This window comes from Amycolatopsis sp. VS8301801F10, from assembly GCF_046195355.1.
GTDB lineage: Bacteria > Actinomycetota > Actinomycetes > Mycobacteriales > Pseudonocardiaceae > Amycolatopsis.
This window is the reverse complement of record NZ_CP176065.1, coordinates 1,588,558-1,701,834: the sequence shown is the minus strand read 5'-3', so window position 1 is coordinate 1,701,834 and position 113,277 is coordinate 1,588,558. Positions and strand designations below refer to the sequence as shown.

General features: G+C 68.9%; 105 protein-coding genes, 1 tRNA gene and 1 pseudogene (1 of these 107 only partly in view). 41 read left to right on the top strand and 66 right to left on the bottom strand.

The features are described 5' to 3' along the window. Positions 1–261 precede the first annotated feature (261 nt). From F9C11_RS08205 to F9C11_RS08195, 3 genes are all read left to right on the top strand, one after another. Entirely contained in the window at positions 262–1,521 is a 1,260-nt protein-coding gene (locus F9C11_RS08205) for an MFS transporter (RefSeq protein WP_409184288.1), read from the top strand. Between the two features lie 323 nt (positions 1,522–1,844). Continuing rightward, a complete protein-coding gene (locus F9C11_RS08200; protein ID WP_409184287.1) occupies positions 1,845–3,029 on the top strand; it encodes a GGDEF domain-containing protein in 1,185 nt (394 codons plus the stop codon). Between the two features lie 75 nt (positions 3,030–3,104). Then, the gene (locus F9C11_RS08195) at positions 3,105–3,611 is read left to right on the top strand and encodes a GNAT family N-acetyltransferase (RefSeq protein WP_409184286.1); all 507 of its coding nucleotides are present in this window, start codon (positions 3,105–3,107) and stop codon (positions 3,609–3,611) included. Here F9C11_RS08195 and F9C11_RS08190 read toward each other — a convergent pair. Then, positions 3,592–4,485 (bottom strand): helix-turn-helix domain-containing protein, encoded by an 894-nt coding sequence (locus F9C11_RS08190; protein WP_409184285.1) that lies wholly within the window; start codon positions 4,483–4,485, stop codon positions 3,592–3,594. The two genes, F9C11_RS08195 and F9C11_RS08190, sit on opposite strands and share 20 nt — an antisense overlap. Before the next feature lie 111 nt (positions 4,486–4,596). After that, entirely contained in the window at positions 4,597–5,007 is a 411-nt protein-coding gene (locus F9C11_RS08185; protein WP_409184284.1) for a DUF3151 domain-containing protein, read from the bottom strand. 234 nt (positions 5,008–5,241) lie between these two features. On the opposite strand from F9C11_RS08185, the gene F9C11_RS08180 reads away from it, so the two are divergent. Together F9C11_RS08180 and F9C11_RS08175 are read left to right on the top strand one after the other, a co-directional pair. Beyond that, positions 5,242–6,411, top strand: a complete 1,170-nt coding sequence (locus F9C11_RS08180; RefSeq protein ID WP_409184283.1) for a hypothetical protein — start codon at positions 5,242–5,244, stop codon at positions 6,409–6,411. 99 nt (positions 6,412–6,510) lie between these two features. Further along, positions 6,511–8,433: a UvrD-helicase domain-containing protein gene (locus F9C11_RS08175; protein WP_409184282.1), complete on the top strand. Its 1,923-nt coding sequence runs from the start codon at positions 6,511–6,513 to the stop codon at positions 8,431–8,433. Here F9C11_RS08175 and F9C11_RS08170 read toward each other — a convergent pair. Further along, the gene (locus F9C11_RS08170) at positions 8,430–10,190 is read right to left on the bottom strand and encodes a hypothetical protein (protein ID WP_409184281.1); all 1,761 of its coding nucleotides are present in this window, start codon (positions 10,188–10,190) and stop codon (positions 8,430–8,432) included. The genes F9C11_RS08175 and F9C11_RS08170 overlap by 4 nt on opposite strands. A gap of 201 nt (positions 10,191–10,391) precedes the next feature. Here F9C11_RS08170 and F9C11_RS08165 point away from each other — a divergent pair, with 201 nt between their 5' ends. Then, positions 10,392–11,813, top strand: a complete 1,422-nt coding sequence (locus tag F9C11_RS08165; protein WP_409184279.1) for an alpha-L-fucosidase — start codon at positions 10,392–10,394, stop codon at positions 11,811–11,813. 18 nt (positions 11,814–11,831) lie between these two features. Here F9C11_RS08165 and F9C11_RS08160 read toward each other — a convergent pair whose 3' ends face one another. The 4 genes from F9C11_RS08160 to F9C11_RS08145 all read right to left on the bottom strand — a co-directional run bounded on the left by F9C11_RS08160 (position 11,832) and on the right by F9C11_RS08145 (position 15,109). After that, positions 11,832–12,488 carry an MBL fold metallo-hydrolase gene (locus tag F9C11_RS08160; protein WP_409184278.1) on the bottom strand — a complete coding sequence of 219 codons (657 nt, stop codon included), beginning with the start codon at positions 12,486–12,488 and terminating at the stop codon, positions 11,832–11,834. After that, positions 12,485–12,952, bottom strand: a complete 468-nt coding sequence (locus tag F9C11_RS08155; RefSeq protein WP_409184277.1) for a hypothetical protein — start codon at positions 12,950–12,952, stop codon at positions 12,485–12,487. The genes F9C11_RS08160 and F9C11_RS08155 overlap by 4 nt, the downstream gene beginning before the upstream one ends. A 199-nt stretch (positions 12,953–13,151) precedes the next feature. Beyond that, a complete protein-coding gene (fbaA, locus tag F9C11_RS08150; protein ID WP_409184276.1) occupies positions 13,152–14,183 on the bottom strand; it encodes a class II fructose-bisphosphate aldolase in 1,032 nt (343 codons plus the stop codon). A 104-nt stretch (positions 14,184–14,287) separates the two neighbouring features. Continuing rightward, positions 14,288–15,109, bottom strand: coding sequence for an LLM class F420-dependent oxidoreductase (locus tag F9C11_RS08145; RefSeq protein ID WP_409184275.1), 822 nt, complete (start codon positions 15,107–15,109; stop codon positions 14,288–14,290). 62 nt (positions 15,110–15,171) lie between these two features. Between F9C11_RS08145 and F9C11_RS08140 the strand changes: the two genes are divergently transcribed. The 3 genes from F9C11_RS08140 to F9C11_RS08130 all read left to right on the top strand — a co-directional run bounded on the left by F9C11_RS08140 (position 15,172) and on the right by F9C11_RS08130 (position 17,544). Continuing rightward, positions 15,172–16,086, top strand: a complete 915-nt coding sequence (locus F9C11_RS08140; RefSeq protein ID WP_409184274.1) for an aldo/keto reductase — start codon at positions 15,172–15,174, stop codon at positions 16,084–16,086. Between the two features lie 82 nt (positions 16,087–16,168). Then, positions 16,169–17,062 (top strand): SDR family oxidoreductase, encoded by an 894-nt coding sequence (locus F9C11_RS08135; protein ID WP_409184273.1) that lies wholly within the window; start codon positions 16,169–16,171, stop codon positions 17,060–17,062. Between the two features lie 8 nt (positions 17,063–17,070). After that, positions 17,071–17,544, top strand: coding sequence for a pyridoxamine 5'-phosphate oxidase family protein (locus F9C11_RS08130; RefSeq protein WP_409184272.1), 474 nt, complete (start codon positions 17,071–17,073; stop codon positions 17,542–17,544). On the opposite strand, the gene F9C11_RS08125 is transcribed toward F9C11_RS08130, so the two are convergent. Continuing rightward, a complete protein-coding gene (locus F9C11_RS08125; RefSeq protein ID WP_409184271.1) occupies positions 17,541–18,584 on the bottom strand; it encodes a zinc-binding dehydrogenase in 1,044 nt (347 codons plus the stop codon). The two genes, F9C11_RS08130 and F9C11_RS08125, sit on opposite strands and share 4 nt — an antisense overlap. A 68-nt stretch (positions 18,585–18,652) precedes the next feature. On the opposite strand from F9C11_RS08125, the gene F9C11_RS08120 reads away from it, so the two are divergent. The 4 genes from F9C11_RS08120 (at position 18,653) to F9C11_RS08105 (ending at position 22,817) form a co-directional block, all read left to right on the top strand. Beyond that, complete coding sequence (locus F9C11_RS08120) at positions 18,653–19,420, top strand: helix-turn-helix transcriptional regulator (protein WP_409184270.1); 768 nt, start codon at positions 18,653–18,655, stop codon at positions 19,418–19,420. A gap of 75 nt (positions 19,421–19,495) precedes the next feature. Beyond that, entirely contained in the window at positions 19,496–20,965 is a 1,470-nt protein-coding gene (locus F9C11_RS08115) for a flavin-containing monooxygenase (protein WP_409184269.1), read from the top strand. Further along, complete coding sequence (locus tag F9C11_RS08110) at positions 20,962–21,822, top strand: metal-dependent hydrolase (RefSeq protein WP_409184268.1); 861 nt, start codon at positions 20,962–20,964, stop codon at positions 21,820–21,822. The genes F9C11_RS08115 and F9C11_RS08110 overlap by 4 nt, the downstream gene beginning before the upstream one ends. After that, positions 21,819–22,817: a PDR/VanB family oxidoreductase gene (locus tag F9C11_RS08105; RefSeq protein WP_409184267.1), complete on the top strand. Its 999-nt coding sequence runs from the start codon at positions 21,819–21,821 to the stop codon at positions 22,815–22,817. The genes F9C11_RS08110 and F9C11_RS08105 overlap by 4 nt, the downstream gene beginning before the upstream one ends. Before the next feature lie 6 nt (positions 22,818–22,823). Here the strand turns inward: F9C11_RS08105 and F9C11_RS08100 are convergent, their stop codons facing one another. Then, positions 22,824–23,108 (bottom strand): YciI family protein, encoded by a 285-nt coding sequence (locus tag F9C11_RS08100; RefSeq protein WP_409184266.1) that lies wholly within the window; start codon positions 23,106–23,108, stop codon positions 22,824–22,826. Positions 23,109–23,305: 197 nt separating this feature from the next. Between F9C11_RS08100 and F9C11_RS08095 the strand changes: the two genes are divergently transcribed. From F9C11_RS08095 to F9C11_RS08080, 4 genes are all read left to right on the top strand, one after another. Then, positions 23,306–23,881, top strand: coding sequence for a SigE family RNA polymerase sigma factor (locus F9C11_RS08095; protein WP_409184265.1), 576 nt, complete (start codon positions 23,306–23,308; stop codon positions 23,879–23,881). A 52-nt stretch (positions 23,882–23,933) separates the two neighbouring features. Further along, positions 23,934–25,124 (top strand): N-acetylglucosamine-6-phosphate deacetylase, encoded by a 1,191-nt coding sequence (gene nagA / locus F9C11_RS08090; RefSeq protein WP_409184264.1) that lies wholly within the window; start codon positions 23,934–23,936, stop codon positions 25,122–25,124. Positions 25,125–25,156: 32 nt separating this feature from the next. Further along, positions 25,157–25,780 carry a hypothetical protein gene (locus F9C11_RS08085; RefSeq protein WP_409184263.1) on the top strand — a complete coding sequence of 208 codons (624 nt, stop codon included), beginning with the start codon at positions 25,157–25,159 and terminating at the stop codon, positions 25,778–25,780. 139 nt (positions 25,781–25,919) lie between these two features. After that, a complete protein-coding gene (locus F9C11_RS08080; RefSeq protein ID WP_409184262.1) occupies positions 25,920–26,624 on the top strand; it encodes a DedA family protein in 705 nt (234 codons plus the stop codon). A 61-nt stretch (positions 26,625–26,685) separates the two neighbouring features. Here the strand turns inward: F9C11_RS08080 and F9C11_RS08075 are convergent, their stop codons facing one another. From F9C11_RS08075 to F9C11_RS08065, 3 genes are all read right to left on the bottom strand, one after another. Then, positions 26,686–28,080, bottom strand: a complete 1,395-nt coding sequence (locus tag F9C11_RS08075) for an FAD-binding oxidoreductase (protein WP_409184261.1) — start codon at positions 28,078–28,080, stop codon at positions 26,686–26,688. Between the two features lie 50 nt (positions 28,081–28,130). Then, positions 28,131–28,727: a class I SAM-dependent methyltransferase gene (locus F9C11_RS08070; protein WP_409184260.1), complete on the bottom strand. Its 597-nt coding sequence runs from the start codon at positions 28,725–28,727 to the stop codon at positions 28,131–28,133. Positions 28,728–29,918: 1,191 nt separating this feature from the next. Further along, positions 29,919–31,433, bottom strand: coding sequence for an MFS transporter (locus F9C11_RS08065; protein WP_409184259.1), 1,515 nt, complete (start codon positions 31,431–31,433; stop codon positions 29,919–29,921). 89 nt (positions 31,434–31,522) lie between these two features. Between F9C11_RS08065 and F9C11_RS08060 the strand changes: the two genes are divergently transcribed. Continuing rightward, positions 31,523–32,095 (top strand): TetR/AcrR family transcriptional regulator, encoded by a 573-nt coding sequence (locus F9C11_RS08060; RefSeq protein ID WP_409184258.1) that lies wholly within the window; start codon positions 31,523–31,525, stop codon positions 32,093–32,095. A 697-nt stretch (positions 32,096–32,792) separates the two neighbouring features. On the opposite strand, the gene F9C11_RS08055 is transcribed toward F9C11_RS08060, so the two are convergent. Next, positions 32,793–33,218, bottom strand: coding sequence for a PPOX class F420-dependent oxidoreductase (locus tag F9C11_RS08055; protein ID WP_409184257.1), 426 nt, complete (start codon positions 33,216–33,218; stop codon positions 32,793–32,795). 250 nt (positions 33,219–33,468) lie between these two features. Between F9C11_RS08055 and F9C11_RS08050 the strand changes: the two genes are divergently transcribed. The 4 genes from F9C11_RS08050 (at position 33,469) to F9C11_RS08035 (ending at position 38,281) form a co-directional block, all read left to right on the top strand. Next, on the top strand, positions 33,469–33,996 hold the full coding sequence (locus F9C11_RS08050; RefSeq protein WP_409184256.1) for a MarR family winged helix-turn-helix transcriptional regulator: 528 nt from the start codon (positions 33,469–33,471) through the stop codon (positions 33,994–33,996). Beyond that, entirely contained in the window at positions 33,993–36,617 is a 2,625-nt protein-coding gene (locus tag F9C11_RS08045) for an MFS transporter (RefSeq protein ID WP_409184255.1), read from the top strand. The genes F9C11_RS08050 and F9C11_RS08045 overlap by 4 nt, the downstream gene beginning before the upstream one ends. Next, positions 36,614–37,438, top strand: coding sequence for a YceI family protein (locus F9C11_RS08040; RefSeq protein ID WP_409184254.1), 825 nt, complete (start codon positions 36,614–36,616; stop codon positions 37,436–37,438). Before F9C11_RS08045 ends, F9C11_RS08040 begins: the two co-directional genes overlap by 4 nt. A gap of 165 nt (positions 37,439–37,603) precedes the next feature. Continuing rightward, positions 37,604–38,281, top strand: coding sequence for a DedA family protein (locus F9C11_RS08035; protein ID WP_409184253.1), 678 nt, complete (start codon positions 37,604–37,606; stop codon positions 38,279–38,281). Positions 38,282–38,285: 4 nt separating this feature from the next. Here F9C11_RS08035 and F9C11_RS08030 read toward each other — a convergent pair whose 3' ends face one another. The 8 genes from F9C11_RS08030 to F9C11_RS07995 all read right to left on the bottom strand — a co-directional run bounded on the left by F9C11_RS08030 (position 38,286) and on the right by F9C11_RS07995 (position 44,437). Beyond that, positions 38,286–38,696 (bottom strand): VOC family protein, encoded by a 411-nt coding sequence (locus F9C11_RS08030; RefSeq protein WP_409184252.1) that lies wholly within the window; start codon positions 38,694–38,696, stop codon positions 38,286–38,288. Between the two features lie 132 nt (positions 38,697–38,828). Continuing rightward, positions 38,829–39,572 (bottom strand): SDR family oxidoreductase, encoded by a 744-nt coding sequence (locus F9C11_RS08025; protein ID WP_409184251.1) that lies wholly within the window; start codon positions 39,570–39,572, stop codon positions 38,829–38,831. A 3-nt stretch (positions 39,573–39,575) separates the two neighbouring features. After that, complete coding sequence (locus F9C11_RS08020) at positions 39,576–40,103, bottom strand: hypothetical protein (protein ID WP_409184250.1); 528 nt, start codon at positions 40,101–40,103, stop codon at positions 39,576–39,578. 4 nt (positions 40,104–40,107) lie between these two features. Next, positions 40,108–40,743 carry a nucleoside/nucleotide kinase family protein gene (locus tag F9C11_RS08015; protein ID WP_409184249.1) on the bottom strand — a complete coding sequence of 212 codons (636 nt, stop codon included), beginning with the start codon at positions 40,741–40,743 and terminating at the stop codon, positions 40,108–40,110. Beyond that, entirely contained in the window at positions 40,740–41,606 is an 867-nt protein-coding gene (locus F9C11_RS08010; protein WP_409186843.1) for a PfkB family carbohydrate kinase, read from the bottom strand. The genes F9C11_RS08015 and F9C11_RS08010 overlap by 4 nt, the downstream gene beginning before the upstream one ends. A 7-nt stretch (positions 41,607–41,613) precedes the next feature. Next, positions 41,614–42,435 carry an ATP-binding cassette domain-containing protein gene (locus F9C11_RS08005; RefSeq protein WP_409184248.1) on the bottom strand — a complete coding sequence of 274 codons (822 nt, stop codon included), beginning with the start codon at positions 42,433–42,435 and terminating at the stop codon, positions 41,614–41,616. Next, entirely contained in the window at positions 42,432–43,421 is a 990-nt protein-coding gene (locus F9C11_RS08000; RefSeq protein ID WP_409184247.1) for an ABC transporter permease, read from the bottom strand. The genes F9C11_RS08005 and F9C11_RS08000 overlap by 4 nt, the downstream gene beginning before the upstream one ends. Continuing rightward, the gene (locus F9C11_RS07995; protein ID WP_409184246.1) at positions 43,418–44,437 is read right to left on the bottom strand and encodes a substrate-binding domain-containing protein; all 1,020 of its coding nucleotides are present in this window, start codon (positions 44,435–44,437) and stop codon (positions 43,418–43,420) included. The genes F9C11_RS08000 and F9C11_RS07995 overlap by 4 nt, the downstream gene beginning before the upstream one ends. A gap of 131 nt (positions 44,438–44,568) precedes the next feature. Between F9C11_RS07995 and F9C11_RS07990 the strand changes: the two genes are divergently transcribed. Beyond that, positions 44,569–45,591 carry a LacI family DNA-binding transcriptional regulator gene (locus tag F9C11_RS07990; protein WP_409184245.1) on the top strand — a complete coding sequence of 341 codons (1,023 nt, stop codon included), beginning with the start codon at positions 44,569–44,571 and terminating at the stop codon, positions 45,589–45,591. Positions 45,592–45,724: 133 nt separating this feature from the next. Next, positions 45,725–46,591, top strand: a complete 867-nt coding sequence (locus tag F9C11_RS07985; protein ID WP_409184244.1) for a LacI family DNA-binding transcriptional regulator — start codon at positions 45,725–45,727, stop codon at positions 46,589–46,591. 4 nt (positions 46,592–46,595) lie between these two features. Here the strand turns inward: F9C11_RS07985 and F9C11_RS07980 are convergent, their stop codons facing one another. The 11 genes from F9C11_RS07980 to F9C11_RS07930 all read right to left on the bottom strand — a co-directional run bounded on the left by F9C11_RS07980 (position 46,596) and on the right by F9C11_RS07930 (position 57,072). Further along, positions 46,596–47,561 (bottom strand): glycoside hydrolase family 76 protein, encoded by a 966-nt coding sequence (locus F9C11_RS07980; RefSeq protein ID WP_409186842.1) that lies wholly within the window; start codon positions 47,559–47,561, stop codon positions 46,596–46,598. A gap of 1,568 nt (positions 47,562–49,129) precedes the next feature. Continuing rightward, a complete protein-coding gene (locus F9C11_RS07975) occupies positions 49,130–49,789 on the bottom strand; it encodes a TrmH family RNA methyltransferase (protein ID WP_409184243.1) in 660 nt (219 codons plus the stop codon). A gap of 16 nt (positions 49,790–49,805) precedes the next feature. Then, positions 49,806–50,204, bottom strand: coding sequence for a DUF2784 domain-containing protein (locus F9C11_RS07970; RefSeq protein WP_409184242.1), 399 nt, complete (start codon positions 50,202–50,204; stop codon positions 49,806–49,808). A 380-nt stretch (positions 50,205–50,584) separates the two neighbouring features. Then, positions 50,585–50,887 (bottom strand): hypothetical protein, encoded by a 303-nt coding sequence (locus F9C11_RS07965; RefSeq protein WP_409184241.1) that lies wholly within the window; start codon positions 50,885–50,887, stop codon positions 50,585–50,587. Further along, complete coding sequence (locus F9C11_RS07960) at positions 50,884–51,246, bottom strand: Asp23/Gls24 family envelope stress response protein (protein ID WP_409184240.1); 363 nt, start codon at positions 51,244–51,246, stop codon at positions 50,884–50,886. The genes F9C11_RS07965 and F9C11_RS07960 overlap by 4 nt, the downstream gene beginning before the upstream one ends. After that, complete coding sequence (locus F9C11_RS07955; RefSeq protein ID WP_409184239.1) at positions 51,243–51,800, bottom strand: Asp23/Gls24 family envelope stress response protein; 558 nt, start codon at positions 51,798–51,800, stop codon at positions 51,243–51,245. Before F9C11_RS07955 ends, F9C11_RS07960 begins: the two co-directional genes overlap by 4 nt. Next, positions 51,791–52,345 (bottom strand): RNA polymerase sigma factor, encoded by a 555-nt coding sequence (locus F9C11_RS07950; protein ID WP_409184238.1) that lies wholly within the window; start codon positions 52,343–52,345, stop codon positions 51,791–51,793. The genes F9C11_RS07955 and F9C11_RS07950 overlap by 10 nt, the downstream gene beginning before the upstream one ends. A gap of 92 nt (positions 52,346–52,437) precedes the next feature. Beyond that, entirely contained in the window at positions 52,438–53,001 is a 564-nt protein-coding gene (gene pyrE, locus F9C11_RS07945) for an orotate phosphoribosyltransferase (RefSeq protein ID WP_409184237.1), read from the bottom strand. 40 nt (positions 53,002–53,041) lie between these two features. Then, positions 53,042–55,465: an ABC transporter permease gene (locus F9C11_RS07940; RefSeq protein ID WP_409184236.1), complete on the bottom strand. Its 2,424-nt coding sequence runs from the start codon at positions 55,463–55,465 to the stop codon at positions 53,042–53,044. Positions 55,466–55,479: 14 nt separating this feature from the next. Beyond that, positions 55,480–56,226: an ABC transporter ATP-binding protein gene (locus F9C11_RS07935; RefSeq protein WP_409184235.1), complete on the bottom strand. Its 747-nt coding sequence runs from the start codon at positions 56,224–56,226 to the stop codon at positions 55,480–55,482. Positions 56,227–56,304: 78 nt separating this feature from the next. Next, positions 56,305–57,072: an SDR family NAD(P)-dependent oxidoreductase gene (locus tag F9C11_RS07930; protein ID WP_409184234.1), complete on the bottom strand. Its 768-nt coding sequence runs from the start codon at positions 57,070–57,072 to the stop codon at positions 56,305–56,307. 61 nt (positions 57,073–57,133) lie between these two features. On the opposite strand from F9C11_RS07930, the gene F9C11_RS07925 reads away from it, so the two are divergent. Continuing rightward, the gene (locus tag F9C11_RS07925; protein ID WP_409184233.1) at positions 57,134–58,003 is read left to right on the top strand and encodes a hypothetical protein; all 870 of its coding nucleotides are present in this window, start codon (positions 57,134–57,136) and stop codon (positions 58,001–58,003) included. 240 nt (positions 58,004–58,243) lie between these two features. Further along, positions 58,244–61,441 (top strand): arabinosyltransferase domain-containing protein, encoded by a 3,198-nt coding sequence (locus F9C11_RS07920; RefSeq protein ID WP_409184232.1) that lies wholly within the window; start codon positions 58,244–58,246, stop codon positions 61,439–61,441. A 47-nt stretch (positions 61,442–61,488) separates the two neighbouring features. Here the strand turns inward: F9C11_RS07920 and F9C11_RS07915 are convergent, their stop codons facing one another. After that, positions 61,489–62,637, bottom strand: coding sequence for a glycoside hydrolase family 105 protein (locus F9C11_RS07915; RefSeq protein ID WP_409184231.1), 1,149 nt, complete (start codon positions 62,635–62,637; stop codon positions 61,489–61,491). 281 nt (positions 62,638–62,918) lie between these two features. Here F9C11_RS07915 and F9C11_RS07910 point away from each other — a divergent pair. Then, positions 62,919–63,572, top strand: a pseudogene (locus tag F9C11_RS07910) (hypothetical protein); the annotation flags it as partial. A 377-nt stretch (positions 63,573–63,949) separates the two neighbouring features. Here F9C11_RS07910 and clpB read toward each other — a convergent pair. From clpB to F9C11_RS07890, 4 genes are all read right to left on the bottom strand, one after another. After that, positions 63,950–66,544: an ATP-dependent chaperone ClpB gene (gene clpB / locus F9C11_RS07905; protein WP_409184230.1), complete on the bottom strand. Its 2,595-nt coding sequence runs from the start codon at positions 66,542–66,544 to the stop codon at positions 63,950–63,952. A gap of 93 nt (positions 66,545–66,637) precedes the next feature. Continuing rightward, positions 66,638–67,825: an MFS transporter gene (locus F9C11_RS07900; RefSeq protein ID WP_409184229.1), complete on the bottom strand. Its 1,188-nt coding sequence runs from the start codon at positions 67,823–67,825 to the stop codon at positions 66,638–66,640. 139 nt (positions 67,826–67,964) lie between these two features. Beyond that, positions 67,965–70,076 carry an MFS transporter gene (locus F9C11_RS07895; protein ID WP_409186841.1) on the bottom strand — a complete coding sequence of 704 codons (2,112 nt, stop codon included), beginning with the start codon at positions 70,074–70,076 and terminating at the stop codon, positions 67,965–67,967. 32 nt (positions 70,077–70,108) lie between these two features. Beyond that, entirely contained in the window at positions 70,109–70,600 is a 492-nt protein-coding gene (locus F9C11_RS07890) for a MarR family winged helix-turn-helix transcriptional regulator (protein WP_409184228.1), read from the bottom strand. Positions 70,601–70,944: 344 nt separating this feature from the next. On the opposite strand from F9C11_RS07890, the gene F9C11_RS07885 reads away from it, so the two are divergent. The 3 genes from F9C11_RS07885 (at position 70,945) to F9C11_RS07875 (ending at position 73,317) form a co-directional block, all read left to right on the top strand. Next, complete coding sequence (locus tag F9C11_RS07885) at positions 70,945–72,123, top strand: globin domain-containing protein (protein WP_183123475.1); 1,179 nt, start codon at positions 70,945–70,947, stop codon at positions 72,121–72,123. A gap of 4 nt (positions 72,124–72,127) precedes the next feature. Next, positions 72,128–72,820 carry a dienelactone hydrolase family protein gene (locus F9C11_RS07880; protein ID WP_409184227.1) on the top strand — a complete coding sequence of 231 codons (693 nt, stop codon included), beginning with the start codon at positions 72,128–72,130 and terminating at the stop codon, positions 72,818–72,820. Between the two features lie 62 nt (positions 72,821–72,882). After that, entirely contained in the window at positions 72,883–73,317 is a 435-nt protein-coding gene (locus F9C11_RS07875) for a response regulator (RefSeq protein ID WP_409184226.1), read from the top strand. A 70-nt stretch (positions 73,318–73,387) separates the two neighbouring features. Here F9C11_RS07875 and F9C11_RS07870 read toward each other — a convergent pair whose 3' ends face one another. After that, positions 73,388–74,320, bottom strand: a complete 933-nt coding sequence (locus F9C11_RS07870) for an SDR family oxidoreductase (protein ID WP_409184225.1) — start codon at positions 74,318–74,320, stop codon at positions 73,388–73,390. A gap of 101 nt (positions 74,321–74,421) precedes the next feature. Here F9C11_RS07870 and F9C11_RS07865 point away from each other — a divergent pair, with 101 nt between their 5' ends. Continuing rightward, a complete protein-coding gene (locus F9C11_RS07865) occupies positions 74,422–75,012 on the top strand; it encodes a TetR family transcriptional regulator (RefSeq protein ID WP_409184224.1) in 591 nt (196 codons plus the stop codon). 116 nt (positions 75,013–75,128) lie between these two features. Here the strand turns inward: F9C11_RS07865 and F9C11_RS07860 are convergent, their stop codons facing one another. From F9C11_RS07860 to F9C11_RS07830, 7 genes are all read right to left on the bottom strand, one after another. Further along, positions 75,129–75,563, bottom strand: coding sequence for a heat shock protein transcriptional repressor HspR (locus F9C11_RS07860; protein WP_037354416.1), 435 nt, complete (start codon positions 75,561–75,563; stop codon positions 75,129–75,131). 5 nt (positions 75,564–75,568) lie between these two features. Beyond that, the gene (gene dnaJ, locus F9C11_RS07855; RefSeq protein ID WP_409184223.1) at positions 75,569–76,747 is read right to left on the bottom strand and encodes a molecular chaperone DnaJ; all 1,179 of its coding nucleotides are present in this window, start codon (positions 76,745–76,747) and stop codon (positions 75,569–75,571) included. Positions 76,748–76,780: 33 nt separating this feature from the next. Next, complete coding sequence (grpE, locus tag F9C11_RS07850) at positions 76,781–77,488, bottom strand: nucleotide exchange factor GrpE (protein WP_409184222.1); 708 nt, start codon at positions 77,486–77,488, stop codon at positions 76,781–76,783. Then, positions 77,485–79,350, bottom strand: a complete 1,866-nt coding sequence (gene dnaK, locus F9C11_RS07845; protein ID WP_409184221.1) for a molecular chaperone DnaK — start codon at positions 79,348–79,350, stop codon at positions 77,485–77,487. The genes grpE and dnaK overlap by 4 nt, the downstream gene beginning before the upstream one ends. A gap of 189 nt (positions 79,351–79,539) precedes the next feature. Next, on the bottom strand, positions 79,540–80,946 hold the full coding sequence (locus F9C11_RS07840; RefSeq protein ID WP_409184220.1) for an alpha/beta hydrolase: 1,407 nt from the start codon (positions 80,944–80,946) through the stop codon (positions 79,540–79,542). Beyond that, positions 80,943–81,161, bottom strand: coding sequence for a hypothetical protein (locus F9C11_RS07835; RefSeq protein ID WP_409184219.1), 219 nt, complete (start codon positions 81,159–81,161; stop codon positions 80,943–80,945). The genes F9C11_RS07840 and F9C11_RS07835 overlap by 4 nt, the downstream gene beginning before the upstream one ends. Positions 81,162–81,189: 28 nt before the next feature. Then, positions 81,190–81,966 (bottom strand): DUF4097 family beta strand repeat-containing protein, encoded by a 777-nt coding sequence (locus tag F9C11_RS07830; RefSeq protein WP_409184218.1) that lies wholly within the window; start codon positions 81,964–81,966, stop codon positions 81,190–81,192. A gap of 162 nt (positions 81,967–82,128) precedes the next feature. On the opposite strand from F9C11_RS07830, the gene F9C11_RS07825 reads away from it, so the two are divergent. Continuing rightward, positions 82,129–82,668 (top strand): YbhB/YbcL family Raf kinase inhibitor-like protein, encoded by a 540-nt coding sequence (locus F9C11_RS07825; RefSeq protein WP_409184217.1) that lies wholly within the window; start codon positions 82,129–82,131, stop codon positions 82,666–82,668. Positions 82,669–82,725: 57 nt separating this feature from the next. On the opposite strand, the gene F9C11_RS07820 is transcribed toward F9C11_RS07825, so the two are convergent. From F9C11_RS07820 to F9C11_RS07810, 3 genes are read right to left on the bottom strand one after another with little or no spacing between them, the layout of a single operon-like run. After that, positions 82,726–83,151 carry a GNAT family N-acetyltransferase gene (locus F9C11_RS07820; RefSeq protein WP_409184216.1) on the bottom strand — a complete coding sequence of 142 codons (426 nt, stop codon included), beginning with the start codon at positions 83,149–83,151 and terminating at the stop codon, positions 82,726–82,728. Between the two features lie 22 nt (positions 83,152–83,173). Next, positions 83,174–83,734: a TetR/AcrR family transcriptional regulator gene (locus F9C11_RS07815; protein ID WP_009085017.1), complete on the bottom strand. Its 561-nt coding sequence runs from the start codon at positions 83,732–83,734 to the stop codon at positions 83,174–83,176. Continuing rightward, positions 83,731–84,057: a DMT family transporter gene (locus F9C11_RS07810; protein ID WP_409184215.1), complete on the bottom strand. Its 327-nt coding sequence runs from the start codon at positions 84,055–84,057 to the stop codon at positions 83,731–83,733. Before F9C11_RS07810 ends, F9C11_RS07815 begins: the two co-directional genes overlap by 4 nt. Before the next feature lie 169 nt (positions 84,058–84,226). Here F9C11_RS07810 and F9C11_RS07805 point away from each other — a divergent pair, with 169 nt between their 5' ends. The 3 genes from F9C11_RS07805 (at position 84,227) to F9C11_RS07795 (ending at position 88,594) form a co-directional block, all read left to right on the top strand. Further along, positions 84,227–86,518: a (Fe-S)-binding protein gene (locus tag F9C11_RS07805; RefSeq protein ID WP_409184214.1), complete on the top strand. Its 2,292-nt coding sequence runs from the start codon at positions 84,227–84,229 to the stop codon at positions 86,516–86,518. Positions 86,519–86,652: 134 nt separating this feature from the next. Further along, the gene (locus F9C11_RS07800) at positions 86,653–87,591 is read left to right on the top strand and encodes a hypothetical protein (RefSeq protein WP_409184213.1); all 939 of its coding nucleotides are present in this window, start codon (positions 86,653–86,655) and stop codon (positions 87,589–87,591) included. Between the two features lie 10 nt (positions 87,592–87,601). Continuing rightward, entirely contained in the window at positions 87,602–88,594 is a 993-nt protein-coding gene (locus F9C11_RS07795) for a cation diffusion facilitator family transporter (protein WP_409184212.1), read from the top strand. Here the strand turns inward: F9C11_RS07795 and F9C11_RS07790 are convergent. From F9C11_RS07790 to F9C11_RS07775, 4 genes are all read right to left on the bottom strand, one after another. Continuing rightward, positions 88,588–89,274, bottom strand: coding sequence for a CAP domain-containing protein (locus F9C11_RS07790; RefSeq protein ID WP_409184211.1), 687 nt, complete (start codon positions 89,272–89,274; stop codon positions 88,588–88,590). The two genes, F9C11_RS07795 and F9C11_RS07790, sit on opposite strands and share 7 nt — an antisense overlap. Before the next feature lie 103 nt (positions 89,275–89,377). Beyond that, positions 89,378–91,969 carry a rifamycin-inactivating phosphotransferase gene (gene rph / locus F9C11_RS07785; RefSeq protein WP_409184210.1) on the bottom strand — a complete coding sequence of 864 codons (2,592 nt, stop codon included), beginning with the start codon at positions 91,967–91,969 and terminating at the stop codon, positions 89,378–89,380. Between the two features lie 172 nt (positions 91,970–92,141). Beyond that, a complete protein-coding gene (locus F9C11_RS07780; protein WP_409184209.1) occupies positions 92,142–96,131 on the bottom strand; it encodes a hypothetical protein in 3,990 nt (1,329 codons plus the stop codon). A 63-nt stretch (positions 96,132–96,194) separates the two neighbouring features. Then, positions 96,195–96,665 carry a MarR family winged helix-turn-helix transcriptional regulator gene (locus F9C11_RS07775; protein ID WP_409184208.1) on the bottom strand — a complete coding sequence of 157 codons (471 nt, stop codon included), beginning with the start codon at positions 96,663–96,665 and terminating at the stop codon, positions 96,195–96,197. A 71-nt stretch (positions 96,666–96,736) separates the two neighbouring features. On the opposite strand from F9C11_RS07775, the gene F9C11_RS07770 reads away from it, so the two are divergent. Continuing rightward, positions 96,737–97,933, top strand: coding sequence for an FAD-dependent oxidoreductase (locus F9C11_RS07770; RefSeq protein ID WP_409184207.1), 1,197 nt, complete (start codon positions 96,737–96,739; stop codon positions 97,931–97,933). On the opposite strand, the gene dcd is transcribed toward F9C11_RS07770, so the two are convergent. Next, positions 97,930–98,511: a dCTP deaminase gene (gene dcd / locus F9C11_RS07765; protein WP_037354328.1), complete on the bottom strand. Its 582-nt coding sequence runs from the start codon at positions 98,509–98,511 to the stop codon at positions 97,930–97,932. The genes F9C11_RS07770 and dcd overlap by 4 nt on opposite strands. After that, a complete protein-coding gene (locus F9C11_RS07760) occupies positions 98,498–99,742 on the bottom strand; it encodes an oxygenase MpaB family protein (RefSeq protein ID WP_409184206.1) in 1,245 nt (414 codons plus the stop codon). Before F9C11_RS07760 ends, dcd begins: the two co-directional genes overlap by 14 nt. A gap of 116 nt (positions 99,743–99,858) precedes the next feature. On the opposite strand from F9C11_RS07760, the gene F9C11_RS07755 reads away from it, so the two are divergent. Further along, a tRNA-Gly gene (locus F9C11_RS07755) sits at positions 99,859–99,932 on the top strand. A gap of 337 nt (positions 99,933–100,269) precedes the next feature. Here the strand turns inward: F9C11_RS07755 and F9C11_RS07750 are convergent. Further along, positions 100,270–100,620, bottom strand: a complete 351-nt coding sequence (locus F9C11_RS07750; RefSeq protein ID WP_409184205.1) for a peptidase inhibitor family I36 protein — start codon at positions 100,618–100,620, stop codon at positions 100,270–100,272. 582 nt (positions 100,621–101,202) lie between these two features. Here F9C11_RS07750 and F9C11_RS07745 point away from each other — a divergent pair. Beyond that, complete coding sequence (locus tag F9C11_RS07745) at positions 101,203–101,601, top strand: hypothetical protein (RefSeq protein ID WP_409184204.1); 399 nt, start codon at positions 101,203–101,205, stop codon at positions 101,599–101,601. Positions 101,602–101,985: 384 nt separating this feature from the next. Here the strand turns inward: F9C11_RS07745 and F9C11_RS07740 are convergent, their stop codons facing one another. From F9C11_RS07740 to F9C11_RS07725, 4 genes are all read right to left on the bottom strand, one after another. After that, complete coding sequence (locus F9C11_RS07740; RefSeq protein ID WP_409184203.1) at positions 101,986–102,228, bottom strand: hypothetical protein; 243 nt, start codon at positions 102,226–102,228, stop codon at positions 101,986–101,988. 64 nt (positions 102,229–102,292) lie between these two features. Beyond that, positions 102,293–103,666 (bottom strand): amino acid permease, encoded by a 1,374-nt coding sequence (locus F9C11_RS07735; RefSeq protein WP_409184202.1) that lies wholly within the window; start codon positions 103,664–103,666, stop codon positions 102,293–102,295. Positions 103,667–103,796: 130 nt separating this feature from the next. Then, positions 103,797–104,447, bottom strand: coding sequence for a hypothetical protein (locus tag F9C11_RS07730; RefSeq protein ID WP_409184201.1), 651 nt, complete (start codon positions 104,445–104,447; stop codon positions 103,797–103,799). Positions 104,448–104,449: 2 nt separating this feature from the next. Further along, on the bottom strand, positions 104,450–105,118 hold the full coding sequence (locus F9C11_RS07725; protein WP_409184200.1) for a hypothetical protein: 669 nt from the start codon (positions 105,116–105,118) through the stop codon (positions 104,450–104,452). Between the two features lie 114 nt (positions 105,119–105,232). Here F9C11_RS07725 and F9C11_RS07720 point away from each other — a divergent pair, with 114 nt between their 5' ends. After that, entirely contained in the window at positions 105,233–105,610 is a 378-nt protein-coding gene (locus tag F9C11_RS07720) for a nitroreductase family deazaflavin-dependent oxidoreductase (RefSeq protein ID WP_409184199.1), read from the top strand. An 8-nt stretch (positions 105,611–105,618) separates the two neighbouring features. After that, complete coding sequence (locus F9C11_RS07715; protein WP_409184198.1) at positions 105,619–106,149, top strand: GNAT family N-acetyltransferase; 531 nt, start codon at positions 105,619–105,621, stop codon at positions 106,147–106,149. A gap of 1 nt (position 106,150) precedes the next feature. On the opposite strand, the gene F9C11_RS07710 is transcribed toward F9C11_RS07715, so the two are convergent. The 6 genes from F9C11_RS07710 to F9C11_RS07685 form a co-directional block, all read right to left on the bottom strand. Further along, positions 106,151–106,426 (bottom strand): GlsB/YeaQ/YmgE family stress response membrane protein, encoded by a 276-nt coding sequence (locus F9C11_RS07710; RefSeq protein WP_409184197.1) that lies wholly within the window; start codon positions 106,424–106,426, stop codon positions 106,151–106,153. A 159-nt stretch (positions 106,427–106,585) separates the two neighbouring features. Next, positions 106,586–108,430: an acyl-CoA dehydrogenase gene (locus F9C11_RS07705; RefSeq protein ID WP_409184196.1), complete on the bottom strand. Its 1,845-nt coding sequence runs from the start codon at positions 108,428–108,430 to the stop codon at positions 106,586–106,588. A 159-nt stretch (positions 108,431–108,589) separates the two neighbouring features. Then, positions 108,590–109,378 (bottom strand): response regulator transcription factor, encoded by a 789-nt coding sequence (locus F9C11_RS07700; RefSeq protein WP_409184195.1) that lies wholly within the window; start codon positions 109,376–109,378, stop codon positions 108,590–108,592. A 246-nt stretch (positions 109,379–109,624) separates the two neighbouring features. Then, the gene (mug, locus tag F9C11_RS07695; RefSeq protein ID WP_409184194.1) at positions 109,625–110,203 is read right to left on the bottom strand and encodes a G/U mismatch-specific DNA glycosylase; all 579 of its coding nucleotides are present in this window, start codon (positions 110,201–110,203) and stop codon (positions 109,625–109,627) included. A 247-nt stretch (positions 110,204–110,450) separates the two neighbouring features. Next, positions 110,451–111,092: a VanZ family protein gene (locus F9C11_RS07690; protein ID WP_409184193.1), complete on the bottom strand. Its 642-nt coding sequence runs from the start codon at positions 111,090–111,092 to the stop codon at positions 110,451–110,453. 103 nt (positions 111,093–111,195) lie between these two features. Further along, the gene (locus F9C11_RS07685) at positions 111,196–111,321 is read right to left on the bottom strand and encodes a hypothetical protein (RefSeq protein WP_409184192.1); all 126 of its coding nucleotides are present in this window, start codon (positions 111,319–111,321) and stop codon (positions 111,196–111,198) included. 168 nt (positions 111,322–111,489) lie between these two features. Between F9C11_RS07685 and F9C11_RS07680 the strand changes: the two genes are divergently transcribed. Next, positions 111,490–113,178, top strand: a complete 1,689-nt coding sequence (locus tag F9C11_RS07680) for a bifunctional metallophosphatase/5'-nucleotidase (RefSeq protein ID WP_409184191.1) — start codon at positions 111,490–111,492, stop codon at positions 113,176–113,178. A gap of 57 nt (positions 113,179–113,235) precedes the next feature. Here F9C11_RS07680 and F9C11_RS07675 read toward each other — a convergent pair whose 3' ends face one another. After that, positions 113,236–113,277: the 3' end of a VanW family protein gene (locus F9C11_RS07675; RefSeq protein ID WP_409184190.1), read on the bottom strand. The gene runs 1,797 nt beyond the window's last position; only the last 42 of its 1,839 coding nucleotides appear in the window; its start codon lies off the right edge, out of view; the stop codon is at positions 113,236–113,238.

Genomic DNA, 113,277 nt, shown 5'->3' with positions numbered 1-113,277 from the left:
GCCGACCCCATCGGGTGTGGCACAAACCACAAAGATCGAACCGGCCCCAGCGGGGAGTGCGGAGCGCTATCGTCTGGACACGTGGCGAACTGACCGTGACCTGTCGGATACCGGCGAAAGAACCTAGAGAATCACCAACAGTCACGAGACACTGAGCTTGACAACTCACTTCGTGTGACCGACCCGTGACCAGGAGGATCTAGGGTCACCCGTTGGTCACTAGTGCGGCACCGTCCGCGCACAGCAGCGGGGAGAACACGCATGACGACAGCACCACACCGGGTCACTTTCCGCGAGGTGTTCGGAGTCGCCGAGTTCCGCGCGATGTGGTTCGGCGAGCTGCTGTCTATCGCCGGTGACCAGCTGGCCCGGGTCGCGTTGTCCGTCCTCGTCTACGCCAACACCGGTTCGGCGACGCTGACCGGTCTCACCTACGCGCTCACGTTCTTCCCGTCGCTGCTGGGCGGCATCTTCCTCACCGGATTCGCCGACCGTTTCCCGCGCCGGGCGGTCATGGTCGCCGTCGACCTCACGCGCGCGGTGCTGATTCTGTGCGTAGCCATTCCCGGATTGCCGTTCTGGGCACTATGCGTGCTCGTCGGCTGTGTTTCACTGCTGAATCCGCCGTTCAAGGCGTCTCAGCTGGCGTTGTTGCCGCAGGTGCTCGAAGGCGACCGGTTCGTGGTCGGCATGGGCATCCGGAGCATGACGGTCCAATCCGCGCAGCTGCTCGGCTTCGCCGGCGGCGGCGCGCTTCTGCTCACGATGGACGCTCGTCTCGCCCTGGTGCTCGACGCGGGCACCTTCGTGCTCTCCGCGCTCTTCCTCCGCTTCGGACTGAAGGCGCGCCCCGCGGCGGCGAGCGGGGAAAAGCGCAAGCCGTTCTTGTCCTCGCTGAGCGCAGGCGGCCGGGTCGCCTTCGCGACCAGCGCGTTGCGGTCCTTGATGATCTTCACCTGGCTCGCCGGGCTGATGCCGGTGTACGAGGGCATCGCCGCGCCCTACGTCGCTTCCTCGGGCGGCGGGTCCGAAATGATCGGCTTCCTGCTCGCCGCCGACCCGGTGGGCAGCGTGATCTTCACCTTCGCCTACACCCGCTGGGTGCCCGCCGGGATCCGGCCGAAGCTGATCGGCCCGATGACCGCGCTCGCCGCGATCCCGCTGTTGCTCTGTTTCCTGCAGCCGGGCCCGGTCGTCTCGGTGATTTTGTTCGTGATCTCCGGCGGTTTCGGCACGATCGCGCTGCTGCAGGCGACTGCCTCGCTGACGGTCGCGGTCCCGGACGAGAGCCGGGCGCAGACAATGGGGCTGTCGAACACCGGATTGACCACGACGATGGGCGTGACGCCGTTGATTGGCGGCGTCATCGCGGACCACGTGAGCGCCCAGACCACGGTCGGAATCTTCGGATTGGCCGGCTTGCTGATCACGATTCCGCTCGCGATCGCGTGGCAGCGCACCGTTTCCGGGCAGGCCGAAGAGGGGTCCGCGAAGGAAGCCACACGCGCCGAGCCTGCCTGATTACCCCGACATGCCCCGCGCGTGAGGCTCTGACCTGCGCGACCTTGCGGTGCTGCTACGCGGTCACTGTTCCTTGCTGCGCATCGCTGGTCACCCTTCATCCGGCGTGTTCGGGAAAAATGTACACACCTAAGGCCCTTGTGGACAGGCGGCAAACGGTCTGAAACTGTGAGTAAGGCGAGTGTCACTGTCGATCCGCGCAAGACCCGGGGGGAAGAATGGTCACATTGGGGGAATTTTCTGGGCTGGGGCTGCGCGCTGCGGTTTCCCGGTGGTCGCTCTGGTCGAGGCCGCGGCAGTGGGTCGCGGTCACGCTGACGAGCATGGCCGTCACCGCGGCGCTGACCGTGGTGAGCGCGCTGGTGTTCCCGGTCAGCCTCAAGCAGATCGGCATCCTCGGCATGCTCGCCGGACTCGCGATCGCGCAGACCGAGGTCACGCGGCAGATCGAGCGGCAGCGCCGGATGCTGAGCCAGGGCCCGCACATCACCGTCACGTCGGTGTGGCTGCTTCCGGCGGCGCTGCTGGTGCCGCCGCAGCTGGTGGCCGCGCTGGGCGTGATCATCTACGTCTACCTGGCGTTCCGCAGCTGGAACGGCACGCGCCCCGGTGAGGCGCACCGCGTCGCGGCCAACGCGACCACGATGATCCTGTCCGGCTTCGGCGCCGCGCTGGCCGGACATCTCACCGACGGCGGCAGCGTCACCACCGTGGTGGCAGGCGCGCTCGGATACTTCCTGGTCAACACCGCGCTGACCGGCCTCGGCCTGTACCTGACCGACCCGGCGAAGGCGACGGCCGAATCGTGCCTGGGCACGATGGACGACAACCTGCTGGAACTGGCGACCCTGTGCGTCGGCGGGCTGCTCGTGATGGTGCTGAGCCACGAACCGCTGCTGTCGGTGCTGGTGATCCTGCCGCTGTACGTGCTGCAGCGGTCGATGCTGATCAAGCGGCTCGAGGAACTCGCGACCACGGACCAGAAGACGCAGCTGCTCAACGCCACCACGTGGCAGGACGGCGCGCAGCGCGAGATTTCCCGTGCCGAGCGCGAGAACGGCAGCTTCGGCGCGCTGATGATCGACCTCGACCACTTCAAGCGGATCAACGACACGTTCGGTCACCTCGCGGGCGACGACGTGCTCAAAGCCGTTGCCGCCGTGGTGAAACAGGAGACGCGGGCACACGACCTCGTCGGCCGGTTCGGCGGCGAGGAGTTCGTGGCGCTGCTGCCGTCGACGTCGAAGGAAGACGCGATCGTGACCGCGGAACGGATCCGGCAGCGGATCAGCGAACTGGTGATCCCGACGCAGACGAACGAAGGCGAAGCGGTTTCGATCGAAAACCGCACCGCGTCGATCGGGGTGGCCGCGTTCCCGCTGGACGGCACGAGCATCGAGGAAGTGATGGCGGCGGCCGACGCGGCGGTGTATGCGGCGAAGAACAGCGGCCGCAACCGGGTCGTCGGCTCGGTCACGCCAACCCGGGAACTCGCGGCGGTCGCCTGACGGACCCCGGACCCGGCCGGCACCCTCCCCCGGCCGGCCGGGTCCATCCTTCGTCAGCCAGCCGAGAAAGCGGAAATGACTGCTGTGCCGCGCACCGGGATCCGCCTGGCCCGCGACGACGAACTCGCCGCCGTCGCCGCGTTGCGCTGGCGATGGGTCGCGGACCAGGACGGCCTCCCGCACCGCGATCGGACCGCATTCGTACGCGAGTTCGTCGCCTGGGCTCGCGCGCACGCCGAAACGCATCGCTGTCTGGTCGCGGTGCGGGACGAGCAGGTGCTCGGGATGGCGTTTCTCGCGCTGACCCCCAGAGTCCCGACGCCGCACGACTTTTCGCGGGTTTGCGGCGACGTGCAATGCGTGTACGTCGTGCCGGAAGCTCGCGACAGCGGCGTCGGCGGCCTGCTGATCGAGGCGACACTGCGGCTGGCCGCGGAATTCGGGCTGGAGCGGGTGACCGTGCATTCCTCGGATCGCGCGATCCCGGCCTATCTGCGGCACGGTTTCGCGGTGTCGAAGAACCTGCTGCAGAGCGAACTCCGGATCGCGGTCGACGTCCCGGCTAACCGAACATATTCCTAGGCCCCTCCGGCTTTTTCCCTTGCGCGATCTCCCTGAACTCCTGCGCCACGTGCTGCACGAACGCGGCCGATTTGCGGGAGTCCAGGGAGATATCGCGGATCCGGTCCGCGACCTCGCAGTAGGTGTCGTCCCCCTCGTCGAGGAGGAAGGCCCCCGAGTGCTGATGCTCGAAGTAGACGATCGGGTCGCCGACCTCCACGTAGTACACGCAAAACCGCCCGGCGAGTCCCGGATGCCCGCCGCTGGCGGCGGGTACGACGCGGACCGACAGCTTCGCCGACGTCGCCATCAAGTCGGCGAGGAATCGCAGCTGCCGGGCCATGGTCGCGGGCCCGCCGATCGGATTGCGCAACGCTGCCTCGCCCAGCAGCACCTCGCACGGAATCGCGCCGGGGCCGACCACCAGCGGACGGCGCATCATCCGGATCTCCGCCTGGCGTTCCGCCTCCTTCAGCGGCAGTCCGTCGGCGAGGAACAGCGCCCGCGCGTAATCCGGGATCTGCAGCAGTCCCGGGATCAGCAGCGGTTGCCATTCGACGACGGACGTCGCGGCGCGTTCGCAGGCGAGCAGCCCGCCGAGGTGGTCCGGGTCGGATTGCTTGCCGCGGGCGACCCAGCCCGGTTCGGCGGTGCCGCGCGCCAGTTGCAGGATCCGTTGTTTCTCCGCACCCACGACGCCGAGCGCGCCGAGGATGCCCGCGACGTCCTCCAGCGCGGGAACCCGTTGTCCCAGCTCCCAGTTCGACACCAGGGCAGGGTTGGTGCCGACTCGCCGGGCGAGTTCGCGCAGTCCGAAACGGGCGTCGACCCTGGCCTCGCGCAGTGCGGTGCCGAGGGTGCGGATCCGGGGGGTGAGCATGGCCGTGCCTCGCATGGCCGCCTTTGTAGGTGTCACCAATTGCGAACACCTCTAGCTGTCACCCGAAGGTGGGCAACCTGCCGGTCGCGCCCGGGTTTTCGGCGGGGCGCGACCGGCAGGCCCGCGTCACTTCAGTCCGGTCGCCTCGGCCGCGGCCGGGTCGGAGTCGGCGAGGAAGGTCTTGCAGCGCTCGTGCTCCTCGGACTCGCCGATGCGGCCCGCGGCGGTGCCGAGCGCGGCGAGCGCGCGCAGGAAACCCTGGTTCGGCCGGTGCGCCCACGGCACCGGGCCGAAGCCCTTCCAGCCGGCGCGGCGGAGCTGGTCGAGGCCGCGGTGGTAGCCGGTGCGGGCGTAGGCGTACGCGGCGACGGTCTCGCCGTCGGCGAGCGCGCGTTCGGCGAGCGCGGCCCAGGCCTCGCTGTAGTCGGGGTGTTCGGCGGCCACGGCGGACGGGTCCGTCCCGGAGTCGAGCGCGGCCTGCGCTTCGGTGTGCTCGGGCAGCAGCGTGGGCTCGGGGCCCAGCAGGTTGTGCGTCATGCCGCCATTGTGCCCACGATGTCCTCGGGTCAGAGGAACAGGCTGGTCAGCACGCCTCCGCCGGCCAGAACGAGTGCTGCGATCAGCACGGCGGCGACAGCTCGTTTCGGCATCATGGGCCGACACCTTGCCGTGCCGGGCCGCGCCCGGGCAAGTCCGCCACCCGTAGGGGTGAACCCCGGTTTTCGCCCCTTGTCCCGCCGCGTCCACTTGCGGCAGGGAATGATGGCGCCTATGACGAAGGCGGTTGAAGGCGTCGCCGGCCCCGCGGTCCCGCGCGGACCCGTAGGCAAGACCAGGCTTTTCTTCGCGACGCACTGGCACCGCGGCGCACCGGGAGCACCGACCCCGGCGTGGGTGCTGCGGTTCTGTTACGGCATGTGGCTGACCGCGTTCGCGTTCAAGCTCGTCGGGTCGTCGTGGGACATGTCGTGGCACTTCAAGTGGCTGCGCGACGACCTCGCCCCGCCGCACCTGATCAACACCGTCGGCACGGTGATCATCGTCGTGCTGGTGGCGATCCACAGCTACACCGGCCTCGGCTGCGACCGGCGCTCGCTGCGGCTCATGCAGGCCGGGCTAATCGTGTTCCTGGTCGCCGCGCCGCTCGACGTGATCAACCACCGCGTGAACGGCCTCGACCTGACCGCGTGGAGCCCGTCGCACATGATGCTGTACTTCGGCACGGGCATCATGCAGGCAGGCGTCCTGCTCGGCTGGCTGCGGCTGTCCCCGCCGGGCCGCTTCCGCACCGGGGTGCTGCTCGCGCTGTGGGCGTTCTTCCTCGAGAACACCTTCTTCCCGAACGGGCAGCAGGAGTACGGCATCCTCGGTCTGCGGGCCTGGGAACGCGGCACGCCCGAGGCCGAGCCGACGCTGCTGTCGTTCGCCGCCAACCAGATCGGCCACCCGGTCGACCGGGCCGCGGTGCTGCACTTCACGATGCCGATCCCGGAGTGGGTGTACCCGCTGTGGGGCATCGGCGTGTCGGCGCTGATCCTCGTGCTGGCCCGGAAAACCGTCGGCAAGCGCTGGGCCGCGCTGACCGTGGCCGGAGCGTACGTCGCCTACCGCGGCGTGATGTGGCCGCTGCTGCTCGCGCTGGGCTTCCCGGTGTCGACCGTGCCGTTCTATCTGCTGGCTGTCGGGATCGCGGTGGACTTGGCCTTCCTCCTGCCGCGTCCCGCGCTGACGGGCGCGGTTTTGGTGACGGCGCTCGGGTATGGCGCGTTCTGGGTGCAGTCGCAGTTGCGGCCTTGGCTGCTCGGGGATCAGCCGACGGAATCGGCTCCGCCGGTGGCTTATTGGACGGCGTTGGTCGCGGTGGTGGCGGTGTTCGGGTTGTGGGCTGGGGCTGGTCCGGCGAAGGAATGGTGGGCTTCGCGGCGGGTTGCCGCGGCGTAACGGGGCTGCCATTCGAGTGATTCCCGGCCATGGCCTCCCCGCGTTGATTCCTTTCCGGAATACTGCGGATACCAGCAGTGACCTCGGGGAGGGGGTTCCGTGGCGCTCAGTTCGCATGCCCGGAAGCGACAGCTTGCCGCGAACCTGGTGGCGGAGCGGTATCCCAGGCTGGCGTCCTTGCCGCGCAACGTTTTTACCGAGCTGGTCGCTCGCACCGCCGAAGGCTGGCAGCTCGCGGTGCGCACCGGACCGGCACCGGCCGCGGACGCCTACCTGATCGGCCGAGTCGGGGTGTTCGCCATTGTTGTCGCTGATCCAGCGCCGGATGCCGCGACGATGCAGGCGGTGCTGCGGCAGGTCGACGAACAGTTCGCCGCGTTGTCGCTTCCGGGCGACCGGCGCGTCGCCGCGAGCGCGGTCACCCCGGTCGTGATCGGCGCTCCGGATTCCCCGGCCGGACCGCGCGACGCCGGGCCGTTCTGGGCGCTTCCCGCTTCCCGGCTCGATCGGCTTTTCCGGCGCGACGCAGTGCATCTGACCACGAAACAAGCAGCGCGGATCGCCGATCAGCTGCGGCCGCTGCTGGACGGGTACGACTGGCCGAGCATCGAGCTGCCCGCCGCGAAAGCGGAAACTTTTGAGCTGCTCTCCGCGGAAAGCGTCACCGAGAACGAGCTGACCGCGGCGGTGGAACGGCCGTTCGACACCTGGATGACGTTCCTGCACCCGGACCAGGCGGCGCTGGCGACCCGCAACTACGGCGGCCCGGCCCGGATCAGCGGCCCGGCAGGCACGGGGAAGACCGTGGTGGCGTTGCATCGGCTTCGGCACGCAGGACGACGGAGCACCGGCCCGTTGTTGTTCACCACGTTCGTGCGGAATTTGCCGCCAGCGAGCGAGACCGCCTTTCGCCGGCTTGCCCCGGAGATGGCGGATCGGGCGCAGTTCGTCAGCCTGCACTCGTGGGCGAATGCGTTCCTCGCCAGCAGGGGAATTCGGCTGAACATCTCGTTCGAAACCGCGTTCAATCGCGCCTGGAAGGCACACCGCGCCGAGCTTCAAGACGAGGTGCCGAACTACTGGGCGGACGAGGTGCACCGGGTGATCAAGGGCAGAGGCGTCAAGACCCTCGCCGAGTATCAGCGGGTGATCCGGCGCGGCCGGCGGCGACGCCTCGACGCCCGTCAGCGCGCGACGGTCTGGCAAGTCTATCTCGACTACCAGAAGAATCTCCAAGAGCGAAATGCGCACGACTTCGACGATCTGCTGACCCGAGCGCTGGAAGAGCTCGAGCAGCGACCGCTCGAAGAGCCCTACGCCGCCGTCGTCGTCGACGAAGTGCAGGACATGACGCTGACCGGCCTGCGGCTGCTTCTGGCGATCGCCGGAGACGGGCCGAACCAGCTGTTGCTCGTCGGTGACGGGCAGCAGCAGGTCTACCCAGGCGGCTGGCGGCTTTCCGACGCCGGAATTCCCATTCAGGGTCGCGGCGAGGTGCTCAAAGTCAACTACCGCAACCGGACCGGCATTCTGGATTTCGCCCGGCGGATCGTGGCGCTCAACGAGGTCGACGACCTCGACGGAGCGGCCGGGGTCGCACTGCGCGACGCGGCGGCAGTCAACGACGGCGGGATCGCGAAGTCTTGGGAAGGCACCGAATCCGAGCTTTCGGACGCATTGGCCGCCACTGTGCGAGACCTCGACATTCCGCACGGCGAGAGCGCGCTGATCACGTTCAGCAACAAGGATGCTGCCAAGTGCCGGAAGCTGCTGGACTCGGCTGGCGTCGCCACCCGGCCGATCGAACAGTACACCGGCGAGACCGGCGACCGGCTGTACGCGGGAACCGTGCACAAGGCGAAGGGGCTCGACTTCCGTGCGGTGCTGGTGGTGGACTTCGTGCCCGCCGCTTCGGAGGACCCCGCCACGGAGCAAGAAAAACGCGAGCTGCGGAACCGGCAGCGGCTCGTCGCCGCAACTCGCGCGCGGGACTTTCTCTGGTGGGCGACCGTTAAGTCCTAACTGGACAGAAGGCGGCGGTAATAGTCGGTGGCCGGCTTGAGGCCGTGGTCCGGGTCGGCGTTGTACAGCCCGTCTGGGCCTTTCGGGCCGAAGCTGTATGGCTGGTACAGCGTCGCGCAGGAGGGTTCGGTCTTGGCAAGTCGTTGCCAGCGTTGCCATTCCGCGTCGTAACGGGCGAGGTGGTAGCGCATCGCGGCTTTGTCGGATCCGCCGGCGTACCCGCGCAGCATTACTTCCCAGCCGTGGTGTACGACGCGGTGCCAGGATTGGCCGTAGCGCGCGGACACTCGCAGGTACGTCCGGTCGGCGTGGTCGCGCAGCGGGAGCGTGCCGGACAGCGCGACAATTTCGTCCCACATCCGGGCCGCCGCGGCTTTCTCCGCTAGCACGCCTTCGACGCGTCCGGCGGCGACGATCGCGGCGTAATCGCTGGTCAAATCCTTGTCGGAGCCGCCGAGGAACTGGTCGCGGGTCCACATCAGCCTGTTCATCGGGTGCACCACGCTGTAGTGTCCGCGCAGCACGGCGGCCGCGGAAAGCAACGCCAGCCGACGGAAGCGGCGGATTTGGTCGCCGCGCAAGCCGAGCCGCGTCGTCGCGTATTCGGTGAACGCGCCTTCCTCGCCGAGGCCAGTGTCGCGGGTCCAGCGGGCGATTACCCAGGTGTTGAGGTCGCACCACAATTCGTTCTGCAGATACGGCCCGCGCCAACCGCCGCCGCGGGACCAGGTCCAGATTCCGGCGATGATGGGGTTGCCGACCACTTCGGCAAGCCCGATCGGGCCAGTGCGCGGCTGCGTGCGGAATTCCTCGAAACCGTTTACTACGCCGTCGATCACGTAATTCGGGAACGCGCCCTTGCCCTCGTACTCGCGCTGGCATTCCACTTCGACGATCTGCCGGTGTTTGCCGACGCCGATGGTGCGGTTGAACGGAATGGTCCGCCAGAAGTCCTTCTCGGTGTGCTTGATCGAGAAGACCAGGTTTTCGTGCGTTTCGACCTGGTCGGTCACCTGCCGGTAGAAGGCGGGGTCGCTGGTCAGCTTGTCGCTGCCGGTGGACCAAGTGCGGTAGAAGACCCGTTTGCCTGCGCGTACGCACAGCTCGTCGCGCAGGATGCCGAGCAGGGTCAGGTGACTCGCGGCACCGTTGGTGATCGGGTTGTTTCCGGTGTGGAACGGCACGTTCTGCAGGTAAGTCTCACCGGTGCGTACGACAATTCCGTCCAGGCCGGGGAAACGCGCGCAGATCTCGCGCAGCATCAGCCGGTGGATTTCCTGGGTGAGCGGACGGTCGAGGCTGATTCTGCCTTTGCTGTCGAGTATTTGGTCGCCGTAGAGTTCGACCAGGCGTTTCGGCAGGACGATGAGGTCGGTGAAGAAATACGCCGCGATACCCGCCGCGTGCGCTCGCGCGAGGTGTGCGTCGATCTTCTTCGCGGTGGCTTCCACCCACGCACGACCCGGTGATCCAGCGGGGAAAACGCGTTCGTCGAACGTCTCGAAGGTGATCGCGGTCTGCGGCGGGGTGAACTCGTTGATCACCTGACCGTCGTAGCCGTAGCTTTTCAACGTCACGGGATCGTTGAAGCGGCTGGAAAACAGCGGTTCGCCGGGATTGTTCTGGACCATGTCGAGCAGGAACGGCAACCGCCGACCCGGCTTCGGGTCAGCGAACGCGGTCCCCGCCGTGGCGGCCAGTGCCGCGAGGGCGACCCCGCCGCGCAACGCCGTCCGCCGACTGGTTTCCCCACCCATGGCCGCCACCTTCAAGAGATCTGATGTATTCGCTCGACCATAAGAAAGCCATTCCGCGGAAGTCAATCGGCCAACCCGCGCGTTCATGCATGTGAACACCTGTCTTGACCAGACAGGATGCTTGCCAGCCGTTCGGCGACCTGGTACCCCTGAAAGGCCAAGACATCTGATGACCGCCGCCGCGACGGGAGTGGATGCGTCATGGACCAGGCAGGAATCAGCCGCCGAGGCGTGCTCGCCGCGGCGGGTGCCGCTGGACTGCTCGGACTCACCGCGACCCAGGCCCGAGCCACCCCCGTCGCCACGCCTTGGTACCCCTCCGCCAAATTCGGCATTTTCATTCACTGGGGCGCTTATTCAGCCGCGGCTTGGGGCGACGCCAAACACGCCGCGGAATGGTACCTGTACGCCATGAACGTCACGGATCCTGCGCGCGGAACCGGAACCCGTGACCACCACCTGAAAACCTATGGCGCGGATTTCGCCTACGACCAGTTCATCCCGCGCTTCACCGCCCGCCGCTACGACCCGCACTCCTGGGTGCGCCTGTTCGAGCAAGCCGGAGCCCGGTATTTCGTGCTGACTTCCAAGCACCACGACGGTTTCCAGCTGTTCCGCAACACCGCATCCGACCGCAATTCCGTCCGCCTCGGCCCCGGCCGCGACCTGGTCGGCGAACTCTTCTCGGCCGCCGAACACTCCCGCCTCAAACGCGGTCTCTACTACTCATTGGGCGAGTTCTACAGCCCCGCGCTCGGCACCGCGCCGAGAAACCCTTACACCGGCACGGAAATCCCCTACACCGGGTATCGCCCGGTCGCCGACTACGTGACCCAATACGAGCACGCGCACCTGAAAACCCTGATCGACCAGTACGATCCGGACCTCCTGTGGGCAGACGGCCAGGGCTACCACGACTTCGGCGGCGGCCCGATCTTCCGCCCGAAGACATGGAATTGGCGCAGCGACGAAATCCTGTCCTATTACTACCGGAACGCCGCCGACCGCCCCCGCCCGAAGAGCGTACTGGCAAACGACCGCTTCGAGGCCTCGCACGCGGATTTCGCGACCGTGGAAGGGGACAACAAGAAGTACGTCCTGCGCCCGGATCCGTGGGAAGCCTGCCTGAATATCGGAAAGTCCTGGGGCTACAACGAAAACGAGGATCCGGCGAAGATCAAATCCTCGGTGCAGTTGCTCCGGCTGCTCGCGGAAGTCGTCAGCAAGAACGGAAACCTGCTGCTGAACATCGGCCCGCGAGAGGACGGCACGATCGCGGACTGGATGAGTTCGCGGCTGCTGGACATGGGCCGCTGGCTGCGCATCAACGGCCGCGCGATCTACGGTGCGACCCCGTGGATTCGAGCGATGGACGGCGATCTTTGCTACACGCGGACGCGGGGCGCGTTCCACCTGATCCCGCTCCACTGGCCGGACGGCCGGCTTCTCGTGCCGGGTGATGTGCCCATCACCGGCCGGTCCCGAATCCGCTTGCGGGGCGGGCCTTCCCGGCCGCTGCCGTGGACACGGACGACAGAGGGAATCGTGCTCGACCTGCCTCGGCACCGGACGGATGGCTTCACCGAGGAATTCCCGGCAGTCCTTTCGGTGACGAATTGGTGAGCGGGCCGCACGACCCGCTCACCAGCCTCGTTCGCGCCACTCGGGAAGCTTCGGCCGTTCCGCCCCCAGCGTGGAATCCCCGCCGTGTCCGGGATAGAACCACGTCTCGTCCGGCAGCTCGCCGAAGAGCTTCTCCTCCACGTCCTTGAGCAACGACGCGAACCGAGCCGGGTCCTTCTCCGTGTTTCCGATCCCGCCCGGGAACAGCGAATCGCCGGTGAAGAGATGCGGAATGCCTTCCGGGTCCCGGTAAACGAGCGCGATGCTGCCCGGCGAATGACCGACGAGATTCCGAGCCGTCAATTCGACCTCGCCGACGCGGATGATGTCGCCATCGTCCACCGGAACGTCGATGCGGGCCTTGATCCCGTCGATGTCGTCGCGGCCCGCGTAGGTACGAGCGCCGGTCGCCTCGGCGACTTCCTCCAGGGCGATCCAGTGGTCCCAATGCTGGTGCGTCGTCACGATCGACGCGAGACCGCCGTCGCCGACCAGGGCGAGCAGCGTTTGCGGGTCGGCCGCCGCGTCGATCAGCAGTTGTTCTCCGGTGGCGCGGCAACGCAGCAGGTACGCGTTGTTGTCGATCGTCCCGACGGAGACTTTCGAGATGATCAGGCCGGTGGTCTCGCGCACGTCCGCGGGGCCGCCGGTGGTCACCACTCCGGTGTAGGTCATGGAGTTCCTCCCTCGTCCCGGTCCAGCCAACCGATGCGGCGAGGAGCCGTCAACCGGGGGGTCGGCGTCCCATTCGGCCAGACACAGGGCGAGGTGCTGGTAAGAAACAATCCACCCTGAGGATTCGCTTCAAGCGTCATGCGAAAACTGTCCGCGTTGTTCTCGACCCAGAGGTACTCGTTCGGAGGATTGTTGTCGAGCACGCGAAAGTTGTGGTTCTGCCACCAGGTGCGAAGAGCGGCGAAATACGCGGGAATCTTGTCCTTTGCCAACCCCTCGACTCGGTAAGTACGGCTGGCGAGAACCCTGTTCTTGGGGCCGTTGTCGCTTGGATCGGTGCAATCGCCTCGCTGCTCCGACGCGAACAACGAGTACCGAGCCTCGGCGGGCAGCGCTTCGCGTGCCTTCTTCGAGTACTCCTCAACCTTCTGGTTGGCCTGTTCCAGGGTGATCGTCGGTTCCATTCCGGCTCCGCCCGCACCGCACGCGGGCAAAGACCACGCCAGAACGGCGACTGCCGCCAGGCAGATCACGGAGGCGGGTCGCCAGCCGCTTGCCCGCGATCTCATCGAGCTTCTCCTTGCCCGGCCAATCCCTCTCACCTAAACAAAGCAGGAAGGCCGCCCCGATCACAGATCGAGACGGCCTCCCCAACAAACCCCGTCAGCCCAGCTTCTTGCCCGCCGAGCCCAGGGCCTGCGAAGCCTCCACCACCCGGGCCGCCATGCCCGCTTCGGCGGCCTTCAGGTAGCTGCGCGGGTCGTAGACCTTCTTGTTGCCGACCTCGCCGTCGATCTTCAGCACGCCGTCGTAGTTCTTGAAGAAGTGGTCCGCGATCGGGCGGGTGAACGCGTACTGAGTGTCGGTGTCCACGTTCATCTTCACCACGCCGTAGGACACCGCCTCGCGGATTTCCTCCGGGAGCGAGCCCGAGCCGCCGTGGAAGACCAGTTCGAAGGGCTTCGAGCCGGACGGCAGGCCGAGCTTCTCCGAGACCACTTCCTGGCCGCGCTTGAGCACGTCCGGGCGCAGCTGCACGTTGCCCGGCTTGTACACGCCGTGCACGTTGCCGAAGGTCGCGGCCAGCAGGTAGCGGCCCTTCTCGCCGGCGCCGAGCGCGTCGACGGTCTTCACGAAGTCGCCCTCGGCCGTGTACAGCTTCTCGTTGATGTCGTTCGCGACGCCGTCTTCCTCGCCGCCGACGACGCCGATTTCGACCTCGAGGATGATCTTCGCCGCCGCGGCCTTGGCGAGCAGTTCCTGCGCGATCTGCAGGTTCTCGTCCAGGTCGATCGCCGAACCGTCCCACATGTGGGACTGGAACAGGGGCAGGCCGCCGCCGCGGACGCGTTCGGCGGAGATCTCGATCAGCGGGCGGACGAAGCCGTCCAGCTTGTCCTTCGGGCAGTGGTCGGTGTGCAGCGCGACGTTGACGTCGTACTTCGCCGCCACCACCTGGGCGAACTCGGCCAGCGCGGTCGCGCCGGTGACCATGTCCTTCACCTTTTGCCCGGACGCGAACTCCGCGCCGCCGGTGGAGAACTGGATGATCCCGTCGCTCTCCGCCTCGGCGAACCCGCGGATCGCGGCGTTCACGGTTTCCGACGAGGTCACGTTGATGGCCGGGTAGGCGAATTCGTCCTTCTTCGCCCGGTCGAGCATCTCCGCGTACACCTCGGGGGTGGCGATGGGCATCGGTTCCTCCTCGAGACGACTGGCTTCTACAGCGGCATCGTACGAGGTGGACCGGCCGGGGCGACCGGTCCTACCTCACACGAGACGAAACCGACTGGAGCGATTCAGAGCAGCTCGGCCGCGATTGCCCGGTAGGCAGGGAACGGATCCTCGTCCAGCGACTGCACGCTGACGTGCCCGGCTCCCGCGTCGAGGTGCGCCTGCAGGCCGTTGGCCAGCGCTTTCGCGTCGCCGTGGACGGCCAGCGCGTCGATCAGGCGGTCGCTGCCCTTCCCGGCGACGTCCTCCTCGGAGAAGCCGTGCTTGCGCAGGTTGGCGGTGTAGTTCGACAGGCCGAGATAGAACTGCACCGTCTTGCGGCCGGTCTCGCGCGCCCGCTCCGGATCGGTGTCGAAGACGACCTTCTGCTCGGGCGCGAGCAGCGCCGCCGAGCCGAGGAGTTCCCGCGCGGACCGGGTGTGCTCGGGGGTGGTCAGGTACGGGTGCGCGGCCGCGGTGCGGTCGCGGGCGAGTTCGAGCACCTTCGGGCCGAGCGCGGCCAGCGCGCGCGACTCCTTCGGCACCCCCGCCGCGTCGAGCGCGTCGAGGTAGTCGACCAGCGCCGCGTACGGCTTCCGGTACTCCTGCGTGTGCTCGCGGTGGCCCGCGCCGACGCCGAGCAGGAACCGTCCCGGGTGTTTTCCCTCGATCCGGTGGAACGCGCGCGCGACGTCCTCGGCCGAGACAGCCCAGATGTTGACGATCCCGGTGGCGACCTTGATCCGTTCGGTCGCGTCCAGCACCTCGTCGACGATCGCCAGGTCGCCGCCGGGCGAACCGCCGAGCCAGATCGTGCCGTAGCCCAGTTTCTCCACCTCGGCCGCGAACGCGCCGTCCACCTGAGCCGACATCCGCCACACGCCTAGCTTGCCCAATTCGATAGCCATGTCCCGCCCAACGCGCGAGAACCCGGTTTTCCTCCCGCCCCGGCCGGATTAGGTTCGAAAGCATGACGAAGCTCGGCACTACGGAACTGGATATCCACGGCCTCAACCTCGGCTGCAACGTCTTCGGCCACACCGCGGACGAACCCACGTCATTCGCTGTTCTCGACGCGTACACCGCGGCCGGCGGCAACTTCCTCGACACCGCCAACACCTACGGCGGCGGAGGCGGTTCCGAGACGATCATCGGCAACTGGCTCGCCAAGCGCGGCCGCCGCGACGACATCGTCATCGCCACCAAGGTCGGCGCGGGGGAGCAGCGACCCGGCCTCGCCGCGAAGAACATCGCCGAGGCGGTCGAAGAATCGTTGCGCCGCCTGCGAACCGACCACATCGACCTGTACTACGCGCACAAGGACGATCTCGACACTCCGCTCGAAGAGACCCTCGGCGCGTTCGACCAGCTCGTCCGGGACGGCAAGGTCCGCTACATCGCGGCGTCCAACTACGAACCGGACCGGCTCTCCGCCGCACTGTCCATTTCGGACCAGAACGGCCTCGCCCGCTACGTCGCCCTGCAACCGCATTACAACCTGGTCGAACGGGATTACGAGCGCGAACTGGCCCCGCTCGTCGCCCGCGAGAACCTGGTCACGCTGCCGTATTTCGGGCTGGCCAAGGGATTCCTCACCGGCAAGTACCGTTCGAAGGACGAGCCGGGCGACTCGCCGCGTGCTCCGCGGGCGCTGGAATACCTCGACGCGCGGGGCGAACGCGTGCTCGCCGCGCTGGACGAGGTGGCCGCCGCGCACCAGGCCTCGGTGGCCAGTGTCGCGCTCGCTTGGCTCCGGCAGCAGCCGACCGTCGCCGCGCCGATCGCCAGCGCCCGCACCCCGGAACAGCTGGTCGATCTGCTCGCCTCGGTCGAGCTGAACCTGACCGACGCCGAACTCACCGCTTTGGGCGAAGCGTCGAACTGATACTTACCGAGGAGTAGCTTACTGCGGGTAGGTTGTTGTACGGTGCCCTCCGGACAGGCGAAAACCGGCTCAGGAGGGCACCGTGGCTCAGCAGAAGCAGGTCGACGGCAAGGTCGTGCTCATCACCGGAGCCGCTCGCGGGATCGGAGCCGGCCTGGCCGAGCGGCTCGCCGCGCGCGGAGCCAAGGTCGCGCTCGTCGGGCTGGAAGCCGACGAACAGGAAGCGGTCGCCAAGCGGATCGGGCCGAACGCGAAGTCCTGGGAAGCCGACGTGACCAGCTGGGACGACCTCGAGCGCGTCACCGCGGGCGTGGTCGAGCACTTCGGCGGCATCGACATCGTCATCGCCAACGCGGGCATCGCGACCGCCGGATTCGTGCGGTCGGTGGACCGCGCCGCGTTCGAGCGCGTGATCGAGGTCGACCTGCTCGGCGTGTGGCGCACGTTCCGCGTGACGATGCCGCACGTCATCGAACGACGCGGCTATCTGCTCGGCATCTCCTCGCTCGCCGCGATCACGCACGCGCCCGGCATGGCGAACTACGCCGCCGCGAAGGCGGGCGTCGAGGCGTTCTGCAACAGCCTCCGCGCGGAAGTCGCGCACCTCGGCGTGAGGGTCGGCGTCGCGCACCCGACCTGGATCCGCACCGACCTGGTCGAAAGCGCCGACGCGCACCCGGTGTTCGGCAAGCTGCGCGCCGGGATGCCGGGTCTGCTCGGCAAGACTTACCCGCTGGACGTCGCGCTCGACGACCTGGAGGCCGGGATTCTGCGCCGCGCCCGGACGATCCACGTGCCACGCTGGGTCGGCGGCCTGAAGCTGCTGCGTTCGTTCCTGCCGCCGATCGTCGAACTGGGCGCGCGGACGCGGGTGCCGGCGGCGGACCGGGCCGCGCTGAAGGACGTCGAGGAACGCGGCGCGTTCGAGTCGTCGGTCAACGGCCACGGCGGACGCGCGGCCACCAAACGCAGCTGAGGAGCGCCATGTCCCGTCGCGATCAGATCCGGATGACCCCGGACGAGGTGCAGGCCTACCTGGCCGGGCAGAAGGTCATCAACGTGGCCTCGATCGGCCCGAACGGCAGGCCGCACCTCGCCCCCCTCTGGTACTACCCGCACGAGGGCGGGGTCGCGACGTGGACCTATGGCACCTCGCAGAAGGCGAAAAACCTGCGCCGGCTGCCCGAGGCGACCGTGCTGATCGAAAGCGGCGAAACGTATGAGCAGCTGCGCGGGCTTTCCTTCGAGGCGGACGTCGAGTTCGTCGAGGACACCGAGCAGGTCACGGCCATGGGGATCGCGCTGATGATGCGCTACTCCGGGGCCGAACCGGGCGCGCCGGTGCCCGACGAACTGCGGACCTTCATCGAACGGCAGGCCCCGAAGCGGGTCGGGCTTATCCTGCGTCCGACGAAGATCGCGAGCTGGGACCACTCGAAACTCGGCGGCACTTACTAGGGCACCAGGGCCACGAAGCTCAGCCCCGAAGTGCGTTCCGCCAGGTCGAGGGCGGAGTCCGGGTCGGTCAAGCCCGTCTTCAGCAGCTCGACCGCGGAAAGGTCCAGCACGCCCGAGCGGACCAGGTTCCACACCGTCCGCACCGTTTCGTCGTCGCTCATCCACGAGCCGCGCAGGGTGAGCCTGCGGTGCATGAATTCGCCGTACGGGATGGTCAAGTCCTGGCGTACGCCGCCGACGAGCACCAGGGTGCCGCGCACTCGCAGGCTGTCGTAGGCGGCCATGGTCGCGTCCGCCGTCGGGGTGGCACCGAGAGCGTCGAGGGCGACGTCCACCGGGCCGATCGCCGCCGCGTCCGTCGCGCGATCGCCGGTCAGCTGGTGGGTACGCACCCGCGAATCGAGTTCGGCCAGCCGGTCCAGCGCCGCCTGGTTGCGGCCGACCGCGGTCACCGTCGCCGCGCCCTCGGCCAGCGCCAGCAGTACCGCGGCACCGCCCATCTGCCCGGTCGCGCCGAGCACCGCGACGTCGCGTCCGGCCAGCGGACCCGCGGTGTGCAAACCCGCGGCGGCAACGCAGAGCCACGGCAGAAACGCCAGCCGCGCCGGGTCCGGGTAATCCTCGGCCCCGGGCAGTTTGACCATCGTTTCCTTGGCGCACAATGCTTTCTCGGCGAAGGCACCGTTACGCCACACCTCCCGCATGCGATCCGTGCGCTCGTTGCCGCCGGAAGCGCCGAGGCCGACCCAGCCGACCAGGATCTCGTCGCCGTCGCCCGCGTTGAGCAGCGCCGTGTCCAGCACGAGGTCGCCGGGCGCGACATGGAAGACGTCCGGCGCGACGGCGGTCACGCGGCCAATGCACGAGGGGCCGAGAATCAGCGGAAGCGGAAGGCCGCCACGCCCGCCCGTCACCACCGCCTTCGTATAAGCCGGGAGGTGCGAGGCGAGCACCTCCACGATTACGCCGCCGCCCCGCAGCGCGGGTTCGGGCACTTCCGAGAGGCGCAGGCCTTCTGCGTCAACAGTCCAAGCTCGCATACGACCAGCCTGGTGCGCCGTTAAGCTGGTATCCAGAATCGCGTTATTCTGGTACTGGAGGTTCTAGGGTGAGCGTCGAACTGGGCACCTTCCTGCGCAGCCGCCGTGAGCGAATCTCCCCGGCCGACGCCGGCCTGCCGGTCACCGGACGCCGCCGCACGCCCGGATTGCGCCGCGAAGAGCTGGCCTTGCTGGCCGGAATCAGCGCCACCTGGCTCACCTACCTCGAGCAGGGCCGCGACGTCCGCCCGTCCGACCAGGTGCTCGACGCGCTGGCCCGGGCGCTGCGGCTGACCAGCGCCGAACAGGAGCACCTGCGCCGGCTCGCCGACGGCGGCGCGACGCCCGAGGACGCGCCCGAAGAGGCCGCACCCGAGGTCGCGGGAGTCCCGGCGATGCTGGGCGACAACCCCGCGTACGTCACCGGAATCTGTTACGACCTGCTCGCGTACAACGACGCCGCCGCGGAGCTGTTCCAGAACATCGAACCGGGCGCGAACGTCGTCCGCTGGATGTTCACCGAGCCCGCGGCCCGCGAGATCCTCGTCGACTGGGAGCAGGAGGCGCGCAACATCCTGGCCCGGCTGCGCGCGATCGCCGGACGGCATCCCGACCACCCCCGCGTGACCCGGCTCGTGACCGAGTTGACCGAGGCGAGCCCGGAGGTGCGCCGGTGGTGGCCGCACTACGAAATCCAATTCAGCCACGCAGGTCAGAAGCGCTTTCGGCACCCCCGGCTCGGCGTGGTCACCGCGACGCACGCCGCGTTCCACGTGGCCGAGCGTCCGGAGCAGACGCTGGTGGTCTACCGGCTGCCGAGCGGTACTGACGAGTAGGAAGTACTTTCGAGTAACTGTTACCTGAGGTAACATCAACGCTGCCAGACCCCCAGCGCAGCGGAGGCCGACAAGATGACCGAGCGGTTCAAGGTCGTGATCGTGGGCACCGGGTTTTCCGGGCTCGGCCAGGCGATCCAGCTCGAAAAAGCGGGCATCCGGGACTACGTGATCCTGGAGAAGGCCGACGAGGTCGGCGGCACCTGGCGGGACAACTCGTACCCGGGCTGCGCGTGCGACGTGCAGTCGCACATGTACTCGTTCTCCTACGCGCAGAACCCGGACTGGAGCCGGTCGTTCTCGCCGCAGCCGGAGATCTTCGACTACCTCAAGGGCGTCGCCGACAAGTACCGGCTGCGGGAGAAGATCCGGTTCGGCACCGAGATCACCGGCGCGCACTGGGACGAGGGCGAACGCCGCTGGACGGTGGAAACCAAGGGCGGCACGGAGTTCTCCGCGCAGTTCCTCGTCGCCGGCGTCGGCGGACTGCACATCCCGCAGATCCCGAAACTGCCCGGGATCTCCAAGTTCAAGGGCCAGACCTGGCATTCGGCGCAGTGGAACCACGAGTTCGACCTCAAGGGCAAGCGGGTCGCGGTGATCGGCACCGGCGCGAGCGCGGTGCAGTTCGTGCCGAAGATCGCGCCCGAGGTCGGCGAACTGACGCTGTTCCAGCGCACGCCGCCGTGGATCATGCCGAAGCCGGACCACGCGATGCCGGGCTGGGCCCGGCAACTCTTCAAGCGCGTCCCGGGCACCCAGCGGCTGTACCGCAACGCGTTGTACTGGATGCTCGAATCCCGCGCGATCGGGTTCAACGGACATCCGAAACTCATGCAGGCCGCCGAAATCCTCGCGCGCAGGCACATCGCGAAGGGCATCAAAGACCCCGCGCTGCGCCGGAAAGTCACGCCCGACTACACGATGGGCTGCAAACGCGTCCTGCTGTCGAATGACTATTTCCCCGCGCTGGACCGGCCGAACGTCGACGTCGTCACCGACGGGGTCGCCGAGGTCCGCGCGCACAGCATCGTCGACACCGCCGGGGTCGAGCACGAGGTCGACGCGATCATCTACGGCACCGGCTTCAAGGTGACCGACGCGCTGGAGTACCTCGACATCACCGGCGTCGGCGGCCGCGATCTCGCGAAAACCTGGGCCACCGAAGGGATCCAGACGCACAAGGGGATCACCGTTTCCGGGTTCCCGAACCTGTTCTTCCTGCTCGGCCCGAACACCGCGCTCGGCCACAATTCCGTGGTGTTCATGATCGAATCGCAGTCCCGCTACGTGGTCGACGCGATCCGGCTGGCCGATTCCCGCGGCGCGGCGGCACTGGACGTGCGGCCGTCGGTGCAGGACGAATTCCAGCGGCAGATCCAGGAAAAGCTCGTCAAGGGCGTGTGGACCCAGGGCGGCTGCAAGAGCTGGTACCTCGACGCGAAGGGCGTCAACCGGACGATCTGGCCTGGCTTCACGTGGCGGTACTGGCTGGAGACGCGGCGCGTCGAGCCGAGCGACTACGAGCTGAGCGGCCGGTCATGAGTGCCGACCACGAACAGATCGTGCTCCACGCGCGCGACGTGGAGTTCGACTGGTCGAAGCTGCCGATGCACTGGATTCCCGGGCAGCCGCAGGCCACGCACAGCATCAACGTGCTGCACCTGGCGCTGCCCGAGGGCGAACGCTGGTTCGTCGAGGTGTTCAAGCAGGCCGTCCCGCTGATCCGCGACGAGCGGCTCAAGGAGGACGTGCTCGGGTTCATCGGCCAGGAGGCGATGCACGCGCAGGCGCACGACGGCGCGGCCGAACACCTGGAGTCCGCCGGGATTTCGGTGCGGCCGTACATCGCGCAGATGGAGTGGATGTTCCGGCGGCTGCTCGGCGACCGGCCCGGAGCGAGCCGGGAATGGCTGATCGAACGGCTCGCGCTGATCGCCGCGATCGAGCACTACACGGCGTTTCTCGGCCAGTGGATTCTCGACGCGAAGGAACTCGACGCGGCCGGTGCCGACGAGACGATGCTGGATCTCCTTCGCTGGCACGGCGCGGAGGAAGTCGAGCACCGATCGGTCGCCTACGACCTGTTCTGCCACCTCGACGGACGTTACGGCCGGCGAGTGCGCTCGATGCTCGTGGTGACGCCGGTGCTGGCGTGGTTTTTCCTGCGAGGCACGCGATTCCTGATGAAGAACGACCCGACGCGGCCTGGCCGCACCAGCTGGCGGGCCTACCGGCGCGCCGCTCGCCAGGGGCTGCTGCCCGGACCGCGCGAGCTGCTGCGCGAAATCCGGCCGTACTTCCGGAAGTCCTATCACCCCACCGAAACCGGCGACACCGACCAGGCGGTGGCGTACCTGGCGAGTTCACCCGCGGCCCAGGCCGCCGACGCACCGCGATGACCGCGCCGCAGTTCCCGCCCCGGCTCGACGGCAGCGGCAGGCGCGACCGGCTGATGTCCACTTTGGTCGCGGTCGGCGCGGCTTATCGAAGGCTGGCCGAGGTTTCCGGCCGACGACGTCCTCCGGTGCGGGAGGTCGACCGTCGCCTTCCGCTGGTCGTCGACGCCGTGCGCTCCGAGGCTGACGGCGTCGTGAGTCTTAAGCTCGTGCGTCCGGACGGAAATCCGCTCCCTGCTTGGCGTCCCGGCGCGCATCTCGACTTGCTGCTGCCTTCCGGAATGGTGCGGCAATACTCGCTGTGCGGTTCGCCAGCCGACCTTTCGCACTACCGGATTGCCGTGCGGCGCATCGGTTCCGCGTCCGCTGAAGTGCACTCGCTCACCGCCGGAACCCGCGTGACAGTACGCGGACCGCGCAACGCTTTCCCGTTCGTCACCGCGCCCGCGTACCACTTCGTCGCGGGCGGCATCGGGATCACGCCGATCCTGCCGATGGTCCTTCGCGCGGAGGCGAACGGCGCGGATTGGCGGCTGGTCTACACCGGACGGTCTCGGGAGTCGATGCCGTTTCTCGACGAACTCCCCGCCGAGCGGGTGCGGATCCGGCCGGACACGGAGTTCGGCATTCCGGCGTCCGGCGCGGAATTGCTGGAGGAAATGCCCGCCGGCGCCTCGGTGTACTGCTGCGGCCCGGTGCCGATGATCACCGGCGTCCGCGTCGACCTCGCCCGCACGAGCGCCGCCGCGGTCTACTTTGAACGGTTCTCGCCGCCGCCCATCGTGGACGGCGAACCGTTCCAGGTGGTCCTGCGCCGCAGCGGACTCACCCTCGACGTGCCCGCCGACCGCTCCACGCTCGACGTGGTACGCGAGGCGCTGCCGGACGTGCCGTACTCGTGCCGGCAGGGCTTCTGCGGCACCTGCGAGGTGGCGGCCGAAGACGGCGGGCGAGTGCGGATCTGCGTCGACCGCGGGCCCGCCGTCCTGGAGCTTTAGTCCTGCTTAGCCCTGCGGCGGAACCCAGTCGCCGAGCACCGGCTTGAACTCGCGCACGGTGCGCTCGGCCACGACGCCTTCCAACGCGTACGGGTCGTTGTCGATCAGCTCGGCCAGCGCCGCCTCGTCCTCGGCCTGCCACAGCACCAGCCCGCCGGAGTTGTCCGCGAGCGGACCGGCCACCGCGACGCGGCCCGCCGCCACGTGCTCTTTGAGGTACTCCCGGTGCCGCGGCCGGACGTCGGCCAGCTTCTCCTGGACATAGCGGATTTCGACGAGATACCAGGCCATGCGCTTACTCCCGGGGTGAGCACGACAGTGACGCCGCAGACGCTACCGGTGACCGCCGGGCGGACGCACCATGCGAGCGGTGGCAGCGGGAGGCCAACCCGATAGGCTAGGCACGGGCGGAACCTGTGTGCACGCTGTGCCTATCGCGCACGCGTTTGGGCCTGGTGAGCGGACATGTCGAGGACAGGCGGGGATACATGCTGGAGGGGAACGCGGAACGCAGCGTCGAGGCGACCCTCGGCCACCTGCGGACCATGGACGGACCGGTCCCGGCGCAGCCGCCGGCCGCCCCGTTGACCCTGGAAGACCTCTACCGGCAGCACCGGATGCGGCTCGTGCGGCTGGCCATCCTGCTGGTCGACGAGCCGGCCACGGCCGAGGACGTCGTGCAGGAGGCGTTCACCGGACTGCACCGCAACTGGGGCAGGCTGCGCGACGCCGCGGCGGCGGTCGGCTACCTGCGCACCGCGGTGGTCAACGGCTCGCGCAGCGTGCTGCGGCGGCGCAAGACCGCCCGCGAGTACGTGCCCCCGCACGCGGTGAACGCCCGGTCCGCGGAAAGCCTCGCGATGCTCTCCAGCGAGCACCAGGCCGTGGTCAACGCCCTGTCGAAGCTTCCGCCGCGCCAGCGCGAGGTGCTCGTGCTGCGCTACTACGGCGGGCTGAGCGAAGCGGAGATTTCGGAAGCCGCGGGCATTTCGAAGGGCACCGTGAAGTCAACCGCCAGCCGGGCGCTGGAGGCGCTGCAGAAGGCAATGCAGCCGCCTCAGTGACCTGGGCGGACCAATCTCGCGCTGGTCGGCCCTCCTTGGTCCAGACCAATATATGCTGGACCGCGTGAAGCACCCCGGAGACTTCGTCATCACGGGCGGCCGCGTCGTGGCCCCGGACCGCGTACTCGACGACGGCTGGCTCGCCGTGTCCGGCGGACAGATCGCCGCGGTAGGCACCGGAACGCCCCCGAGCAGCCCGGACACCGCGACGGTGGACGTCGCCGGGGCGCTGGTCGTGCCCGGTTTCGTGGACACCCATTGCCACGGCGGCGGCGGCGCGTCGTTCTCGACGCTCGACCCGGACGAGATCCGCACCGCGGTCCGCGCGCACCGCAGGCACGGCACCACGACCATGCTGGCGAGCCTGGTCTCCGACCCGATCGACCTGCTCACCGAGCAGATCGCCGCGCTGCGCGAACTCGTGCAGGAGGGCGACCTCGCGGGCATCCACCTGGAGGGCCCGTTCATCTCGCGCGCCCGCTGCGGCGCGCACGATCCGGACACTCTGCGTGAACCGGACACCGGCACCGTCGAGAAGCTGCTGCGCGCCGGGCACGGCTCCATCCGGATGGTGACGCTCGCACCGGAGCTGAACGGCGGCGTCAAGGCGGTCCGGCAACTCGCCGAATCGGGCGTGATCGCCGCGATCGGCCACACCGACGGGGTCGCTGACCAGCTGGTTCCGGCCATCGACGCCGGGGCGACGGTCGCCACCCACCTGTTCAACGGCATGCGCCCGCTGCACCACCGCGAACCGGGCCCGGTCGGCGTGCTGCTCGACGACGAGCGCGTGACGGTCGAGCTGATCTGCGACCTGGTCCACCTGCACCCGACGGTCGTGCGGCTGGCCGCGCAGCACGCGGGCCGCGGCCGGACGGTGCTGATCACCGACGCCATGTCGGCCACCGACGCCGCCGACGGCCGCTACACCCTGGGCCGGCTGGAGGTCGACGTCCACGACGGCGTCGCCACCCTGGACAACGGTTCGCTGGCCGGAAGCACGTTGACCATGGACAACGCCTTCCGCAACCTGGTGAAGGGTGCGAAACTCGACGTACTGGACGCCGTCCGGGCGACGTCGGCGCGCCCCGCCGAACTGCTCGGGATCGCCGACCGCACCGGCGCGCTGCGTCCCGGCCTGGCCGCGGACGCCGTGATCCTGGACGACGACCTGCGCCCGACCCGGGTCCTGCACCGGGGCGAATGGGTGGCCGAGGCGGGCCGGGCTACCTTGAGTACGTGACGAGCTAGCACTTCGACAGGCGGACGGAGCGGATGAGCGAGCCGAAAGACCCGGAACGGTTACTGGCCGACGCGCTGCGTGCCCAAGCCGTCTTCGCTCCGCACGTCGCGGCGAACCCGGTCGACGAGCAGGCCGCTCCCGAAGCCGGTTCCGGCGCGCAGGGCTCGGTCCAGCCGGGCGCTTCCGGGACGGGCTCGTTCAGCACGGCTGGCGGGCCTGGCATGTCGGGGACCGGTTCGGCTTCGTTCAGCACGGCTGGGGGGCCTGGCGTATCCGGGACCGGTTCGGCTTCGTTCAGCACGGCTGCCGGGCCCGGCACGTCCGGGAGCGGTTCGTCCGGCTCGGCTTCGTTCAGCGCCGAAGCAGGCACGCCAGCGCAAACCGGCCCGACCACCGAACTGCCGCCCAACTACGGCCTGTTGTCCGGCGCGGGAGCCGATTCGCTAGCCCGCGAACGCGCCGCCCTCGACGCGGCCGCCCCCACCTCGCCCGGCGCCACCGGCTCGATCCCGCCGGCCGGGTCCGGCGACGCGACCGTCCGCCGCCCCGCCCAGACGGCGCAGAACGGCCCGCTGCCCGCGCACTGGGTCCTGCTGCTGGCGGTGCTGCTCGGCCTCGCCGCCGGGTCCGTCATCGGCCTGCTGACGCTGATCTGAGCCCGCCGCCGGCGTTTTGCCCGTACGGCCACCCCGGCAAGGCACTCCCGGGCCGAGTTCTTAACCCCGATCCCACACCGATGACCTGCGATTCCTTGCCCGATGAGGTCGCACTGAGTCACCCTGTACCGTTTTCGGTGTGATTCTCGCCCAGAACACAGTGACCACCATGTCCCTGCTGCCGTCGTGGCTGGACCCGCAGCATCTGCTGAACGGGCTGACGGTCCCCGTGATCGCCGTGCTGTGCTTGATCATCTTCGTCGAGAGCAGCATCTTCCCGGTCCTTCCCGGCGACTCGCTGCTCTTCACCGCGGGCCTGTTCATCGCGAACGGCACGCTGAAGGCCCCGCTGTGGCTGGTGTGCGTGCTGGTCACGATCGCCGCGCTGGTGGGCAACGTCGCCGGGTACTACCTCGGCTACTTCGTCGGGCCGAAGCTGTTCAGCAGGCCGGATTCGAAGTTCTTCAAGCAGGAGTACGTCGACAAGACGCACTCGTTCCTGGAGAAGCACGGCCCGAAGGCCGTCGTGCTGGCCCGGTTCGTGCCGTTCGTGCGGACGTTCATCACCTGGATCGCCGGGATCGGCCGGATGGACCCGAAGCGCTACTTCACCTACACGGTCATCGGCGGCATCCTCTGGGCCGCGGGCATCACCGTACTGGGGTCGCTGCTGGGCAACATCGGCTTCATCCGGGACAACGTCGACGCGATCTTCGTCCTCATCGTGCTGGTGTCGGTGGTGCCGATCGCCCTCGAGTACCTGAAGAGCCGCCGCGAGAAGAAGGCCCGGCCTGCCGACAATTCGGCCGACGTCACGCAGCAGATCCCGCGCGTGCGCGACTGATTTTCTTAGCTGACCGAAGCGGCGTCCGGACTTTCCGGACGCCGCTTCGTCGTTGCTGGCGTCAGTCGGTCATCGAGAACATCGAGCCGGGGTTGAAGAGGTTTTCCGGGTCGAGGGCCTGTTTGATCTGCCGGTGCACGCGAATCCCGACCGGGCCGATCTCGCGGGCGAGCCATTCGCGCTTGATCTTGCCGACGCCGTGCTCGCCGGTCACCGTGCCGCCGAGCGACAGGCCGACGTCGAGGATCTCGTCGAACGCCTGCCGGGCGCGTGCGAACTCGTCCTCGGAATCGGGGGAGTACACGATGGTCGGGTGCATGTTCCCGTCCCCGGCGTGGCCGACGACGGCGATCTTGAGCCCGACTTTCTCGCTGATCCGTTCGCAGCCGCGGATCAGTTCGGCGATCCGGGTGCGGGGCACGCTGACGTCGTCGGTGAGCCACACGCCGTAGGTCTCCAGCGCGGTCAGCACGACGCGGCGGGCCTGCAGCAGCATCTTGCCCTCTTCGAGGTCGTCGGTGGCGTAGACGAGGTCCGCGCCGCAGTCGGTGCAGATCTTCTCGAGCAGCGCCAGTTCGCGCTTCGCCGCCTCGCCGCCGGCGTCGGACTGGCCGAGCAGCAGCGCCTGGCAGTCCGAGCCCGCGCCGAGGTCGGTGTTGAGGTAGGTCTCGGACGCCTTGATCGACGCCGCGTCCATGATCTCCAGCAGCGACGGCACCAGCCCCTCGCGCACCGCCCGCGCGACCGCTTCGCCGGCCGCTTCGGTGGTGTTGAATCCGGCCACGAAAGTGGCCGGGGCCTGCGGAAGCGGCCGCAGCGAGACGGTCGCCTGGGTGATCACGCCGAGCGTGCCCTCGCTGCCGACGAACAGCTTGGTGAGGTCGTAGCCCGCGACGCCCTTGACCGTGCGGCGGCCGGTTTTCAGCAGCGATCCGTCCGCGAGCACGACTTCGAGGCCGAGCACCGAATCGGTGGTCACGCCGTATTTCACGCAGCAGAGACCGCCGGCGTTGGTGGAGAGGTTGCCGCCGATGGTGCACCAGTCGTAGCTGGACGGGTCGGGCGGATAGAACAGGCCGTGCTTCTCGACCGCGGACCGGAAGTCGAGGTTGACGACGCCCGGCTGCACGACGGCGAGCCGGTTGCCCGCGTCGACCTCCACGATCTCGTTCAGTTTGGTCAGCGAAAGCACGACACAGCCGTCGATCGCGTTGGCCGCGCCGGAAAGCCCGCTGCCCGCCCCGCGCGGCACGATGGGGACTCTCGCTTCGGCACAAGCACGGACAGTCGCCTGTACTCCCGCGGTGTCCGCCGGAAGCACTACCGCCAACGGTTTTCCCGAGGGAGCGAGCGGCATCATGTCGCGCGCGTAGGCGTCGGTGACGTCAGCGTCGGTGAGCACCGCGGCCGGGCCGAGGTCGTCCCGAAGCCGCTGGAGGAGGGCGTCGTTGCTCATCTCCGCATGGTAAACCGGGATCTCCGCAGTGCGGAATATTAATTCCGATATTAGCTGGTCCGCTGGGCGCGCAGCACGGTGTCGCGAGTGTGCGAGGTCCCCGGAGGTGCTGGCCTCACCCGCGGCCGGCTCTCGTTGACGAGGACAGTCCACTGCTCGTCGAGAACCCGCGCGATGTCGTCGGGCTGGCAGTACCCGAGGTGCTCCGGCGGCAGGTCCCGCGGATCGTGACTGGCGAAGAGAAACGTCCCGCCGGGCGCGACCGCGTCGAGCAGCTTCCGCAGCACCCGGTCGTCTTGGCGGAGCGGGAAATACTGGACGCTGACCAGGTCGAACGCCCCCGCCGGAAGCGGACTCGCGGCAAGATCAGAACAGATCCAGGCGATCCCGGCCTGAGCAGCGGCCGCCCGCTCCAGGGCGGTGCGCGAGATGTCGAGAGCCGTCACCCGCCACCCGCGCGCGGCCAGCCACCGCGCATCAGCGCCTTCGCCACACCCGACGTCCAACGCCTGCCCCGGTGCCAGCCCCTCGACCTCGGTGACGAGCACACCGTTGGGTTCACCACTGAACACCTGCTCGCGACTGCGGTAGAGGTCCTCCCAGAACTGCGCGTCCTGCGTGGTTTCGGATTCCCCGGACGGAGCCATTTTCGTTACCACCTCCGATGTTCACAATTCCGCTGACCGCGCCGGACGACAAGGTTCTTTGCCGGAACCGCAAATTACCGCCGCCGGGGGTGGTCGGGGCCCGTGGCCGCGGACTCGGTGGTGGTGGGGTCGTGGTTGCCGCTGGTGGAGAGGTGATCGGCCTCGGGGTTTTGTTGCCGCGCAACTGGAACCTCGCGGTGGTGGTCGCCGAACCGGATCGCCCGTCGGGCAGCCGATGCTGGTTCGCCTGCCCGACGGGGCGGCGGACGCGGGCACTTCCGACGCGCCCCAGCGCTGGGGGCCATGCCGCCAGCGAAGGACACGCCCGGCAGGGCCGCTCACCGGGCGTCCCGGCCCCTTCGCCCGCACCGCCTGCGGGCCGCCGGGCCGACGCCGGGATCACGGTGCCCCGAGCGCTGGCGCGCAGGCCGTCGCGAAGGACTCGCTCGCCTGACGAGACCGCATCTCCCGGACACCCCGGCCTCTCCGGCCGCACCACCAACGACCGTTGCGCCGACACCACGAGCGCGGACCGCCGAGCGCTCGCACGCAACACCGCCACGCCGACTCGCCCACCGACGGGACCACGTCGCCCGGACATCACCGACTCCTCCAGCCGCGCCGTCAGCAGACCGCCGCACCGACGCCAGAAGCACGCCCCACTCCGCGCACTACGTCGTCGCGAAGGACCCGCTCGCCCGAGGAGACCGCGTCCTTCGGACACTCCGGCCCCTTCGGCCGCACCGCCAGCGACGGTTGCGCCGACACCACGAGCGCGGATCGCCGACCGCTCGCACGCAACGCCGCCACGCCGACTCGCCCTCCCCGACGGGACCGCGTCGCCCGGACGCCGCCGACTCCTCCAGCCGCGCCGACGCCAGAAGCACGCACCACCCATGCACTCGCGCGCGACGCCGTCGCGAAGGGCCCGCCCGTCCGACGAGACCGCATCTCCCGGACACCCCGGCCCCTTCGGCCGCACCGCCTGCGGGCCGCCGGGACGACGGCAGAAGCACGCCCGCGCACAATGCCGTCGCGAAGGAGCTGCCCGTCCGATGAGGCCGCGTCACCGGACACCCCGGCTCCTTCGGCCGCACGGCCTGCGGGACGCCGGGGCGACGCCGGGATTACGGCACCCAAACGTTGGTGCGCAAGGCCGTCGCGAGGGAATCCCCGGCCGACGGGGCCAGGTCACGCGGACATCGCTGGTTCCTCCTTTCGCGTTGTCTGCGGGCGGTTTCGCCTGCGGCCCAACAGGAAGTACGCCTGCAGAGCCGTGTAGACGAGGATCGCGGCGCCTACCCACGCGCTGGTGTGCAAGGCCGTCACGAAGGACTCGCGGGCGGTGTTCAGCAGTTCCGCGCCCTCCGCGGCGGGCAGGCTGTGCGCGGTGGCTACTGCGCCGCCCAGGGTGTCGTGGGCTGCGGTGGGCGTGGTGGTCGGGAGGCCGGATTGGTAGACCGCCGTGGCGAGGCTGCCCAGCAGGGCGGTGCCTAGTGCGCCGCCCAGTTCGTAGCCCGTTTCCGAGATCGCCGACGCGGCGCCGGCGCGGTTGACCGGCGCGGCGGAGATCACCAGGTCGTTCGTCAGGGTTTCGGACAGCGCCACCCCGCCGCCGACCAGGACGAACGCCACTACGACCGCGGCCAGTCCGGCGTCGGCTCCGATGGTGGTCAGGACCAGGAAACCGGCCGCGCCGAGCAGCAGGCCGAGGCTGACCAGGACCGGCACCCGGACGCGGCGCGCGAGCCAGGCGGCCGCGAGGGCGCCGACGACGCCGGCGACCGTCGCGGGCAGCATCCACAAGGCCGCGACCAGCGGGGTCAGGCCCAGCACCAGCTGCAGGTACTGCGGCAGCAGGAACAGCAGTCCGACCAGCGCGAACACGCCCAGCAGGTTCGTGATCACCGACCCGGCGAACTGGCGGTTGGCGAACAGGCCGAGGTCCAGCATCGGCTGGTCGAGCCGTCGCTGCCGGCGCACGAATGCCACGCCCAGCGCGAGCCCGAGCACCATCGCGGCACCGGCCGGCCAGGTCATTCCCTCCGTCGCGGCGATCTTCACGCCGTAGACGACCGGCAGCATCGTGCCCAGCGACAGAAGCGCTGACCACGGGTCGAACCGGCCCGGGTTCGGATCGCGGAACTCCGGCAGCAGCAGCGGGCCCGCGACGAGCAGCAGCACCATCACCGGCACGTTGATCAGGAAGACCGAACCCCACCAGAAGTGCTCGAGCAGCCAGCCGCCGACGACCGGGCCGACCGCCATCCCGCCGGAGAACGCCGCGCTCCAGACCGCGACCGCGGTGCGCCGCGTGCGGTCCTCGGTGAAGATGCTGCGGATCAGCGACAGCGTGGACGGCATCAGCGTCGCACCGCCGACGCCCAGCAGCGCCCGCGCGACGATCAGCATCAGCGGCGACGTGGCGAACGCCGCCAGCACCGAGGCCGCGCCGAACGCCGCACCGCCGATGAGCAGCAGCCTCCGCCTGCCGATCCGGTCGCCCAGCGTGCCCATGAAGACCAGCAATCCGGCCAGCACGAACGAGTAGACGTCGACGATCCACAGCTGCTCCGCGCCCGTGGGCGCGAGGTCCTCGCTGAGGTAGGGCAGGGCGAACCCCAGGACTGTCGTGTCCACGCTGATCAAGAGGACCGGCAGCACCAGAACTGCCAAAGCCCACCACTGGCCTCCGCGCCGCACCATGGCGCACTCTTCCTTCCTTGTACCGTCCAGACGGTACAGTTTCGTTCCTGAGGTAGAAGGTAAACCGTCTGGACGGTATAGTCAAGGTGATGGCGAAACCTTCAGCACGTGAACGCATCCTCGGTTCGTACGAGGTCATCCTCGCCGACCGCGGCCCGGCCGAGATCACGCTCGACGCGGTCGCGGCGCACGCCGGGGTGTCCAAGGGCGGCCTGCTCTACCACTTCGGGTCGAAGGACGCCCTGCGCGACGGCCTGCTCGAACGCCTCGAGCGGCTGACCGACGACGACCTCGAACGCGCGCGCAACGCACCGGAGGGCGTGGTCCGGTACTACCTGCGCTCGGCGATCACCGACGTCACCCGCGACCTGGCGCTGCACCGCACGACGATGGCCGCGCTCCGCCTGGTGCTCAACGACCCGGTCGCGGCGGAAGTGTCCCGCCGCTGCACCGAGCGCACCCGCGAAATGATGCTGGAGCACGTCGAAGACCCGCTGACGGCGGAGCTGGTGATGCTGGTCGGCGAGGGCCTCTACATGCGCGCGGCGCTGGGCGAAGAGGTGACGGACAGCCTGCTGGCGCAGATCGAGGAAATCGCGGATCGGATCGAGGCCGGGGCGCCGGCCAAGGCGGCGGTCGCGGCTGGGCTCCGGAAGGGCTGAGACGCCGGAGACGGGATCGAGGCCGGGCCGGTCAAGGCGACGCTCGTGGCGGGCGCCAGAAGGCTGAGGTTCGGGCACGGCGGGGCTGCCGGAAAAGCTCAGTGCGAGCACGGCGGCGTTCGCGGCGGAACGCCGGAAAGACTCAGTCCGAGCACGGCAGAGCACCAAAAAGCTGAGCCCGAGAACGGCGGCATTCGCGGCGGAACGTCCGGAAGGCTGAGCCCGAACACGGTGGAGCCGCCGAAAACCGAGCCTGAGCACGACACCGTTCACAGCAGAACGCCCGAAAGGTCGAGCCCGACCACGGCAGAGTCACCGAGAGCCGAGCCCGAACACGGCGGCATTCGCAGCGGAACGCCCGAAAGACCGAGCCCGACCACAGCGGAACCGCCGAAAACCGAGCCCGAGCACGGCACCGTTCGCGCGGAACACCCGAAAAGGCCAACTCCGGACACGGCGAGAGGCCAGCCCCGGCCGGACCGAAGCGAGGCCTCCTCACCACCGAACCCACACGAGGCCTGCGAACCACCGAACCGGCACAGGGCCAGCCTCGAAACACCGGAGCAGCCCGGAGCCTCGGCGAACCAACCTGCACACCCGCCCACCACCGGCACCACGCCAGCCCGTCCGACCCCACCAATCCCGGGCAGCCAAGCCACACCCGCCCCAGCACCCCCGGTGCAAACCCCCGAAAACCTCAGCGAACCAGCCCGTACACCCGCTCAATCTCCACCGTCAGCACCAACCGCCGGTCCGCCACCATCGCTGCTCGGTACTCATCCCAGTCCGGATGTTCGCCCGCCACCTTGCGGTACAGCGCGATCAACGCCTCCACCGCCTCGTCGTCCGGCGACGACGCCACCGGCGACAGCACCGCCCGGCCCTCCGCCACCGCGTAAGACCACCCGTTCGGGGACGCCACGTGGTAGCTCACCCGCGGATCCCGGCGCATGTTCTTCGTCTTCGCGCGCGTGTCCGTGATCGACACCTGCAGCTGGCGGGCGTCGCGATCGAAGTAGTGAGTCACCGTCGACAGCTGCGGGCGGCCGTCTCGTTTCAGGGTCGCTAGGACGCCCTGTTTGCTCGCCGCGATGAGGTCGTAGAGCGCTGTGTCGTCAGTCATACCTCTATGAAGGCCCGCCGAGAGGGATCTGTTCCCGCCCGAAACCCCTGATGACCAGCGGCTCCCCAGATCGGGAGAAAACGGACGCCACCCCTCCGGTTGAAATCTGCTTGCATGCGGCAACTAAAGTGTCATGTGACACAACCACGGGCCGGCCGCTTGCGAAATACGCCGTACGGGCACACTCTTGCTTAAGGCAACTAGTTGCAGTCGCCAACCAATGGTTTGCTCCACCCCAAGGAAGACCCACATGGCACCTCAGAACTCCGCCGTCAGGCCAGAGGCCGACCTCGACCTTGCCGACCAGCTCGGACACGAGCTGGTCCGGTTCATGCGCTTGATCACCAAGGCGAAGTCCCAGGTCGCCAAGCACGGGCCGGACGGGATCGAGAGGGCCGCGTACGCGATCCTCTTCTGCCTCGTCCACGAAGGCCCGCAACGCACCAGCAAGCTGGCCGAGTTCCTGCATTCGGAGATCTCCACGATCAGCAGGCAGTCCAGCTCGCTCGTGCAGCACGGACTCGTCGAACGGCAGGCCGACCCCGAGGACGGCCGCGCCTGCTTGCTCGCCCCGACCGCCGAAGGCCTTCGCGTCTTCGACGAAAACCGCAAGCACCGCGCCCGGTGGCTGGCCGAAGTACTCGGCGATTGGAGCCAGGAGGAGCGCGAGACGCTCAAAAAACTTCTCGCGCGGCTCAACACAGGTATCGAAAAGAACAATCCGTCGCTCTCGGACACCGTGGCGGCGGCACAGGCCAAGGGGGCCTCGAACGCATGACGTCCACTGTCGAAAAACAACCTCAGTCGCGAGGGGGAGCGCCCGCTGAAGACAGCGAAGGCGGTCTGCGGCTGACTCACCGCCAAATCGTCACGATCATCAGCGGCCTGATGTGCGGCATGTTCCTCGCCGCGCTCGACCAGACGATCGTGGGCACCTCGATCGTCCGGATCGCCAACGACCTGCACGGCTTCGACCTGCAGGCGTGGGCGACCACGGCGTACCTGATCACGTCGACGATCGCCACGCCGATCTACGGCAAGCTGTCCGACATCTACGGCCGCAAGCCGTTCTACCTCGCCGCGATCGCGATCTTCGTCGCCGGTTCGGCGGCCGCGACCTTCTCCACGTCGATGTACGAACTGGCCGCGTTCCGTGCGGTGCAGGGTCTCGGCGCCGGCGGTCTGATGTCGCTGGCCATGACGATTATCGGCGACGTGGTCCCGCCGCGGGAACGCGCGCGGTACCAGGGGTACTTCCTCGCCGTGTTCGGCACGTCGACCGTGCTCGGCCCGGTGCTCGGCGGCTTCTTCGCCGGCTTCGACACCCTCGGCGGCCTGCACGGCTGGCGCTGGGTGTTCCTGATCAACGTGCCGATCGGCGTCATCGCGCTGTTCGTCGTCGCGAAGGTGCTGAACGTCCCGCACAACCGGCACGACCACAAGATCGACTGGTGGGGCGCGCTCACCATGGTCGTCGCCGTGGTGCCGTTCCTGATCGTCGCCGAACAGGGCCAGAAGTGGGGCTGGGGCGACCAGAAGTCGGTCTGGATGTACATCATCGGCGGCGTCGGCATCGTGGCGTTCATCGTTGTCGAGAAGCTGATGAAGGACGCCGCGCTGATTCCGTTGCGGCTGTTCAAGAACTCGACCTTCAGCGTGGCCATCGTCGGCGGCGTGATCGTCGGCGTGGCGATGTTCGGCGCGATCACGATGATCCCGCAGTACCTGCAGGTCGTGCAGGGCTACACGCCGACCGAATCGGGTCTGCTGATGCTGCCGCTGATGGTCGGCATCATGTCCAGCTCGATCATCTCCGGCAAGATCACGTCGAAGACCGGGCGCTACAAGATCTTCCCGGTCGTCGGCACGATCCTGATCGCGGGCGGCGCGTTCTTCTTCGCCACGGTCAAGTACGACACCGCGATCTGGCACCCGCTGCTGGCCGCGCTGATCATCGGCCTCGGCCTCGGCCAGTGCATGCAGACGCTGATCATCGCGGTGCAGAACGCGGGCCCGCGCAAGGACATGGGCGTCTCGACCGCGTCGGCGACGTTCTTCCGCCAGATCGGCGGTACCGCGGGTGTCGCGGTGTTCCTGACGATTCTGTTCAACGTCCTGCCGGGCAACATCACCAAGGCGTTCGGCGGCCACCTGCCTCCGGGCGCGGGCACCCAGATCGGCGACCTGTCGAGCAACACGAGCGTCATCCAGACGCTGCCGGAAGCGGTGCGCACGCCGATCCTGATCGGCTTCACCGACTCCATCACCACGGTGTTCTGGGTCGCGGGCGGCGTCGCGCTGCTGGCCACCCTGGTGCTGCTGTTCATGAAGGAGATCCCGCTGGCGGGTATGAACCCGGCGGCGGCCGCGGTCGAAGGCGGCGAAGCGCTGCTGGAGAACGTGGACGAGCCGGCTCCGGCCGCGGACGACACCGCGGAGCTGAAGACGGGTTCGCTGTTCGAGGAAGGGCCGAAGGAGCCGGTGCTCGTCGGAGCGGGCGGTAAACACGCCCTGACCAACGGCCACGGCGACGCGCAGGCGGTGGCGGACGCCCGGCCGATGCCGATCACCAACTCGGTGGCCGACGCCGAATTCGGCACGACCACCGGTTCGGGCGGCGTCCCGGTCACCGGCCACGTGCGCCGCCAGGACGGCAGCCACGTGAGCGCGGCCGCGCTGACCCTGATCGACCAGCAGGGCCGTCAGGTGGCGCGGGCGACCGGCAACGGCGACGGCAGCTACTCGATCCCGACCCAGGGTCCGGGAACGTACGTGCTGATCGTGTCCGCTCCCGGGCACCAGCCGCAGGCCTCCAGCGTGATCGTCGGCGGGCACCCGGCGAAGCTGGACGTCACGCTCACCGGTTCCGGCGAGCTGACCGGCGTGGTGCGTTCGATCGGCACCTCGACCCCGCTGGCGAACGCGACGGTCACGCTGACCGACTCGCGCGGCGAGGTCAACGGCGCGTTCATCACCGGCGAGGACGGCGTCTACACCTTCAGCGGCGTCGGCGCCGGGCAGTACACGCTGGTCGCGAGCGGCCCGCACTACCGCCCGGTCGCGGTCACGCTGACGGTGCCGGACAGCGGCGTGCTGCGCCACGACGTCGAACTCGCCGGCGCGGTGCTGCTCCAGGGCGTCGCGCGCACCGAGGGCGACCGGATCGTGCCGGACGCGCGGATCACCGTGCTCGACGCGAACGGCAACGTCGCGGCGGTGGCCCGCACCGACAGCGAGGGCCGTTACGTGGTCAGCGACCTGCCGATCGGCTCCTACACCGTCGTGGCGAGCGGCTACCCGCCCGCCACCAGCCAGGTGACGCTGAGCGACGGCGAGGCGCAGCACGACGTGCGGCTGAGCTACGACCAGGCGCTCGACGAGCTGGTCGACCGGTCATGAGCGGGGGCCTGCGCGCACAGCTGCGCTCGAACGGCGGATGGCCGGTCGAGAACGCGGTGCTCACGGTCACCGACCTGAACGGTCGCCAGGTCGCGCGGCAGGTCACGGACGCGAAGGGGGCAGTGGTCACCGACCCGCTGCCCCCGGGCGTCTACACCGCCGTGATCACCGCGCCCGGGTACACGCCGCTGGCCCGCACCGTGCAGATCGGCTCCGACGGGGCCGGGCTGCTCGGCGACATCGCGCTCGCGCCGGTTTCCGGCGCGGTCGAGCTGCCGCCGGAGGGGCCGTGGACGATCGACCCGATGCACTCGTCGGTGGTCGCCACCGCGCGGCACATGGGCATCGCGAGCATCAAGGTGCGGTTCCCGGACGTGGCCGGGCGGATCGAGGTGGCCCGGCCGGTCGAGCGGTCGAGCGTGCGCGCCGAGATCAAGGCGGGCAGCATCGAAAGCGGCATCAAGATGCGCGACGACCACCTGCGTTCGGCCGAATTCCTCGACGTCGACGCGTATCCGCTCATCACGTTCGAAAGCACCGGGCTTTCCCAGCTCGGCACGGACAGCTGGGCGCTGCGCGGAGTGCTGACGCTGCACGGCGAACGCCGCGACGTCACGCTCGACCTGCGCTACACCGGGCACGGTCCGGACCCGTGGGGCGGCGTGCGCGCCGCGTTCCACGCCGAAACGCAATTGCACCGCAACGATTTCGCGATCAACTACAGCGCGATGGTGCGGGCAGGCGTGGCCGCGATCGGCACGACCGTCAAGGTGGAGCTGGACATCGAGGCGGTGCAGGGCGAGTCCCTGCCGCAGTTCTAGGGAAAACCGCGACGGGCCGTCCGGGAACTGTTCCGGGCGGCCCGTTCGTTGTCCTGGGCGAAAAGGGTGAACAGTCTGGTTATCCCAGGAATACCCAAAGTCACCGAATGCGGAGGATTCGATGGTTGCGTACTGCAGCCGTTCCCAGCCACGTAGGCTCTTCGCGTGAACCTCGACGCCGCCCAGCCCGCGCACGCCGCGGGAATCGGCCTGAGCTGGCTGGACACCGCCGGCCCGGTGCTCGTCTGGGTCATCGTGCTGTCGTTCGTGCTGATCGAGTGCGCGCTCATCATCGGGCTGTTCCTGCCGGGCGATTCCCTGCTGTTCGGTGCGGGCGTGGTGCTCGCCCAGCACGGCTCGGACCTCAACGCGTGGCTGCTGTCCGGGGCCGCGCTGGTCACCGCCGTGGCCGGCAACCAGATCGGCTACTACATCGGCCGAGGCGCGGGCACCACGCTGATCGCGCGCCGCGGCGGGCGGATGCTCAACCGGCACAACCTCGAACGCGCGCAAGCTTTCCTGGACCGCAAGGGATTCTTCGCGATCGTCGCGGCCAGATGGATCCCGTGGATCCGCACGCTGGCCCCGCTCATCGCCGGTGCCGCGCGGATGGATTCGCGCCGGTTCCTGCTCGCCACCACCGTCGGCGGGCTGCTGTGGGTGCCGACGCTGGTGCTGCTCGGCTACTACGGCGCGGGCCTGCTCGACGCCATCCCGTGGGTCAAGACCGTCGCGCTGTGGGCGAGCATCGCGTTCTTCGTGTTCGGCACCGCGTACGGCGTGCTGCGCTACCGCCAGGAAATGCGGCGTCCGGTCGAAGAACCCGACGACGCGCACGCCTGAGTTTTCACGCCGGGTCGGACCAGACTTCGAGCTGGATGCCGTCCGGATCGCGGAACACGATCACCGCGGAGCCTTCGAAGGTCTGCGACTCCGTGGCGGGCAGGTAGGAAACGCCGTATTCCCGCAGGCGGTCCTCCCATTCGGCGACCTCGGCGCGTGACGACACCGAGAACGCGACGTGGTCCAGACCAGTACGGCGTTCGTCGAAGGCGGGTCTTACCGCGACCGGATGCTGGACCAGCACCACGGAGAAACCGTCTCCCGCCGAACGCAGAACTACTTTGCGCACCCCGGTTTCCGGGTCTTCGCGCCGATGGCTTTCCTCGAGGTCGAGCACCCGGACGTACCAGGGAACACTTCGGTCCACATCGGTCACGGTGAGCGCCAGATGGTGCACAGACGTGAGCTTGGGCATGACTTTCGCGGCCGTCCTTTCAACCCCTCGTTCCAGACTCGCACACGGCGCCGACCGCTTTGGGCGAGTTCACCGAGTTCCGGGGTCAATCGTGATCTGCCCGTCTCCGGGCGTCTCACTGTCCGAGACGGATCAGCGGCCGCCGCCGACCTCGAGCACCGCGCCGACCGTGAAGGACGCCTCCGGGGACAGCAGCCACAGCACGGCCGCGGCGATCTCTTCCGGCTGGCCGGCGCGGCCGAGCGGGATGCCCGGGCGGAGCCGGTCGATCCGGTCCGGCATCCCCGCGGCGGCGTGCAACCCGGTTTCGACCAGGCCGGGGGACACGACGTTGACCCGGATTCCCTCGTCGGCGACTTCCCGCGAGAGGCCGAGGCTGAGCGTGTTGACCGCCGCCTTGGACGCCGCGTAGTGCACCCATTCGCCCGACGATCCGTTCCGCGACGCCGTGGACGAGACGTTCACGATCGCTCCGCCGGACCCGCCGTAGCGCGTCGACAGCCGCCGCACCGCCTCGCGGCAGCACAGGAAAACGCCGGTGACGTTGATGTCCAGCACCCGGCGCACGGTCTCGACACTCTGCTCGTCAAGCCTGCCGGGCGTGTTGCCGGTGATGCCCGCGTTGTTCACCAGACCGACGAGCGGCCCTAGCTCGGCCGCCGCCGAAAAAAGCTCGCTGACCTGCTGTTCGTCGGAAACGTCGGCCCGGTACGCAAGCGCTTGCGCACCATGCGACCGCACCCGTTCGGCGACCTCCTCAGCCGGAGCGGGGTCGCCGGAGTAGTTCACCACGACGTCGTAGCCGCGGCTCCCGGCCAGTTCGCAGATCGCCGCGCCGATGCCTCGGCTGCCGCCGGTGACGACCAAAACCCCCACGGGTCATTCCCCTCTTGGCTTGAGCGGTTCGACGAACTGCGCGTCGAGCCAGCGCATCTGCGCCATCCACATCCACCACGTCGCGTCGTCCGGACAGTGCTGTCCGTCGACCGCTTCGCCGCGCAGCCACGCTCCCAGCAGCGCGGTGATCGCCGTGCACACGTCGAGCAACGCGCGTCCCCACCACCACTGGTGCATCGGCGTGTGCAGTTCGAGAACCCCGCCCTGCTCGGGCAGCACCGACAACGCCCAGTCCAGCCTGGTCCGCACGTCGGCGAGCACCTGCGGCTCGAGCTGCGGCTCGCTGCTGGTCTCGCGCATCCGCTCCACCAGCAGGTCCAGCCGCGGGTCCGCCATGAGTGCCGAGGGCTCGGACAGCCGCCGATCGACCAGCGCCCGCAACCCGTTCAGGTGCGTGCGCAAGAGCGGAACGTACGGCGGGTACAGCACGGCGATCCGGGCTTCGCCCGCCCGGTCCCAGGTGACCGCGCCCGCATACGGGTCCGTGGTGGCTGGGTCGGAGAACAGCACCTGCTCAGAGGACGAAATTCGTCAGCGGCAGGTTCTCGAGCACCAGGTCGGCGCGGTCGCGGGTGTTCGCGATCAGGTCCGCGTTGCGCTGGTCGGAACCGAGCGCGCGCTGCCGGGCCTCGACCAGCGAACGGCCGTAGCGCCGGTGCCGGGACACCAGTCGCTCGATCCGTTCCGGCTCGTCCGGCGCGAGGAACCACGCTTCGGTGAGGAACTGCCGCACGCCGCTCCACGGGTCGTCCGGAAGCAGCAGGTAGTTGCCCTCGGTGATGACCAGCTGCACCTCGGGCGCGACCGGGACGGCGCCGGCGATCGGCTCCTCGATCTCGCGGCGGAACTCCGGCGCGTACACCGTCTCGCGGCCCTCGGCGAGCCGGCGGATCAGGTGCACGTAGCCGGCCGCGTCGAAGGTGTCCGGCGCGCCCTTGCGGTCGGTGCGGCCGAGCCGCTGCAGCTCGACCTGCGCCAGGTGGAAACCGTCCATCCCGACGACCGCGGCCCGCGAGCCGAGCGCGTTGGCGATCGCCCAGGCCAGCGTGGTCTTGCCGGAGGCGGGCGCGCCGATGATGCCGAGCACGCGCCGCTCCCGCGGTTTGGCCAGCTTCTCAGCCCGCGCCAGCAGATCCTCGAACGCCGTCATCGCACTCCCTCTTCTCTGCTCTTCGCCAGTTCCCCGACCGGCCCGGTCCACGAACGCGGCCCCACGTGCCGGACCCGTTCCGCGGCCACCGCGTTCGCGTATCCGATCCAGTCGGCGACCGCGCCTTGCCGCGTCGCGACCGCGTACGCGAGCGCACCGTGCCACACGTCTCCGGCCCCCAGGGTGTCCCGCGCTTCGACGAGCGGCACGGGGACCTGCCCAGAGTCTTCCGTAGTGCTCCAGGCGACCGGCTCCGGGCCTGCCGTCGTGATCGTCACTGACACTCCGCGTTCGGCCAAACTCGGTGCGGGAGCACGGAACCGCGCGGAACAGGCTGCCACGTGGACCAGTGGCAGCAACTGGTCCAGTACCGGTTTCCAGCTGCCCGCGTCGAGGATGACCGGCACCTCGCGGGCGCGGGCTTCCTGGGCGACAGCAAGCGCTAGCTCGGGATGGTGCCCGTCCACGAGGACCGCGGCTACTCCTTCGAAAACCGGGGCGAGGTCAGGCAGTTCGAGCGGCGCGTCGGACGCGGCGTTGCGGGAGACGACGGTGCGTTCGCCGTCGCCGTCCCGCACCACGACCGCGCTGACCGGCGGCGCCTGCGTGCGCGCCGGAGCGAGGTCGACCAGGTCCACGCCACAGGCTTCGAGGTCCGCGCGGGCGAGCGCGGCCAGCGGGTGCGTACCGAGAGCCGTCAGGAGGGTCGCTTCGGCACCGAGCGCGGCGACGGTCACCGCGGCGTTCGTCGCGGGCCCGCCGGCCGCGACATCCACCTGAAGCGACTGCACTTTCTCGCTCGGCTCCGGAAATTCCGCGACCCGCTGTACGACATCGACGGTGCACAACCCCGCCAGCAGCACTCGCACGTCAGGTCAACCCGGCGTGCGTGGTGGACGCGACCTCGACGACTTCGCCGTTCTCGTCGAGCTTCAACGCACCGGTGAGCAGGCCGACCACCTGGTTCATGCTGTGCGTCTTCGGCGACACCACGGCGACGCGCTTGCCGAGCCGGTGCACGTGGATCCGGTCGGCGATTTCGAAGACGTGCGGCATGTTGTGGCTGATCAGCACCACCGGCAGGCCGCGGTCGCGGATCCGGCCGATCAGCTCCAGCACCTTCGCGGATTCCGCGACACCCAGCGCGGCCGTCGGCTCGTCCATGATCACCGCTTTGCGGCCGAACGCCGCCGCGCGCGCCACCGCGACGCCTTGCCGCTGCCCGCCGGACAGCGTTTCCACCAGCTGGGTAATGGATTTGACCTTGATGCCGAGGTCGTCCAGGATCCGCTGCGCTTCGGTGCGCATGGTCGCGGTGTCGAGCTTGCGCAACCCGATGCCGAACGGTCCCTTGAGCCGCTTTTCCCGGCCGAGGAACATGTTCGACGCGATGTCCAGCGCCGGCGCGACGGCCAGATCCTGGTACACCGTCTCGATTCCGTAATGCCGGGCGTCCAAAGGGGACTTGAAGTGGACTGTCTTTCCGTCCACTTTGATCTCTCCGGCGTCCGGCACCACCGCGCCGGACAACGCCTTGATGAGACTGGACTTTCCGGCCCCGTTGTCTCCGACCACGGCGAGCACTTCGCCCGGGTAGAGGTCGAAATCGGCACCGTCGATGGCGGTGACCCGGCCGTAGCGCTTGACCAGGCCGCGCGCGGAAAGGGTGGGCTGCTGCTGCGTAGTGGTCATGACTGCTGCTGCCTCCGTGCGATCCGGTCCACGACTACCGCGGCGATCAGCAGCGCGCCGGTCGCCAGGTCCTGGTAGTTGCCGTCCACGCCCATCTGCGTCAGTCCCGAGCGCAGCACCGCGACGACCAGCGCGCCGAACAGCGTGCCCAGCACCGAACCGCGTCCGCCGAACAGGCTCGTGCCGCCCAGCACCACCGCGGTGATCGAGTCGAGGTTGCCGAGCTGGAACTGGTTCGGGTCGGCGTTCGGCGTGCGGCCGAGCGCCTGCCACGCGGCGATGCCGAAGCACAGCCCGGCGACGAGGTAGACCGACAGCACGGTGCGGTTGACCTTGATCCCGGACAGCCGCGCGGATTCCGGCGCGTTGCCGACGGCGTAAACGTGCTTGCCCCACGCGGTTTTCGTGAGCGCGTACCAGACAGCGAGGAACATGAGCAACGCGAGCGTCATGCCGTAGGTGATCGGGATGCCGCCGAAGAGGTAGCGCTTCGTGCCGAGCCAGGTGAGCAGCCCGTCGGACACCGGGACTGCCTGGCCGCCCGCGATCAGCTTCGCCACCGCGGTCAGGCCGGTGAACGTGCCGAGCGTGATGATGAAGGCGGGCAGCTTGATCCGGGTCGCGAGGGTGCCGATGAACAGGCCGACCACGACGGTCAGCACGACCCCGGCCAGCAGTGCGAAGAAAACGTTCGTGACCGAGGCGAGCTTGGCCATCACCAGCGTCGCCACGACCATCGACGACGCGTTGGAAAGGTCGATGCCCGCGATCAGGATGATCAGCGTCTGGCCGAGCGCGAGCGTGCCGACTACCAGCGATTGCTGGACCACTGTGGACAGATTGTCCAGGTCGAAAAAGGTGTCCGTGGCGAAGGAAAACACCAGGACCGCTACGACCAGCGCCAGCGCGGGGCCGACTGCCGGGGCGCGGAGGAAGAACTCGCCGAGCGTTTCGCGCTCGCGGTTGTTGACCGTCGCGCTCGTCATTTCCCGCCTCCCCAGCAGTTCTGCAGGCCCCACGCGGTGTCCTTGCTCGGAACTCCCGGCATCGGGTGGTCGGTGATCGCGGTCGAACCGGTGTTCACGAACCCGCTCGGCTTCTTGCCGGTCTTCGCGTACTCGACCGCCGCGAGCACGCCCTGTTCGGCCATCTTCCGCGGGAACTGCATCACGGTGACGGCGAACTGGCCGTTCTTGACGTTCTGCACGCCCTCGCAGCCGCCGTCGATCGAGCCGACGGTGAGCTGAGCGTTGAGGCCGCGCGCTTTCAGAGCCGCGTACGCGCCGCGGCCCATCGGCTCGTTCATCGTGTACACCGCGTTGAGATCGGTAGTCCGCTGCAGGAGGTTCTCCATGCCCTGCTGAGCGAGGCTCTGGTCGCCGTTGGCGTTGGTGTGGCCCTTGATCTCCGGCGCGCCGTCCTTGAGCCCGATGCCCTTGAGGAACCCGCCGTGCCGCTGGGTGTCGACCGAACTGCCCGCGGTTCCGTCGACCATCAGGAGCTTGGGAGCCGCGCCCTTCAGCGCCGCCTTGACGTACGCGCCCTGCTGCTCGCCCGCCGCGAAGTTGTCGGTGGCGAAGGTGGCGTCGACCGCGTCCGGCGGTTCGGTGGCGGTGTCGAGGGCGATCACCAGGATGCCGGCGTCGCGGGCGTCCTTGATCGCCTTGAGCACGCCGGTGGACGAACTCGGCGTGATCAGGATGGTGTTGACGCCCTGCTGCATCAGGTTCTCGATGGCGCGCACCTGGCCGTCGTTGTCGCCGTCGAACTGCCCGGCGAGCGCGCTGAACTCAGCGCCATTGGCCTTGGCCGCGGCGGCCGCGGCACTGCGCAGTTCGACGAAGTACGGGTTGGTGTCCGTCTTCGTGACGAGGCCGACCTTGGCCTTGCCGCTGCCGCCGGTTTTGGAGCTGCCGCCCCAGTGGCGTTCGACGGTGCACCCGGTGGCGGAGACCGCGACAGCGGCCGCCAAAGCGAGTGCGGTGAGACTCCGGTGTCTCATGGAGATGCCCTCCGAATCGAGGTGCGAGCTTGCCGATGGACCGGAAGGTAGACAGACTCTGTGCTAGACGCAAGCGTTTGCGCAAACGCTTGCCAACGCTCCTGGTTTCGCTCTCCCGGTGAAGGACTGACATGCCGCGACCTCGCTCGACCCGCCCGACCCAGCGCGACATCGCCGAAATGGCGGGGGTCTCGATCACGACGGTGTCGCACGTCGTCAACGGCACACGGGCGGTGGCCGAGGAAACGAAAGCCGCGGTGCTGCGGGCGATCGAGACCACCGGGTACACCGGCGACGCGATCGCGCGTTCGCTGGTCACCGGGGGTACGCGCTCGATCGGGATGGCGATCTCGCTGGTCGCGAACCCGTATTTCGCGGCACTGATGCACGCGATCGAGCGGGAGGCGTCGGCAAATGGATACACCGTGCTGCTGGCGGACACGCACGACACCGCGGGCACCGAACGGGACGTGGTGCGCGCGCTGCGGTCGCGGCGGGTCGACGGCCTGCTGATCACGCCCGCGCCCGGCGACGGGTCGGTGCTGGGCGAACTGGTGTCGCTGGACGTGCCGACCGTGCTGATGGACCGGCTCACCACCCGGACCGACATCGACCAGGTCGGCGCGGAGAACATCCAGGCGACCTCGGCGCTGACCGCGCATCTGGCGTCGCTGGGCCACCGCCGGATCGGGATGATCTCCGGCGCGCCGGGCCTCACGACGAGCGACGAACGCGTGCTGGGCTACCGGCTCGGCCTCGGCCGGTCGGGGTTGAGCTGGTCGCCGGACTTGGTGGCGTGTGGACAGTCCTCTCGCGACGGTGGCGGCTTGGCGTTGAGCACGCTGCTGGCGCTGCCGGATCCGCCGACCGCGCTGGTGGTGGCCAACGACAGCATGATGGTCGGCGTCCTGCACGAGGCGCGGCGGCGGGGTTTGCGGATCGGCAAGGACCTGCCGGTGGTGGTGTACGACGACGTCGAATGGGCCGACCTCGTGGACCCGCCGCTGACGACCATGGCCCAGCCGATCGACGAGATCGGCAGGCGAGCGGTGCAGCTGCTGCTGGCCCGGCTGGCGGATCCCGGACGGCCCGCCGAGACTGTGCGGTTGCCGCCGACGTTGCGGCACCGGGCTTCGTGCGGGTGCGGGTCTTGACTGCCCCGCGTAACCAGGCCCGCGGCCGTTCACTCACCTCAGTGATTCTCAAGACCCGATCGTCTCGGACCCTCTCTGGTGCGGCCCGACAGTGGCTACTGTTGGGTAGGTACCGACGACGAGGGCCGGGAAAATGACCGTTCTGGCGCCGGAGGTCCCCCACTGGGACCTGCCGGTCACCCATCGGTTCGGGGTGGCATTGGGGAGGCACGCCAGCCCGTACCACGACCAGCTGCTGCGTGCGATCCGCGGCGCTGCCGCACGCGCGGGTTGCGACCTGCTGCTGGCCGACACCAGCGACTGCCCGCGCGCGGAAGCCGAAGTGCTGCGCGCACTGCAGGCGGATCGGGTGGACGGCGTCCTTCTGGTGCCCGCCCCCGGTGACGAGGCCGTCGTGAACGGACTCGTGCGCGCCGGCGTGCCGACGGTGCTGGTCGACCGGATCGCCGGACGCAACGACGTCGACCAGGTCGGGTCGGAGAACTTCCAGGCGATGTCCGCGCTGGTGGAACATTTGGCCGCGCGCCGGCACCGGCGGATCGCGTTGATCACCGGCACCGAGGGAACGACGGTGAGCGAAGAACGCGCCCTGGGCTACCGCCTTGGCCTGGGCCGAGCCGGACTGCGCTACCACCCGGAACTGGTCGCCTCCGGCCAATCCACCGCGGGCGGCGCGGCCCGAGCCGCCGCCAAACTCCTGGACGGCTGGCCTTCCCCGACGGCCTTGGTGGTCGCCGGGGAGGCAATGCTGATCGGAGTGCAGTGGGAAGCACACCGCCGAGGGATCCGGATCGGGTCGGAGCTGGCGGTCGTCGGCTACGGCGACATGGACTGGGCGCGCACGGTTTCGCCCGGCGTAACGACGATGGCGCAACCGATCTCGGAAATCGGCCGCCGAGCGGTGCAGCTGCTGCTGGCGCGCTGCCGCGAGCCGGAACGCCGGCCGGAGTCCGTGCGCCTCGCGCCGCGCTTCTTGCACCGCGCTTCGTGCGGCTGCTGAGTTTCTAGAGCGTGGCGGCGGCTTCCAGCAGCATCCACCCTCCAATTTGGACAGATAGATCCCGCTCTGCCTTGCCAGGCGGTGTCGTTGCTGGCTTATCCCAGTACGCACTGAACAGCGGTCCGGTTTTCTCTTGTGCCGCCCCGTTCCAGCACGCTTCCGCGGATTCTTGCACCAGTCTCTTCGCCGTCTCCGCTTCCGGCGTTGGCAGCTTCTTCGCCGCGAGCGCCAGGTACCGGGCGGCGATCGCCGAGAAGAGGCCGCCGTCGCCACCGTCCGAACCGGGGAGAATCCCTTGCGGTGCCAGGTGCTTCTCGACCGCCCGAATGGTGCGGGCCGCGTCTTCCCAACGGGACTGCTCGAGGCAGGCACCGAGGTAAACGCCTTGGCAGTACGAGAAAATATGCTTGACTACTTCGCCGGTGTCCGCCCGGATCCCGTCCCAGACAAGGCCGGTCTCCGGGTCGACCAGAGTGTCGGTGAGCCATCGCGTCATGGCCCCGGCGCGTTCTTGATCACCCATACGAGCGTGAAAGATAGCGGCAGGGCCGTTTGCGGGGGTATTCTTGAAGGAGTCGCCTCGCCGCCACCAGATTCCCCCGCCAAGGTCTTCTGTCCAGCCTTCGTGCAGCCGTTTGTCGATAGCCTCCATTGCTTCGTCCACTGTGGATAGTCCGGTCTGGCGTACTCGCTGCAACGCTAGTCCTAGCCAGGCTATGTCGTCGTAGTAGTCGTTGACCCAAGAGCCGAAGTTGCGCCGGTGCACCGTCGCGATGAAGCGGTTGATCAGCCGCGCGCGCTCGTTGGCGGGTTGACGGAGTTGTGCGTCGACAAGGCTGTCGAGGAGGTGGGCTTGCCACCAGTAGTTCCAATGCCAGTGAAGCCGCTGGCTCACGGTAGGCGGCCAACCACTACGACCGAGGACGGTGCCAGGGAGAGCCCACAGGCGACGGAGATGCCTGGCACACACCGCCCGCTCCGCTGCGGCGGCCCGTTCAGCTGCGGCAGTACGGTCGGTTGCTGTGGCACGGTCGGTTGCGGTAGCACGGTCGGCCGCGGCGGCCTGCTCAGCCTCGATGGCACGATCGGCCGCTGCGGCCCGTTCAGCCGCGGCAGCACGCTCAGCTGCAGCAGCACGACCGGCCGCAGTGGCACGCTCGATTGCTGACGCCCGCACAGCCGCGGCAGCACGGTCGGCTGCGGCGGCACGATCGGTTGCGGTGGCACGGTCGGCTGCTGCGCCCTGCTCAGCCGCAGCAGCACGGTCGGCTGCGGCAGCACGCTCGGCCGATGTGGCCTGCTCAGCCGCGGCAGCACGATCGGCCGCTGTAGCCTGCGCGGCTGCGGTGGCACGATCGGCCGCTGCGGCCCGCTCCGCCGCGGCACCACGATCGGCCGCAGCAGCACGCTCGACCGATGTCGCCCGCTCGGCTGCAGCACGCTCAGCCGCTGCAGCATGGTCGACCGCACCGGCCTGCTCGGTCGCGGCGGCTCGGTCGGCCGCGGTGGCACGCTCAACTGCGGCATCACGCTCGGCCGCGGCGGCACGGTCAGCTGGGCGGGTTGCACCGTTGGCTGAGTTTGTCGCGCCCTTGGCCGTCGCCGAACGCTCAGCGGGATCCACCACGCCCTCGGCCAGGTTCGCTGCGTCCCGGGCCGGGTTCGTCGCGCCTTCGGCAGCATTCGCCGAGCGCTCGGCCACCGCACGCTCAGCCGGACCCGCCGCATCTTCGGCCGCCTCTGCCGGACGAGCGGCCGCGTTACCTGCGGTCTTCGCCGGATTTGTCGCGCCCTCGATCGAGTTTGCCGCACGCTCAGCCGAGCCCACCGCGCCGTCGGCCGAGTTAGCCGCAGCTCCGGCCACCGGCGGGCTCTCAGCGGGATTCGCCACGCCCTCGGCCGGGTCCGCCGCACGATCTGCCGTGTTCGCCGCACGTTCGGCCGGGTCCGCCACGCGATCAGCCGCCGCGTCCTCGCCCGCCGTTACTGCATTCCTGGCTGGGTTCGCCGCGCCTTCGACAGCGTTCGCCGTGCGATCAGCCGCTGGACGCTCAGTCGGATCTGCCGCGCTCTGGGCTGCCTTTGCCGCGCGAGCGGGCGCGTTTCCCGCCTCCTCGGGCGGACCAGCCACGCCCTCGACCGTGTTTACCCCGCGATCAACCACCGCGTGGTCGGCCGGGCCTGCCGCGCTCTGGGCTGCCGTTGCCGCGCGAGCGGGCGCGCCGTCCGCCTCCTCGGCCGGATTTGCCGCGCCCTCGATCGGGTTCGTCGGGTGAGCAGCCGTCGTGCGATCGGTGGGATCGGCTGTGCGCGCCGGGTCCGGGTGGGATCCGTCGCCGTGTGCGGCGGGGTCGGCTGAATCGGCACTCATGAGGCGATTCTGCCTGCGCTGCGGGATACCTGCCTCTCCACGGCACTTCCCGGGAGAGTGACCATGAGGGGGCATCACCGCGGAATCACCAGGCCAGCGCTAAGTCTGGAGCGACGTGAGCGGCCATCGGGTCTCAACGGCGCAATACCCCGCCAGGGCGAGGGTGGTTACCAAGCCTGGGAGAGGTCCGCGTGTTGGCGGATCCATGCGTGCATCACGATGCCCGCCGCGACGCCTGCGTTGATTGATCTCGTGGTGCCGAACTGGGCGATGGACACCACTTTCGCCGAGTCCGTCTGTGCCGCCTCCGAAAGGCCCGGGCCTTCTTGGCCGAACAGCAGCAGGCATTTTCGCGGCAGCTCGGCGGTTTCCACCGGCTCGGCACCGGGCGTGTTGTCCACGGCTACCACCGTCAGGTCCTCGGCCGTGGCGAAATTCAGGAGGCTTGCGACGTCCTCGTGGTGGCGGAGGTGCTGGTAGCGGTCCGTGACCATGGCACCTCGGCGGTTCCAGCGGCGGCGGCCGACGATGTGCACTTCCGCGGCGGCGAAGGCGTTCGCGGTGCGGACCACGGTGCCGATGTTGTGGTCGTGCTGGAAGTTCTCGATCGCGACGTGGAACGGGTGCCGTCGGGTGTCCACATCGGACACGATGGCTTCGCGGCGCCAGTAGCGGTAGGCGTCGACCACGTTGCGGCGGTCGCCGTTGGCCAGGAGTTCGGGGTCGTAGCGCGGGTCGTCCGGCCAGATGCCTGGCCAGGGACCTACTCCGACCTCCTCGCGGTTCACCCACTCGGTGGGGCCCGCTTCGGGTTGTTCCGTCGTCACGAAGGACGATTGTCGCTCAGCCGAGGCTGACGCTGTGCGCCGGACTGTCGTCGTGGCGATGCCGCCACCGCAGGTACGCGCCCAGGTACGAGATCACCAGCACCGCCAGTGCCACCACGACCACCGCCGGCAGCAGCGAGCGCGGGATCACCGTGCCGTAGAGGTAATACGCGTTGAACCCGCCGGGCAGATCGCCCAAGCCCTGCTGATGCCGGAAGAAATCCTCCAGCGCGGTGAGCGGGCACGGAATCGGCGTCACATTGACCAGCACGCCCCACATCGCGAAGAAAATGTGCACGAAAATGACCTTCGGCCAGCGCCACGCGAGGAAGCCGCCGAAGCCGATGAAGAGCAGGGCGAGGACATGCACCGCCACGGTGACATCGGCGAGAACGTGCGCGACCGTCGTGTCCACCTTCGCCCCCTTCCCAGTGCACCTACCAGCGACGTTACTCCGATTACCCGCCCCCGGAGCGGGAAATAGGGGGACCTGATGTGATGTTCGACCCACCGGAGCAACGAGTTCACCCGGCAGGTAGCGGAGGGATCACTCCGGGTAGGAGGCTCCTCGAAATACCCCCGCGAGGGGACCCAACGCGCGGTGAGCGACCTCGTTCCGTGTCCGTCGAGGGGAGTGCGAATCGGCGGAGAAAGCGGGCGGAAAGGCGGAAGGAAGTGAACGGATACGGCGACGGCGGTCAAGCCACGCCCGGCCAGAGGGTGACCTCGCCGCTAGATGGGTCCGTTGCCTAGGGGTAAACCACATCCTCGAAGGCGAGCCGGGAAAGGCAGCGTTCAGCCAGTGAACGCAGCCCCGTCAATGTCCGTCACCACCAGGCGGATTCGCGCGTCCGCCCACTTCGTCCCCTCGAGCACCTTCCGCACCTGCGCCTCGGCAGCCGACAGCAACGGCGGCAGCGGCAATCGCAACGCCACCACCCGCACCTCCACCGACTCCGCGGTCAGATCCACCGACCCGCCAGCCGGATCGGTCGGGAGCCAGCTGATTTCCGCGGCGATGCTCGTCGCGGGGCGGAGGCCGTCGACCGTCGCCAGTGCGTCGGCCAGTCTGCCGGCCAGCGAACGCGAATCGGTCACCGCCGCCCCACTTCGATGTCCAAAATAGACACTCGGACGGCGTCCACTGGACGACCGGTCTGCGCGAGGACTTCCCGGAACACCGCTCGTTGCACGGCGCGGCCCACGGCGGCGGCTTGGTCCGCCCCCGAGATGACCACGTCGACCTCGACGGTCAGGCTGTCCTCGTGAGCGCGGACCCGGACGCCGTCCGCGGGAGCCGGTTCCAGGCCCTTCCAGCGGTGCCGGGCTTCGCGCGCCCAGGCGGTCGCCAGCCCGCGCAGGCCGGGTTCCAGGCGCACGACTCCGGCGGTTTCGGCGGCCGCGCGGGCGGCGACGCTCGCGATCACCGGCGCGGCGACCACGTATTCGGCGGTCATTCCCCGTCCTCGTACACGTCTTCCACCAGCAGATCCAGGCTGACCAGCGAAATACCCACCCGGGCAGTCGCGGCAGCGGTCACCAGTTCTCGTACGCGAGCCAACGTTTCCGCGCCGCCGGTGTTCCCGAGCCGCGCCGCAAGGGTGAGTTGGACCTCGACCTGGGCCGCGCCGGAAGCGTCGACGCCGACCTTTCGCACCCGGACCCGGCGGGCGCGGACGTTGCCCGCGGAGTCGGCGGCATACCGGAGCACGACCGCGACGGCCTGCTCGCTCACTTCGACGGAGCCCGGCTCAGCCGCGGAGAGATCGAGCATCTGGCCGCGGCGCACTTCCGCGCGGACGGCCGACATGATCCGGCCGAACAGGTCCGGCGGGGTCGGGTCGGGCTCGTCGATCAGCTCCTGCGTCGCCGAGCGCAGGGCCAGCAGGCTTTCCCGCGCGGTGCGGCAGTGGACGCACTCCGCCTGGTGGTCGTCGGCCTCGTCCAGATTCTCCCAGACCGTTTCCAGTTCCCGGCCGCATGGCAATTCGTAGTCCTGGTTCACCTCCACGGCTTCATCACCTCCGCCAGCTGCGCACGGGCCCGGGCAATCCGCCCCCGGACCGCGGTGGGGTTCGCGCCGACGATCTCGCTGATCTCGTCGTACGACCGGCCGTGCACCTCACGCAACAGCCAGCACGCCCGCTGCTGCGGGGTGAGCGTCTGAAGCGCCTCGTCGAGCGCCGCGAGCTGGCCGCTGACCTGCGCCGCGTGTTCGGGCTGAGTGTCGCGCCGCGGGGATTCGGCCAGGTCGAGGTCGACGTCGGCCTGCGGGCGGCGCGCCCGGATCACGTTGAGGCAGCGGTTGGTCGTTCCGCGGTACAGCCAGCCGACGAACGCGTTGTCGTCGTTCAGCTGTGCCAGCTTCCGCCACGCGCCGAGGAACGCTTCCTGCACTACGTCCTCGGCGTCGCCGCGGTGATGCAGCATTTTCAGGGCGAGCCGGAACATCGGGCCCTGATAACGCTGCACGAGCTCTTCGTACGCGCGCACGTCGCCGTCTCGCGCACGGCCGACGAGGGTGGCGTCGTCGAGCGGGACACTTGTCGTGGTCACGGCACCCCCTTCCGTCAGGGGGACACCGGGAGGCGGGCATTCGTCACGCACGCATTGTGAGTGACAGTGCTCACTCTCGCTCGCGCAAGCGCTCAGCTGAGCCCGAGGTCGTCCTTGTTCAGCAGGTACCGGTACTCGAGCCCGGCCTTCTCGATGGCTTCGCGCGCGCCGGTGTCGCGGTCGACGACCGTCGCCACGCCGACCACGGTGGCCCCGCCCTCGCGCAGCGCCTCGACCGCGGTGAGCACGCTGCCGCCGGTGGTGGAGGTGTCCTCGACGGCCAGCACCCGCTGCCCGCGCACCTCCACGCCCTCGATCCGGCGCTGCATCCCGTGTTCCTTGATCGCCTTGCGGACGACGAACGCGTCGAGCACCACGCCCTCGGCGGCGGCGGAGTGCAGCATCGCCAGCGCCACCGGGTCCGCGCCGAGGGTGAGCCCGCCGACGGCGACGTAGTCCCAGTCAGCGGTGAGCTGCCGCAGCAGCTTGCCGATCAGCGGGGCGGCCGCGTGCTGCAGCGTCGCCCGCCGGAGGTCGACGTAGTAGTCGGCTTCCTTGCCCGAGGCCAAGGTGACCTTGCCGTGCACGACGGCCAGTTCGCTGACCAGCCTGGCCAGTTCGAGTTTCGCAGTTTGATCCAACCCGGGGTACGCCACGGCCGAGAGTCTTACACACGGCACCGACAACTTCCGCGCGTCACTCCCCGGTCGCGACGGCCGTCACCGGACGCGTCCGCGTCGCCACCCAAGCGGGCAGGATCGCGGCGAGCAACGCCAGCACGATCGCGGTCGCGATGATCACCAGGTAGACCGACACCGGCCCTTCCGGGAGCACCCGGCCGGTCGCGACGAGACAGAACGGCACGATCGCGCCCGCCGACACCGCGGTGCCCAGCAGAATGCCGATCGCGGCGATCAGGCCGCCTTCGCCCGCGGCCATCCGCAGCACCTGGCCGCGGGTGAACCCGCCGAGCCGCTGCAGGCCGAACTCCCTCCGCCGCCGCGAAGTGGCCATGACCAGGGTGTTCACCACGGAGATCACCGTGTAGCCGACGATCATGCCGACCAGCAGGTAGTTCACCCACGCGCCGGTCTCGTCGCTTTTGGCGTTCGCGGCGGCCAGCGTGCTCCGGTCGCCGACGGACACCGGGAGACCGGCAGTCGCGGCGGTCAGGCTTCGCGTCAATCGGGCCTGGTCGACGCCGGGCGCGGCGCGGACGAGCACCTGCCGGGCGAGACCGGACGTGGTGTGCCCGGCGAGCAGATCGGCGGGCAACAGGAGCTGTTCGGCTCCCGGCCGCTGGTGCACGATCGCGACGATGCGAAGGGTCCGGTCGTTCCCGTCGCCGAGACGGAGCGTGACGGACTCGCCGACCGACCGGGAGACCTCGGCGGTGTCCGGCAACGCGATCGTTTCGCCGGTGAGGTCGGCGAGGGTGCCGCGGACGACCGTGGCGGCGTTGGTCGACGCGTCGGTCAGGCCGAGTGCCGGATAGCCCTTTTTGGCCTGGTTGTCGTCGAACGGCGCGATGAGGTAGGCGCGGCTGGTGACGTACGGCGAGGCCGCCGCGACGCCGTCCGCGTGCCGGATTCGGTCGATGGCCTCGGGAGAAACCCCGGTGGGGCCAGCGACAACCGCGTCGGCGCGGAGGTCTTCGGCGAAGGCCTGTGCGGAAGCGGCGGTAGTCGTGGTCTGCAGGTAGATGTTGGCGGTCGCGATGCCGACGGCGAGCATGATCGGCGTGACCGCGCCGGCGACCCGGGTGGCCGCGTTGCGCGTGTTGGTGATCGCCAGCCAGCCGGTGACGCCGCTGACCAGGCGCATCGGGCCCTGCAGCAGGATCGCGGTCAGCTTCGTGACGCCCGGGCTGATCATCGCGACGCCGATCGCCCACAACATCACCGCCGGACCGGCCGTGCTCGCCGCGATGGGTCCCGTCATCACCGCGAGCGTGACGATGCCCAGCGCGGTCCCGCCGCCGAAGCACAGCAGCGCGACGATCAGGCGCAGCGGCGTCAGCCAGCCACGCGGCACGGAGGCCTCGGCGAGTGCCTCGGTCGGCCGGATGCGCCCGACGCGGAATCCGGCCACCAGCGCGGAAATCCCGACCGCGAGCAGCGTCGCGCCCGCCGCGATGAGCATCGGGATCCAGCCCTGGTGGAATTGCACGGCAGGCGAAATGAACCCGCCCGAGGTGAACTGGTCGAACAGCCATCGGCCGAACACCGGGCCCAGCGCGGCCGCGACTCCGGTCGCGAGCACGCCGATGACCAGCGCTTCGCCGAGAACCATGCGCCGCAGCTGCCGCGGAGTCGTGCCGATCGCGCGCAGCAGAGCCAATTCCCGCTGCCGCTGGCGCACCGACAGCATCAACGTGCTGGCGATGACGAACACCGCGACCGAAATGGACAGTCCGCCCGCGACACCGGCCAGCGGGATCAGCCGGCCGCCGCTCGCTTGCGCCTCCGGGAATTCGGCGAGCCCGCGCTCATCCCCAGTCAGCACGGACACCCCGGAACCGAGCTGCAAGGCGGCCGGATTGTCGGTGACGACGCCGAAATAGTCGACCTTGCCCGGGTGTCCGGAAAGCTGATCGGCCACGTCGTCGGCGAAGAACACGCCGGAATTGTCCACGGTCCGAGCAACCCGGTAACGGCTGATCTTCCCTTGCACCGCAAGGTCAACCGTGCTCCCGGCTGACACACCGCTGGCGGCGGGAAGGACCACTTCGTCGGCTCGGGGCGCGGGACCGGGCAGCCGAGCGGATTCCCAGCCGTGCGCGACGAGCGGCTGCTTTCCCAGCGAGACTGGGAAATTCACCTCACCGACCACAGTGGACACACCAGGCGTCGCGGCGATCTTCTCCGCGAGCGACCGGTCCAACCTGACCCGCTCCGGCAGCGCGACCGACTGCGTCTTGGGCTTGTCGGAATGCTTCCGCAGCTCGAAATCCTGTTGTCCGGCAACGACCGCCGACGCCCAAGCCAGCCGATGCGGCGGCGTGGCGGACCGGATTCCGGTCTCCATCAGACCGGCGCAAGCGGACACGATCACCGCGCCGAGGAACGCGGCCACGAACGCCGCGATGAACCCGCCGGCGCGGAAACGCAAGGTGCGCAAAGCAAGACTGAACATCAGAAGCCGCCCACCGGCATCCGGTCGGCCCACGCGCCGAGGTGCGTCATGCGTTCCGCGACCGCCGTCGCGGTCGGCCGGTGCAGTTCTCCGGCGACGCGGCCGTCCGCGAGGAAGACGACGCGGTCCGCGTACGAGGCCGCGACCGGGTCGTGCGTCACCATCACGACGGTCAGCCCGCCGCGCACCGATTCCGACAGCAGGCCGAGGATTTCGCCCGCGGTGCGGGTGTCGAGCGCGCCGGTCGGTTCGTCGGCGAACAGCACGGCCGGACGGCTGACCAGCGCGCGAGCGATCGCCACCCGCTGCTGCTGGCCGCCGGAAAGCTGGCCCGGCAGGTGCTTGCGCCGGTCGCTCAGTCCGACGTGCCCGAGCATCTCGGCGACGCGGCGGCGGTCCGCCCGGCGGCCGGCCAGCCGCAGCGGCAGCACGACGTTCTGTTCGACGGTCAGCGCGGGCAGCAGGTTGAACGCCTGGAAGACGAACCCGACCTTGTCCCGGCGCAGCTTCGTCAGCTGCGTTTCGGAGAGCTTGCCCAGTTCCTGGTCGTCGAGCAGGACCGAACCGCTCGTCGGCCGGTCGAGACCAGCCGCGCAGTGCAGGAACGTGCTCTTGCCCGAGCCCGACGGGCCCATCACCGCGGTGAACCCGCCGCGCGGAAACGACAGGCTCACCCCGTCCAGCGCCGTGACCCGGCCGTATTCCTTGCGGACGGATTCGAGCCGCACCGCTTCCCCAGTCGCCATGGGGAAAACGCTATGGCCTGCCGGGGGAAAACACCCTGGGGCGCACACGCCGGGACGGGGTAGGGCTGTCCCTACCTCTCAGGTGCGGCGGCGGTTGCCGAACCCGCCGGCGAGCTTGCGCAGCACCGGGCGCGGGAGCAGTCCGCCGATCCCGACCAGGGCTTTGTACTGCAGGCTCGGCACCGAGATCACCTTGCCGCGGCGCAGGTCGGCGAGGGCTTCGTCGACCACCTGGGCCACCTCCAGCCAGAACGCCTTCGGCCCTTCCCGTCGCAGACCCGCGCGCTCGTGGAACTCGGTGTAGGTGAAGCCGGGGCACAGCGCCATCATCCGCACGCCCTTCGGCAGCGACATCGCGATGCCCTCGGTGAACGACGTGACCCAGTTTTTGCTGGCGGTATAGGTCGAGCCGCGTCCCGAGAAGAAGCCCGCGACGCTGGAGACGTTGATGACGTCGCCGCGGCCGCGTTCGACCATGCCCGGCAGCGCCGCCCGGGTCAGCTGCAGCACGGCGGTCACGTTCACGTCGAGCTGCCGCTGCAGGTCCTCGGCAGGGATCTCCCAGAACTCGCCGCTCAGCCCGAAGCCCGCGTTGTTCACCAGCAGGTCGACCGGCTGGGTTTCGAGCAGCTCGGCGACGCGGCGGCGTCCGTCCACTTCGGACAGATCGGCGGACAGGACGGTCACCTCGACGCCGTGCTGCGCGCGCAGCTGCCCGGCCAGCGCGGTCAGCCGTCCCTCGTCCCGGGCGACCAGGACGAGGTCGTGCTTGTCGGCGGCGAGCCGGCGCGCGAATCCGGCTCCGATGCCCGCGGTGGCTCCGGTGATCAGGGAAGTGGTGGTCATGTGGGTGAAGCTACCCGTTTTTCGGCTGCGTTCGCCCTGGTGGCGCAGTATGGTCCGGCGCATGGGCAAGCACACCAAGCGGACGCCCGGATATCTGCCCCGGATGGCCGCCGGTGCGGCGCCCCTCGCTCTGTTGCTCGCCGGCCCGGCCGCGGCGCTGGCGGACACCCCGCGCGGGGAATTGCCGCTCGACCTGCACCAGCACGGTTCCTCCTCCGACCTCCAGTTCACCCGCGACGAGACGCTCGCGACGCGCGACCTGCCCGCGTCCGCCGCGTCGGACCTGCACCAGGCACTCGCCCCGGACGCCGCGGGCCAGTCCCAGACTCACGACCTGCGCGTCGGCGACGCGGTCCGCACGGTCACCGGCAACGGCCTGGGCGTACACCACACGCAACCGTTCGCCGGCGCCCACGTGGCCGGTCTGGACCAGTCGATGCGGCACGGCGTCCAGCTGCCGCACGGTGTTGACGCGCTGTCAGCCAGCAAGACCGCCACCGAGACCGGGCTGGCCGGCCGATTCTCCGGCGACCTGATGGGCGGCACCCGCGTCGAACGCACCTCAGCCGACGCCGTCGACCTCGGCCCGGCGGGTTCGGTGGTCGCGAACTCGGACGAGAGCGTGCTCGGCCAGTTCACCGGGAAGCTCGACGTGGCCCGGCTGGAGTCGACCGAACGGCACAGCGTGTCCGGCGACCTCGGCCCGGTCCACACGCTGGCCGCGATGGGCCAATCGACCGAGGAGCGCACGGAACGGTTCCACGGAGAACTGTCGGCGGCGGACATCGCGGCGGTGCGGGGGAGCGGTGCTTCTACTCTCGGTGTGCCGGTTACGCGGAGCCAGCACGTGGGGGCTGAGGTGCTGGGCAATCCGGTCATCGACAACGGGTGGACGGTTTCCGGGCCTCCGTTCACCTTCTCGCCCGGATGAGTTCATCGACTCGCCGAGTCCGCTTTCGGCAACCGAGTCCCGACCGTTTCCGGATCGTGAAACGGCTCTCCACTCGGGCCGTTCGGAGCTGCCGGTAGTCACCCGTTTGCCCTAAGCACGGTCGAGGCTCCTTTACCCACCGTGGTTATTCGGCGGAGGAATCCAGGCTCGACCTGGTGGGGCCGGCCCCGGGAGAGTCCCCAGCGGGGCGCGCGCATCCGCTTGGATAGCCTGCGGGGCGTGGTCGACCTCGAATCCGTTGCCGCCGAAAAGGCGTCGCCGACAGCTATCGGCAAGAGCCAGGCCGGGCGTCGGGCTCGGTTGCTCGCTGCGGTTTTCGGGATCGCCGGCGCGATTCTCGCGATCGCGGTCCCGTTCCTGCCCGTCACGCTCGAGCAAACCACCCTCGACTGGCCGACCGCCCAGGGCACCAGAGCGGTGTCCGCCCCGCTGACCGCGCAGGCGCCGATCTCGCTCGACGCGAAGGTTCCGTGCGCGACCGCGCGGGCGCTCGACGCGCGCACCGACGGCAACGCCGTGCTGTTCAGCACCAACCCGCCGAGCTCCGGCATCGGCGTCGTCACCGGGATGGCCCTGCAGGTCGGCGACGGGCAGCTCACGCTCTCCTCCCAGGGCCAGCAGCTCGGCTCGGCCCCGCTCGGCGAGGGCGACTGCACCATCACCGTGCATTCCGACCCGCAGCACACGACCGCGTCCGTCGGCGGGAACCGGCTGGCCGACGTCAGCGACGACCACCGGCCGCAGCTCACCGGCTTCTTCTCCGACCTCACCAACCAGGACGACACGCACGGCCTCTCCGTCTCCGCGCAGGTCGACAACCGCTGGGCCAGCACCGCGACCGGCATCAAACTGGCCGCCATCGTGCTGTCGGTCCTCTGCTTCATCGGCGCGGTACTGGCGCTGTACCGCCTCGACCGGCTCTCCGGCCGGTGCGCGCCCCGGCTGGCCGCGCGCGGCTGGTGGAAGCTGAAATTCCTCGACATAGCCGTGCTCGGCACGCTCGTCGTCTGGTGGCTCATCGGCGCGATGACCGCCGACGACGGCTACTTCACGACCATGGCGCGCGTCCGCGGCGACGCCGGGTACATCGGCGAGTACTACCGGTGGTTCGCCGCGCCGGACGCGCCGATGGCGTGGTTCGTCGACGTCTACGCGGCGATGGCCAAGGTCAGCACGCTCACGCCGTGGATGCGGCTGCCGTCGCTGTTGATGGGCGTCGCCTGCTGGATGCTGATCAGCCGGGGCGTGCTGCCGCGGCTCGGCAGGCAGGTCCGGATCAGCAGTGCGGCCGGCTGGGCGGCGGGCGCGGTCTTCCTCGCCTTCTGGCTGCCCTACGACAACGGCCTGCGCCCGGAGAACCTGGTCGCGCTGCTGTCGCTGATCTCGATCTGCACCGTCGAACGCGCGGTCGCGACGCGCCGGCTGGGCCCGGCGGCGATCGGGCTGACCGTCGCGGCGCTGTGCGTATCGGTCAACCCGCACGGGCTGATGGCCGTGCTGCCGTTCGTGGTCGGGCTGAAGCCGCTGGCGAAGATCGTGCTGCGGCACGCGCGCCAGTTCGGCTGGGTGCCGGTGCTCGCGCCGATCGCCGCCGCCGGCCTGGTGATTCTCGCGCTGATCTTCTGCGACCAGACCCTGCGCGGCGCGCTGGAATCGGTGCGGCTGCGGTCGTCGCTCGGGCCGACCGGCTCCTGGTACGACGAGCTGGACCGGTACTCGATGCTGTTCAGCAACGGCCCGGACGGCTCCATGACGCGCCGGTTCCCGGTGCTGTTGATCTTCCTGTGCCTGGCTACCTGCGCGGTCGTGCTGCTGCGGCGGGGCAACATCCGCGGCGCCGCGCTCGGCCCGAGCCGCCGGCTGCTCGGCATCAGCGCACTGTCCTTTGTGGTCTTGGCGCTGGCCCCGACCAAGCACACGCACCACTTCGGCATGATGGTCGCGGTCGGCGGCCCGCTCGCCGCGCTCACCGCGTTGTCGACGAGTACGACGGTGCTGCTGTCGCGCCGCAACCGTTCGGCGTTCTTCGCCGGGCTGATGGTGATCGTCGCGCTGGCGTCCACCGGTCCGAACGCCTGGTGGTATGTCTCGGCGTGGGGCGTGCCGTGGTTCGACCTGCCGCCGCAGATCTTCGGCATCAAGCTGAGCACGATGGCGCTCGTCGCGGCCGCGGTCGCGCTGGCGATCGCCGCGATCGAGCACATGAAGCACAACGAGCACGAACCGTTCGTGCCGCCCGCGCCGGTGCCGCGGTCCGACCTGGAGAACCGCGGCCGGGCGCTGCGGCTCGGCCTCGCGCCGCTGTCGACGGTGTGCGCGATCCTGGTGCTGTTCGAGATCGGCAGCATCGCGAAGGGCATCCAGAAGCGCTGGGACACCTACAACATGGGTGCCGACAACATCCGCCAGCTGGCCGGGCAGAGCTGCGGGCTGTCCGACTACATCAAGGTCGAGCGCGATCCGAAGGCCGGACTGCTGGAAGCCGCGCCGCAGCAACCGAGCAGCGCCGCGCCGGGCTGGCAGGTGCCCGCCGACGCCGCCCGCGGGACCACCCCGCAGGACTGGCTGACCAGCACCCAGAAGGGTTTCGTCACCAACGGCGGGCTGCCGACCGAGAACGCCGACAGCTGGAACCCGCCGTACCAGCTCGGCAAGGACGGCGCGCCGATCTGGGGCAGCTACCGCAAGTCCGGCGACGGCGCGGGCGACCTGCGCACCCAGTGGTACTCGATCCCGGAGCGGGCGCGCGACGGTTCGGTGCCGATCGTGGTCGCCCTCGCCGGCAAGGCCGACGATCCGAACTCGCTGACCGCGGAATTCGGCAAGAACACCCCCGCCGGGTTCGAGGTGCTCAGCCGCGAGCAGCTCAACGCGAAGAAGAAGGACACCAACTGGCGCGACGCGCGGGTCAGCGTGCCCGAGGGCGCGGACCAGGTGCGGATCGTGGCGAAGGCACGCGGGCTCGGCAGCGAGGGCTGGGTCGCGTTCAGCGCGCCGCGGGCGCCGAAGATCGCGAAGATGACCGACGTGGTCGGGCAGGACCCGGTGTTCCTGGAGTGGGCCGCCGCCGCGCAGCACCCGTGCCTGCGCCCGTCGTCGATCCACAACGGCATCGCCGAGGTGCCGAAGTACCGGATCAGCGCGGGCGACGACCTGCGCACGGTCGGCCGGTACTGGTCCTCGCCGGCGGGCGGCGGCCCGTTCGTGTGGATGAACGCGAGCACCCAGATGCAGGCGCTGCCGACGTATTTGGAAGGCGACGTCGATCGGGACTGGGGAACGCTGTACGAGGTGACGCCGGAGGTCTCGAACGCGCTTCCGGCGTCGGCGGCGTTGCATCAGCAGTCGGTGACGCATTCGGGGATCTGGTCGCCTGGTCCGCTGGCCAAGCCCGCCAACCCGACTGGCGAGTCGTGAGTCCGGGTGGGGAACCCTGATTACCTGAGGGTTCCCCACCCGGACGTTCAGCAGCGGTATCGGGTGAACTGTTCGTTCATGATCAGAAACGCGCCGAGACCGTGGAAGTCGTTGGTCAGCCTTTTCCGCGCGAAGTAAAACGCGAGGTCCCCGACGTTCGTCCCCTCGCAAATATCCGCGAGATTCGTCAACCCGTCCGACCCGATCGACACCTTCTGCAGCACCCCGGCGTATCCGCGCTGGGCGACTGAGGCGTAGGAAGCAGGCAGGTATCCGCGCTCGATTCCCCGGGAGACGGTGAACGCGTACATCGACGAGGCGGACGTTTCCAGCCAGTTCCCCTCGTCGCCGCCGTGGTCGACCACCTGGTACCACCGGCCGGTCCGCGGGTCCTGGTACCGGCGATACCCCTCGGCCAGGAACTGGACGATCCCGACCAGCTCCGGCCGTCGGGGATGGTCGCCGGGCAGGACCTCCAGGATGTCGATCGCCGCCATCCCGAACCAGCCGATCGCGCGGGCCCAATGGAAGCTGGAGTGCTTGCCGGGGCCGGTCGCCCACGGCTGGGTGCCGCTTTCGTCGTAGGCGTGGTAAATCAGGCCCTTCGCGGGTTCCTTGAGATGTCCGAAGTAGACGGACAGATTCTTGGCGGATTCCTCGTAGCAATAACCCGGGTCCTGGAAAACCTTGCCGTACAACGCGAGGAACGGCTGTGCCATGTACACCCCGTCGCCCCACAGCTGGTGCTGGCGGCTGACCGCGTGCCACATCCCGCCGTCGCTCGTGCGCGGGTAGGTCTCGAAGCGTTTGCGCAGCTGGTCGGCGGCCTTGCGGTACTTGGTGTTGCCGGTTTCGTTGTACAGCAACGGAAGCATCTGGCAAGCCCGCATCGAGTCGAGGCTGGAGAAGCCGTTGGAGATGCCGTCGTCGGTGATGAACCGGTCGTACCAGGCGATGAGGTAATCGAGGTATTTGCGTTCTTTGGTGCGCCGGTAGAAGAGGTACTGGCCGTAGAAGTAGAGGCCGAGCGGGTAGCTCCAGCCGCCGATGGACGCCGGGGTGTAGCGCTTCATGGTGGAGTCGATGACGGCGCGGGACCAGTCGCGCGCGCCCAGCGCCGTCGCGGCCCCGGGCAGCGCCAGGGTGCCGAGCGCCGCCGCGGTCCCGGTGAGCACCGATCTTCTCGAGAGGGACATGCGAGTGTCCTTCCTGCTGTCGGCGGCGGCGGGCAAGGCTGTCGAACGACCTCTACCCGGTCCGCGAGCGGTCCGGCAAGGTTCCTGTCCGGCTTGTCCGGCGCGATCGCCGGATAGGCGCAGCGGACCGTCCGGTCAGCGGGAACCTGTCCGCAATGGACACCCGAGCCGGGCGATTAGCCGATTTGTCGACGCGACCGGGGCAGTTCCGGCCAAACGGGGCGCGCCGACACGGTGCGGCCGTCCCGGTCGGAAGGCCCGGCAGCGATACCCTGACCGGCGTGGGTATCTCGGCGTGGATCTGGTTCGTCATCGCCGCCGTCGCGCTGGTGGCGGGGCTCGGCCTGCTCTTCGCGGACCGGGCCAAGGAAGGCTCGCGCAACCGTGAGCGGCAGCGCTGGGCCCAGTTGCGCGGCTGGCAGTTCGTGGAAGAGGACGAACGACTGCCCCGGCAGTGGTCAGGAGGCGCGATCGGCTACTTCGGAGCCGACGCGGCGGTGAACGTCGTCGCGGGTTCCACCTTCACCTCCGACGGCCGCCGTCCGGTGTTCATCTTCGACATCGAGTCCCAGGGCCAGGTGCCCGCGGTGGTCGTGGCCGTGCGCTGCAACAAGACGCACCGGGTGCCGGTCGAGATGTGGCTGTCGAGCGTGCCGTTCCAGCGCGAGAACATGCCGGAGATGCTCGGCCCGATCGGCCAGCGCTACGCCTTCGCGGACGATGCGGAGGGGGCGCGCCAGGTCATCACCCAGGACCTGGTGGACGCGGCCGACCAGCTCGGCGGCGACGTCGGGGTGGCCTGGCTGGAGAACGAGTGGGTGCTGGCGAGCGTGGTGCCGGGCGCCGGGCCGTCACGGCTCGAGCGGCTGCTGCGCGACCTGGGCGAGATCGCGGACATCGTGGACCCGTTCGACGAGGACTACGACTCGAACCGGACCTGGACACCGTCCGCGGGCACCCCGGCAGCGCCCCCTGCCCCTCCTGCCCCGCCTGTCTCGACGACCGCGCCGTCCCCGGCGGACACGCACGCGACCCGGCCGGTCGACACTCGCGCGGTGGAGACGTCGGCTCCCTCTCCGGCGGACACCCGGATGACGGAGCGGCAGCCGTCGCCGCCCGCGCCGAGGACCCCGCCCGGCCGGGGTGAGGTTCCACCGCCTCGGCCGGTGGAATCGGATCGCCCGGAGGACGCCTCCTCCTGAGACCCGGGAACCGCCCGGTCGCGCATCAGCGGCCGGGCGGTTTCGTTTGTGGCGGCCTGGGGCCGGAGGCGAAGGTCCGCGAGGGCGGCGCGGACAACCTCCGGCCGCCGTCAGACCCGCGACACCTTCAGCGTGTCGCCGGTCTCCAGTTCCGGCAGGTCCACCCGCACGGTGTCCCCGTCCCGGACCTCGCCGGACAGCAGCTGCTTCGCCAGCTGGTCCCCGATCGCCGACTGCACCAGCCGGCGCAGCGGGCGGGCGCCGTAGATCGGGTCGAAGCCGTTCAAGGCCAGCCATTCCCGGGCGCCGTCGGTCACCTCGAGGTGCAGCCGGCGCTGGGCCAGGCGCTTGGCCAGCCGGGCGACCTGAATGTCCACAATGGACGTCAGCTGCTCGGTGCCGAGCGCGTGGAACACCACGATGTCGTCCAGCCGGTTCAGGAACTCCGGCTTGAACTGGCGTTGCACGACCTCCATCACCGCGTCGCGGCGTTGGCGTTCGTCCAGCGCCGGGTCCGCGATGGCTTGCGAGCCGAGGTTCGACGTCAGGATCAGGATGGTGTTGCGGAAGTCCACCGTCCGGCCCTGGCCGTCGGTCAGCCTGCCGTCGTCGAGGACCTGCAGGAGCACGTCGAACACGTCCGGGTGCGCCTTTTCGACCTCGTCGAGCAGCACCACCGTGTACGGGCGGCGCCGGACGGCCTCGGTCAGCTGACCGCCCTGGTCGTAGCCGACGTAGCCCGGGGGAGCACCGACCAGGCGGGCCACCGAGTGCTTCTCGGAGTACTCGCTCATGTCGATCCGCTGCATCGCGCGTTCGTCGTCGAACAGGAACTCCGCCAGCGCCTTCGCCAGCTCGGTCTTGCCGACGCCGGTCGGGCCGAGGAACAGGAACGAGCCGGTCGGCCGGTCCGGGTCCGCCACGCCTGCCCGGGCCCGCCGCACGGCGTCCGCGACGACCTGGATCGCCTGGTCCTGGCCGATGACGCGGCGGGTCAGCTCCTCCTCCATCCGGAGCAGCTTGCCCGTCTCGCCTTCGAGCAGCCGTCCGGCGGGGATGCCGGTCCACGCGCTGACCACGTCGGCGACGTCGTCCGCGCCGACCTCCTCCTTCAGCATGACGTTCTGCTTGCTGGCCTCGTTCGCGGCCATCGCGGCCTCGAACTCCTTCTCCAGCACCGGAATCCGGCCGTAGCGCAGCTCGGCGGCCTTGCCCAGGTCGCCGTCGCGTTCGGCGCGTTCGGATTCGCCGCGCAGCTGTTCCAGCTGCTCCTTCAGCTCACGGACGGTCTCGATCGAGCCCTTCTCGTTCTGCCAGCGGGCGGTCAGCGCGGTGAGTTCCTCGCGCTTCTCGGCCAGTTCGGCGCGCAGCGCGGTCAGCCGTTCGAGAGAAGCGGCATCGTCCTCTTTGGACAGTGCCATTTCCTCGATCTCCATCCGCCGCACGGCCCGTTCGACCTCGTCGATCTCCACCGGACGCGAGTCGATCTCCATCCGGATCTTCGACGCGGCCTCGTCGACCAGGTCGATCGCCTTGTCCGGCAGGAACCGCGCGGTGATGTAGCGATCCGACAGCGTCGCGGCGGCGACCAGCGCGGCGTCCGTGATCCGGACCCCGTGGTGCACCTCGTACCGTTCCTTCAGCCCGCGCAGGATCGCGATGGTGTCCTCCGGCGACGGCTCGCCGACCAGCACCTGCTGGAAACGGCGCTCCAGCGCCGGGTCCTTCTCGATGTGCTGGCGGTACTCGTCGAGCGTGGTCGCGCCGACCATCCGCAGCTCGCCGCGAGCCAGCATCGGCTTGATCATGTTGCCCGCGTCCATCGCGCCCTCGCCGGTCGCGCCCGCGCCGACGATGGTGTGCAGCTCGTCGATGAACGTGATGACCTCGCCCGCGGAGTCGGTGATCTCCTTGAGGACCGCCTTCAACCGCTCTTCGAACTCGCCGCGGAACTTGGCTCCGGCGACCATCGACCCGAGGTCGAGTGCGACGACTCGCTTGCCGCGCAACGATTCCGGCACGTCGCCCGCGACGATCCGCTGGGCGAGGCCCTCGACGATCGCCGTCTTGCCGACGCCCGGTTCGCCGATCAGCACCGGGTTGTTCTTGGTGCGCCGGGAGAGCACCTGCACGACGCGGCGAATTTCCGTGTCGCGGCCGATGACCGGGTCGAGTTCGCCCGAACGCGCGCGCTCGGTGAGGTCGACGCCGTACTTCTCCAGCGCCTTGAACGTGCTTTCGGGATCCGCGCTGGTGATCCGGGCCGAGCCGCGCACCTTCGCGAACGCCTCGCGCAGCGCGTCCGGCGTGGCCCCGTGCCGCTTGAGCAAGTCCGCGACCTGGGCGCCTTCGGTGGCGAGGCCGACGAGCAGGTGCTCGGTCGACACGTACTCGTCACCCAGTTCGGTGGCGAGCTTCTGCGCCCGCGTGAGCGATTTGACCGCGGGCGCGTCGAACTGCGGCGTCGACACGGTCGCGCCGGTCGCCGACGGCAGCCCGTTGATGATCGGCTCGAGCTCCTTGTGCACCGTCTCCGGGTCCGCCCCGACCGCGGTCAGCAGCGGTGCGGTGGTCCCGTCACCCTGCGCCAGCAGGGCGCCCAGCAAATGGGCGGCCGACACGTGCGGGTTGCCGGCCACGGTGGCCGCCTGCGCCGCGGACGAGATCGCCTGCTGGGTCTTCGTGGTCGGGTTGAAAGCGTCCATCCCTCACCTCATGCGTTCGTGAAAATTCGTGGTGACCGGCCCGACCAAGGCCCGTCGACAGGTATAACGTCAGCAAAGTTGAGTCTGTTCCGCTCAACTCTGAATTGGTGCCACCGCGGCCGCGGGCAGCCTCGGCCCCAGCCTGCCGAGCCCGAGCGCGGCGAGGCAAGCACAACCCCCGACCAGTACCCAGGGTAACCATGCCGCCACGGAAAACAACGACACGATCGCTGGAGCGAGTACCTGGGCCACAGTGAACGCGTATTGGAACGCGGCGAGGTAACGGCCCTTCGCCTCGGGCGGCGCGGCGGCCTCGGCGAGCGCGCCGGAGCGCGGCCCGAACACCAGGTCGCCGGCGGCGAACACGAGCGTGGCGGCCAGCAGATACGGCACCTGCCAGCTGCGCGGCACCAGCAGCACGCCGACGCTCGTCAGGCACCACGCGGCGAACAGCGCGGACCCGGCCCGCATCGCGCTGATCCGGCTGAGCCCTCGGGTGAGCCGGAGCGCGACCGTGCCGCCGGCGCTGGTCAGCACGGTCAGCAGGAACAGGATCGCGCCGGGCAGCCACGTCGGCGCGTGCAACCGGTCGAGCACGAACACCGGGGTGCCGATGAGGAAGAAGTCGAGCGACAGTCCGAACAGGCCGCTCAGCAGGATCAACGTCAGGTACGGGCGGTTGCGCAGGACTCCGCTGCGCACGCGCGCCGCGGGCGCGAACCGGCGGCCGGGAGGGATGAACACCGCGATGAGTCCCGCCGCCGCCACGAAAGTCAGCACGTCCACGATCAGCGCGACGTTGTAGCCGCTGTCGCCGAACCAGGTGAGCAGCGCCGACGACATCAGCCCGCCGAGCCCGAATCCGCCCGCGCGCACCATTCCGACTTCGGCGAACGGCCTGTCCTTCGGCACTTCTCCGGCGACCTCGGACACCAGCGCGAACAGGCAGCTGTAGAACAATTGTTGGCCCGCGCCAAGAAGGATGGCGGCCACCACGACCCCGCTGATGCCGTGCGCGAACAAATACGCGCTGATTCCGGCAGCCTGCAACAGTTGCGCCGCGAGAACTCCGGCTCTCGGCCCGGCACGATCCACCAGCCGCCCGGCCAGCGGCGGCATGAGAAGCCCCGCCGTCGTGCCCAAAGTGACCGCCGTGCCCGCCTCGACGAGCGGAACGCCGATCACCCGCGTCACGTAAAGGAGTGCGAGCGGAAGGAAAAGTCCGGAACCGAAGTTGTCGATCCCCATTGCCAGCAACATCGCGACCCTGCTTCGCGTCACGTATTCGACGCTACCTCCGGGGAAGGGGGACGAGGCAGGGCCGGGAGGGCGCATCGGCTGACGGCAAATGCCACTCCCAGTAGAAAGCTCGTGAGTGTCTATCACGGTTCTAACCGCGATAAACACTCACGAGCCCCCGTTAGTCGACGCTGAGTGTTCCTTGGTGCCTAACGAACTCTCGCTCGGCCGCCTCGCTCAACTCGACATCGTGCTGTGCCGCCGCACCGTCCCCAACCGTCATCGGCTCCGCGTGCGGCGTATATCCGTGTGCGGACACAGTGAGCGTGTAGGCGCCCGGTTCGATTCCCGTGAATCGGTACGTGCCGTCGCCGCCTGCAAGGTACGTTGCGGTGACTACGCCCAGGCGATCGGTAAGTGTCAGTACCGCGCCTGCGACGGCGGCGTGCCGTCCAGCTACGCGTACGCGACCCGAGATGGTGCCCTGACTGTCCAACAGCAAGTCGTGCCAACGCGCGTTTCCGTTAAGCCGCACAGTCGACACCGCGGGCCGCGTCGAGCCAGCTGTCGCGAGAAGCACGTGCTCGCCCATAGTGTTCGCCGACAACTCGTACGCACCGGTACGACCCGTACGGCCGACATCAACCTGCCGTCCCGTCATGTCGGTGAGCGTGAGCACGACACCAGGCACTGGACGACCAGCCGCGTCGAGAACTCGGCCGCGCAACACGGTGGTCGCCTCGACCGGAGCTTCGGCCACAGTCACGGCCTCAGCGGAAACAGCAGCCGGCGCCGGGGCGTCCGCGTCGAGAGTCCGGCGCAGCGGAATCTCCTTGATGAACAACACGGCGAGGAAGGTGACGACGGCGATGCAGCCCGCGACAAAGAAAACCGTGCCGGTCGCGTCGCCGAAGGCCCCGCGCACCACCGGCTGCAACGCCGGCGGGAGCGATGAGATGGCGAACGTGCCGCCGCCGGAAACCGCACCGTTCGAGTGAATGCCCATCTGCGACAGCGAGTTCGCGATGTTCGTGGCCACCCGGGCGGCCAGCACCGCACCGAGCGCGGACACGCCCGCCGCGCCGCCGAGCGACCGGAAGAACGTGACGACCGAGGACGACGAACCGATGTCCTTCATCGCGACCGTATTTTGGACTACCAAAACCAGGTTCTGCATCAGGAAACCCAGCCCGAGGCCGACCAGCGCGAGGTAGACGCCCATCAGTGTCAGGTTCGTCGCGTGGTCCACCGTCGAGAGCAGGAACAGCCCGGCCAGCAGCGAAATCCCGCCCGCGATCATGAACGGCTTGGTGCGCCCGGTGCGGGAAATGACCTGCCCGGCCCCGGTGGAGGCGACGGCCAGCCCCAGCACCATCGGCAGCGTCATCAGGCCGGCGTGCGTCGGCGAGAAACCGCGCGCGATTTGGTAGTACTGCCCGAGGAACACCGAACCGCCGAACATCGCGGTGCCGACCGCCAGCGAGGCGAGCACCGAAAGCGTGAAGGTGCGGTTGCGGAAGAGCCGCAGCGGAACCACCGGCTCCGCCACCCGGGATTCGACCAGAACCGCCAGCGCCAGCGCGACAATCGCCCCGCCGACGTACGCGACGCTCGACCACGAGACCCACGCGAAGCTGCCGCCCGCCAGCGAAACCCAGATCAGCAGCAGCGCGACGCCGCCGACCAGCAGGGTCGCGCCCAGCCAGTCGATCCGCACCTTGCGCTTGAGCACCGGCAGCTTCAGCGTCCGGCCGAGCACGATGAACGCGACGACCGCCAGCGGCACGCACACCCAGAAGCACCAGCGCCAGCCGAGCGGCGAGTCGACGATCAGCCCGCCGATCAACGGGCCGGACACGGTCGCGACGGCGAACACCGCGCCGGTGTAACCGGTGTAGCGGCCCCGGTCGCGCGGCGCGATCATCGCCGCGATGACGACCTGGATCAGCGCCTGCAGCCCGCCGAGCCCGATGCCCTGCAGCGCGCGGTAGGCGATGAGTTCGGGCATCGACTGGGCGATGCCGCCCAGCGCCGAACCGGCGGTGAAGACCACGATCGCGATTTGGTACAGCAGTTTCTTGCTGAACAGGTCGGAGAGTTTGCCCCAGATCGGGGTGGTCGCGGTCGACGTCAGCAGCGTCGCGGTGACGACCCAGGTGTACTCGCTCTGCGAACCGTGCAGGTCGGCGAGGATCGTCGGCAGCGCGTTGGACACGATGGTCGACGACAGCAACGCCACGAGCAGGGCCAGCAACAGGCCGGTGAAGGCCTTGAGGATTTCCCGGTGCGTCATCGGCTGCCCGGATGCGGTGGTTTCCACTATCGCTACTTCACTTTCCCGTCTGCGGGTGCGCCGGCGCAGTACCCGGACGGGCCGAGCGTCGCGCGCAGACCTTCGTTCAATTCGGCGAGCTGCGACGTGAGGCCGGCGATCCGGTCCTCGTCCCAGCCGCCCAGTGCCGTCTCGAAGAACTCGAGGTACTGCTTCCGCCACAGTTCGAGCCGTTCGAGACCGGCCTCGGACACGCTGATCAGCGACGCGCGCCCGTCCTCGGGGGCGGGCCGGCGCTCGATCAGCCCGGCGGCCTGCAACTGGGCGAGCTGCCTGCTGATCACCGACAGGTCGACGAGCCTGCGCTTGGCGACCTCGGACGGGCGGGCCTCACCGTGCTTGGCGAGGTCGGACAGCAGCATCGCCGAGGCCGGGTGCAGCCCTGGCTCGTTCTGCCACGCCTGCATGATCCACAGGTGCTGGAGCTGGGCGGACGCCTTCAGCTCCCGCAGCAGTTCGAGCCGCACGTCGTCAGCTGGGCTCATCGTTCCTCCCGGGCCTGGTGCCCACTTGCTTGTATTCTACAAGTTTAGGCTCAAAGGTTGCGTAGGACAACTATCTAATCGGTGAGCTGCCCCACGTCCCGACCGGCCGGTAACCCGACCGGAGCAACGATGCGGGCATTCCGCCTCAGTGCGGCTACTCTGCGGACCAGACGTCCCGCGATGCCGACGCGGCGAGCACGTCGTGGACAACGAGGAGCAGGAGTGGCGAATTCCCCCGCGCGGCGGCGCGAGCCGAATCCGACAACCGCGGCCGCCCTGCTCTCGTGACCATCCCCTCCCAGCCCCCCGGCCTCCGGTCCCGACCCATGAACGACGACAGCCCGATGACAGCCGATTCGATCAGCCCGCTCCCGCGGACCTCAGCCGCGCCCCGGCAGGCGCCCGCGGCTGTCGTCGCGATGGTGCAGCTCATCCGCGACACCTGGGCGAAATCGGAGCCGTACGCGCCGGAGATCTCGCAGTTCTTCTACGGAATGCTGTTCACCCTCGCGCCGGCCACCCGCGATTTCTTCCCGATCAACATGGAAGTGCAGGGCGGGCGCATCATCCGCGCGCTGGCCCGCGTGGTGCAGATGGTGGACCGGCCGGACGACCTGCTGCCGTTCCTGCGCCAGCTCGGCCGCGACCACCGCAAGTTCGGCGTCGCTCCGAAGCATTACGAGGCCGTCGGCACCGCGCTGCTGGCCGCGCTCAAGAACCACCTCGGCCCGGACTGGACGCCGGAGGTCGAGCGCGCGTGGGCGGAGGCGTTCACCATCGTCGCGCGCGCGATGCAGGAGGCCGCGGCGGCGGACGAGAACCCGGCGTCGTGGTCGGCCACCGTGATCGAGCACCGGCGGCTCACCTGGGATCTCGCGCTGGTGCGGGTGATCCCGGACCAGCCGGTGCCGTATTCGCCGGGTCAGTACATGAGCGTGGAGGTGCCGCAGCGGCCGAGGCTGTGGCGGTACCTGTCGCCGGCGAACGCGCCGCGCGAGGACGGCGGCATCGAATTCCACGTGCGCGCGGTCGACGGCGGCTGGGTGTCGCGGGCGATCGTGAGCCACACGCAGGCGGGCGACGTCTGGCGGCTCGGCCCGCCGCTGGGCCGGATGACCGTCAACCGCGAACAGTCGCGCGGCGTGCTGATGGTCGCGGGCGGCACCGGGGTCGCGCCGCTGCGGGCGATCCTCGACCACCTCGCGCTGTGGGGCGAGAACCCGAAGACCCGGCTGTTCTACGGCGGGCCGACCCGCGAGGACCTCTACGACCTGGAAGAACTTCGTGCGCTCGCGGCGACCAACCCGTGGCTGACCATCACGCCGGTCGTCGAACGCGGCGACCATCTGCCGGGCTGTGAGCACGGCACGCTCGCCGAAGCGGTCACGCGGTACGGAGCGTGGCCGGACCACGACATCCTGGTGTCCGGGTCGCCGGCGATGATTCGCGCGACGGTGTCGCGGATGCTGGTCGCGGGCAGTGCGCTGGACCAGATTCAATACGACCCGTTCACCGCGGACTGAGCCGATGGAGATCCGGATTCCGGTGGCGGACGGGGAAATCGGCGGCTACCTGGCGGTGCCGTCCGGCGACGGCCCGTTCCCCGCGGTGGTGCTGATCCACGACGTGTTCGGGCTGAACCAGGACGCGCGCGAGATCACCGACCGGTACGCCGCCGCGGGCTATCTAGCGCTGAGCCCCGATCTGTACTCGCGCGGCGGCCTGGTCCGGTGCGTCAAGCGGACGTTCCAGGACCTGTTCGCCCGCGAGGGCCGGGCGTTCGCGGACATCGAGGCGGCGCGGGCGCTGGTCGCCGGACGGGCCGACGCGACCGGCAAGGTCGGCGTGGTCGGGTTCTGCATGGGCGGCGGGTTCGCGTTGGTGGCCGCCTCGCGGGACTTCGACGCTTCCGCGCCCTACTACGGGCAACTGCCGAAGGATCTGTCCGCTTTGGACGGTGCCTGCCCGATCGTCGGCAGCTTCGGCGGCAAGGACTTCTCCCTGCGCGGCGCCGCGGCCAAGCTCGAAGCCGCGCTCGCGGAACGAGGAATCCCGCACGACGTCAAGGAATACCCGGACGCCGGGCACGGCTTCGCGAACCACTACCGGCCCGCGCCACTGGCCGCACTCGCCCGGATCACCGGGATGGGCTATCACGAACCGTCGGATTCCGACGCCTGGCGACGCGTCACCGCGTTCTTCGAAGAGCACCTGAAGTAGTCAGCTCAGCGTGCTCAAGTAGCCCAGCGCACCGACCCGCGCCGAGGCAGGCGAGGCCGAAGGTGCGTCGGTCCGGTCGTTTCAGCAGCCGGATTCCGGACGGTACGAGCGCGAACGCGTCGCCCTCTACGGCGGCGAACTGGTCGCCGCCGGACGTGGTGCTGACGGACGTCCGGATGCCGGTGATGGACGGCATCGAAGCGACCCGGCTGATCGGCGAGCGCGCCCCGGACGTGCGAGTGCTGGTGCTGACCATGTTCGAACTCGACGACCACGTCTTCGCCGCACTGCGCGCCGGAGCGACCGGCTTTTTGCTCAAGGACACCCGCCCGGCCGACCTGTGCTCGGCGGTGCGGGTGGCGGCCTCCGGGGACGCACTGCTCGGCCCGGATGCCCCGCCGGGCGCGGACGTCGCCGCTCTGGCCCCGCGAGAACGCGAGGTGCTCACGCTGGTGGCGAGCGGACTGTCCACTGTGGAGATTGCCGAACGGATGTAGCTGTCGATGCCCGAAATCGTGCGCAGCTGGTGATCGTCGCGTACGAATCCGGCTTGGTGCGTCCCCGGAACTAACGCCACACCGCCTCGGCGCGGTCGCTGGCTTCCGGGGTGAAGTAGTCGCCGGTCTCCAGGTCTTCCAGCAGGGTCGCGTGGTGCGGGGTCCAACCCAGCAGCTCCTGGGTGTACGCGCTGGACGCGGGCACGTCGAGGGAGAAGAACCTTGCCAGGAACGGGTTTCCGAGATGTTCGGCGGCTTCTTCGAGAGTCAGGGACGCCGTGGGAATATCCAGCAGCTGCGCGATCTTCTCCGCGACGCTCTTGATCTCGACGGTTTCCCCGACCCCGTGCAGCATGCTCCCCGCGGGCGCTTTCTCCAGCGCCAGCCGGAAAAGCACCGCCGCGTCGTTGCGATGGACAGCGGGCCAGCGGTTCGTGCCGTCGCCCAGGTAGGCCGAGACGCCCGCTCGGCGTGCACCGGCGATGAGCGCTGGGATGAAGCCGTGGTCGCGTGGTCCGTGCACGGTCGGTGCGAGCCGCACGACGCTGGCTCGGACGCCGCGGTCGGCGAATCCGAGGCAGGTCTGTTCGCCGGGGATGCGGAAGTACGCCACCGAATCCGGATCGGCCGGGTCGAGTTCCGTGCTGATCTGGTCGGCCTTCAGCACCAGCGTGCCGGAGGTGCTGACGAACGGTTTGCCAGTACCGACCAGTGCCTGGCCCAGCGCGTCGATTGCCTCGCAGTCGCGGCGGATGAGGTCGTCCGGATCGGCGTAGCTGCCGCCCTGGGCCATATGCACCACGCCGTCGGCGGCTTCGGCACCGCGGCGCAGGCTGTCGAGGTCGTCGAGCGAACCTCGATGCGGTGTCGCGCCGAGCGATTCCAGCCGTGCGGCGGAAGCGTCCGAGCGAGCCAGGCCGGTGACCGTGTGTCCGGCCCGGATCAGTTCGGCGACGACGGCGGGACCGGTCTGGCCGGATCCGCCGGTAACGAAAATCTGCATGAAGCACTCCTTAGTGTCAGTGACTGACTCTACGCGTAGCGACAGTGACTGACGCAATGTGAGGTCAGTCACTGTCGCAAAGGCCGGGTAGGCTGCGGCACGTGCCACGAAGCGGAGCAGAAGCGCGCAGCCGCCTCAAGCAGGCGGCGCTGGAGCTGTACCGGGAAAACGGGTTCGACAAGACGACCACCGCGGAAATCGCGGCCCGGGCAGGCGTCACCGAGCGCACGTTCTTCCGGCACTTCCCGGACAAGCGCGAAGTGCTCTTCGACGGCGAGGCCGACCTGCGCGAGGACCTGACGAAGTCGGTCGCCGAAGCCCCGGAAGGCCTGGCACCGCTGGAAATCCTGCTGCGCGCCTTCCGGAAGGCCGGGCGGATCATGGAGCGCAACCTCCCGTTCGCCGAGCCCCGCCGCGACCTGATCGCGGCGACGCCGACTTTGCGGGAACGCAATCTGGCCAAGGCGGCGACGCTCGCCGAGGCACTCGCGGAAGCGTTGCGGCAGCGGGGGGTCGAGGATCGGTTAGCGGGATTGGCGGCCCACGCTGGGTGGGCGACGTTCCACCACGCGACCCAAGCCTGGATCAGCGACCCGACGCGAGAATTGGACGACTATCTGACCGAGGCATTCGCCGATCTGCGCACGCTCGGCGCGGAGGTCCGGGCAGCGAAGAGCCCTCCCGCGTCGTAACGCGAGAGGGCGCTCCAGGGAGGCGGGCAGGCAGCGAAAACCCCTCCCGCGGCGGCAGGAGGGGTTCTCGTGAGCCGCGAGCACGGCTCTCACCGCGATCGCCACTCACGACATGCTCAGCGGCGCTTGGGTTTCCACACCACCAGCGAGGTGTTCTGCCGCAGCGGCACCAGATCCTTGCGGTAGGAAGCGTGCACCGCGGCGGCGGCTTGTTCGGCGGCCGCGTAGGCGGCGGCGAGTTCTTCGGTCAGCTCATGCACCCGGGACCGCAGCGCGTCGACCTGGTTTTCCAGTTCGATGATGCGCTTGATGCCGGACAGGTTGACGCCCTCCTCCTGCGAGAGGCGCTGGACCTCGCGCAGCAGGGCGATGTCGCGCATCGAATACCGCCGTCCGCCGCCGGCGGTGCGGCCTGGCGAGACCAGGCCGTGCCGGTCGTAGGAGCGCAGCGTCTGCGCGTGCAGCCCGGAAAGCTGGGCTGCCACCGAAATCACGAACACCGGGGTGTCCTCGTCCGCACCGTGCGGGAGTCCCGGATTACCGCCGAACATCACCCTCACCTGCCTTCGAGCAACTCGGTGATTTCAGGGCGCGGGTCGTGGCCCTTCATCGCCTCGGCGTAGGCCTCGAGCGCCGCCCGCGCCTTGTCGTCGAGCTTCGCCGGGACCGCCGCCTCGAGCGTGACCAGCAGGTCGCCCTGCGAGCCGTCCCGCTTCTGAATGCCCTTTCCGCGCACGCGCAACACTCGTCCGCTCGCGGTACCCGCGGGCACCTTCAGCGACACCTTGCCTTCGAGCGTCGGCACCGTGACGGTCGTGCCCAGCGCGAGTTCGGTGAAGTCCACCGGCACGGTGAGCGTGAGGTTGAGGTCCTTGCGCCCGAACAGCTTGTGCGGGGCCACGTGCACGCGCACGTACAGGTCGCCCGCCTGCGCGCCGCCGCGTCCGGGTTCGCCCTGGCCGGCCAGCCGGATCCGCTGGTCGTCCTTCACGCCCGGCGGGATGCGCACGGTGAGCGTGCGGGTGCGGGTGCTGACGCCCTCGCCGCCGCACTCCGGGCACGGCTCGTCGATGATCTTGCCCCGGCCGCGGCAGTCCTGGCACGGCTCGGAGAACGCGAACGCGCCCTGGCTGCGGCTGACCAGCCCGGACCCGCTGCAGGTCGGGCAGATCCGCGGCGACGTGCCCGGCTTCGCGCCGTTGCCGCCGCAGGTGGAACAGGTGGCCGGGCTCGACAGCCGCAACGGCAGCGTCGCGCCCTTGACCGACTCGAGGAAGTCGATCCGCACGTCGGTCTCGACGTCCGCGCCGCGCTGCGGCCGGTTCGCCGTGGCACCGGCGGCACCGCCCCGGCCGCGGCCGAAAATGCCGCCGAGGATGTCGCCGAGCCCGCCGAAGCCGCCCTGGCCCTGAGCACCGGCCTGGTTGAACAGGTCGCTCATGTCGAACCCGCCCGCGCCGCCGCCCGGGAAACCGCCGAATCCGCCCGCACCGCCGGAGCCGAAGAGCGTGCGCGCCTCGTCGTACTCCTTGCGCTTGGCCGGATCGGACAGCACGCCGTACGCCTCGGACACGGCCTTGAACTTGTTCTCGGCCGCGGTGTTGCCCGCGTTGGCGTCCGGGTGGTTTTCCTTGGCCAGCTTGCGGTAGGCCTTCTTGATCTCGTCCGTGGTCGCGTCGGAGGAGACACCCAGCTCTTTGTAGAAGTCCTTGCCGATCCACTCCCGAGCACTCATCGGGTGTCTCCTCCTTTCACTGCGAACCGATTGTTACTGCTGACCGGACTCATCGACCGAACCGTCGAGCGGCAATTCGCCGCCGACCGGCGGATCGACCGGCTGCTCCGCGGGGGCTTCGCCGGGCTCGTGGTCGGTCACGCCGACCAGCGCCGCCCGCAGCACCCGGTCGCCGAAGCGATAGCCGCGGCGCATCACCAGGGTGACCGTCGGGCCCTTCACGTCCGGGGACGTGTTGTGCTGCACGGCCTCGTGGACGCTCGGGTCGAATTCCTCGCCCTCGGTGCCGAACGCCTCCAGACCGGCCCGCTCCAAGCTGCTGACCAGCTTGTCGGCCACCGATTTGAACGCGCCGGTGAGGTCGCCGTGCTGCTCCGCGCGCTGGAGGTCGTCCAGCAGCGGCAGCAGATCGCCGACCACGGACGCCTTCGCGCTCTGCACCACGGCTTCGCGGTCGCGGTCGACCCGCTTGCGGTAGTTCGCGTACTCCGCCTGCAAACGCTGCAGGTCGGCAGTGCGCTCGGACAGTTGCTTCTCGATATCCGAGGCGGCCGGAACGGCTTCGTCCACGGAATCGCCCAGCGAGGGGCCCGCGTGCTGCACGGGCTCCTCACCGGCCGGAGTTTCCTCCGCGGCGGGCGGGCGGACCTCGCCGGTCTGCGGGTCCACCCGGCGCCGATCCCGCACGACTACCGGTTCCTCGGGGCCAGTGCCCTCGGTCTCGGAGTGGCGGGGGGTCACTTCTTCTCGTCCTCTTCCACGATCTCGGCGTCGACCACGTCGTCCGCCTTCGACTTCGGAGCGTCGCCCTTGGCACCGGCCGCGCCCTCAGCACCCGGAGCGCCCTCGGCGCCGGCCGCGCCCGCGTTCGCGTACAGCGCGCTGCCCATCTCCTGCGAAGCGGTGTTCAGCTTCTCGATGGACTCGCGGATCTTGGCCGAGTCGGTGCCCTTGAGCGCCTCGTTCGCCTCGTCGATCGCGGACTTCACCTTGCCCTTGAGGTCCTCGGGCAGCTTGTCGTCGTTGTCCTTGACGAACTTCTCGGTCTGGTAGACCAGCGTCTCCGCCTGGTTGCGGGTCTCCGCTTCCTCGCGGCGCTTCTTGTCTTCCTCGGCGTGCGCCTCGGCGTCCTTGACCATGCGCTCGATGTCGTCCTTCGGCAGCGCCGAGCCGCCGGTGATCGTCATCGACTGTTCCTTGTTCGTGCCGAGGTCCTTCGCGGTCACGTGCACGATGCCGTTGGCGTCGATGTCGAAGGTGACCTCGATCTGCGGCACGCCGCGCGGGGCCGGCGGGAGGCCGGTCAGCTCGAACATGCCGAGCTTCTTGTTCGCCGCCGCGATCTCGCGCTCGCCCTGGAACACCTGGATCTGCACCGACGGCTGGTTGTCGTCCGCCGTCGAGAAGATCTCGGACCGCTTGGTCGGGATCGTGGTGTTGCGCTCGATCAGCTTGGTGAACACGCCGCCCTTGGTCTCGATGCCCAGCGACAGCGGGGTCACGTCGAGCAGCAGGACGTCCTTGACCTCGCCCTTGAGCACGCCGGCCTGCAGCGCGGCGCCCACGGCGACGACCTCGTCCGGGTTCACGCCCTTGTTCGGCTCGCGGCCGCCGGTCAGCTCCTTGACCAGCTCGGCCACCGCCGGCATCCGGGTGGAACCGCCGACGAGCACCACGTGGTCGATGTCGCCGACCGAGATGCCCGCGTCGCGGATGACGTTGTTGAACGGGGCCTTGGTGCGGTCCAGCAGGTCCGAGGTGATCTTCTGGAACTCGGCGCGCGACAGCGTCTCGTCGAGGAACAGCGGGTTCTTGTCCGCGTCCACCGTGATGTAGGGCAGGTTGATGCTGGCGGAGTTGGAGCTGGACAGCTCGATCTTCGCCTTTTCCGCCGCCTCGCGGATGCGCTGCAGCGCCATCTTGTCCTTGGTCAGGTCAATGCCGTTGGCGGCCTTGAACTTGTCGACCAGCCAGGTGACGATGCGCTCGTCCCAGTCGTCGCCGCCGAGGTGGTTGTCACCGGAGGTGGCGCGCACCTCCACGACGCCCTCGCCGATCTCCAGCAGGGAGACGTCGAAGGTGCCGCCGCCGAGGTCGAAGACCAGGATGGTCTGTTCCTTCTCGCCCTTGTCCAGGCCGTAGGCCAGCGCGGCCGCGGTCGGCTCGTTCACGATCCGGAGCACGTTCAGGCCGGCGATCTGGCCTGCTTCCTTGGTGGCCTGCCGCTGCGCGTCCTCGAAGTACGCCGGGACGGTGATCACCGCGTCGGTGATCTCCTCGCCCAGGTACGCCTCCGCGTCGCGCTTCAGCTTCATCAGCACGCGCGCGCTGATTTCCTGCGGCGTGTAGGCCTTGCCGTCGATCTCGGTCTTCCAGTCGGTGCCGATGTGCCGCTTCACGGACCGGATCGTGCGGTCGACGTTCGTGACGGCCTGGTTCTTCGCCGGCTGGCCGGTGAGCACTTCGCCGTTCTTGGCGAAGGCGACGATGGACGGGGTGGTACGGGAGCCTTCCGAGTTGGCGATGACCGTCGGCTCGCCGCCCTCAAGGACGGCGACGACCGAGTTGGTCGTGCCGAGGTCGATGCCGACCGCTCGCGCCATGGTGCTTCCTCTCGTGTTCTGGACTGTGGGTTGCTGCTATGTTCGTGACCTGCGGTTTCGAGGCACTCTTGAGTACCTTCTTAGCAGGTTTTCCAGGTCTCGCGCACGGCTTGGTCCACCAGACTTGAGCCGACCGCACTCAACCTTGCTACCAGGATAACGGCGGGACCCCCGGTCTTGTTCCCGGGTTCACCCGCAGAATTCGCCCCGCGGCGGTGTGACGCCACTCACCAGGTAGTCGGCCTCGGCCCGGCGCACGCATTCGGAGTTGAGCAGCCCGGTGTGGCCGTCGCCGTAGTACGTGAGCAGGGCCGATCCGTCGATGCTCGCGGCGAGCCCGTGGGCCCACGGCAACGGCGTCGCCGGGTCGTGCGCACCGCCCACGACGAGGATCGGCGGAGCCCCGTGCACCGGATGCGGCTGCGGCGGGTTCAGCGCGGGAAGCGGCCAGCCGGTGCAGCCCGCGGAGAGGTCCCAGTACTCGCTGTAGCGCCAGCTGTGCGGGGCGACGGCGCGGATCACCCGGGCGGTCGCGCGCAGGTCCGCCAGTCCGGTGAACGGCGACGGGAAGTCTTGGCAGCCGATCGAGCGATACGCGCCGTAGGTCTCGGTCGCGAACTGCGAGCTGGTCGCGAGCGCGCTCGCGTCCGGGTCCGCCAGCGCGCGGCTCAGATTCAGCCACTCGGCCGGGAGGTAGAGGTGGCTGTACGCGCCAGAGGCCAGCTCCTCGCCGGTTGCCTTGCGGCCCAACGCTTTCGCGTACGCGCCGTGGGTGACCAGGTCGTCGTAGCGGGCGAGCGCGTTCTTGCCGTGCAGTGCGCAGTCCGTCGAGCGGTCGCACCACGCGGCGAACCGCAGCAAGGCGTCCTCGGTGGCGGCGGCTTCCTCGACCATCGCCTGGCGCATCGGCCGGGAGTGGTCGACCGCGCCGTCGAGCACCATCGTGCGCACCCGGTCCGGATGCTTCGACGCGTACACCGCGCCGAGTTCGGTGCCGTACGAGACGCCGAGCCAGGAAATCTTCTGTTCACCGAGCGCACCGCGGATCGCGTCGATGTCCTCGGCGGCGCTTTGGGTGTCGACGTGCCCGAGCATCGGGCCGGTCTTGGCGAGACAGTCCTCGCCCGCCGCGCGGTTGTGCGCGACGAAAGCGTCGTACTGCGGGCGCGTCGTCGGGAAGAGGCCGATCTTCGGGTCGTACAGTTTCGCCTGGTCACAGCTGATCTTCGGCTCGCTGAACCACACGCCGCGCGGGTCGAAGCCGATGATGTCGAAGCGGTCCCGCAGTGGTTTCCGGGCGGAGCCGATGACCTTCGGGTCGAGTCCGCCGAAGCGCACGAAACCAACCCCGGAGCCGCCCGGACCGCCCGGGTTGACCAGCAGCGAGCCGACCCGGTGCTTCGGGTCGGCCGCGGGCAGGCGAGTGAGCGGAATGTGCGCCGTGCCCGTCTCGGGATGGGCGCGGTCGATCGGCACTTCGATCTGGGCGCATTGCGCGGTCGGTTCCTGCTGGGTCCCGCACGGCGTCCAGGTCAACGCCGGCGTCGGTGCGCTGACCAGCGGAAGCAGGGTCAGCACGGCAGCGGCCAGGTTCATGCCCGGCGCACCTGTACCGTCCGGTCCTCGGCCGAGGTGCGGAGCACGACCGTCTCCGCGTTCCGGACGATCCCCTGCTGCACCGGGATTTCCACCACCGCGACCGGTGTCGTGGCCTGCGGTTCGGGCGAGTGGCCGACCGCCGCGGTGATCGCGAACGCCCCCACCGCGCCCGCCAGCACCGCGGCCAGCAGCCGCTTTTCGAGTGTGCGCATGATGTGTCTGTTCTCCCCTTCAGCCGGCTCAGACGGCCTTGACGGTGACGCTGCCGCTGTCCGTGTTCAGCTCGAGCGTCTTCGCGTCCGGACCGGAGTTCTGCGGAATGTCGATGCTGCGGTGGCCGCTCTCGCTGTTGCCGGTGACCTGGTAGGACCCGCTGCGCGGCACGGACACCGTGATCCGGCCGGAGTCGGCCTGCGCCTTGACGTTGTTGGGCTGGGTCAGGCTCAGCTCGATCCGCCCGCTGCCCGCGGAGACGTCGACCGGCCCGCGCAGGCCGTCGCCCTCGATCCGGCCGGACTGGCTGTGCACCTGCACCTCGCCGACGTTGTGCAGTTCGGCCGCGCCGCTGTCCAGCCGGAGCTTGACCGGCCCCGGGATGTCCTGCATCTGCGCCCGCCCGGAATCGGCGGTGACGTCGACGCTGCCGACGCCCGCGAAGTCGAGCGTGCCGGAATCGGAGCTGCCGGTGACCGGGATGCCGGCCGGAACGATCAGCTCCATGTCGGCGGTGCAGTTGCGGCCGCAGTCGAGGATGACGAGCTGATCGCCGTCGACGCGGTAAGCGTCCCCGGGCTCGCCGCTGAAGTGGTAGCGAAGGGTCTGATGCACGCGAGCCGCGCCGGGAGCGGTGCGGATGCGCACGTCCCCGGAGCCGTTCTCCAGCTTCACCCCGCGGATCTCCTGCGTCAGCGTCGCGTCCCGGGAAACCGTCGACCCGAACCCCCACCCGCCGAATCCGATCGCCACCCCAACGCCGATCACCGCGATGCCGGCCAGTGCCAGAAGCGGGCGTGCCATGTCAGTTCCCCTCAGTACCACTCTCGGCTGTCGCGAGAGACGTTAGAAGGTGCGGGGCCCCGGGGACATCCGGTAAACCCCCCGAAACATCCCTGAGGCGGCGACGGGAGGGCCAGGGTCCTAACCTGGCGGCCGGAGAGCCCCGTGGATCAGGAGGAACCCATGCCCCAGCCGCCCAATCCGTACGACTACCTGCCGTCGGTTCCCTCGTTCACCCTGCGCAGCACGGACATCGCCGACGGCGAAACCCTGGCCCAGCCGCACCTGTCGGGCATCTTCGGCGCCGGCGGCGAGGACCGTTCGCCGCAGCTGGAGTGGGAAGGCTTCCCGGAGGGCACCCGCAGCTTCGCGATCACGGTCTACGACCCGGACGCCCCGACAGCCAGCGGTTTCTGGCACTGGGCGGTCTTCAACATCCCGGCGTCGGTGACTTCGCTGCCGTCCGGCGCGGGCGACTCCGCGGGGTCGGGACTGCCCTCTTCGGCGGTCACGCTTAAGGGTGACGGCGGAGTGAAGCAGTACCTGGGCGCCGCGCCGCCTCCCGGACACGGGCCGCACCGGTACTTCTTCGTGGTGCACGCGCTGGACGTGGAGACGCTGGAGGTGCCGGAGGACGCGACGCCGGCGTTCCTCGGGTTCAACATGTTCGGCCACACGCTGGGGAGGGCGACGTTGGTGCCGGTGTACGAGAACAAGGGCTGAGGTCCCGTCGTGGGGCCGGGCCGCACCGGCCCCACGCGACCGTCCTAAGCGGACTGATCAGCGAACCGCCTCGCGTTCCAGGTACCGGCCCTCCGCGTGCTCCGCGAAGCCGAACTTCCGGTACAGCTCGTGGGCGTCCGACGTGTGCAGCATCCATCGGAACTTCGCCCCCGGCCCGTGGTCGATCATCTCGCGCACGAGTTCCTTGCCCAGTCCCGCGCCGCGCGCGTCCGCCACGACGAACACATCCGCGAGATAAGCCATCGCGACCCCGTCCGAGAACGCGCGCGCGAAGCCCACCTGCCGCCCGCTCGCCGTTTCGTACGCGCCCACCACTCGCCACGCCGTCCGTACCTGCTGCTCGACGTGTTCCCGGGTCCGCCACCGAGCCCAGTACGCCTCCCCGGACAGGAACTCCCACACCACGTCGAGATCCACCCGCGCGACGTCGTCGTCCAGTTCGTAAGCACCCACAGTCCTCATGGCCGCTAGGCAATCAGCGCCGTCAAGCGGGTTTGAGCAGGTAGTCCACCACCGGACGCAGTTCCTCCGCGGACGGCGGCTCGTCGTCGATCAAGCCCTGGATCAGCAGGCCGTCGATACCCGCGAGGAACACCCGGAACGCGACCTCGTCGTCGTGCCGGACCATCGACGTCAGCACATCCAGCCACCGCCGCGCGGCCGGGCGCAGTTCGGGTTTGCGGGCGGCCAGCAGGTACAGCTCGTACTCCGCCATCGTGCGCCCGCGGCGCGGCCCCAGCGCCTCCGCGAGCAGGCCAGCCACCTCTTCCGCACCGCGGCTGCCGCGCGATCGGGCGCGGTCGATCATCCAGTACACCTCGGTCGCCATGTCGCGCGCGCACGAGATCAGCGTCGCCACGAGCAGGTCGTCCAGCGACGAGAAGTGGTAGGTCGTGGATGTCGTCGGCACCCCGGCCTCGGCCGCGACCGTGCGGTGCGTGACCCCGGCGACGCCGTCGCGTTCGATCACCCGCAGGGTCGCTTCGATGATCTCCGTCCGGCGCTTCTCGCCGCGGGCCTTGCGGCCGTCGGTCTGGATTTTCACGACTGGCTCCCGACCTCGATGAGCACCACCCCGCCGAGCACCAGCACCAGCCCGGAGATCACCGCGAGGTTGACCGGCTCCTTCAAAAACAGCATGCCGACCAGCGCGACCAGCGCCACGCCCGCCGCCGCCCAGATCGCGTAGGCCACCCCGATCGGCAGCCCCAGCTTCAGCACCCGCGACAGCGCGAAGAACGCCAAGCCGTACCCGACGACCACGAGGATCGAGGGCGTCAGGCGCGAAAAGCCCTCGGAAAGTTTGAGCGAGACGGTGGCGGTCACTTCTGCGGCGATGGCCAAAGCGAGGTACAAGTAAGCACCCATAGCTCGACAAACTACCTGAACGATCGTCCCACTTGCCAGCGAGGCGTGCACCACATCGGTGGGACTTGGGAGCGGCTCACCGGTTACCCATCAGTAAGAAGCGTTACCCTGCTCGGCACCGGCGCGCTCGCGCGGCGGCACCACCACACCGGACGAAAGGCACCCGACGATGGGCGCTGTACAGCTGACGCTCGGGGGGATCTCCGTCCTCCTGGGCATCGTCGCCTGGGGAATGTTCATCGCGACCATTGCCCGCTTCGTGCGGGTGATCAAGCTCGGCCAGCCGGACTCCACCCGCAACGGCCCGTTCCTGCCGCGCTTGACGACCCTGATCAAGGAGTTCGCGGCACACACCCGCATGGCGAAGTTCCGCCAGGTCGCCCCGTGGCACTGGCTTGTCATGTGGGGCTTCCTGATCGGGTCGCTCGCGCTGTTCGAGGCTTACGGCGAGGTGTTCGTCCCGACCTGGGGCTGGCCGATCCTCGAGGACTGGTCGCTGTGGAGCCTCCTGATGGAGCTGCTCGGCGTCGGCACGGTCGTCGGCGGCGTGGCGCTCGCGATCATCCGGCAGGTGAACCACCCGCGCCGGGCCGACCGGCTGTCGCGCTTCGCGGGCTCGAACTTCAAGTGGGCCTACTTCGTCGAGGCCGTGGTGATCGTCGAGGGCATCGGCATCATCGGCGTGCGCGCGGGCAAGGCCGCGATGCACGTCCACGAGACGCCGACCTGGGCCGCGTTCGTGTCGAACCCGCTCAGCGAGCTGCTGCCCTCGAGCGCGGCGCTGGTGTCGGTGTTCGCCTTCATCAAGCTGATGAGCGCGACGGTCTGGCTGATCGTCGTGGCCCGCACGATGACCATGGGCATCGCCTGGCACCGGTTCAGCGCGTTCTTCAACATCTACTTCAAGCGCGAGGCCGACGGCGGCGTGGCGCTCGGCGCGGTCAAGCCGATGATGAGCAAGGGCAAGGTGCTCGACCTCGAAGAGGCCGACCCGGACGAGGACACCTTCGGCGTCGGCGCGATCGAGGACTTCAGCTGGAAGGGCTGGCTGGACTTCTCCACCTGCACCGAATGCGGCCGTTGCCAGTCGCAGTGCCCGGCGTGGAACACCGGCAAGCCGCTGTCGCCGAAGCTGCTCATCACGCAGCTTCGCGACCACGCCTACGCGAAGGCCCCGTACCTGCTCGCGGGCGGCAAGCGCGACATGGCCGGCGACGAAGTCGGCCTGTCCGGCGACAACATGTACGCGGGCATCGACGTCCTCGCGATCGCTGAGTCGCAGAAGGCGCTCGTCGGCGACGACGGTGGCGTGATCGACCCCGACGTGCTGTGGTCCTGCACTTCCTGTGGTGCCTGCGTCGAGCAGTGCCCGGTCGACATCGAGCACGTCGACCACATCGTCGACATGCGCCGCTACCAGGTGATGATCGAGTCGTCGTTCCCCACGGAGCTGAACGGCATGTTCAAGAACCTGGAGAACAAGGGCAACCCCTGGGGCCAGAACGCCAAGGACCGGCTGCAGTGGACGGAGGAGCTCGACTTCGAGGTCCCGGTCTTCGACGGCGACCTGGGCGACGCGGAGTACCTGTTCTGGGTCGGCTGCGCCGGCGCGTTCGAGGACCGCGCGAAGAAGACCACCCGCGCGGTGGCCGAGCTGCTGCACATCGCGGGCGTCAAGTACACCGTGCTCGGCTCGGAGGAGTCCTGCACCGGTGACCCGGCTCGCCGCGCGGGCAACGAGTTCCTGTTCCAGATGCTGGCGCAGCAGAACGTCGAGGTGCTGAACTCGGTGTTCGAGGGCCGGGAACGCAAGGCGCGCAAGGTGGTCGTCACCTGTGCGCACTGCTTCAACACCCTCGCGAACGAGTACCCGGAGCTGGGCGGCCAGTTCGACGTCGTGCACCACACGCAGCTGCTGAACCGCCTGGTGCGGGAGAAGCACCTGACGCCGGTCGCGCCGGTCGCCGAGGACGTCACCTACCACGACCCCTGCTACCTGGGCCGGCACAACAAGGTCTACGACGCTCCGCGCGAGCTCGTCGGCGCGTCCGGTGCGCAGCTGCGCGAAATGCCGCGGCACGGCGACCGCTCGATGTGCTGCGGCGCCGGCGGCGCGCGGATGTGGATGGAAGAGAAGATCGGCAAGCGGATCAACGTCGAGCGCGTGGACGAGGCGCTCGGCACCGCTCCGTCGAAGATCGCCACCGGCTGCCCGTTCTGCCGCGTGATGCTCACCGACGGCGTCACCTCGCGCCAGAGCGACGGCCTGGCGAGCGAGAAGGTCGAGGTCGTGGACGTCGCGCAGCTGCTGCTGACGGCGGTGAAGCGCAAGCCGGAACCGGCGCTGGTCGCTTCGGGCGCGCCCTCGCTGGACGAATCGGACGCGGAGCTGTCCGCCAAACCGGACGTCCCGACCGACGAGAAGCCGACCGGAACGCCGTTGCCCGAGGGCGACGACTGAGTTTCCCCTGAAACGGCCCCTGGCATTCGCGGATGCCAGGGGCCGTTTTCGTGAGCGCACCCGGGACATTTGTCAGTGCCGGAGGATGATGTTCGGCCCGGGTCCGCGGCCGCGCGCGCTGCGAAGGTCACGGCATGACCTTGCGCAAGACCGCGGTTGCCGCGCTGGCAGCACTTTCGCCGTTCTTCGCCGAGTTCCTGCTCGGCGACCAATACCTGGCAGGGCCCCCGGAAGTCGGCCGGCAACTGGCCATGTTCGCGATGTTCATGATGATGTACGGAGCCGGCGCGGTGTTGATCCGCGAGGTCGCGCGGCGGAGGAATCGCGGCTGGCCGACCATCCTCGCGTTAGCGCTCGCGTACGGCGTCGTAGAAGAAGGACTGCTGACCCAGACCCTCTTCAACCCGCATTATCTCGGCCTCGACCTGCTTAAGTACGCGTACATTCCCTGGCTCGGCATGGGCGGACAGTGGACTGTGTACGTGCTGACGCTGCACGTGGTGTGGAGCATCGCAACGCCCATCGCGATCGCGGAGGCCTTCTTCGGCCGTACCCCGTGGTTGCGTCGGCCGGGCCTCTGGGCGTGGAGCAGCGTATTGGCCGTCGGCTGCGCGGGAACATTCTTCGTGAGCTACCGAATGGGGCAGCACTTCCTCGCTTCTCCGGCACAGCTGATTGGCGCGTTCCTCGTAGCCGCCGGGCTCGTGTTCGCTGCCCTTCGCCTGACAGCCACCCCGAAGCCGGTACGCGGCAACGGATGGCTCGGTTTCGCGGTCGGCCTCGTCGCGAGCACTGCGTTCCAGGTGGTCATGAAGATGGCGCACCTGCCACCGTGGCTGGCTGTTGTTGTCATGCTGGCACTGGAAGTGGCGGTGTTCGCGTACGCGATCCGCGCGCGTCCTCCCGCCATTTCGCTGGCCGCGGGCGCCACCGTGACGTACGGCTGGGTTGGGTTGCTGACCGCCTTGGACGCGGGCTTCGCCGCGACGGTCGAGCAGTCGGTACTGGTCGCGGGCGTCCTCGTGCTGGTGGTGGTCGCTTGCAGCAGGCGGCGTACCCCGCGGTGCAGTTAGTCTTTCCGGCGTGAGCGACGAAACGGAAGGCGGCGGCGAAAGCACCCTCACCGTGGTACTGGCCGGCGGGGTGAACCTGGCGATCGCGGTGCTGAAGCTCGTCGCGGGCATCATCACCGGATCGGGCGCGATGCTGTCGGAGGCCGCGCATTCGGTCGCCGACACCATCACCGAGGTTTTGCTGCTCACCGCGTTGAAACGGTCGGAGCGGCCTGCCGATCGCCGCCACCCGTTCGGATACGGCAAGGAGCGGTACTTCTGGTCGCTGCTGGCCGCAGTGTCGATCTTCGCTTCCGGTGCGGTTTTCGCGCTGTACGAAGGATTTACCACCGTTTTCGGCGAGGGCGCGGAGCAGACGAAACCGATCGTCGGCTACATCGTGCTCGGATTGGCCTTCGCGCTCGAATCGGTGTCCTGGGCGCAGGCGGTCCGCCAAGTCCGTCGCGACGCGAAGGCCGAACAGCGGCCGTTTTTCGCCTACCTGCGGATGATCGACGACCCAGCCCCGAAGACGGTCCTCTTCGAGGACTCGGCGGCGCTGGTCGGTCTGCTACTCGCGTTCGCCGGGATCGGACTGCACCAGCTGACCGGTTCGGACGTGTGGGACGGCATCGCGTCGATCCTCATCGGCGTGCTGCTGGCGTGCGTCGCGTACCTGCTCGGCAGCACGAACCGCGGTCTGCTGGTCGGCCGCCAAGCGGATCCGCGCCTGGTCCGCGGCATCCGGGACCATCTCGGTTCGGCGCCGGAAATCGACGCGCTGGTGGATTTGCAGACCATGCTGATGGGCACCGACCACGTCCTGGTGTGCGCCCGCGTGGACTTCGACGACGCGCTCGGCGCCGCCGATCTGGAACACGCGTGCGTGCGGCTGGCGGACGAACTGAGCGAGCGGTTCCCGGACGTCGCGGAGGTCTTCATCGAGCCGGTGCCGCGGACGGACCCGAAGCTGCGCGCGACCGTGCTGGCCCGGTACGGGCTTCCGCCGCGGCCGAATCAGTAGCCGAAGTCCTGCGTCCAGTACCAGCCGTCCTTCGCGACGCCGACGCCCAGTTTCGTCAGCGAGCAGTTGAGGATGTTCTTGCGGTGCCCGCTGGAATTCATCCACATCCGCATCACCTGGTCGGCGCTGGTCGCGCCCTTGGCGATGTTCTCCGCGCCCGGCTTGGGGTATCCCGCGGCGGTGATGCGGTCGGCGAAGCTCTCGCCTTCCGGGGTGTCGTGGGAGAAGTAGTCGCGCTGGGACATGTCGTCGCTGTGCCCTTGCGCCGCCTGGTCGAGATGCGCTTCCTCGGTCACCGGGGCGCAGCCCGCCTTGTCCCGTTCGTCGTTGACCAGCGCGATGACCTGACCGGCCAGCGTCGGCGCGCTGCGCGGTTTGGGCGAGGGCTTCGCGCTGCTGCTCGACGGAGTGTCCTCTTTGGACTCTTGACTGGACGGCGGCGGGGGAGCCGCGGGGGTGGCCGGCGACGAGGAGGGCGGGGTGGTCGCGGGAGCGGTGGTGCTCGGTGTCGCCGACGTGGAGGACGCCGGCGACACCGCGAAGGGCCGCGACGCGGCCGAGGAAACCTCGTCGGTGCGCGTTTCCGGGACCGCGACGCTCAGTGTGCCGAGGTGCCCGGAGCGCAGCGCAAAAGTGCCGCCGGCTGCTCCGAGACCCCCGAAAAGCACACTGAGAGTCACGCTCACGACCCGGACGCGCACACTAATGGAGGACACAGCCGCGGAAACTATCACGAACTGATTACGATGGTTACCTCCAAATGGCGCAGCGGCCGGAGGCCCCCTACCCGGCGTCCAGGATCTCCAGATAGCCGTCCGTCCCGTTCACCCGGATCCGCTGTCCGTCCTTGATCAGCCGCGTGGCGTTCTGGACCCCGACGACCGCGGGCAGGCCGTACTCCCGCGCGATCACCGCGCCGTGCGTCATCTGGCCGCCGACCTCGGTCACCAGGCCGGTGATCGCCACGAACAGCGGCGACCAGCTCGGGTCCGTGTACGCCGTGACGAGGATGTCGCCCGGCTCGAGATCGGCGTCGGCGAGATCCAGGATGACGCGGGCCCGTCCTTCGATGGTCCCGGCGGACACCGGGAGCCCGACCAGCGCGCCTTCGGGCAGGTCGTCGCGGCGGTACTTGCCGGAAACGGCCTCGCCGTCCGAGGTGAGCACGCGCGGCGGCGTCAGCGATTCGTAGGACCGGAACTCTTCCTTGCGCTGCCGGATCAGCTCGCGGTCGACCTCGTTCGTCCGCACCACCTCCTGAAACTCCTGCAGCCGCAGGAAAAAGAGGTCCTCCGGCTCGTCGAGCACCCCAGCCCGCACCAGCCGCCGCGCCTCGCCCAGCAAGGCCCGCTTGTACACGAAGTAGCGGCTGACCATGCCGTACTTCGGGTATTCGCGGTATCCGGTGAACGTGCGGACGCGCTCGATCATCCGCTCGGTTTCCTCGGCCTTCGCTTCGCCGTCAGGCAAGGCGCGCAAGCGTTCCAGCACTTCCCGCGCCTTGTCCAGCGCTTCCCGCCGACCCTGTTCGAAGCGCCGCTGCCCGGCTCCCGGCTCGAAGTTTTTGATGTTGGACAACACCATCGGCACCAGCGCGATCGGCTGTTCGCTCCACCGCGGCCGGGTAATGTCGATCTCGCCGACGCAGCGCATGCCGTACTTGTCGAGGTACCCCTGGATCGCCGCGCGCGATTCCTCGCCGCCGGCCAGCTTGGGCAACTCGTCCAGGAAGTCGTTGTCCTCGACATCCTGCAGGAAGGCGACTACCTCGGGGTGGTTCCGGAGCACGTCCGCGACGTCGAGCAGCGCCAGGCCCATCTCCGAGGTGACGTTGTGCGGGACGGACTGGGTGAGCGTGTCGGCGACGTTCTTCTCGCCAAGCCATTCCCGCAGGTGGTCATTCAGCCACCAAGAGGCCTGCATCGCCGCGGTGAACACCTGGTGGCTGCGCGGATCGAAGAGAATCCGGCGCAGTTCTTCGAAGTCCGCGAAAATGAAGTCGAGCAACTCGCTGCCGGACTTCGCCGCGATTTCCCGCCGCAGCGCGGTGATCGAGGCCTCGCTCTGCCCGATCAGCTCGGTGACGACGGCCGGATCGGTTTCGATGGTGGCCGGTGCGACCCCGGGGATCTGCTCGCCGGGCCCGTCGTCCTCGGACAGCGGAAGGAAGCCCTCGCGGGAGAGGACGGTCTCCAGCGCGTCTCCCATCAGCGGGTCGGATTTCCCGGCTACCTCAAGGAAACCGGCACGGGTCTTGGGCACCGACAGCAGCGGGGTGGCGTCCGCGAACAGCCGTCCGCCCGCCTCGGCCATCGGCCGCGGTGTCGTCAGCTGCCAGACCGACAGGCCCAGCGGCTTCATCGCGTCGGTCATCATCTGCTGGTGGCCGACGGAGACGTAGACGCGGTTTCCTTCGCCGGTGGCCTCCGGGATCGGGAACAGCGTGGTGATCGGGCGGCTTTGGACGATCTGGAATTCGTCGCCGGCCAGGCACCATTCGATGTCCTGCGGACGGCCGAAGTGCGCCTCGATCGTGCGGCCGAGCTCGACGAGCCGAAGCACCTGCTCGTCGGTCAGCGCGGCCTGTTCCTGCTGATCCGCGGCGATCGGCCGCTCTTCGGTGCCGCCGCCCTCGACGGCCAGGACGGCGCGCTGCTTGGCGGAGATCGTCTTTTCGATGATCTCGCCGTCGCGCACCTGGTAGTGGTCGGCGTTGACCAGGCCGGACACCAGTGCCTCGCCAAGGCCGAAGCTGGCCTCCACCGTGGCGACCTTCCGGTTGGACGTCACCGGGTCGGCGGTGAAGAGAATCCCGGCCGCCCGCGGGAAGACCATCTGCTGCACGACCACGGCCATGTGGACTTTCCGGTGGTCAAAGCCGTTGCGCAGCCGATAGGTCACCGCGCGTTCGGTGAACAGCGACGCCCAGCACCGGCTGATCTGCCGCAGAACCGCCTCCGTGCCGAGCACGTTGAGGTAGGTGTCCTGCTGACCGGCGAAAGAAGCCCCCGGAAGGTCTTCCGCGGTCGCGCTCGACCGGACCGCGTACGCGCGGCCTTCCACCAGCGCGGCGGTGATCTCCGCGGCCAGCTCGTCCGGGATGGCGATTGCTTCGAGTGCCTGCCGGACCTCCGCGCTGCCTTCGCTGATCGCTTCCCGGTCGTCCGGGTTCAGGGTCGCCAGCCGCTCCAGCGGCCCGGTCAGTTCCGGCGCGTTCGCGACGATTCGCTCGAACGCTTCGGTCGTCACGCACAAGCCGGGCGGCACGCGGACCCCGTCGATCCGCGCGAGTTCGCCCAGTTGCGCGCCCTTACCTCCGACGAGCGCGACCTGGTCCCGGTCGATCTCCTGGAGACCGAGCACGTAGCTGCCCATTCGTTCGTTTCCCCCGTCTGTGGTCGTTCCCGGCTTGGTTCGCCCGCGAGCGGCAGCCTGGTCGGCTGGAGATTCTGCGGTACCACCCGGGTCTTGCGGCAAGCCCCCCGATGCGTTATAAGTTAAATACGGCAGGGAGAGATATTTTTCGCTGCCTTTTCTTGTGCCTTCCTCACCGGCCGACCTTCGTCGTCGTGGTGGCTTCCTTCGAGACGGTGCGCCCGGTCTGGTCAGTCGCGGTCGCGGTGGTTGTCGTGGTGCCGTCCGCGCGGGCCGACAGCGTGCAGGCGCGGGTGACCTGCTCGCCAGGGGCCAGCTGGGTGACGGTGAACGAGCAGGCCGGGTCGGCGTCGTGAACGGTCACCTCGTGCAAGGGCGCGTCCCCGGTGTTGCGCAGGGTGCTCACGTACGTCACCGGGTCACCCGGCCGGATCGGCTGCTGCAGGTGATCGCGGCGCAGGTCCAGCGCGGGATGAAGCACCGTGATGGCTGCTTTTCCGGTCGCGGCGACCGGCGGGCCCCACGGAGCGGCGGCGGTCGCGGTTGCCTGGCCTGCGGTTGCCGGAGCCACGCATTGGTAGCGCTGGGTTCCGCCGACCGGCAGCTCGGCGAAGGTGCGCGCGCAGGCGGGGTCGTCAGTCACCCGCACGTCGTGCAACGGCTGGTCGCCGGTGTTGGTCAGCACGACCTCGAACGGCACCGCGTCGTCGGCTCGATACGCGCTGCCGGCGGCGTGCTTGGCGACCGCCAGCGCGGGCTTCTTCACCTTGAACGACGCCTGCGCGGTAGCGCTCACCGTGCGCTGTGTCGGGTCGGTTCCGGTCGCCTTCGCGGTGTTCGTGAAACCAGCCGCACCCGCGGTGATCGTGCACTGGTACTCGATCTGGGCGTCCGGGGCCAGGCTCGGGATCTGGTGCGCACACGCCGGGGTGCGATCGTCCACAACGGACACCGCGGTCAGCGGGACATCGCCGACGTTGCGGACGAGGAGCGAGAAGGTGACCTTGTCGCCTTGCCGCACCTCGTACGGCTGGGCGTCTTTCATGATGACGATTTCCGGGTGGATGACGTCGATCTTCGCCGAACCGGACGCGGTGACCGTGCGGTTCGTCGGGTCGGTGCCGGTCAGGGTGGCAGCGACGGCGAAGTCGTCCGGTTTGGCCTTCACCGTGCACTGGTAGCTCTGCGCGGCACCGGGTTCGAGGCGGTCGAACTTCTTCGGGCAGCCGGGATCGTCGCTGGTCACCGCGGTGAGCGGGACGTCGCCGGTGTTGGTGACGGCGACTGTCACGGCGAGGGGGTCGCCAGCCCGCGCGACGGTCGGATTCGCCGAGGTCATCACGGTGAGCGCGGGGTGGATCACGTCGAGGTGCGCGTCGGCGGAGGCAGTGAGCGGCGGGCCCACCGGCGGATTGCCGGTCGCGTGCGCGGTGCTGACCGCGTCGTCGGCGGGGGCGGGGAGGGTGCAGTCGTAGGCCTTGTTCGTTTTCGGGGCGAGGGTGTCGAGGGTTTTCGCGCAGGGGCCCTGGTCGGTGACCTTGACCGCGGTCAGCGGGGCGTCGCCGGTGTTGGTGACCGTGATGGTGAAGGTGACCGGGTCGCCCTCGCGGAAGGGGCCGCCGTGGACGGTTTTCGTCAACGTCAGTCCGGGGTGCACGACGGTGAACGCGGCGTCCGCCGTGGCGGTCACCGGCCCGCCGATCGGGTCGGTGGCGGTCACCTTCGCGATGTTGGAGTAGCCGTCCCGCCCGGCTTGGGCGGTGCAGGTGTAGCGCTGTTCTTCTCCCGCGGCCAGGGCGGGGAAGTCCCGGGCGCAACCGGGGGTCTTTTCGTCCACAATGGACACTTTGGCCAGTGGGATGTCTCCGCTGTTGCGCACGGTGAGGGTGAAGGTGACTTGGTCCCCCTCTCGCACCTGCGTCGGCGCGACAGTCTGGGTGAGCTGGACGGCGGGATGGATGACGTCGAGGTGCGCGCTCGCGTTCGCGGTGACGGGTCGGCCGGACGGATCGGTGCCGGTGACCGTCGCGTCGCTGGTGAGGTCGTCGGTCGCGGTCCGGGCACAGCTGTAGGTCTGCGTTGCCTGCGGGGCAAGGGTTCCCAGCCGCTTCACGCATTCCGGCACGGCCGGGTCGGCGACCTGGATGTCGCGGAGTTCGGTGTCGCCGGCGTTGGTCACGGTCAGGGTGAAGGTGGCGGGTTCGCCCGGGCGCACCACCGCCGGCGCCACGCTTTGGGCGAGCGTGACGAACGGGTGGATCACGTCGATCGCCGCCTCGGTCGCCGCGGTCACTGGCGCGCCGACCGGCGGTTTCGCGGTGACCTGCAGCGCTTCGGTGGTGTCGGTGTTCGGCGCGGTGGTGGCGCAGTCGAACGTCCAGCTGGCTCCGGGGGCGAGTGCGTCGTGCTGCTGCGCACAGCCTTCGGCGCGGGCCATCGTCGTAACGGCGAGCCCGGTGAGCGGCACGTCACCGGTGTTCGCCACGAGCACGTGCACCGCCACGGCGTCGTTGTCGCGGAATGGTCCACCTTGGACAGTCGCGGTCAAGGTGACCGCTGGGTGTTGGACGGTGAACGACGCGCTCGCCTTCGCGGTGACCGGGCGGCCGGTCGGGTCCGTGCCGGCGACGGTCAGATCGTTGGCGAAGCCCTGTGTTCCGGCGACCGTGCTGCAGGTGAAGGCCTGCTTGCTTTGGGGGGCAACGGTTCCCAGCGGGCGCGCACATTCCGCGACGCGGTCGTCTGCCACCGTGACGTCTTTTAACTCCGCATCCCCGGTGTTGCTCACCGTGACGGTGAAAGTGACCCGGTCCCCCTCGCGCACCTGCGCGGGAGCGGCAGCGGCGGTGGCCTCTAGCGTCGGATGAACCACGTCCACGCGCGCATCCGCGGTTGCGCGCTGTGTCGTGCCGAGCTGGTCTTTGCCAGTCGCGACAACGGTATTCGTCACGTCGTCCGCCGGGGCTAACTGTTCGCACTTGTACGTCTCGACCGCGGTGGGTGCCAACGTGCCGAACTTGCGCACGCAACCGGGCACACTGTCGTCGGCTACCGCGACGTCGTCCAGCGGCACGTCGCCGGTGTTGCGCACGGTTACCGCGAAGGTGACTCGGTCCCCTTCGCGCACCGGCACGGGGGAGGCCGCGGCGGTGACCGCCAAGCCCGGATGGATCACCGTGACGGTGGCTGAAGACTTGTCCGTGACCGGTCGGCCGGTAGCGTCCGTACCGGTGGCGGTGACGGTGTTTGTGGTGGTGCGCGCGGGTTTCGCGGTGCAGGAGTAGGTCTGCTGGGCACCGGGCGCGAGCACGCCGAAGGACCGCGAGCACGCCGGCGTCGCGTCGTCGGTGACGTCCACCGGATTGAGCGGGCTGTCGCCGGTGTTGCGCACGGTGACCTTCCAGGTGACCTGGTCCCCGCCGTGCACCACGGGCGGGACGGCCTCCTTCGAAACCGCCACCGCGGGCGCGATGAGGGGGACTTTCGCGTCCGCGGTCGAGCTGACGACCTTGCCCAGCGGGTCGATCCCCTTCACCGTCGCGCTGGCTCCGTCCGGCAGCGGCACCGTCGCCGTGCAGGTGCCCGCCACCGATTGCCCCGGCGCGAGCGAGCCGATCGCGCGAGCGCACGAGGGGACCGTTGGGTCGCCGATGGTCACGTCATGCAGCGGAACGTCGCCGGTGTTGGTGGTCTTGAGCGTGAAGGTCGCCTGATCGCCAGCGCGATAAGCCGGTTTGTCGACTTGGTTGCTCAACGTCAAAGCCGGGCGAAGGACGTCGACCTTGCTGCCCGCCGAAGCCGAGACCTGCTGTCCGCCGGAACCCACTCCGGTCACCTTGACCGTCGAGACGAAGCCCTTCTCCGGCGCGGCTAACGTGCACTGATAGCGCGTGCTGGCCCCCGGTGCCAGCGAGCCGATCTTCTTGCCGCACTGCGGGTTCTGCTCGTCCACGACGTCCACCTCGGACACCGGGACCGAAGCCGGATTCGTCACGCTCACCGTGAACGTCACCTGGTCGCCAGCGTGCACCCGATGCGGTTCGGCGGCCGTCGTGACCTGCAGCTCCGGCACCGGCCGGGCCTGCGCCGCGGGCGCGGCGGGCGTCAGCAGAATGGCCGTCAGGCCGAGGACCAAGAGCGGACGTTTCCCGGCCGAAACCATGCGCGCAAGTTTTCCACCATCCGGTGACGCCGCGGCGATTTCTTACCCGGCCGTGGGACTACCTCACTCCGCTGAGCGATTAGTGAGACGCACGGTTGACTCGTGAGTGATCGCCGCTGCCTGTTCGAGGAAACCGATCACCGTTTGGAGTTGCTCGTCGGAGTAGCCGGCCGCGATCGACTTCATCGCCGCGACGATGTGGTCCCACAGCGGCGCGACCCGCTCGACGCCCGCCGGGTCGAGCCGGACGAGGACCTTCCGCCGGTCGTCCGGATGCGGCATCCGGTTGACGACGCCCTTGCGCTCGAGCCGGTCGACGAGAGCGGTGACGGACGCCGGCGCGAGCCCCGCGTACCCGGCCAGCTCCTTCGGCGTGAGGGGACCGAGCCGGGCGAGATAGTCGGTGACCTTGCTCTCGACCGTCGAAAGCCCGTTCTGCTCGGCGAGCGCGGTGTGGAACATGACCGTCTCGGTCGACAGCACCCGGGAACGAAGCAGCAGCTCAGCGACCAGATCCTCGCGCTCGCTTGACATGCCCCGGAGTCTAGCGGACTATTTAGTTCGATAGAACGAATTACTTTCCAAGATATTCGAAGGGGCGAACCATGGCACGAGTCTTGATCGCGGGCGGGGGCATCGCGGGGGCGATCACCGCGATCGCGCTGCACGAGGTGGGGCACGAACCGGTGCTGTACGAGGCGTACGACCGCAGCGCGGAGGGGGTCGGCGCGTTCTTGACTCTCGCCGTGAACGGCCTCGACGCGCTCACGCCGTTAGGGCTGAAACCGCTGGTCAAAGACCTGGGTTTCGACACTCCGCGGATGACGCTCGGGCTCGGCAACGGCCGCCAGCTCAGCGAGTTCCCGCTCGGCGGGCCGCTGCCGGACGGCACGGTGAGCCAGACCGTGCTGCGTTCCGACCTCTACGTGGCGCTGCGCGACGAAGCGGGCAGACGCGGCGTGCCCACGGAGTTCGGCAAGCGGCTGACCAACGCCGAGCAGACCTCCGACGGCGTCACCGCGCTCTTCGCCGACGGCACGAAAACCCACGGTGACCTGCTGATCGGCGCGGACGGGCTGCGGTCGACCGTCCGCCGGATCCTGGACCCGTCCGCACCCGCGCCGCGGTACGTGCCGCTGCTCAACACTGGCGGTTTCGCGCGCGGGCTCGACCTCGACGACGAGCCCGGCGTCATGCACATGGTGTTCGGCCGTAAGGCGTTCTTCGCGCACGTGCTCGCCCCGGACGGCGCGGTCTGGTGGTTCGCGAACGTGCCGCACCGCAGCGAGCCGACGGAATCCGACCTCGCCGCGATGCGCGGCCCTGGCTGGCGGAAGCGGCTCCTCGACCTGGTGCGCCCGGACCGCACTCCGGCCACCGCGATCGTCGAGGCCAGCGAAAACATCTACGAACCGTGGGCGACGTACGACTTCCCGACGGTCCCGGTGTGGCACCGCGGCCGGATCGGCCTGATCGGCGATGCCGCGCACGCGACGTCACCAGCGGCCGGTCAGGGCGCGGCGATGGCGATCGAGGACGCGGTGACGCTCGCGAGGTGCCTGCGCGACGTGTCCGACCCGGCGGCCGCGTTGACGACCTTCGAGACCTTGCGCCGGGATCGGGTGGAAGCCGTTGTGGCGCAAGGCAAACGCAACGGCGACGCCAAAGCGCCCGGCCCGGTCGGCCGAGTGCTCCGCGACTTCTTCATCACGCGCGCGCTGCGCAAACCGGCCACCGACGACCCGAACCGGTTCATGTGGGACCACCGGATCGACTGGGCGGCCCCGGTGCGGGCGGCCTAGCGCCAGGTGTCGACGCGGTGGAAGTTCTTGTACGCGCGGCTCGGCGTCGGCCCGCGCTGCCCCTGGTAGCGGGAGCCGGCCTCGCTGGAGCCGTACGGGAATTCCGCCGAGCTGGACAGCCGGAAAATGCACAGCTGGCCGATTTTCATCCCCGGCCACAGCGTGATCGGCAGGTTCGCGACGTTCGACAGCTCGAGCGTGATGTGCCCGGAGAAACCGGGGTCGATGAAGCCCGCGGTGGAGTGGGTGAGCAGCCCGAGACGGCCGAGGGAGGATTTGCCCTCGAGCCGCCCGGCGAGGTCGTCGGCGAGCCGGACCTGCTCGAACGTGGACCCGAGCACGAACTCGCCGGGGTGCAGCACGAACGGCTCGTCGCCCTCTTTTTCGACCAGCGAGGTCAGCTCGTCCTGCTGCAGCTGCGGGTCGATGTGGGTGTACTTGCTGTTGTCGAAGACCCGGAAGTACCGGTCGAGCCGGACGTCGATGCTGGACGGCTGGACCATGGCAGGGTCGAAGGGGTCGATGCCGAGCCGGTCGGCGTCGAGCTCTTTGCGGAGGTCACGGTCACTGAGCAGCACGGATGCAGCCTATCGGGCGGGTGGGCGCGGCCGGGGCACCCCTCCGTCCGAAGACCGCGTCCATCCGCTTGAGGTACCGCCGGCGCCCGAACGCGCCGAGCGCTTCCTGCAGCGCGGTCGCCCCGGGAACGAGCTGGCGCACGGTCTCGGCCGCGTAGTTCACCCCCGCGGCGGCGAGCACCGCGGCCTGCGCGACCGGGTTGTCCGGCAGCCCGAGAAAGTCGGCGTTGTCGCGCCCGAGCACGAGCCGGCTGATCGCGGAATGCACGCCGACGCTCACCCGCGCGAGCACCTTCCCGGCGGCCCCGCGCCCCTCGCCGACCGCCGCGTGCGTGCCGACGAGGGCGCGGGCGAGCCGCCGGGAGTCGTCGTCGGGGATGAACTCGGTGGCGGCGAGCATCCAGAGCAGCCGCCAAGCGTCGTCCTCGTCGGCCGGCAAGAGTTCGTCGTCGACGCCCATCAGCCAGCCGACGTAGCGCCAAAGATGCAGGATGTCGGCCTTCTCGCGGGCGGTGTAGCGGAGGCCGAGCAGCTGGGTGCCGACGACGTAGACGAGCGAGAAGAGCAGCAAGGTGCCCGCGGTCTGGACCTGATTGACCGGCCGGTCCCACCGGTCGTAATCCCAGTCGGGCCGGTTGTTCATCGCGCGCCGGACGTGCGCGTGCACGAGCCGGATCCGCAGCGCGGCCTGATACCCGGAGCCGTGTTTTTCGAGCGCCCCCGGCGTGGTGACGTCAATCCACCACGCCGCGGTCTCAACCAGCCGCCGAGGCGCCCGGTGTTCGATTTCGCCAGTGCCGACCAGGGATTTCGTCGCGCGGGAGGCCAGGTAGCCGCCCATGAGCGACATGTCGCCGAGGGGAAAGAGACCAAGCAGCCCGGCGCGGGTGATCGCCTTCGCGCCGCTGATCAGCCGCTGGTGATCGACCCAGTACGGGGTGGCTTCGACGTGCTCGACGAAGGCGGCGAGTTCGGACGGCACTCGTTCCCCGGCGAGCGCCTGGTCGACCAGCTCTTGGCGATGCGGTTCCCGATGAAGCCACTCGACGACGGCGTCCGCTAGGGCGTCCTCCCGCTGCGCGAAGGTGCGGAGCCGCTTGAGCTGGGCTTCGTCGGCCTGCGCGCCCCGGGTCCGGGCTGCCAGGCGGAAGCCGCCTTGGCGGAACATCTCCGGGGGCAGTCCCGGGGACGTCTCCGGGGGCATTTCGGGGGGCATCTCGGGGTCGTCCATCGCGCACCTCCGCACCTTGGGTCGACAACAAGTGTTGTCACTTTGCTGGCGGAGCGTCAAGGCGTGCCCCCCGCTGGACATGGGGGTGCCGTGGTTGTGTATGCTGGCGGGGCACTGCGGATGTAGTTCAATGGTAGAACATCAGCTTCCCAAGCTGAATACGCGGGTTCGATTCCCGTCATCCGCTCCATTCATAAAACCCCAGGTCAACCGGCATAAGCCGCACGGCTTGGGGTTTTATTGTGCCCGGCACCCCAGCCGCGCGGGCCTTTAGTCAGCGACATCGGGGTTGCCCTCAACGGAATAGGTGTCCGTCTCGGCGGACGGTTCTCCGCCAAGCGCGAGATGCGATCGGCGAGGTCCTGGCCCGCCTCTCTGGTGGCATGGTGACAGCGGGTCCCGATGCTCGCCATCGACCACGTGCCCGACCCACCGGCGAGGACTACCAGCGGGTTGGCGCTGGCCAATCCGAGGCCAAAGACGAACGCCAGGACGTCTCGCTCTTAATCCGGTCTCTCCGTGAATGGTTAGGTGTGCTTGTAGGCGTTGATGTTGATGGACCGCTCGGCCGCTCCTCGGTATTGCAGGATCGTTCCGCCGTCCGAACAATCACTGTTGAGGTAGCCGCGTTGCCGTTCTTTTGTGTTATTCAGTGCCGACCGCGCGCTGAACGGCAGGCGGATGCAGTGGCTTCCCGTTGCCCAGTCGGGTGGTTCCTGGATTTTCTGTCCGCCGAAGTTTGGTTCCGACCAGAAACACACGAAGTTCTCCGCGCACTCCGGCAGGGCATTGGGAGCGCTGGTTTGCGCGCCGAGATCGACCCCGCCTCCCATGCCGACCAGCGTTACCACCCCTGCTACCGCGACAGTGGCGCTCACCGCGAACACCGGCGCCCTCCACCATCGACGACGAGACCGAACGGCAGAGGCGTCACCACCCGGACTAACCGATGACGGACGGTCTGGGGCAGCGAGCCGGCTTCGGATGCCCTCCCATTCGTCGCGCTGCTCGACGCATCCGCATCCTCGCAGATAACACGCCAACTGCTCAGACGTGGGCAAAGCGCCGTTTTCAATACTCGAGACTCGCTGCCTGGTCAGCACGTTCTGCTCGATCCTGGAATGCCGTGCCAGCGCTGCCTGCGTCATCTCGCCGCGCAAACACCGTAAATGATCACCGAATTCTTTAGCAGTGCTCACCGCGGGCACTGTTGACCCCTCGCCAGCCATGCCATCCCCCTCCGATGACTTCGCCGATCTCCAAGAAACCCCTGGTAGCGGTGTCGTGACACTGCGCGCGACATCCGCGACACCAGCAGTGTTGCCCTCGACGGCTCAGCGATGCAACGCTCGAACGAGCGAAATCCCTACGGCGGCACGGTGACTCGACGGCCGCGGAGCGTCCTCGGCAAGGACCGAATGTCACCAGTTGCCAAAAATCCGCAGCGAAAGGAATTACCCATGTCCAAAATAATGGCTGTAGCCATCGCGGCCGCGTCGGTGTCTGCGCTGTCACTGCTGACCGTGCCCTCAGCGTCGGCGATCACGTCATCCAGCATTCCGTTCAATTTCAGCTACGGGCCGGCAATGGGCGACATGTGGAGCAGGGAATTTCACCCCGCATCAGACGGACGAGTCTGCGTAGCGATCACCAACTCCAGCAACTCCGCGTTGACGATCCGGCCCTACCGAGTACTGCCAGGCCCCATCCCGGATCAACCCGCCGGCCCCGCAAAGTACTACCCAGCCGCGGACGGACACGCACACAGCTTCTGCTGGACCGGCTTCGACCCCAGCCACGACTACGAACTCTATTTCTCCGGCGGATACCTCCGCGGAACCGGGCGCGTGTACCACTGAAGCGGCCCGCCGCCACCGCTCATCAGACCACGGAGGCCCTGGTGTCACACCGACACCAGCGCCTCCGCACATCACCACGCCGACCGACATCCGAAAGTTCGGTGCGTTCACGAATCTGCCGGTGAGATGAGATCCAAAAAGGTGAGCCGTAGGCCGCTTACTTTCTCCGGGTTGTACGCCGACACCATCGCCACCCTGGACCACGCTCTAGTCGCCTGCCGACGCAGCGAACACGCCATCACCGTGGCACCAGGAGCGGTCTCACCGTCATGACCTGCATCTGCCCGCGCAGCCTTTCCGCAGCAGCCGAAAGCTGCCGCAGGAACGCGCGCTAGGTACGACCGATGCCCTCCCTGAACGGGTGGCAGACGTTCAACTCGCCGCCTATTTCCGGGTTCGGTAGAGCCGCGCGCTGAACAGTCCTCCCGCCAGTACGCCGGCGCAGCCTGCCCACTGGAGGAAGGCGTCCAACTGGCCGGTCACCGCGAGGATCGCGGCCAGGGTTCCGTAAGCGAGCACCAGGTAGAAGAGCAACCACAGGAGCAACCGAGGAGAGGAGCGGGCCAGGACACGGAGGCCGGAGGCTTTGGCGAGGTCGTCCCGCAGCCGCGATCGACGGTTCCCCATTCGTTCATTATGGCATGAGCATCCCCGTTAATTCCCGGAGTCCACTATGGACCTCCAAGGGAGGCTACCTGGCCTCGGTCATCGCGTCTTCCTTCGGAGCCGAAGTTGCCCTGCGGTGAAACCAGAACAACCCGCACAGCACCGTCAGCCACACCACACCGACGATTAGCGCCAGGCGGGTGTCTTCAGCGAACGCCATCACCACGAAGATGAACACCATGAACACCATCGTCAAAATCTGACCCACCGGCCAGAACGGTACCGGGAATGCCAGATCGGCGGCAGTCGACCCGCGGCGAGACCGGTAGTGCGTAAGCAGGATCATGAACCAAACCCACACCGTCGCGAAGGTGCCTACCGAGGCGATCAGCAGGAAAGCGCTGTCCGGCAACAGGTAGTTCAAGACCACCGCCAGGCTTAGCGCGGCAGCAACGACCAGGACGGTCATCCACGGGATACCATTCCGCGTCACCCGCGCCATGACCGCGGGAGCTTGGCCACGGCGAGCCAAACCGTAGATCATCCGGCCGGCGCCGAAGATGTCGCTGTTGATCGCGGACAACGCGGCAGTGACCACGACTATGTTCAAAACCGTTGCGGCGGAGTGCAATCCCAGTCCCGAGAAGATTTGGACGAAGGGGCTTCCCGAGCTGCTGACCGTGTTCCACGGGTTCAGCATCATGATGATCGCGAGGGTCGCCACGTAGAACAGCAGGACTCGAACCGGGACCGTGTTGACCGCTTTGGGCATCGCGGTGCGCGGGTCTTCCGATTCCGCCGCGGTGAGGCCCAGGATTTCCGTGCCGCCAAAGGCGAACATCACCAGGGCGAACGAAGCCAGGAAACCGCTGAAGCCATGGGGGAACCAGCCGCCGTGGGACCACAGGTTCGTGACGCTGCCGGCATGCGCGCCGAAGATCAGGATTGCGGCTCCGCCAATGATCATCGCGATGATGGCGACTACCTTGACCAGCGTGAACCAAAACTCCAATTCACCGTAAACCCGTACGCTGACCAGGTTCGCGGCGGCGATGACCAGGATCGTCAGCACCACCCAGATCCAGCGGGGCACATCCGGGAACCAAAATCCCATATACACCGCCAAAGCCGTGACATCGGCGACGCAGACGATCACCATCTCGAACGCATACGTCCAGCCGGTCAGGAAACCCGCCAGGGGGCCCAGGTGCTTCCGGGCGTATTCGCCGAACGAACCGGGCGCGGGATCGTTCACCGCCATCTCGCCCAAAGCGCGCAGGACGAAGAAAATCGCCGCTCCGCCGATGAGATACGCGATGAGCACAGACGGCCCGGCCTTGGCGATCGTGTCCGAGGAGCCGTAGAACAATCCGGTGCCGATCGCCGAACCGAGCGCGATGAACCGGATGTGCCTTCCGTTCAACCGGCGGCTCAACCCATCCTCGGACTTCGTCGTCATCGACGGTTACCTCCCGAAATCGGCGGCCCGCGGCGCGAGCGGGTCGGCACAGTAGAACCGATCCGGGTTCGGCCGACCAACCTACGGCGCCGGGAAAGCGTCTGCGATCTCAGACGGTCCACAAAGGACGTCAGCCTTCCACCAGTTCCCACGGCGCGCCCGGCTCGGCGCGATCGAACACCTGGCCCGGCGCGGTGAGGAGGGTCGGCACGACGTCCGGGTACAGCTGCACGACGTGCTCCAGTTCCAGGCCCTCCACCTCGAAGTCCTCGGCCTCGGGGACCTCGAAGCCGACGAACAGCCACGTCCCGTCCTGCTCCCGGACCACCTGGCGGACCGCGCGGGCCGGAGCGTCCGCGGTCGTGCCGATTTCGGTCAAGCCGGTGCTCAGCTGGACTTCTTCCAGCGGCGAACCCGGATGCGTCCAGGCGGCGATCCGGGCGTCGCGGTGCGCGAGGTCCTCGTCCACGTCGTCGGAATCCGACACCGAGCTGAGCAGCCAGGTGCGACGGTCCGGATCCCAGTCCGCGGCCATCCCGGCGGGCACGCCGGCCAGCGCGACCAGGTGCGGCAGCAGGGTCACCGCCTCGCGCAGGGCCATCGCGCCGAACAGCTGGCGGTTGACCTCCATGTCCTCTTCGAACTCGGCGCCGTCGCTGATGAACCAGTCGTCGTCATCGTCGAGGACGACGAAGGCCAGCTTCTCCGGATGATCCACCAGCTCGTGCGCGATGATCACCGGGGATTCCGGGTCCTGCCGCAGCGGCCATTGTTCGGACATCTTCACTCCCCGTCGTCGATTACCCGCAGCCACTCGGCGTCCGGCGCCTCGCGAAAGAACACTTCGCCCGGCTCGGCGTCCAGCAGCTCGACCACGTCCGGGTACAGCTCCGCCACGTGGCCGAGCTCCAGCGTGTCAACCTCGACCTCGGTCTGCTCATCCGGGTCCGGCACCTCGAACCCGACGAACATCCACGTGCCGTCTTCGTCCCGGCTGACGTACCGCACGTTGCGGGCCGGAGCGTCCCTCGCGGTGCTGATCTCCATCAACCCGAGGCTGAGGTTCACCTCGTCCATCGGCGATCCGGCGTGCGGCCACGCGGCGACGCGGGCTTCCCGGTACGCGCGGGCCTCTTCGTCGTCACTCGGCACCAGCGGCGAAATCAGCACCCAGGTCCCGTTGCCGGCGTCCCATTCCGCACCCATCCCGGCCGGCAGCTTGGCCAGCGCCTTCAGCTGCGGCAGCAACTCGACAACGTCGTGCAGGCACATCGTGGCGAACTGTTCCTCGTCCAGCTCCGGATCCTCGCCGAACTCCGTGCCGTCGCTGACGAACCAGCCTTCCTCGTCGTCGAGCAGCACGTGATCGAGCTGCTCCGGATGCTCGATCAGCCCGCGCGCGACGAGCACCGCCGCGTGCGGTTCCTGCCCCATCGGCCAGTCCTCGGACATACCCGCTCCCCACCTCGTGTCCACGTGCGCGCCCATCCCACCAGACCCGCCCGCTCAGGTGCACAGCGCGTCTCCAGCAGGAAATTCCACGAACGTTGGATTAGGCTCGGCGGCATGGTGCTGCCCGAACGTCTCGCCCGGTTCAACCGCGTGGTCACCAACCGGGTCACGAAACCCTTCGCCGACAAACTGCCCGGATTCGGGGTGATCGTGCACCGCGGCCGCAAGTCGGGCCGAGAGTTCCGCACGCCGCTCAATATCTTCCGCACCGACGACGGATTCGTTGTCGCGCTCACCTACGGACCGGACGCCGACTGGGTCCGCAACGTCCTCGCGGCGGGCGAGGCGGAGGTGCTCACGCGCGGCCGTAAATACCGCGTGCGCGATCCGGAACTCGTGCATGATGAATCGCGCCGGCCGATGCCGCCCGGGGTACGGCAGTTCCTCGGGCTGGTCGGCGTCACGGATTTCCTTGTGCTGAAACGAGAATAAGGGGCGCGATGCTCACCGGGAAGCTAGTGCGGCTGCGGGCGCTCGAACCGGCGGACGCCGAATCGATCTACCGGTGGATCCACGACCCCGAAGTCGGCCGATACATGACTGCCGATTACCCGCGTTCACTAGCCCAGTTGCGCAAGCGGGGCGAGGAGCGCCCGGTGAACACCTACGACAACGTCGTGCTCGGCATCGAATCCATCGAGGCGGGCAAGCTGATCGGCGTCGTCGACCTGCGGGACGCGCGCCCAGAGGTCGGCCGCGCCGAGCTGGACATCTACCTCGGCGAGACCGACCACTGGGACGGCGGGTACGGCACTGAGGCCTTGAAACTCATGTGCCGCTACGGGTTCAACGTGATGCGGCTGCACCTGATCGCGCTCTGGGTGGTCGCGGAGAACGAGCGCGCCCGGCACGTCTACCGCAAGGTCGGGTTCGTGGAAGACGGCAGGCACCGCGAATGCCATCGCGGGCCCGACGGCCAGTACCACGACATGTACCTGATGAGCCTGCTCGAGCCGGAGCTGAACGACTGAGCTAGCTCCTGACCTGCCGCTTGCCCCACAGGGTGGCGGCGAGCGTCACGCCGATCGCGGCGAGCACCACCTGGGTGATGATCTCCAGCCAGTCGATGCCCTTCGTGTCGGCGTAACCCAGGCCGCGGGCGATCGCGGTGCCGACGAACGCAGCCACGATGCCGACCAGGATCGTCAGCCAGATCGGGATCGATTGCTTGCCAGGTGCCACCAGCTTGCCGAGCAGGCCGAGGATCAGGCCGATCACGACCGCGCTGATGATGCCGGAAACCGCCATGGCGAAACTCCTTCTGCCGATAAGACCGGGCTCGGCCGGTATAGCCCGGAACCCGTAGGACCAAACCCGGCTTACCGCCCGCGGGAGGCCATCGCCACCGGGAGCACGAAAAATGCCCCGGTCCGGGTGCGGAGCGGGGCATTTTTCCGGCGAGTGGGATCAGAACGCGGCTTCGTCCACGTCCATCAGCGCGTTGTCCGCGGCCTCCACGATGGCGCGGCGCGAGGTCAGCTCCGGCAGCACGGTCTTCGCGAAGAACGACGCGACCGCGAGCTTGCCCTCGTAGAACGGCTTGTCCTTGGCCGACGCGCCGTTGTCGAGCTTGGCCAGCGCGACCTCGGCTCCCTGCAGCAGCTTCCAGCCGACCAGCAGGTCGCCGACCGACATCAGCAGCCGCACGGTGTGCTGGCCGACCTTGTTGATGTTCTGCGGGTCTTCCTGCGACGAGGTCAGGTAGCCGATCAGCGAGCCCAGCATGCCCTGGGTGTCCTCGAGCGCCTGCTTGAGCAGCGCGCGCTCGTTCTTGAGCCGGCCGTTGCCCGCCTCGGACTCGATGAACTTGGTGATCTCGCCTGCCACGAACGCGAGCGCCTGGCCCTTGTCGCGGACGATCTTGCGGAAGAAGAAGTCCAGCGACTGGATCGCCGTGGTGCCCTCGTACAGCGAGTCGATCTTCGCGTCGCGGATGTACTGCTCGATCGGGTAGTCCTGCAGGAAGCCGGAACCGCCGAGGGTCTGCAGCGACTGCACGAGCTGCTCGGTGGCGCGCTCGGAGCCGACGCCCTTGACGATCGGCAGCAGCAGGTCGTTGACGCCGTGCGCCAGCTTCAGCGACGCCTCGTCGCCCTCGCCGGTCCACAGCTGGTCCTGGAAGGACGCGGTGTACAGGTAGATCGCGCGCAGGCCCTCGGCGTACGCCTTCTGCAGCATCAGCGAACGACGCACGTCCGGGTGGTGCGTGATGGTGACGCGCGGCGCGGTCTTGTTGAGCATGTTCGGCAGGTCCGCGCCCTGCACGCGCTCCTTGGCGTACTCCAGCGCGTTCAGGTAGCCGGTGGACAGCGTGGCGATCGCCTTGGTGCCGACCATCATCCGGGCGTACTCGATGACCTGGAACATCTGCGCGATGCCGTCGTGCACCTCGCCGAGCAGCCAGCCCTTGGCCGGGGTGCCGTGCTGGCCGAAGGTCAGTTCGCACGTGGTGGACACCTTGATGCCCATCTTGTGCTCGATGTTGGTGACGAAGGCGCCGTTGCGCTCGCCGAGTTCGCCGGTCTTCGAGTCGAAGTGGAACTTCGGGACCAGGAACAGCGAAAGGCCCTTGGTGCCCGGCTTGGTCTCGATGCCGGGGCCCTCGGGGCGGGCCAGCACCAGGTGCATGATGTTCTCGACCATGTCGTTCTCGGCCGAGGTGATGAACCGCTTCACGCCGTCGATGTGCCAGGAGCCGTCCTCCTGCTTGACCGCCTTGGTGCGGCCGGCGCCGACGTCCGAACCGGCGTCCGGCTCGGTGAGCACCATGGTGGCTCCCCAGCCGCGGTCGATCATCAGCCGGGCCCAGTGCTTCTGCTCTTCGGTGCCGTTCTTGTCCACGATCATGGCGAAGTTCGGGCCCGCCAGGTACATGAACAGCGGCGCGTTCGCGCCGAGGATCAGCTCGGCCGCGGCCCACTGCACCGTCGGGGGAAGGCCGAAGCCGCCCAGCTCGTTGGTGAGGCCGAGCCGCCACCATTCGCCATCGACGAGAGCCTGGTAGCTCTTCTTGAACGACTCGGGGATGGTCACGCTGAAGGTCTTGGGGTCATACACCGGCGGGTTGCGGTCGGCGTCGGCGTAGGACTCGGCGAGCGGGCCGGTGGCGAGGTTGTTCAGCTCCGACAGCACGCCGCGGGCGGTCTCCTCGTCCGACTCGGCGAGTACGCCCTTGCCGAGCCGTTCCTGCACGCCGAGCACCTCGAAGAGGTTGAACTCCAGGTCTCGGACGTTGCTCTTGTAGTGGCCCATGTCGTCACTCCGTGTCGTGTTCGGCTTTCCGGCCGGGCACTGGTTCCCTTACTCGCCGGTAACATCAGGATATTACCTACCAGTAACCAGAGCAAGCGAATCCGCCCTTCCAGGGGTGGGTATTCGCTCGGGAACATCGGGCCGACCAGCGGGCCGACCTCACCGGGTGCCGCGCGCCACGGCCTCCTGCACCACCTGGGGACCGGCACTGTCGTCAAGCTGGGGGACCAGAATGCCGCTGCGGAACGCGATGGTCACCGCGTGTGTCCGGTCGCGGGCGGAGAGCTTGCGCAGAATGCTCTTCACGTGGGTCCGCACGGTTTCCACGGACAGGAAGAGCAGTTTCGCGATGCCCGAGTTCTCCAGCCCTTCGGCGACGAGCTGCAAAACCTGGTATTCGCGCCGGGAAAGCGGCATGGCGCCCTTGGGCTGCACGAGCTGGCCGTCGACCGGAGCGGCTCTCGGCGACGGTTCGCGCTTGGGCCGCGCGGTGAGCGCGGACAGCGCCGGGTCGATGTAGCGGCGGTCGTGGTGCGCGCGCCGGACCGCCTCGGCGAGCCGCCGGGAATCGACCGCGCGCGGGACGATGGCGTGCGCACCCGCGCCGATGGCCGCGGCGAGGTACTGCTGGGTGCGGTTCGTGTCGCGCACGAGGGTGACCAGCACGAGTGCCGGGTCGCCCGCGTTGAGCAGCTTCGCGAGATGGCAGTTGGGGTCGAGCGCGGAGTCGAGGATCACGACGTCCGGACGGACCTGCTCGCACAGCTGCATCGCCGCGTGGTGGCTCGCCGCCTGGCCGGACCAGTGCAGGCCCAGCGTGCGGTGCACCATCGCCGCGATGCCCTCGCGGAAAATCGGGATCGGGTCGACGACCGCGACCCCCAGGCTTCGACCGCCGGCTGGCTGACCGGCCGACATGGGCGTTCGGTGGGGCTCGATGCCACGCATCTCGGGCCTCCGTCCATCGAGGTCGCTCCCGGTGACCGGCACACCCCCTCGGCGTGCCGGCCGGTCCCCCCTGCCGGAACCGGCCGGGAACGACACCTTGTCCCTGGTTCGACTCCGCCGAGAGCAGCTTGTGACGCGGTTTCCCCCTCATGGCCGTAACGGGTGGTCGCAGCAAACTGTGAGTAGAAAAGTGGCTCCGAAATGCGGGCGGACGGCGCAGCGAGGGGCCGCCCGCGCGGGTTAGCTCTACTGAGGGTTTAGCCACTCGGGTGAATCTCCGTTGACCGCCCGTGCGCGCAGCCGGCCGAACTCCTCGGCGAGCGTTTTCGGGGTCCAGTGGGCGTTCAACCCGCTTGGATTGGGCAGAAGCCAGACCCGAGTTGTCCCGATTGTCCGTTCTTGCGGCCCGGCCGCGGCCCGCCGATCGCCGAACGCGACGCGGTAGGCAGTGATTCCGACCACTGCCAGCCAGCGCGGGCGGTACTTCTTGACCTTCCTGGTCAGGACCTGGCCGCCTTCGCGGAGTTCGTCGTCGGTCAGCTCGTCGGCGCGGGCGGTGGTCCGGGCCACGACGTTGGTGATGCCGAGGCCGAGGTCGAGGAGCTGGTCCTGTTCGCTCGGGTCCAGCAGGCGAGGGGTGAACCCGCTGGCGTGGAGAGCGGGCCAGAACCGGTTGCCGGGACGGGCGAAGTGCAGGCCCAGCGCGCCGGAGTAGAGCCCGGGGTTGATGCCGCAGAACAGCACGTTCAGGTCGGGGGTCAGGACGTCCGGGATGGTGCGTCCGTGCGCGGCGGCCTGTTCGGCCTTGGTGGGTTTGGCTGGCATGGGTCCAGTTTCCGGGATGCTGGACGTCCGCCGGTTCTCCGCACGACCTTCGAACGCGGGGTAGCCAACCCGCCACCCCGCTCGGTAGCCTGTGTGATCTCTCGCACAACGGCGTCGATGAGGAGAGCACATGCAGTTGTGGCTAGTGCTCGGCCTGGTAGCACTGATCATCGCCATCGCCTCGTTGATCGTGATCCTGGAAGACCGCCGCGCGGCGCGCCAAGCCGCGATCGCGAGGCGCGCCCGGTTAGCGCGTCTTGGCGAGGTCGATCCGCTCGCTCCGGGCAGGCTCCGCGCGGAGGGTTGAAGAGACCGGCCGGAGAGCGAGCAGCAGCGCGCCGGCCAGCCAGCCGAGGCCGGAGCCGAAGGTGTTGGTCATGAGGTCGTCGACGTCGAAGATCCGGTAGACGAACGGCGCGGTCCCGAAGTTCGCCGTGAGCTGGGTGATCTCGACGGCCAGTGAGGCCGCGAAGCCGATCGCCAGCGCGCCGACCAGACCGCGTCGCCACAGCACCCGGGCGAAGAAGCCGAGCGGGACGAACAGAAGCACGTTCATCGCGGCCTGCTGGAAGGTCTGGGTGGTGAACCACTCCGCCGCCGAGAGGCCGTGTTTCACCAGCTCGGTGTGGATGTCCGCGATCCACTGGAACGGCTCCAGCTGCACGGTCTGCTCCAGCCGCCTGCTGTGCGGGCCGGGCAGCGGCAGGAAGACGACCGCCAGCGCCATGCACGCGTAGAACACGACTGCCGCCGTGGTCACCAGGCTGCGCGGCTGCGGGCGGCCGTAGCGCGCGAACTGGAGCACGAGCTGCGGGACCAGGATCGTCGCCCAGACGGCGAGGAACCCGATGAACCCGTACTGCAGGGCGGTGACCTGTGCGTTCGTCATGGCAAGAACGCTATTGATCTTGCCGCCGCGGCACTTCGGTCGAAGAGCCGGAGCCGCCGAGGCCGGGGTCGGCCAGATGGCCGAGTACCCGCCGACCGATCGGTCAGCCGTCGCGCGAGGGCGGTTCGTCGTCCCGGTCCACCCGCTCCGAACGCCAGGCCGCGAAGACGGTGCCGGCGATCAGCAAAACCACCACGGCGAGCGTGAGCACGACGAGCTGCAGTTCCATTTGTCCCCCTCGGTGCCCAACGCACAATCGGCGCGGGGGAGGCGAACGTTACCGAAACTTTCATCCGGCACCGGCCGTTCTGCCCTGGTCAGCGCGGTCCGATTTGGGCAGACTGCTTCGCCGGGCGTCCGCATCAGGGGTCAAGCGGACGCGAACCCCGGAGGAAACATGAAGCTCTTCACCCGGCTCGCGGCCACCGCCGCGGCCGCACTGGCCGCCGTGGCCGGCACGAGCGCGCCCGCCGAGGCCGCACAAACCACCGACGTCCGGATCATCGCGTTCAACGACCTGCACGGGAACCTCGAACCGCCGTCCGGGTCGGGCGGGAAGATCACGCTCCCGGACGGGTCCAAGGTGGACGCGGGCGGCGCGGCCTACCTCTCGACGCACGTCAAGCAGCTCGAGGCGCAGGTGCGCAATTCGATGGTGCTGTCCTCGGGCGACAACATCGGTGCGTCGCCGGTGATCTCGGCGCTGTTCCACGACGAACCGACCATGGACTTCCTCAACGAACTCGGCGTGAAGGCGTCCGTGGTGGGCAACCACGAGTTCGACGAGGGCTACCAGGAACTGCTGCGCATGCAGTTCGGCGGCTGCAACAAGACCGACGGCTGCCAGTTCCGCAAGAGCTACGACGGCGCGCGCTTCCCGCTGCTCGGGTCCAATGCGTACTTCGACAACGGGCTGCCCGCGCTGCTGCCGTTCAGCATCCAGTACTCCGGCGGCGTCCCGGTCGGCGTCATCGGCGCGACGCTCAAGGACCTGCCGTCGGTCGTGACCCCGGAAGCGATCAAGGGCCTCAAGTTCGGCGACGAGGTCGAGGCGATCGACCGCACCGCGAACATCCTCGACCGGCTCGGCGTGAAAGCCCAGGTCGTGCTGCTGCACCAGGGCGACGAGGCGCTGCCCGGCGCGGGCCCGAACGACTGCAAGGTCCAGCCGGACGGGGCCGCCGCGACCATCGCGAAGAACGTGACCCCGAAGGTCGACGCGATCTTCACCGCGCACAGCCACCAGCAGTACAACTGCGTCCTCAACGACCCGGCCGGCCAGCCGCGTCCGGTGATCCAGGGCGCGTCGTTCGGCCGGCTGCTTTCGGTGGTGGACCTGAAGATCGACCGCCGCACGCGCGACGTCGTCCGGGCGCAGACCAAGGCGCACAACGAGATCGTCACCCGCGACGTCACGCCGGACCCGGCCGTGACGAAGCTCGTCGACGAGGCCAAGACGAAAGCGGCGCCGATCGCGAACAAGCAGGTCGGCACCATCACCGCGGACCTGCCCGCGGCGGGCGGGCCGTCCGGTGAATCGCCGCTCGGCGACGTGATCGCCGACGCCCAGCTCGAAGCGACCAAGTCCAACAACGCGGTGATCGCGATGACGAACCCGGGCGGTATCCGCGCGGACCTGACGTACAAGTCGTCGTCGGCCGGGGAAGGCGACGGCGTCGTCACCTACGGCGAGGCGTTCACCGTGCAGCCGTTCTCGAACATCATGCAGACGATCACGCTCACCGGCGCGAACCTGAAGAACGTGCTGGAACAGCAGTGGGGCCAGTCCGGCGGCACCAAGATCCTGCAGATCTCGAAGTCGCTGCACTACACGTACTCGGCGGCGGCTCCGGTCGGCTCGCGGGTCTCGAACCTCACGGTCAACGGCACGCCGGTCGACCCGGCCGCCAAGTACCGGGTGTCGGTGAACAACTTCCTCGCCGCGGGCGGCGACGGGTTCACCGAGTTCAAGAAGGGCACCGACCTCGCGGGCGGGCCGGTGGACCTCGACGCGTTCATCGCCTACCTCGGCGCGCATCCGGGCATCGCTCCGCCGCCGGCGGACCGGATCACCGCGACTCCGTAAGCGAAGCCCGTGAGGGGGCTCTCATCCCGCGGAGTTCCCCTCACGGCCTTTCGCGGCTCAGCACAGGACGATCGGCTGCGGCGAGTACGTCGTGCTGCG

Bases quoted from the DNA above. Each gene is read 5' to 3' on its own strand.
- fbaA (WP_409184276.1), bottom strand. From the start codon at position 14,183: ATGCCCATCGCCACCCCCGAGGTGTACGCGGAGATGCTCGACCGGGCG.
- mug (WP_409184194.1), bottom strand. From the start codon at position 110,203: ATGCCAGCCAAACCCACCAAGGCCGAACAGGCCGCCGCGCACGGACGC.
- F9C11_RS07825 (WP_409184217.1), top strand. From the start codon at position 82,129: ATGCCCCAGCCGCCCAATCCGTACGACTACCTGCCGTCGGTTCCCTCG.
- F9C11_RS07680 (WP_409184191.1), top strand. From the start codon at position 111,490: ATGAAGCTCTTCACCCGGCTCGCGGCCACCGCCGCGGCCGCACTGGCC.
- F9C11_RS07960 (WP_409184240.1), bottom strand. From the start codon at position 51,246: ATGACCGCCGAATACGTGGTCGCCGCGCCGGTGATCGCGAGCGTCGCC.
- F9C11_RS08115 (WP_409184269.1), top strand. From the start codon at position 19,496: ATGACCGAGCGGTTCAAGGTCGTGATCGTGGGCACCGGGTTTTCCGGG.
- F9C11_RS08070 (WP_409184260.1), bottom strand. From the start codon at position 28,727: ATGGCTCCGTCCGGGGAATCCGAAACCACGCAGGACGCGCAGTTCTGG.
- F9C11_RS07710 (WP_409184197.1), bottom strand. From the start codon at position 106,426: ATGGCGGTTTCCGGCATCATCAGCGCGGTCGTGATCGGCCTGATCCTC.
- F9C11_RS07820 (WP_409184216.1), bottom strand. From the start codon at position 83,151: ATGAGGACTGTGGGTGCTTACGAACTGGACGACGACGTCGCGCGGGTG.
- F9C11_RS08065 (WP_409184259.1), bottom strand. From the start codon at position 31,433: ATGGTGCGGCGCGGAGGCCAGTGGTGGGCTTTGGCAGTTCTGGTGCTG.
- F9C11_RS08100 (WP_409184266.1), bottom strand. From the start codon at position 23,108: ATGGCCTGGTATCTCGTCGAAATCCGCTATGTCCAGGAGAAGCTGGCC.
- F9C11_RS08195 (WP_409184286.1), top strand. From the start codon at position 3,105: ATGACTGCTGTGCCGCGCACCGGGATCCGCCTGGCCCGCGACGACGAA.
- F9C11_RS07985 (WP_409184244.1), top strand. From the start codon at position 45,725: ATGACCGTTCTGGCGCCGGAGGTCCCCCACTGGGACCTGCCGGTCACC.
- F9C11_RS08200 (WP_409184287.1), top strand. From the start codon at position 1,845: ATGGCCGTCACCGCGGCGCTGACCGTGGTGAGCGCGCTGGTGTTCCCG.
- F9C11_RS07735 (WP_409184202.1), bottom strand. From the start codon at position 103,666: ATGACGACGAAGTCCGAGGATGGGTTGAGCCGCCGGTTGAACGGAAGG.
- F9C11_RS07835 (WP_409184219.1), bottom strand. From the start codon at position 81,161: ATGCGCACACTCGAAAAGCGGCTGCTGGCCGCGGTGCTGGCGGGCGCG.
- F9C11_RS08145 (WP_409184275.1), bottom strand. From the start codon at position 15,109: ATGGCTATCGAATTGGGCAAGCTAGGCGTGTGGCGGATGTCGGCTCAG.
- F9C11_RS07745 (WP_409184204.1), top strand. From the start codon at position 101,203: ATGTCCAAAATAATGGCTGTAGCCATCGCGGCCGCGTCGGTGTCTGCG.
- dnaK (WP_409184221.1), bottom strand. From the start codon at position 79,350: ATGGCGCGAGCGGTCGGCATCGACCTCGGCACGACCAACTCGGTCGTC.
- F9C11_RS08190 (WP_409184285.1), bottom strand. From the start codon at position 4,485: ATGCGAGGCACGGCCATGCTCACCCCCCGGATCCGCACCCTCGGCACC.
- F9C11_RS07685 (WP_409184192.1), bottom strand. From the start codon at position 111,321: ATGGAACTGCAGCTCGTCGTGCTCACGCTCGCCGTGGTGGTTTTGCTG.
- F9C11_RS07760 (WP_409184206.1), bottom strand. From the start codon at position 99,742: ATGGACGACCCCGAGATGCCCCCCGAAATGCCCCCGGAGACGTCCCCG.
- F9C11_RS07730 (WP_409184201.1), bottom strand. From the start codon at position 104,447: ATGTCCGAACAATGGCCGCTGCGGCAGGACCCGGAATCCCCGGTGATC.
- F9C11_RS08125 (WP_409184271.1), bottom strand. From the start codon at position 18,584: ATGCGAGCTTGGACTGTTGACGCAGAAGGCCTGCGCCTCTCGGAAGTG.
- F9C11_RS08155 (WP_409184277.1), bottom strand. From the start codon at position 12,952: ATGGAACCGACGATCACCCTGGAACAGGCCAACCAGAAGGTTGAGGAG.
- F9C11_RS07715 (WP_409184198.1), top strand. From the start codon at position 105,619: ATGCTCACCGGGAAGCTAGTGCGGCTGCGGGCGCTCGAACCGGCGGAC.
- F9C11_RS07870 (WP_409184225.1), bottom strand. From the start codon at position 74,320: ATGCAGATTTTCGTTACCGGCGGATCCGGCCAGACCGGTCCCGCCGTC.
- F9C11_RS08060 (WP_409184258.1), top strand. From the start codon at position 31,523: ATGGCGAAACCTTCAGCACGTGAACGCATCCTCGGTTCGTACGAGGTC.
- F9C11_RS07800 (WP_409184213.1), top strand. From the start codon at position 86,653: ATGACCTTGCGCAAGACCGCGGTTGCCGCGCTGGCAGCACTTTCGCCG.
- F9C11_RS07700 (WP_409184195.1), bottom strand. From the start codon at position 109,378: ATGCGTGGCATCGAGCCCCACCGAACGCCCATGTCGGCCGGTCAGCCA.
- F9C11_RS08130 (WP_409184272.1), top strand. From the start codon at position 17,071: ATGTCCCGTCGCGATCAGATCCGGATGACCCCGGACGAGGTGCAGGCC.
- F9C11_RS08140 (WP_409184274.1), top strand. From the start codon at position 15,172: ATGACGAAGCTCGGCACTACGGAACTGGATATCCACGGCCTCAACCTC.
- dnaJ (WP_409184223.1), bottom strand. From the start codon at position 76,747: ATGAGTGCTCGGGAGTGGATCGGCAAGGACTTCTACAAAGAGCTGGGT.
- F9C11_RS07805 (WP_409184214.1), top strand. From the start codon at position 84,227: ATGGGCGCTGTACAGCTGACGCTCGGGGGGATCTCCGTCCTCCTGGGC.
- F9C11_RS07890 (WP_409184228.1), bottom strand. From the start codon at position 70,600: ATGAGCCCAGCTGACGACGTGCGGCTCGAACTGCTGCGGGAGCTGAAG.
- F9C11_RS08015 (WP_409184249.1), bottom strand. From the start codon at position 40,743: ATGACGGCGTTCGAGGATCTGCTGGCGCGGGCTGAGAAGCTGGCCAAA.
- F9C11_RS08005 (WP_409184248.1), bottom strand. From the start codon at position 42,435: ATGACCACTACGCAGCAGCAGCCCACCCTTTCCGCGCGCGGCCTGGTC.
- F9C11_RS07995 (WP_409184246.1), bottom strand. From the start codon at position 44,437: ATGAGACACCGGAGTCTCACCGCACTCGCTTTGGCGGCCGCTGTCGCG.
- F9C11_RS08110 (WP_409184268.1), top strand. From the start codon at position 20,962: ATGAGTGCCGACCACGAACAGATCGTGCTCCACGCGCGCGACGTGGAG.
- F9C11_RS07895 (WP_409186841.1), bottom strand. From the start codon at position 70,076: ATGACGCACCGGGAAATCCTCAAGGCCTTCACCGGCCTGTTGCTGGCC.
- F9C11_RS08095 (WP_409184265.1), top strand. From the start codon at position 23,306: ATGCTGGAGGGGAACGCGGAACGCAGCGTCGAGGCGACCCTCGGCCAC.
- F9C11_RS07780 (WP_409184209.1), bottom strand. From the start codon at position 96,131: ATGGTTTCGGCCGGGAAACGTCCGCTCTTGGTCCTCGGCCTGACGGCC.
- F9C11_RS07775 (WP_409184208.1), bottom strand. From the start codon at position 96,665: ATGTCAAGCGAGCGCGAGGATCTGGTCGCTGAGCTGCTGCTTCGTTCC.
- F9C11_RS07720 (WP_409184199.1), top strand. From the start codon at position 105,233: ATGGTGCTGCCCGAACGTCTCGCCCGGTTCAACCGCGTGGTCACCAAC.
- F9C11_RS08075 (WP_409184261.1), bottom strand. From the start codon at position 28,080: ATGAGCAACGACGCCCTCCTCCAGCGGCTTCGGGACGACCTCGGCCCG.
- F9C11_RS07925 (WP_409184233.1), top strand. From the start codon at position 57,134: ATGGGCAAGCACACCAAGCGGACGCCCGGATATCTGCCCCGGATGGCC.
- F9C11_RS07915 (WP_409184231.1), bottom strand. From the start codon at position 62,637: ATGTCCCTCTCGAGAAGATCGGTGCTCACCGGGACCGCGGCGGCGCTC.
- F9C11_RS08165 (WP_409184279.1), top strand. From the start codon at position 10,392: ATGGACCAGGCAGGAATCAGCCGCCGAGGCGTGCTCGCCGCGGCGGGT.
- F9C11_RS08030 (WP_409184252.1), bottom strand. From the start codon at position 38,696: ATGCCCAAGCTCACGTCTGTGCACCATCTGGCGCTCACCGTGACCGAT.
- F9C11_RS08185 (WP_409184284.1), bottom strand. From the start codon at position 5,007: ATGACGCACAACCTGCTGGGCCCCGAGCCCACGCTGCTGCCCGAGCAC.
- F9C11_RS08045 (WP_409184255.1), top strand. From the start codon at position 33,993: ATGACGTCCACTGTCGAAAAACAACCTCAGTCGCGAGGGGGAGCGCCC.
- F9C11_RS07705 (WP_409184196.1), bottom strand. From the start codon at position 108,430: ATGGGCCACTACAAGAGCAACGTCCGAGACCTGGAGTTCAACCTCTTC.
- F9C11_RS07740 (WP_409184203.1), bottom strand. From the start codon at position 102,228: ATGGGGAACCGTCGATCGCGGCTGCGGGACGACCTCGCCAAAGCCTCC.
- F9C11_RS08055 (WP_409184257.1), bottom strand. From the start codon at position 33,218: ATGACTGACGACACAGCGCTCTACGACCTCATCGCGGCGAGCAAACAG.
- rph (WP_409184210.1), bottom strand. From the start codon at position 91,969: ATGGGCAGCTACGTGCTCGGTCTCCAGGAGATCGACCGGGACCAGGTC.
- F9C11_RS08050 (WP_409184256.1), top strand. From the start codon at position 33,469: ATGGCACCTCAGAACTCCGCCGTCAGGCCAGAGGCCGACCTCGACCTT.
- F9C11_RS08160 (WP_409184278.1), bottom strand. From the start codon at position 12,488: ATGACCTACACCGGAGTGGTGACCACCGGCGGCCCCGCGGACGTGCGC.
- F9C11_RS07880 (WP_409184227.1), top strand. From the start codon at position 72,128: ATGGAGATCCGGATTCCGGTGGCGGACGGGGAAATCGGCGGCTACCTG.
- F9C11_RS08000 (WP_409184247.1), bottom strand. From the start codon at position 43,421: ATGACGAGCGCGACGGTCAACAACCGCGAGCGCGAAACGCTCGGCGAG.
- F9C11_RS08170 (WP_409184281.1), bottom strand. From the start codon at position 10,190: ATGGGTGGGGAAACCAGTCGGCGGACGGCGTTGCGCGGCGGGGTCGCC.
- F9C11_RS07690 (WP_409184193.1), bottom strand. From the start codon at position 111,092: ATGACGAACGCACAGGTCACCGCCCTGCAGTACGGGTTCATCGGGTTC.
- F9C11_RS07885 (WP_183123475.1), top strand. From the start codon at position 70,945: ATGACAGCCGATTCGATCAGCCCGCTCCCGCGGACCTCAGCCGCGCCC.
- F9C11_RS08040 (WP_409184254.1), top strand. From the start codon at position 36,614: ATGAGCGGGGGCCTGCGCGCACAGCTGCGCTCGAACGGCGGATGGCCG.
- F9C11_RS08105 (WP_409184267.1), top strand. From the start codon at position 21,819: ATGACCGCGCCGCAGTTCCCGCCCCGGCTCGACGGCAGCGGCAGGCGC.
- F9C11_RS07930 (WP_409184234.1), bottom strand. From the start codon at position 57,072: ATGACCACCACTTCCCTGATCACCGGAGCCACCGCGGGCATCGGAGCC.
- F9C11_RS07935 (WP_409184235.1), bottom strand. From the start codon at position 56,226: ATGGCGACTGGGGAAGCGGTGCGGCTCGAATCCGTCCGCAAGGAATAC.
- F9C11_RS07810 (WP_409184215.1), bottom strand. From the start codon at position 84,057: ATGGGTGCTTACTTGTACCTCGCTTTGGCCATCGCCGCAGAAGTGACC.
- F9C11_RS08205 (WP_409184288.1), top strand. From the start codon at position 262: ATGACGACAGCACCACACCGGGTCACTTTCCGCGAGGTGTTCGGAGTC.
- clpB (WP_409184230.1), bottom strand. From the start codon at position 66,544: ATGGACGCTTTCAACCCGACCACGAAGACCCAGCAGGCGATCTCGTCC.
- F9C11_RS07770 (WP_409184207.1), top strand. From the start codon at position 96,737: ATGGCACGAGTCTTGATCGCGGGCGGGGGCATCGCGGGGGCGATCACC.
- F9C11_RS07860 (WP_037354416.1), bottom strand. From the start codon at position 75,563: ATGTTCGGCGGTAATCCGGGACTCCCGCACGGTGCGGACGAGGACACC.
- F9C11_RS07830 (WP_409184218.1), bottom strand. From the start codon at position 81,966: ATGGCACGCCCGCTTCTGGCACTGGCCGGCATCGCGGTGATCGGCGTT.
- F9C11_RS07990 (WP_409184245.1), top strand. From the start codon at position 44,569: ATGCCGCGACCTCGCTCGACCCGCCCGACCCAGCGCGACATCGCCGAA.
- F9C11_RS08180 (WP_409184283.1), top strand. From the start codon at position 5,242: ATGACGAAGGCGGTTGAAGGCGTCGCCGGCCCCGCGGTCCCGCGCGGA.
- F9C11_RS07725 (WP_409184200.1), bottom strand. From the start codon at position 105,118: ATGTCCGAGGACTGGCCGATGGGGCAGGAACCGCACGCGGCGGTGCTC.
- nagA (WP_409184264.1), top strand. From the start codon at position 23,934: ATGCTGGACCGCGTGAAGCACCCCGGAGACTTCGTCATCACGGGCGGC.
- F9C11_RS08085 (WP_409184263.1), top strand. From the start codon at position 25,157: ATGAGCGAGCCGAAAGACCCGGAACGGTTACTGGCCGACGCGCTGCGT.
- F9C11_RS07840 (WP_409184220.1), bottom strand. From the start codon at position 80,946: ATGAACCTGGCCGCTGCCGTGCTGACCCTGCTTCCGCTGGTCAGCGCA.